Consider the following 115343-nt stretch of genomic DNA (forward strand, 5'->3'; position numbering starts at 1 on the left):
GGAAGACCTAAGAGCTTGCGCGATATGCGAGGCAACGCGCTTTGGAGTCCAGAGAACCGTTGTGGGAGTTGGGGGAAAGCCACCCGTGAGGCCTTTGCGAAGGACCGCACAAAACTCATCAGGGTTCGTCGGATCGAAAATCTGACCCGACGGGAGTAGTTCTTCCGCGCAGCCGGCAAATTTCGATGCGATGACGGGTGTTCCGGTAAATATCGCCTCATTGACGACCAATCCCCAAACGTCGTCCAAGGTAGGCAGAACCATCAGGTCTGCGCGGCGATAGAGTGCCGGCATCTCTTCAAGAGGCACCTCGTTCAGAAAGAGGAGATCCTCAAGCCCGGATTCTTGAGCCTGCCGCTGCAAGTTTTCTCGCTCCGGTCCATCCCCTGCCAGCACAAGGCGAAACCTCGTTCCCTCTTTGCGGATCGTCGCACAAGCTCGGAGGAGAAGGTCTATTCCTTTGAGCCGCACCAATCTGCCCACATAGAGCAGAACCGTGCCGTCGAATCCAACGTCTGCCTTCGGCCCATCCAGTGTGAAGATGCCCGGGCTGACGCAGTTCTGGATCTGGCAAATCCGGTCCGGCTTCACGCCGAGCTGAAGCAAGTAGTCAGTGGAAGTCTTCCCATAACTAACATACCGGGCTCCCGCCAGCACGAAGCACTTGCGAATAACCTTCTTCGCGAAGCCCACATCCCGCTCGCTGTGGGGTGTGCCGCCCCACCAAATCCAAAAGGGCTTTCGCGCGATCTTTGAATAGGCCATGCAGAGCGCGGACCGGACTCCCATCTCGATCGAGAGGACGAAGTCTGGACGCGCTTTGCGCAGCTGCTTGAGCAGGTCGAGCTGTACTTGGAAATAGCGTTGGTCCCTTGCCCCGAGCTTGTTTCGCTTGGTCCATGGAATCGTGATCGAGTGATCGATAACGACACGATACGGGGCTGCACCTTCCTCGTATTTCTTCCAGGAGGCCCTGTTGGCATGCCCGCCCGAAACGAGGAGCGTCACATCAAGTTCTTCGGCGAGCGCTTCGTAAACGGGAACGCGATATGGGGCAACCACGTTCGTTGCGATCAGCAGCCGGGGTTTGGCTTTCGAATCCGGGGAGTTCATGGAGCTTGGGGAACGATGAAGTATGGCACGGCAAGTCGATCGTGCTTCAGCCCGGGGGGTTGGACGGGCCGTGTCAGACTCATGGCAGGAAAGAGGCCCAATGGAACAAGAGCTGGCGATGGATGGGGAACTGCGGGGCAAGGCGGTGCGTTGGAGCACACGGGCGCAAGGATTACGGTAATTCGTGTTCTCCAGGCGTTGCCAACTGTCCGTGTTTGATCCGTTGGTATCCTCAGGGACTGTAAATGCCTCAGGATGTGAAAGGAAGATGCCGAGAATTGGCCTAAACAGGGTCAAAGGTATAATCCACCCCGTTCCTCACCGGTCACCGGTCGGAGCAGGGCCATGTTGCCTTTGGGCCGACGCCGAACGACAGGGCACAAAACACAGTCCCATTGATCAGGTTCTCTTGCGATGTATAAGGTTCACTTTCGTCGAATAGCCTTCTTCGGGGTTCTAGGTCTGATTGCAGGACTCGTCCTGTCTGTACTAAGCCCCAAAATCTATGAAGCTCAGACGGGCTTGATCGTCGGGACGTCCATGAGGGTAGGGGCATCGAGCGTTCCGGACGACGTGGCCAACATCCTGTATCCTGGCGTGGCCCAGGACCCCATGAGCGAATCGGACCTCCTTCGGGGGCAGGGCGTGTTCTTCCGGGCGCTTCAAAACGTCGCGGACCGTCGCGGAGACCCCGGCTTGGTGAACAAGTTCCAGGAGCTCTATGCGACCTACGACGTCCAGAACCAGCGACAGGTCAACCTGATTTCCAACATTGCGATTTTGTCGGTCAAATACACCGATCCCCAGCTTGCGGCGGACATCGCCAACGAGATCGCCGTGGTCTATAACGAGACCCGGCGTCGAACCATGAACGAGCGCGTGGCAAAAGCCGTGGATTACGTCAACGGCAACGTGTCGGCGCTGCAAATCAAGCTGAAAGAAGCTGACAAGGCCCTCGAGGACTATCGTCTCAAGAACAGAGTCGCCCAGTGGGAGACCGCGCAGGGTGCCGTAACGAACGCAACGTTCGCCTTCGCCAAAGAGGTCAGCGACACGATGGCGGGCATCGGCCAGCTTGAAGGTGAGCTCCAATCCGACAAGAGGCTCCTAAAGGACCTCTCGGCGCGCCACAAGAGCCAAGTCCAGACCACCCGCAACCCGGTGGTCCAGCAACTGGAGGGCTATCTCACCGACCTTCAGAAGAGGCGCGCCGAACTAGCGGGACGCTATATGGACGATGCTCCAGCGGTGCGGGAACTGGACGCAGCCATTCAAGACATACAGGGGCGGCTGACGCGCGAGCGGACCAACAACCCTGACGTGATCGCCGGTTCGCTTGACAATTTGGACACCGTGACGGAGCAGGTGCGCTTGAGGGTCGCCACCAACGAATCGCGCCTCAAGGGCCTTAAGCGGGCTTTGACCCAGCAGCAGCAGGCGGCCCAGGTCAATGAAAACCAGAAGAACTCGATCATCCTAGACAGCTCTGCGATCCGTGAGCTCGAGCGCGAGCGAGCCATCTTGGAGGGCAGCTACTCCCGCTATAAGAGCGTCGCCGAAGAGCTTGTGACGCGAGAGAACACTGCGGCAGCCGCGGCGGAGGTGTTCTTCGACGCCGTTCCTCCTCGAGAACCTGTCGCGCCAGACGCAGTGAAGCTGACCTTGATCTGCCTGGTCGCAGGGATTTGCCTTGGAACGGTCTACAGCTTCAGCCTGGAAACGATGAAGGTCCGAATCCATACGGCCTCCCAGCTTCACGATCTTACGGGACTGCCGGTGGTCGCCTCCATGCCCATTCTGACTCGAGGTACGCCGAGGCAGCGAACGATGGCCCTCGCGCAAGGAAACAAGGGTCCGAGCGAGGCCTTTCGATACCTGGCGATCTCGTTGCTGGCCTCGGAAAGCTCCGACCTTGGCTCCGCCGTATTCACGAGCGTTACCGGAGTCAATCGGGCCCAGCCGGCGACTGAGTTTGCGATTGCATCGGCGAAGATGGGCAAGCGCGTGCTGCTCGTGGACTGCGATTTCGGCGACAGCCTGATCTCGTCCGCATTCGAAATGTCGGACAAGTCCGGTGTGGCTGAAATGCTCTCCAAAGCGGCTCTGCCTTCCGGAGATTCGGATGCCATCGGATATGCGACCAAGCACAGCGGGCTTTCCGTCTTGCCAGTTGGCGAAACCGGCGGCTCCGTGGTCTCCGACTTCGGCCTGACAACACTGGCCACGCTCGCAGCCGGGCTTCAAGAGAGGTTCGACTTGGTCGTGTACGTGGTCCCAGCTTGCGACGGATCGTCTGACGCGGCATTGATCGGTTCTCAGGTGGACCAAGTGTTCCTGGTGGTGTCTGCACGAAGGACGCCATTCCGGAACATCCCGATGGCTTGTGAACTGATGAAGCGCGCCGGAGCCAAGGAAGTCGGCGTCGTGCTGGCTGAAGCGACGCCGGGCGAGGAGCCGTTCACCGGCCAAGCCGGACGATCGGCGGCTTAGGAACTCCGTACAGCATGGCGATCACCGCAGCCCCAACACGACCTGTACTCGGCCAAAAGGCCGGACAGGACGTGAACGTCGGGTTCATCTGGTGGGCGCACATTTTGGTGGTTCTGCCATTCGCGGGCTCGTATGTGTTCGCCAACTTTCTTCAGGCCGTCACGATTATCCGAAACGGATCGGTCGTCCTTGGTGCCCTGTGGCTGGTTATCGCGTTTGTGCGATACCGCGTTCAAGCGCGGTGGTGTCTCCCCGTTGCGCTTCTCCTGTTTCTTCAGATTTGGGGAACGTTCAGCTCGGCGTTCGTATCGGCGACGTTTGGGCGCAGCATCCCGTTCAACTATGCGGACCTGCTGTTCCTGCGCTACATCTATATGTTCTTCGTGGCCTCGATTCTGATCCAGATTCAGCCGAGCCAACGACTTCACCTGATGCGCACGATCATCGTCGTGTGCGGCGCAAACGCCCTCGTCCAGTACCTGCAGTTCGTTCACTTCGCACCGGCGTTTGCCCTATCTCAGGCCGACACTCTAGGTTACGACCTGCAGAACTGGGACCAGCGCGCCGGAACGCGGGCGGCAGGTTTCTACACATTTAGCGGCAACAGCGCGTTACCGGATGCGCTGGTGGCCGCGTGGTTCGTGGGCCAGCTCGCGGTGCGAAAGCTCTCGGCCTGGGAGCATTTCGGCTTCTTCTTCTTTGTGGGCGGCTCGTTCATTGCGCAAGCCCGCACCCACCTTCCGGGGCTCCTACTGGTCTTTGCCTTTTATCTCTTCTTCCTCATTCGCAGTGAACGCGAGAGGGCGCCTGCGATCATCTCGGGGATCTTCGCAGGCATTGGAGTGCTCCTCGCCGTAGCATACAACCGACTTGCCTACATTTTTGGCGAGAGCTTCCTCAGTGCGGCGAACCTGAGATACCGCTCCTCGGTCGCCTGGAACCAAGCCAACGCGATCCTCAAGGACTTCCCTTGGACGGGTGTGGGCCCAGACCCGTCCGTCATCTCGAACCGTTCGATCTTCGCGGACAAGTATTCCTTGGAGCGCGCTCTGGAGCAAGGCTGGTTGGCACTTCAGGCGCAATTCGGCGTCGTCGGTCTCCTCCTTGGCATGATCGCCATTGGAGCCACGATCTTCTCGCCGATGCTCATCCTCCCCAAACCGCAGGAAAGCGCGCAGCGGAAGGGACTCGTGATCTCCCTGGCTCTGATGGCGACGTGCATCGCCCTGGGGATGATGGGCAACACGGTGCTGCACTGGGAGACCTCGTTCTATGTCTTCCTGCTGACTGCAGGACTCTTCATGCGCACCACTCAAGAGCAAAGCGACTTCACGCAGGCCAGCTACGGCCTCAAGGCGTAATACGCAAGAAACGGCAGCGAACCAACCACTGTGAGCCGAATCAAAGACGCCGCCATCCTCACTTCCGCCAAGGTCGTGGCAATGGTGATGCAGGTCCTCGCCATTGGGACTTATGTCAGAGTCCTTGGAAACAGCTCTTTTGGCGTTTTCGACTACTTTACGGTCGTCATGGCGTACGTGGCCCTCATCGAGCTGGGCGTGATCAATGCCTTTCAGCGCGAAGTTCTTGACTGCATGGCCACCGAGCGCCGACGCGAGGTTCCCTCGGTCTGCAAGTTGGTTTCCAAGCTGCTGTTGTTGGCGGCTCTGGCCGGCGTTCCGATTTATGCCGCCGTGTCGAAGTGGCTCCCCTTCGGGTTTCAAGGCGTACACAGCGGCGATCTCAGGCTCTTTGCCACGGTGGCCTGGTTCCACCTTGCCGGAACGCTGGCCCTCATGGCCCTAAACGCGCTGCTCACCGGCGCCTCGGCTTTCACGAGGCTCGGGATTCTGACGGCGTCGAACGGTCTGGCCGTGCCAGGACTCGGGATGGTTGGCGCGGTGGTCTCCAGGACTCCGGAGGGCGTGCTGATCGGCATGGCCTCCGGCTTAGTGTTCAGTGTGGGACTTGGGCTCGTGCTGACGAGGCCGTTTTGGGGAATTCCAGACTCCGTTCCCATCAGTACACCCGAGGTCGCGAAACGGCTCTTCGGTGTAGGTATCCGCGCTTACCCGGCACGTCTCAGCGCCTCGCTGGCAGGCTCCTTGGACCGCGTGATCATTGCAAACGTGATGCCAGGCGTGCTTACGACCTATGCCCTGTGCTTCCGGGTGGCCCAGTTCTTCCAGGAGCTGCTCGTCCCGATCTACCAGATGATGTTTCCGCCGATCTCGGCAGCCGTCGTTCGGCAAGAGGCCGATCGTGCTCGAACGATCGAACGGAACATCCTGGCGGGCGCGGCGCTTGGCACCTCGTGCGCCCTTGTCGGGGGAGGCTACGGTCTTTCGATCGTCAGGATTTGGAGTGGCAGCGACGTGCTTCCGGGAGTGGCGGCAGCCACCTTCTGGCTTGGACTATGCAAAGCCTCCGACCTGGTAGCCAACATCACGGGGATCGCACACTTTGCCCAAGGCAGGATGGACCGTTTGATCCCCTTCTTCGCCACCAACATGACCCTGACCGCCCTGCTGACGGCTCCAATGGTTCGATGGTTCGGGATCGGCGGCGTCGGCGCGATGAACGCGTGCCTTTCTGTGGCTCTATTGATTCCACTGGTCTTCACGGTGAGGAACCGAGTCGCACCAGATCTGCGGGTTTGGCGGGTGCTCCTTACGTTCTTCTGCACGCTAGCCTGTGGGGCATCGATTTCACTGGTTGCGGCGTGGGGCGCGTCTCAAATGTCCGGCACGTGGGCTCATGTGGGTTGGCTGCTGACGGCGCCGCTTGCCGTGGGGCTCTGCTTCGCCCTCGAGATCAAGCTGCTGCGTATCCCTGTTCCTTCCGCCTTACGGAGGCGTTTGCCCCGTATTGCCGCATGGCTTGGATCGAACGATCCATCCGTCCCGGAGCCCTAGATCGTTCGCCGCAGCACCGGGACTTTGGAGATACCAATTGCCATGACCAGGGCCAAGAGGAAGGCCCCTGCCGACGCGAGAGGGATCGATGCCCCAGCCAGGAAGCGGCTCGGGCTGAGCGGCGATTGCCCGATCACTCCCAGGATCGCTGCGTGGATCAAATAGACGCCAAACGTGAGTCCTGCGGTCGACTTTGCGAAGTTGGCGGCCCGCCCGGGCAAGGTCCAGTCTTTGAGCAAGTACATCATCGCGATCGAGCATGGGATGACCGTCACGCTGAAGTAGCCATAGAAGTAGTCGTAGTTCGTCTGCCCACGTTGAGACAGCACGGCGAAGTAGCCACCGGCGGTCGCGCAGCAGAAGAGCAGCCAGGCGGCGGCGAGCATGGCCTTTGAGGGTTTCCTTTTGTCGGTTCGCACCAAGTAGCCCATGAGGAAATAGGGGAGGTACGAAAGGAACCAGAGTGGAAAGGGTCCCGAGCCTATCTGGTTGTATTCTCGATACCCTTGTACGCCCGCCGCGTAGACGAACAACACGGCCGTTAAGATCGACAGCTCACTCCGGCTGCATCCTGCCACGACTTTTCGCAGGTACGGCGTGAACAGGTATAGGAACACCAGCATGAACATGAACCACATGTGATAGTAAGGAGCCCCGTCCAGCAGGCTCCCCAGGAGTTCTTGTGGACTCACGGGATGGCCCTTCGCCCGCTCGCGGAGGGCGGTCCAGCCCAGATAGAATGCCGACCAGAAGAGCGTCGGGACAAGGATCCTCGACATTCTCTTGCCATAGAAGGTGCTGAGCGACTCTTGTTTGGAGGGGTCCAGGAGGAGTGCGCCGCTGATCATCACCAGCACGGGCACGCACCACCGGCTGAGGGCGTCCCAAGCGTTCGCAAACCACCAGGCCATCGATCCGATCGCGTGGTCTTCCATCACGGGCGCTGAAGCATGGATGACCACAACGGCAAACAGCGCAACGATGCGCGCGCTATCAAGCCAAGCGATGGATGCCTTGGGTTCTTGGGAGGGTGTGGCCATGATACGGAATGTGTCGAGATTCTTTTCAGTCTATCAAGTCAAAGGTGTAGCAGGGCTCCTGATAGGGACGAAGCAACCGCCTTCCTTTGTCGCAATCGGCGGCCAGAGAACGCAGGTACATTCCTTTTCATGCCCAACAGCCCCAAGGCCACGCCCCTTTGCATCCTGACCCCTGTTATCGGGCAAGCCTCGGAGACCTTCGTTCGCGGGCACGTCGAGGAGGTCTTGTCTGGCGGGACCAGCGTGGTATGCCTCAGAAGGCAGACCGCGAGCAAGAGGGCCTGGGACGCGTCGGGTCCGGTTCTTGAGCTTGAGGGCGACGCTCCCAAATGGGTGCGCCTGTGGCGGCGGATCTACCGCCTCACGCTTGGCAAGGCCGCCGAGGCCAAGAAGATTGCGCGCTTTCTGAAGGAGCACCAGGTCGAAGCGGTGATGGTGGAGTATCTCGACGTCACCTGGAGATACCTCCCCGCGCTCAAGGCGGCGGGCGTCCGCGTCTACGGCAGGGGGCTTGGCTACGACGTCAGTTCGTACCTCAAGGACCCCAAGTGGGTGGAACGGTATCAGGCACTGAATGCGATTGACGGTATTTTCGTCGTATCTTCGCACCTGAAGGACCGTCTGGTGAAAGTCGGGATCAAGGATTCGATCATCGAGACCATCCCGTGCGGCAGCCACTATAGGGCTGAATGGAGGGAGCGAACGCGCGGCCCCGAGTTTCGGCTGGTCGCCGTGGGTCGTTTGGTAGGCAAGAAAGCTCCCCACTTGACGATCGAGGCCGTTTCGATGGCACTCAAGACCTGCCCCAACATGCGGCTCGACCTGGTGGGCTACGGCGCCCTGATGTCCGAGTGCCTGGCGGCCGTAGAGCGGTTGGGGGTCGGCTCGCAAGTCACCCTTCACGGGGCCAAGCCGCACACCTTTGTGGGTGAACTCATGGCCAAGGCGGACCTGTTCGTCCAGCACAGCCGCGTCGACCCCGAAACGGGCGACGAAGAGGGTCTTCCGGTCGCCGTGCTGGAAGCGATGTCCATGGGTTTGCCGGTGGTTTCAACTCGCCATGCGGGCATCATGGACGCCGTCGTCGAGGGCAAGACGGGAATCCTGGTGGATGAGGGGGACCTGTCTGGAATGGCGGCGGCGATCGAGCGGCTTTACAACTCGCAACAAGAATGCCTCACGATGGGAAAGGCCGGATATGAGAGGGTGCAAGCGGGGTTTTCGTTCGAGGTCGAGCGCCGCAGGCTTTTGGAGTGCATGGGGCTCGATAGCTGAGGGGCGCTTCACCGCTCCTTTCGCCGCTCGGCGAGCGCCTTTTGGTACACCGCCTCCATCTGCCGGATGTTGCTGGGAGCTGAGTATTCCTCGATGAAATCGCTCCTGCAGCGCTTCTGTACGGCCTCCAGCGCCTTTTCATCTTGCATGACGTTCTGAACCACTTCCGCCAGGTTCTGCGAGCTGGAGGGGATGAACTTATAGCCGTTTTCGCCGGACTTGACGATCACGCCCATCCCACCGTGATCGGGAACGATGACCGGAAGCGCGCAGGCGAACGCCTCGGTGACCGAGAGCGGAAAGCCCTCGTAGCACTGGGAAGGCATGATGAGCACCTTGGCGCTCTTCATGGCTTCGCGAACTTCTTCCGGCCCTTTCTGTCCCAGCCACTCGATGTTAGGCCGTCGGCGTGCCGCGTCGGCCACGACGTCCTCCATCGGCCCGCCCCCGATGATCTTCAATTGGAGCGAATCCGGAACGATCGCCCATGCGGTGAGCAGGCGCTGGATGCCCTTTTCGTGGGACAGCCGCCCAACAAAGAGGGCATAGCCGCCCTTGTGGCTCCCCACACCAGGGTCGGGGTCCACAAAGTTGGGTTTGATCGAGATCTTCTCGGCTGGCAGGCCCGCCTGGGTGTACTTGGCCTTGGCAAAGGCGGTCAGAGCGATGTACTGGTCCACTTGCGTGGCCCAGGTCCGCCGCTTTCGGTGATACCAAATCATCGCGGCAACGATCGCCGAAGCTGTCCGGCTCTCCCGATAGCAGGAGTGCATGACGCCGGGCCACGCAAAGGACTTGCCGACGCAGGCCTCACAGACGTGTCCATCGCGGAACAAAAGCCCGTTGACGCATGTGACGCGAAAATTGTGGAGCGTCTGAACGGTGGCGGCTCCGGCCCGCCTGGCCGCGTAGTAGCCTGCGGGAGAAATGAGCGGCAGCGTGTTGTGAAAGTGGACGATGTCGGCGCGATGCTCTTTGACAAGCGCATAGAGCTCTCGATACGACTTCCGGCTCCAGAAGGTGTTTTGGAGCAGTTCGAGGCGGCTGATATCCTCCACCTGACGGTTGTGCACATCGTAGGTCGTGACCAAATGGCCCGCGCCTTTCAGCATGGCCACTTCAGCCTCAAAGACCCCATCCTCTCCACCACGCAGCTTATAGCGGTTGTGGGCTACCACGATTCTAAGGGGATCCATGCGACAGTGTCTATCCTACCCACCGCTGCCGTAAAGTATCCTTACGCTTGGATAGCATGAAGTGGATCGCGGGTCTGGGGGCAGTTGATTCCGGTCCGAGCGGCAGGGCTCTTCCTGCGCGTTCCTCGCCGCTTCGCAAGGGAGCGAGCCGGCGCTCTGTGACGATCTTCAGGCTGGCAGCGTCCATTGCAGGGGAGTTCTGATGGCTAGAAGGCTGGCGTTTATCGATCATTCTTTCCATCAGAAGACCCGTTCGAGCGACTTCTTTCTTGAACTGCTAGGTACCCAGTACGAGATCGTCCGGCTGTGGGACCACGGCTGGCGGGGTGGCCGCCGCGTCACGTCTGAGGAGATTCTGCAGCATTCGCCCGACGTGATCCTCTTCTGGCAGGCGGTCGGCACGATCCCGGAGCTGCGAAAGCTCAATCGGCCGTTCATCTGGATTCCGATGTACGACTCGGCGATCAACAAGACCGCATCGTTTTGGGCTTTGATGCGTACGCTCCCCGTGGGGATCGTGTCCTTCTGCGAGCGGATGACCAAAGACTTGGGGAGGCTGGAATTTGACGTCCTGCCGGTTCAGTACTACCCCGAGACTTCGATTCAAGGCCCTCCGCAGAGGGTCGGCGCCAGAAACCTGATGATCTGGCAGAGAACGGGGATTGGCATCGACACCGCGGCCAAGCTGATCGGCGGCCAAAAGCTCGATCGCGTCGTGCTCAAGGTGGATCCGGACCCCGGATATCGGGCACAGGCCGCCAAATTGCCCAAGGTGGGCAGCGTCGAGGTCGAGGTGGTTTGGGGGCACCTCAGCAAGGAGGAATACATGGACCTCACGTCCCTCAGCACCATCTACCTCGCGCCCAGAAAGGTCGAAGGTATCGGAATGTCTTTCCTGGAGGCGATGGCCTCTGGTTCGGCCATCGTGGCTCCGAACCGGCCGACCATGAACGAATACCTCGAGCATGAGCGGACCGGATATCTCTATGATTTGAGAAGTCCGGCGCAGATCGACCTCGAGAAGCTGGACGAAGTCCGCTCCAATGGCCTTGAGGCGCTGCGTCAAGGCAGACAAACTTGGCTCAAAAGCTGCGACGACGTACTGAAATTCGTCGAACGGACCGATTTTGAAGGTAGGTTCATGGCTGCGTTCGAAACCCAGGCTCACCAGTGGCTCGATCGGATAAACCGAGTTCCGAAGTACTTGTGGAACCGATGGTTCTAGCGTGGCGTTTCAGTAGAATCGCCAAGAAGAGATGAGAGAAGCCCCAATCAAGGGGCGTATGAACTTGGGCTGAGGGCCCGCTGGCACAAACTTTGCACCCTTTTCGTTTGAGTTACAAGGATAGCGTTCGATGACAGATCATCAGGCAACCATGGAAGGGCCGCCTCCGCGCGAGGAGTCCTTTGTCGACAAGGCGATCAACGGCGCCCTTGCCGCCTATGCGTCCCCCGGCTTCTGGCCAGGCGTCGCGCTGGCCATTGGCATCTCAGCGTGCTATTGGAGCCTGTTCATGGGTCTTCCAGACCTGTGGGACAGCCCCGACGGCTATTACTCCCACGGATTCCTGGTTCCGTTTATTTCGGCTTATATCGTCGGAAAGAACTGGGAGAAGCTGAGGTCCCGTCCGGTGACCTTCGGATGGCTGGCCATTCCGTTCCTATTGCTCAACTTCTTCATCCTGCGTGCGGCCTTTGCGGCGGACCTTGTGGTCCTTCTCTCGTTCAGCTTGGTGGCCACCCTGATGCTCCTGACGTGGCTGATCGCGGGCTTCCGTTGGATGACCGGGCTCGCGCTGCCCATCCTCTACCTCTTGTTCGCGCTTCCCATCTGGACGTTCGCCATCGAGGTCTATACGAACCCTCTTCAGAGCACCTCGACCGGCGTCGCCTTCAGCCTGCTCAAGCTGCTCGGCTTCAACCCAATGCGCGATCAGGCCAGCACGACGATCTACCTGGACCACTTCACGCTCGATGTCGGAGTTCCCTGCAGCGGCTTCAAGCTGATCATCGCGGTCACGGCCTTTACGGTGTTCTTCACCCTGATCGCCAACCTAAGGTGGTGGTCAAACCTGGTGATGTTCGGCATGATCATCCCGCTGGGGCTGTTCATCAACGGGCTCCGCGTGGCCATGATTGGCATGGTCGGTGATGGGTTTGGTGCCGACGCGGGGATGGCGTTCCACGATTGGAGCGGCTACATTACGCTGCTCATCTGCTTCTTCATCTTGTTCAAAATCGCACGAGGTCTGGGATGGAAGGACTGAAAAAACGTATCTATGTCATCGCGCTTGCGTTGATCCTCGTTGGGGCATTCAACACCTATGCGGGCATCACGTCGTCGAGCGAACCCAAGACGGAAGCCTGGATGGAAGAGCGCGCACCCGACGTGGTCCTGAACATGGGTTACGCGACCAGCGCGGACAATCCCGAACAGTCCTACCGGATGGACGAGACCACATACAAGACCTTGACGCCTTACGGCATCGTCGCACGGTCCTATTCGGGCAAATCGGGGGACTTTGACGCGGTGCTCATTGCCAGCCGCAGCCGGTCCAGCTTTCACGATCCCAGGGTCTGCTTCACCGCGCAGCGCTGGAAGATCCTCGATGAGAGGCCCATCATGATTGAGACCAAGACTCGGGGCACGATTCCGGCGACCCTCGTTGTGATGGAGGGGCCGCGAACCCGGCAGATTGCGGCTTATTTCTATCGAGGTCCGACTGGCTTCAAGGGCTCAACCGTTCAGCTCAAGTTCGACATGTTCGTCCAGCGCTTGTTGGGCCGATCGGACGTGGATGGCGTCTTCTATCGGTTCATCCCGGGAAACACGAACTGCACCGAAGAGGAGCTGAAGCACTTCATCGCCGAGTATCTGGAAGAGGCCAAGAAAAGCAGCGGCGGCTACTTCTAGCGGCGCTCGGATTCGCCCCTGTCGGGCGTTCCGTTTTGCATCGCCTCAGCTATACTCTCTTGCCGTGGCAAGAGTTCTAGTGATCGACGACGAAGAGGACGTGCTGTTGGCCGTCACGCGAAGACTCAAGCGCGACGGGATCGACGTCACCCCGGCCGCCAACTCGGAACAGGGCACTCTGAAGATCCTTCAAGCCGACGCCCCTTATGACGTGGTGATCACGGACATGAGCATGGAGAACCCCGAGAGCGGCCTGGAAGTGCTTCAGGCAGCGTTCTCGCGCGATCTGCTTGCCGAAGTCATCGTGATGACTGCCTACGGGAATGTGGCCAACGCCGTGGAATGCATGCGCCGCGGAGCGTTCGATTACGTCGAGAAGAACAAGCCCGGCGTGGACACCTTTGAGCTTTTGGCGGAGAAGGTGCAGCTAGCGATGAACCAGCGCAGAAGGGACCTCAAGACCCTTGGAATGTGGGAGCACGCGACCCAGGCAAAGGGATAGGCGGACAGAGCTCCGGCAAGTTGTCCTTCCCGGCGTTTCGCTACTTCGCGATCTTGTTGCTGAGGAAGTCCAGCCCGATCATGATCGCAAAAAAGGCGATCCCAAGGCCCAGAATCATACGGGAAATGAAGTCGTCGATCGTGGCCTTGCCGCGGAAGGTGGTTCGTACCGATCCGCCGCCCGACATGGCATCGCCCTTGCCGGTGACGATGACCAGCATCGCGAAAAGAAACGCGACCAGCGCCCCCAGGGCAAGCAGAATACGGTAAGTGATCTCCACGGTTTGTCCTTCAGACCTGAGCGACAGATTATACCTACTGGAGCGTCAATCGCCCGAAGGTGTACTCGATCGCGGCGTAGATTGAGCCTGCGATCAGCGACCCGGCCATGGCGTGGAGCATGCCGCTCGCCCAGATGCGGCGGCCCATTCCGGGATACGGGCCCCGCTCGACGGCGTATTTCTCGAGTAGCTCCTTCGCAGAGCGAATGCCCATCAAGACGTGCTTGTCGGTGGGGGGTCTTGTCGTGATGTACTTCTGCACCAGGCTCCCGATCGACCGCCAGCCGAAGAGCGCCACAATGGCCGCAACGACCACGCGAAGCTCCTCGTAGGGGATCCAGTGGATCTGGTGGATGCCGACGAACAGGCTGACGCCGGTCGCGATATTGGTGCCGCAGCGGGGATGGATCCGGGGCATGCGCTTCACCACTTCGAGCTCCAGGGGTTCGCCGCGCTCGATGGCATGGACCGCCATGTGCTCCGCTGCGTGGATTCCCGCCATCGGCAGCAGGCGAAAGGAGAGAAGGAAGGCCGCGAGCGGCAGGGCGTTTCGCAGCCAGAAATCGCCGGCCGGCGTGTCTGCAAACTGCGGGACACGGGAGGCAACGCCCATCCCAATGTAGTCGGCGAGCACGAAAAGAAGGAAAAGCAAAAAGCCGGTACAAATCAGGGCAAACCCCGATGCGCCGGCCTGCAGCTCACCGTTCGTGAGATACACGCCGAACGGCGTGGCCATACCACCCACCAGTTGCGGCCTAGGCGGCTCGGAGGGTAGTTCCATCAGGTCGCTCACCCCCACCGCGCCGAAGTAGAAGCCGTCTGCATTCACCACAAACAGGTGGGAAAGCCCCAGATCGCTGAGTCGGCGCAGCGCTTCGGCGCCGGTCGCTGTGGGCTCGATGGTGTCCACCGCGGGCAGCATGATCGAGCTGACGGGCTCTTTCCAGTCCGCGCCAGAGGCCAAGGTCCTGGCGAGCGCGACGTCAGTGACAATTCCCACGAGCCGCCCCTCATCGACCACCGGAAGCTGCCAGCCGGGGTTTTCGCGGAAGATGTGTCCCGCCCTGCTGAGGGAGTCGACCGGGTCGAGCGCGACGTCATGTCGCGTGAGCGCGCCGATCGGGGTGGCCAAGGGGTCCGCAGACATGAAGTACCGTTCATTCTACTCGCGGACCAGGCTCAGTTGAGGGAGCGGACCGAGGACTATCCTGCCGATGTTAACATTGGGACCAAGATGAAACGGATCGGCTTGATCACGAGCGGAGGCGACTCGCCCGGCATGAACGCGGCCGTCAGAGGGATCGTGCGCTCGGCGCTTCGGCGAGGTGTTTCCGTCGCGGGCTTCCTTCGGGGCTATGACGGGATCATCCAGAGTGACTGGATGGAGTTGGACTCGCGCGCGGTGGGCGGCATCATCAACAAGGGCGGGACCATCCTTCGCTCGGCGCGCAGCGCCGAATTCAGGACCACCGAGGGCCGTGTCAAGGCGATCGAATCCATGAAGGCGCTGGGGGTCGAGGGGCTGGTGGTGGTCGGCGGCGACGGGTCGCTGACGGGCGCCTTGATGCTCCACAACGAGTTTGGGTTCCCGGTGATGGGCGTGCCGGGCTCGATCGACAACGACATTGCGGGCACCGATTTCAGCATCGGCTTCGATACGGCGGTGAACACGGCGGTGGAGGCGATCGACCGCGTCCGTGACACGGCCTACTCCCACGACCGCGTGTTCGTGATCGAGGTGATGGGGCGACGTAACGGGTTCATCGCGCTGGAAGCGGGTCTGGCAGCTGGGGCGGAGGCCGTTCTGATTCCAGAGCGGCAGTACCAGATTGGTGCGATCTGCGAGGAGTTGGGAAAGTCCTGCGAGCGGGGCAAGAAGAGCAGCATCCTGGTGGTGGCGGAAGGGGCCGCGCGCGCCTCAGACATCAAGGAGCTGATTGAAAAGCGCACCGGATTCGACACCCGCTACCTGGTTTTGGGGCACATGCAGCGCGGTGGCAGCCCGACGGCATTTGACCGGGTTCTGGCGCTGCGGCTTGGGGCGTTCGCCGCGAACCGCTTGATCGACGGCCACACGGGCGAGATGGCCGGCGTGGTCAGCGGGGAGCTGGTCTCGCCACCCCTGGCCTATGTGCTTGCGACAACCCGTGAGGTTGATCCCGAGCGTCTGGAACTCGTCGACCTGATGGCGCACTAGCGAACGGACAGAGGGACAAAGGCAGGAGGAACAAGAATCGCGGATCGCGACCTCGGTGGACACCGGCCTGCACCAGCCCTTGGCGTGTTAGCGCCGACATCACCCCTTGGTTAACTGGCTCTACGCTAATCAACGTATGGCCCGGAGATCCGGTGCGTCCATAATCCAGGACTAGGGAGGAAATCATGTTCTTACCGATCGCACTGTGCCTCGCGTGCGCGGCAGTCGAGGAGGCCGTCACATTCAGCTTCGAAGTTGGAAGGGCGGAGATGGCCGTTGCGGCCCTGGCCAAAGAAACGGGGCTCCCGATGAAGACCGCGGGACCAGTTGGAACAGAAACCGTCTTCCTAAAGGTCGACGGACTCTCGGTTCAGGCCGTCATGGACTCGCTTGCCAGGACCACTGCGGCCGAATGGTCGAAGAAGGATGACGGCACGTATGTTCTGGCGCGTACCCAGGCGATCATCCGGCGGGAAACGCTGAGGGAGACAGACCGGAGACTGACCTTGCTGAACTCGTGGAGGGCAAAGCTTGTCAATTGCCTCCGCGTCCCGTTCGACGAGAGGACCCTGCTCGGGATCGTCAAAGAACGAGCGGCTCTAGAGGACAACAACGAGGATCAGAATCGCACTGAAGAGCAACAGCAGAGAACTTGGGATCGAATCCAGGAGCTGGATCGGTGCGATCCCGTCTATCGCGTGCTGGCAAGGTGTTTGCAGGGCCTCGACCTTAGGCCGGTGGCTACGCTACCTTCCCAGGCTTGTCTCGTGTATGCGCTCCACCCGAATGCGGTGCAGAAGCAGCTCCCGCCGTCGGCAGTCGACGCCTTGCGGCTCCTGCAACCTGAGCAAGTCGCATGGGGCAAGGCTTTGAAGACGAAGCCCCTAAAGGAAGGCGAAGATGCCGATTCGCGGTTTTGGACGGACCACACAATTCGGTTCTTTGCCTCGAACGGCCCGGGAAGCGTATTTGGCGCTCGGTCAGATCCGTGGGCCAGGACTTTGCCGTTCGAAGGCAATCCCACTGAGGTCCTGCTGACGGTCTCCGGCTATTCCGAAGACTCCTTCCGGTTCAGTGTTCAAGTATTCGGCTCAAAAGACCAACTCATCATGAGCTTCGATTGCGATGGCGCATCGACCTTTGACAAAAAGGAGGCTCTGTTCGGAGCCAAGGAACTGGAGTTCCCTACGCCGGCGCCATCCCCCGAAACCCGGGCCCTTTGGGCGCGCATGAAGGGAAGCGGCGAATCGGTCAAGGGCGCGATCAAGGTGCTACAACGCTTCCTCGACGACCCCGAAAGGAACGAGCCCCTTTGGCTTGGGAACCAGGAGATGTTGAGCACACTGGCTGACTTCAATAAGAGGAGCGTGATCGCGTGTTTGCCTGACGACACCAGGTTCGATTTCGACGAGGCCTTGGACTTGCACGATTACTTTAGGTCCACCGATCTGAGGATCGCCGAGACCGACAAGCTCATCGAGCTTGCGCCACGCCGATTCGCCAGCCATTGGGCGCATCGCGCCAGCAGAGCGGCGATGGCCTCCTGCGCCATGTCCTACCGAACCCAGGGCAGGATCGATCTACTGACATACGTGGCGCTCGTCGCGCCACTGGGCGATTCTGCCGACAGGTCGTTTCCCGGGCTGTTCGTGCAGTTGATCGATCCGGACTATCGGTCGAGCTACGCCTCCTTTGAGCTGCCGTTTCAGTCGAACTTTGTCGGGCTCTTGTCGACCCTGAGCTCGGAACAGCTTGGTTTGCTGAAAGGCGGTCAGACAATCCCCTATGCAAGCCTCACCCCGAATCAGAAAGAACTCGCTTCGCGAATCGTTTTCGGTGTTCGGGTGAACGTCGAGATCGAGGGCTCGGCGCGCCGAGGGCTCTTCCAGGAAAGCCCTACTGAAGAGTTGCCAAACGGCCTGCTCCAAGGTGCGGGCCTGTCAGCCGAATTCGGCGAGGACACGATCGCCGTGTTTCACAACCCGCTTGACCCGCGATTCGATGAGTTCTACTCGACGAACCTCAAAAATACTCGCGGCCCCATGATGTGGAGCGGGCCGCCGCCGCGTGTACCTGAAGGGGGGATGGCCAATGCGACCGTGACGCTTCATCCGCAAAACTTCATCACGCTTAAGTGTGCTCTGTCGCCCGGGCACTTCGTCGTTGGGCACTTTGCCGAACCTCGAAGGAAGGCGACGCAGGCGCCTGTGCCGATTAACCAGCTTCCGGATGAGGTTCAGAAGAAGCTTGAAGCGACAGTGAAGTTCCTTGATGGTATGGGTGCTCGGTGGGGCGGCGAACACAAACCGCCTCCACGCTAAGGCGACTCAAGAGTCTGAGGCAGCGCACACACTTTGCAGGGTCCCCATTGTCCCATCACCTACCTTCGCGCGACCTCCTATAGCGTGGTTGGCTCGATCCGCGATCTCCTTTGTAGCCCAAAGCCCGCGGGAGGTTGGTCAGCGCGCCATCACCGGGCTGACGCCTTGGGCTGGTTACGGCCGCTCCCATTGGGCTGCCAAGCGCTGGCGCCGAACCTGCGGCTACAGACCCTTCATTACGGGTCCATCCTTAGCCCAATGCCCTTTGCCCTCGCGAGAACAGGGCTGCAATTCCAGGGATTCGTTACGGGCCAGAGTTCGCGCCACCCACGCGTGGAGAGTTCCTTTTTCGGCAAAGCGTTGGGCGGCCGCCTCTGCCTCTGTCGCTGAGGGAAAGACGCCAAACGTGGCCGAACCCGAACCGCAAAGCAGTGCATGTTTTGCCCCTGTAGCCAAGAGGGCCTCCCGAGCCTCCAGTGACTCCCGCGGCGCCACGCGCTCGAAGTCGTTGTAGAACGCCTCGTTCTCCGGGAAATCGTGCCATGCCCTGGGCGAGATGTCCAGCCCACGATAGGCGGCGGCCGTGTCGACCCCGATCGGGGGGCGGACGATCAAGAGCGATTGCGGTTCGGTGTCCGGCAGTGGAGTCAACCGCTCGCCGTATCCTTCCCCTTTGGCTCGCCCGCCCACAAGAAAGAAGGGCACGTCCGCGCCGACCGCGCAGGCGATCTCGTGCTGCTCTCGCGGGCCGAGCCTGCCGTCCGTCAGAACGCCCAGCGCACGGATCAGCCCGGCGGCATCGGAACTCCCACCGCCCAACCCGCTCTGGGCCGGAATGCTCTTATCGAGCCGAATTGAGAGCGACGGCAAATCGGTGAACTCCGCCGCCAAGCGCAGGGCCTTCGTGAGCGTGTTCTCTGCGGGCAGCCCGGGCCAATCGCACTCGATCCTCGTGGGACCATCGGCAACTGAAATCACCAGCGTATCGCTCAGCGAAACCGCCTGAAAGACGGTCCGTATGGGGTGGTAGCCGATGGCGTCCGGCGGTCCCACAGACAGAAAGAGGTTGACCTTGGCCGGGCAGCGCACGGTGAGCCGCACACTCATTCCCCCTGTTCCAGTTCCTGGGTTTTCGTGATCGGCAGGGGCGGCGGCGTCTGGTTGGGCAGCACGGCGACGGTCTGAGGGAACGGCGTCAGTTCAAGCTCTTCCAGGGCCTGGTCGATGGCGGCAAGCTGCATCTTGGCTTCCTGCAAAGCGTCGAGAAAGTCTTTGCTGGAGAGTTCCGGCGAGCGGCCGACCAGCCGGTAGCCGATCATCTTCATGCGCAGGGTGTCGATCGTGGTGGTGAGCACCGCGCACTGGGCCTCGGTACGCTGGACGCCCGCCATCACGCCTGCGAACCGGCTGCGGTACTCGGCGATGTTCTTGTCGGCAATGCGGTAGAGCTCTTTGGCCTGGGCGTCGTGCGAAGGCGGCTTCCAGGCTGGGGGCATATGATAGAGGCCCTTCTCGGTCTGGGTGACCTCGTGGTCGATCAGGTCCGCGCGCCTAAGGGCATAGTAGAGCGAATTCGAGACCCGATGGATGTTCTTGGGCAACTCCTGAAGGTCTGCGATCTGGTCCTTGCGCATGCGCGCGAGCACCTCGTCGAACATCGCCAATCGGTCCTGCACGGTATGCCACATCGCCGCGTAGCGGCGATTGATGAAGCGCTTGTCGACGCTGGCCTTGTAGGCTGTGAGCAGGTGGACGACCGGCACGGCGGCAAACGCGGCGAGCGTCAGGGGGCCGTTCCCCAGAAGCGGGCCGGTGAAGATGCCAAACAGGGCCGCCAGCGAAACGATCGAAAGGAACACGCGGCCGGGCCGAAGGGCCTCCACCCTCCAGAGCCGCCTATCCTCACGCACGATATCGTCCATCGGCACTCCATATTACGCGACGGGTGGCTTCGCCGTGGCACCCAGCGACTGCTCGGCGGCAAAGGCGAGCGCCAGCAGCGCCTCGTCTTGCGTTCGCTTGCCCAGGAGTTGCAAGCCCACCGGGAGCCCCTCCGAGAGCCCTCCAGGGATGGAAATTGCCGGAAAGCCGCCCATATTCGCCGGGATCGCGCAGTAATCCAGAAGCTTGATGGCGAGGGGATCGTCGCTTAATGAGCCCAGTTCGAACGCGGTGATTGGACAGGTGGGGCTCAGGATGGCGTCCAAGCCGCGCAGGGCTTGGTCGAACTCTGCCGCCATCCTCGCGCGGACCTGGGTGGCTTTGCCGTAATAGGCGTCGTAATAGCCGGCCGAGAGAGCATAGGTCCCGATCAGGACGCGCATCTTGACCTCGTGGCCGAATCCCTCGGCGCGCGAGCGCTCGACGAAGTGGATGTGGTCCTTGCCCTCAGCGCGATGCCCGAAGCGGACCCCGTCGAACCGCGCCAGGTTGCTGCTGGCCTCTGCGGGGGCGATGATGTAGTAGGTCGTCACCCCATAGGCGATGGTGGGGAGGTCGATCTCTTCGACGCTTGCGCCTGCGCTCTCGAAAGCCTTGATCGCGCTTTCGAGCACAGCGATGACGGCCGGCGCGAAGGACTCGCCGGTGAGCTGTTTGGGAACGCCAAACCGCTTGCCCTTCAGCGAGCCCTGGCTCACTCGCGAGGCGTCGATGGGTGGGAGGGGCAAGGACGTGGCCTCGCGCCGATCGTGGCCCGTGATGGCCTGGGCGCACCAGGCGGCGTCCTCGACGCTTCTGGCGATTGGGCCAATCTGATCGAGGCTCGAAGCAAACGCCACAAGGCCGAAGCGCGAGCAGCGGCCATAGGTCGGTTTGAAGCCCACCACGCCGCAGAGTGAGGCGGGCTGACGGATGGAGCCCCCCGTGTCAGAACCCAGCGCCAAGGGGGCCATCCCAGCGCTCACGGCTGCGGCCGAGCCCCCCGAGCTTCCCCCCGCAGAACGAGACGGAGCCCAGGGATTGTGGCAAACGCCAAACGCGCCGGTCTCGGTGGAGCCGCCCATGGCGAACTCATCCATGTTGGTTTTGCCGAGCACCACGAGCCCTTCTGCCTTGAGCTTCTCGGCCACGGTGGCGTCGTAAGGCGGGATGTAGCTTCGCAGCATGTTGCTTGCGCAAGTGGTCCGGATATCGCGCGTGCTGATGTTGTCTTTGAGGGCGATGGGAACGCCGGTGAGCGGACCGGCATCGCCCGAGTCGATCAGAGCTTGGGCCGCGTCGGCTTGGGAGAGGCATTCCTGCTCGCAGACCGTGATGAAGGCATTGAGTTCGGAGTTGAGCCGGGCGATTCGGCTGAGGTGCTCCAGCGCAGCCTCGCGACAGGAAATCTCCTTCGCAGCCAGCTTTCCCGCCAGCGTTTTTGCAGAAAGGTCCGCCAGCAACCGAGATCAGTCCTCGATGATGGTGGGTACGACGAAGAGGCCTGCCTTGGAAACGGGCGCGTTCCTCAGGGCTTCATGATGTGCCAGCCCGATTTCGTACTCGTCTTCGGCCCATGCGCCGCTGGTGGGCACCGCAGCAACGGGCGCCGAGATGCCGGCCACGTTCAGGCCCTGGATATTGCTGAAATGCCCAAGAAGCGCGTTAAGCTCTCCTTGAAAGGTCAGTATTTCGATTTCGTCCAGTTCCAGCCGCGCCAGTCGAGCGACATGTCGTACTTCGTCGATTGAGATCGACATGCACGGATTGTAGCACAGGGACTCGCCGTTTGAAGAACGTGTTTTCTCGCTGTATTACTGGATTTCCCCGACCTTGGCCAGGCCGCGTGCGTATGTACATATCGGCAGAGCATGCAGAACCCCAGATTTACCGTGGTCACGAGCTGCGTTGTGGCGCTCAGCCTCATCGGTGCCGCGTCGCACCTGTTGGCCCCCTTGCTGCCGAAGGAGAACTATAACGCGCTTCAATATGAGCCGACCGCATTCCTGAAGAAGGGCGGGGCGCAAATGGTGCGCTGGCGCCTCATGGGCCAAGAGGCGTTTGCCGAAGCCCGCCGCACCGGAAAGCCCATCCTCTTGTTTGTAGGGGTCCCCTGGTCCGACCCGTCGAAGGCCGCCGATCGCGAGTTCTTCTCGGACCGGGACGCGGTGTCCTATCTCAACAACCATTTTGTGTGCATCCGTGTGGATGGTGAGCAGGACCCGACTTGGATCTCCACCTATTTTCCGGTAAGCAGGATGTCGCTGGGCATCTTGGCTGGGCTTCAGCTCTGGCTGCTCGAACCCGAGGGCTCCATGATCGAATCCGCCGGAGCTTTTGGCACCGTGGTGTCCATCAGCCCAGAGTCGTTCAACTCGAGCATCTTGCGACTGCAGGGCGACTTTGACAAGGTGCGAACTAAGGACCCCTCCGCACCCAACCAGAGTTCCTTGCACGCCCAGGACATCGAACTGCTGACCACGCCTTCTGCCGGCGAGCCGCCCAATTTCGCGATTCAAGGGCAGACGCTCGCCAGTTGGCCAAGGAGTCCGTTTGGCGGTTTCCGGATCGCCGATCGAATCGAGCCGATGGCCGGACCCTTTCGGTACTTGCTGCGCTCAGGGGCACACCAAGAGCTTCGACAGCGGCTCGACCCTTTGATTCGCTCACCGCTGGTGGATTGGCTGGACGGGGGGTTTTTCGCCTCCATAGATTCCCGTCTCCCCCCGGCCGTGGACTTCGACAAGGTTGCCGTCCCCAATGCGGACATGATGGCGCTGCTGGCCCAAGCGGCCCTGGTCCTTGAGGATCCGGTCTACCGTGAGGTAGCGGTAAAGACCTTTGACAGCCTGGTCGACGAGTTTCAGAACGATGGGCTGATATCGAGCTGCCGTCTCAGCTCACCCGAACGGATGGGCCGGAGCAAACGCGCCAGCTTCTCGCCGCAAGTCATGCGCGACGTCCTTAGCCCCGAAGATCGCGAATGGGCGAGAACGCAGCTTGGGCTCAGAGTCGAAGAAAACCCGGCCATGTGCCTGTGGCTGAAACGCCCGGAGGAGGTGCTGAGCCAGCGGGAGCGGTTCGAATCCGTGCGATCCAAGCTACTATCCGGCAATGCGGATGAGCGGGAGTACGGCTCCTCGACGCTTCTCGATGTGAACGGCTTCGTCATCGCGAGGCTGCTCGAGTGTGCGCGCCTCTGGAATGACCCGCGACGGCTCGAAGTTGCTCAAAAGCTGTTCGAGCGTTTGGAATGGTTCCGGTCGGGCGACGACGTGAAGCACTCCTCAGACCCCAACGTCCGCGCGAGCGCCTATTTGGGCGATTACCTGGCCTATTCGGAGGCAGCGCTGCAGTCGTACTTTGCCTCGGGAGACTCGGAGGCCTTCAACTTGGGGCTGCGGGTGCTGCAGCGAGCCCAATTCCTCTTCGGGTCCGATGTGCCGGGCGTATGGAACACTCGCATCAAGGCGCCCACCCAACCCGGTCCCAAAAACGTGATGGCCCCGGAGGTGGTGGATGCCTTTCGAGACTCGCTGACCTCGAAGGCCATCACGCTGTTGAACGCCTATGGCCGCTTGATTCGCGACCCCGGTGCAGAGTCGCGGCAGGACCGCATGGACGTTTCCGCACGGCTTAGCCAGGAGTCCATTTCAATGGTGCTGCAGTTCGGCAGGCTCTCCGAAAGGCTGGCGTTGATTGGTTCTGCCTACTTCTCGGCCTCGATCGGCGTATTGGACGACCGGTACGCCGTGGCCGTGGGGCCGCATTCCACGGACCTGGCCTGTGCGCTCTCCAGAAAGATCCCGACGCGTCTGTGCGCGCCTGCGACGGGCCTCGTGCGCCGCGACCTTCAGAAGCGGAAGCCGGGCGTTTATGTCATTCGCGGCTCATCCATAGCAGGGCCGCTTACGGTGGACGAGGCGGCCGTCATGCTCTCACCGCAGTTCACGCTGCCTGACCAATAGGCGCTCGCCAAACGCGCATTCTTGCTCTGCGAGCGCGCAGGTGTCTGCAAATCTCGCTTCATTGCGCCATAATCTGCCCTCGGAGAGGTCGCATAGTGGTCTAGTGCGCCGCACTCGAAATGCGGTGAGGTGCAAGCCTCCGTGGGTTCGAATCCCACCCTCTCCGCCATTAGGTTCCTTTTTCGGCTCGTCGAGTGTCAAGCCTCGGTCTCTTCCACAGCCAAGATGGCCACGGGCGCAGCCTTCCCCTTTAGGACATGCTCCCCAACCGGAACCTGTCGAAGTCCATGAGGAACTGAATCCAGCGCTCCGGCGATCGCCGAGGACACCAGCAGGTCTCTCCCCAGTTCCGCGCACTTGCCGACGATCCGAGCCGTCGTGTTGAGGACGTCGCCTTGATAGACGATCTCGGTCTTTCCGTAGCCGACTTCTGCAGCCACGACACGGCCGCAGTGCACTCCTGCCTTGAAGGCCGGAACGACCCCAAATTCTCTTTCGTAGCGTTCGGACTTGGCGGCGATCTCTCGCTTGAGCTCGAAGAAGAACCGCAGGCACTTGGCGTCGTTGAAACCGTGTTTGAGCGTCCAGTAGATCACGGCCTCGTCACCGATGAAATGGGAGACCTGGCCCTTGTGAGCCTCCAAAACCTCACCGACGTCCCGAAAGAACCACTGGCTGAGGCGGCTGAATTTCAGGTTGCCCAGGGACTCCGCCAACGGGGTTGAGTCTTTGAGGTCGAGGAACATGAAGATCCGCTCCTCTTCTTTGGGCTGATGATAGCGGCCCAACACCCAGTTCACGAGGACTCCGTGACCCAACTTGGAATTGATCTGGGCGATGCAGAGGCAGACGATGCCGAAGAGCCCGGTGACCCAGTAGGCCCGGATCAGATCGGGGTTGGTGCCCATCTGCTGCAGCAGTTCGCGCTGAAAGGCTATCGAAAAGGGCGATTGTCGCCCAGTGCCCATCCCTATGATGTTGCTCGCCAGATAGAAGCCGATGAAGCCGACCACCAGGAGAGCCAAGGTTTGAAGCGCGAGCGCGACCACAAAGGAATAGCGCCGGGAATAGGGCACCAAGAAGAGCAGGATGCCGCCGACCGCGGGCCCCCCAAAGAGCCCGATCGTCAGTGATGCGGGGACCGCCAGGCTCCAGGGAATCTTGAACATAAGCGCCATGAAGGCTAGCGGAGACAGCGTGGCGTAAAAGGTGCCCCACGCCACCCATTGCAGCTTGGCCTTCGCGCGGCGGTTCATGGTGAAGACGACGTATCAGAATGCCATTCGGGTTGCGGGACCGCCTTTGCCCCGATGAAAGGCCCGGTTAGGTAGTGGATGGTTCCTTGTGGCTCTCAAACTGCTCGTGATAGAGCCTGGAATAGAGCCCGTTGAGATCGAGAAGCTGCTTGTGGTTGCCCCGCTCGACAATTCGCCCGTGGTCCAGGACCAGGATGAGGTCGGCCGCCAGGATCGTGGAGAGCCGGTGCGCGATGGCGAAGGTCGTGCGGCCCTTCATGAGCTTGGTGAGCGAGGCCTGGATCAGCCGCTCGGAGCGGGTATCGAGCGCGGAGGTGGCCTCATCGAGGATCAGGATTTTGGGGTTGCGCAGGATGGCCCGTGCGATCGCCAGGCGCTGCTTTTCGCCCCCGGAGAGCTTGTAGCCGCGTTCGCCTACGACCGTGCCGTAGCCCTCGGGCAGGGTGGCGATATGCTCATGGATGGCGGCCTGCTTGCAGGCTTCGATCAATTCTTCATCCGTTGCGTCGGGCTTGGCGATGCGCAGGTTCTCCCGGATGGTCGTGTGCATCAGGTAGGTCTCCTGTGTGACGGCGCCCATCAGCTTGGCAAGGGACTCCAGCTTGATGTCCTTCAGGTCGATGCCGTCCAGTTTGACGCTGCCCTCGTCGGGATCGTAAAGGCGCGGAAGCAGGTAGGTCATCGTGGTCTTTCCGGCTCCGCTGGGACCCACAAGCGCCACCAAGTTGCCCGGCTCCGCGACGAAGTCCACCTCATCGAGCGTCCAATGCTCCGATTCCTCTTCGTACTTGAAGCGGATGCCTTCAAACGAAATCCTCCCTTGCACCAGCTCGACAGGCAATTCCTTGGCGTCCGGGCTATCCTGTACGTCGCGCGGCATATCGAGGTACTGGAACAGGCGCTCGAACAGCGCGAAACTCCCCATGATCTCGACCTGGGCGCTCAGCAGCCCGGTGAGCGGGAAGAACAGGCGCACCTGAAGGCCCGTGAAGGCAACGATTTTGCCTACGGTGATGCTCGGATCGTGCCGAGCGATCAAGAGCCAGCCCGCGAGCCAGTACACCAATGCCGGCGCGAGCTGCGTGATCAGCCGGATCATGCCGAAGAACAGGTACTGGAGCACGGCGCCCTTGACCTGCCACTTGGCCATTTCCTGGTTCTCGACGTCGAACTGTTTGGCCAGCACATGCTGGCTCCCGGCGGTCTTTGTGAGCAGGACGCCGCTGACCGAAAGCGTCTCCTGCATCATGGAGTTCAGTGAGCCGGTGGCTTCCTGCATCCCTGTGCGCACTTTGCGGGCGTATTCGCCCACGTATCGCCCGATGAACATAAAGCCCGGCACCATCGCGATGCTGAGTACCGTGAGCCGCCAATCCATGAGGAACATCGCCGTCGAGGTCGAGATGACGATCGCAATGTTGGAGAGTTGGTCGGTGATGGTGTTGCTGACGACCGTCTGGACGCCCTGCACGTCGCTGATGAGCCTTGTTTGGATCTCGCCCGTGCGCGTGCTGGTGAAGAACCTCAGCGACATGCTCTGAAGGTGCACGTAGAGCGTGCGCCGCAGATCGCACATGATCTTCTGCCCGATGACCACGCTCTGATAGCCATAGAGCAGGGTCAGGGAGGCGCCGACGAGCACCACCAGGACCGTGAAGATCGAGTACTCGATGATCTTGCCGAGGTCCTGGCGCTGAAGGCCCTGGTCGATGATGATCTGGACGAAATAGGGCGGAACGATGCCAAAGAGCACCGCCACAATGACCACCATGCCCGTTAAGAGCACCTCGCCCCTGTAGGGTTTGAACAAGGCGACGACCCGGCGGAGAATCTCGCGATCCATCGGCCGGGCCGTCGGTTTGGCTTCCCGCACAGCCATAGGGCTGGAGAATACCTATCGTGCTAAGGGAGTTTCGCAGAAGGTGTCGCCCAGGCGTCCCGCCTGGGCGGCTTGCGCTCAGAGACTGTGGTCTCCGAGAGCCATTGAGCGTTTCTCAACACCCCCTTAGTTGGTCTTCTCGGTGTACTGAAGGTTCGCGTACCCGATTCCAAGGGTGTAGGGCACAGGCGCCTGGCGTCCCTTGGTGGTGGTGCTCACCGCGCGGACGAGCGCCTTCACCTCTTTCGAGGTCGAGATGAACCGCGCTGCGTTGACACTGATCTTCTTCGACTTGATTTGGAACTCGGACGTGACGGGGTACTGGTTGATCAGCTCCCACTTGCCCGTTGAGGTGTTCCAGACGTAGACAAAGGCCGTGACCAGCGTGAGCGGCGTTTCCTTGGTCTGGAAGAAGAACTCCATTGTGTTGACTTTCGCCTTTGTGGTGTCCGGATGCCAGGTGATGACGGCGCCGGCGGTCTGACCCGTCTTGCCCGACTTCACCGAGCGGATGCTGTAGTAGGCGCCTCCGACGTTCGGCAGCTTGATGTCGTTGACCGTTCCGCCCATGTACGTCCCCTCAAACACCGAAATGGCGTCCGGGGCGGTGTCGATCGGGTTCGACGCAGCGGCTGCTTGAAGGGCTTTGAACACGTTGATACGCCCGAATCCGAAGATCGAGGGCGGGCCGATCGGGTCGCAAGTGGATTCCAAGATGTCCTGAACCTGCTGGGCGGTCAAGGAAGGGTTGGCCGACACGATCAATGCGCAGGCGCCGTTGGCCACGGGTGCAGCCATGCTGGTACCGCTGGAACCACCGTAGCCACCACCGAGAGTTGTGCTCAAGATGTTGGTGCCGGGAGCGAAGACGTGAACGCCACGTCCATAGGCCGAAAAGCCGGCTTTCTGGTCGGCTTCGTTTGATGCGCCGACGACGATGACGTCCGGCCAAGAGAAGCCCGAGAGGTCTCGGTTGTCGTTACCTGCGGCCCAAAGCAGGTTAGCATTGGCCACGTTCTTGCAGTAGGTGCCTGCTGTGCCGACGGTGTCTGAGTCCACTCCGGAATAGCTGACGCTGACCGTACGGCAGCCGTGGTCCGCCGCATAGCGGGCCGCCTTGGTCAGGATATCCATGGCCGATCCGCCGCCGGCACTATTCGAGACGCGGACCATCATGGTTTTGAAGTTCCATCCGACGCCCGCCACGCCTTTGGCATTGCTTCCAATCGCTGCAGCGTCGCCCGTTACATGCGTGCCGTGGCCGTGGATATCCTGCACGTCGCCGCCGTCCACCTCGGCCTTGTTGTCCACGGCGTTATAGCCGGGGACCCGGTTCGGGCCGATGTCTTCGTGGTTTCGATCCACACCAGTATCGCAAATGCCCACGGTGACGGTGTTTGAGCCCGTGAAGATGTCCCAAGCCTGAGGCGCCTGGATGGTCTGATGGTGCCATTGCTGCGGAAAGAGAGGGTCGTTCGGGTCGTTCAGCGGGTAGCAGATGAAGTTCGGATGCGCATATTCGTAGTCCCCCGACTTCATGAGCAGGAGCGAGAAGGAGTTCTCGTTGTAGCCCTTAGGAATCTTGACGATGAACTCGTCGGTGGCCCCGACATACTCGCGCGTGATGCCCTGCATGCGCTTACGCGCGCGGTTCTCGACCGTGATGACCATCGCGTCGGTGTAGCCCAGCGCTTTGAGAGTCGTGGGCTGAACCGGGCGAACAATCATCTCCCCAGAGAACTCGATCACGCCCTCTTTTTCCCAGTACTTGCCGGGTGATTGAACCTGGGCAAGCCCCAAAGCGGAAAGGGCGATCAGGCCCCAAGTGAGCAGTAGCGATTTAGAAGTGCGACCCGTCATGACTGTATTCCGGCTCCTTTAAGTTGGCGCAGAACGGACGCGCCAGAGGCGTGCCTTTCGATATTATGATGGCACTTCGAGGCGCTAAGGTTCGGTTTTTGTAAGGATTGAGTTCAAAATCAGCCCCGTTGAGCTTGAAGGCCGGAGCAGGACATCCCTAATTGTACAAAGTAGGGTTCTTCGTCCAGTCTTTGCCCTTGTCCCATCCCATCTGCGCCACGCGTGGCCTACGCTCCCTTAGCCGCACCGACTCCAGCCCGAGATAGAACCCTTCCGAACGCGGGTTTTTGCCCACACATTCGAGGCGGAGTTTGTAGTAGCCCGGCTCCGGCCAAAAGTCGAGCAGGTGGACTTCGACCTGCTTGATGTCTTGCGAATACAGGTCGAAAGCGCCTTGAAGCTTGACTTTCTGCAGCGCTCCTGGAGGGACAAGGTAAGCCTGATATCGCCCGAAATCATAGGAGGCCGTGCAGTTCAAGAGCAGCCTTAGCGGCTCCTTCTTTTCGACCGTAAAGTGGATATCAACATACGCGCCCTCCTGGGACTTTGGCATGTAGAGCAATTGCTCCGCATCGTGAATGTCCAGGTATTGCTTCTCAGCAGCGCCCAAGCCATGGAAATGTGAGTCGAGGAAGTCCTTTGCCGCCACGGTAACCCTCTCAAGGCTGGGGAGCTTCCGGGCCTTGGCGTCGGGCGCGCGTGCTGCAAAAGTTGATTCGCCGGTCTGGTACCAGAAAGCCACGCTGGAAAAGTCGTCCTCGCGCTCGTTCCAGCTCATGGCGCGGTTCTCCTTATTCTCATCAGGAGAGATCCAGCCCCAATGCTCGATAGTGACCTTGATGCCCTTTTCAAACACGATGGGGTCGTTGAGATGCCATCTGTAGGCGCTGGTATGGCCGCCGACGATGCCCCACTGGTCGAAGTAAGGCACACCGAAGTAAGGCGTGGTGGTGGTTTTGAGCCCCCAGGCCGACAGGAAGTAGTCCTCGGTGCCTGTGCCCTGGATCGAAGGTTCCTTCTCGCCGTCGATGTAGATGCGCTCATCCCCCTCGCCGAACCAGCTAGGCGACCGCGTCCTCACGGCGAGAACCGTGCCCACGTAGTGGCCCTTGCCCGTGGTTTCCAGGATCGTGTAGTCCTTGCCGTTCTCGACGGGATATTCCTGTCGGTATTGGGCGTGGAAATAGGGGGTGTCGTTCGGGATGCGGTCCCTTTTGATCCAGTCGATGTTGTAATAGAGCAGGCTGATTGGCTTTTCGCTTTGATTGATGATCTCGATCCGAGCCGACTTGCGGAACGGCATGTGCCAAAAGCAGTTGTAGCTGTCGCCGTCTTCTAAGACCACCGGAAGGCTGATGACCTGATCGCGCCGCCCGAAACAGCTGGCGAAAAAGTCGCCGACAGGCGCCTCGACCGCCGGCTTCTTGCTGCCGTCCCAGTAGATCCTGAGCAGCATCTCTTGGTGGTTCGCCGAGCCTTGCTTCGCCCAGTCCTGTCGCTCTGGACCGAGAAACGTCATCCAGATATGGGTGATGACGCCCGGCCCCTTGGCATCCATAAGCACGTGCGTCTCGCCGGGATTCACGCGGAAGTTGTCGCGATTGGAGTGTTCGAGGAGATCGGTGGTGGTGGGGGCCGTACGGTCGTACTTGCCGTCCTTGCCCATGCGGAAGGTGGAGGTTTCGCGTTTGGATTTGCCCTGGATGGGCTTAGCGAGTCCGGCGAGGGGTCCCGATTCCTGGGCCAACGCCCACCCAACCAGAAGCAAGGCCGAAAGAAGAGCAGCCGTTTTCATGGGTACAAGCTGGAGTTCGTCTCGCGCTGCGAGGAGTCCTGCTTGAGGATAAGGGGGCGAGGTCGGTGAGACGGTGAGACGGTGAGTGGGTGAGACGGTGAGTGGGAGAGCGGGTGACGAAATCTGACCTGTGGGGCAGACTCTCAGTCTGCCTTTAGTGTGCGATGCAACCTGGAGCAGCTTAGCAACGTCCGACAAGTCGATGAGCCATTTGCCGACGCCGCTCACGTCCCCAATGGAAAGGACAATGGGCGCCCTCGTCCATCTTCTGGGGATCGTAGGCCCTATCTGGCTCCCCCTGCTCGCTTGGGCATTCGCCAAGCCGTTTTCGGCTTTCGTTTCGGCACATGCTTGGCGCGAATTGCGGGACGCCATGGTCTGGAAGGCGTTTCTGCTGCTCGTGATGGCGGTGTCGCTGTCCTTCTCAGTGGCCCGCATCGTCCACCACTTTCAGACAGGGTGGCAGGAGTTCAGTTGGGAGGAAGTCGCGACGAGGGCCGCCATCAGCCTGGCAGTCTTTCTGGTTCTTTGGACTTGGAACTTGGTGCAGGCGATCTTGGCGGCGCGAGCCGCTTGGATGGGCCGATGGCCAAAAGGGTCGGGCGTCGATCCGGCGCTGGCGCGAAAGGCAGACTGAGAATCTGCCCCACAGGTCAGATTCCGTCGCCCACTCTCCCACTCACCGTCTCACCGACTCGCCGACTCCCCCACTCTCCCACTCACCCACTCACCTACTCACCCTCTCACCCCTTCTCCCTAGTCCCCGGCCTTCCACTCATCGAACCCAATCGGGCGGCCCTTTTCGAGGTAGTTCTTGAGGGAATCCAGTGCCCAGGACCAACCTTCTGTCAGATTCTCCACCTCCGACTCGTCAAAGAGGTCCGTGTGATGGATTTGGACTTCTGTCTCGTCGGCAGAAGGAGACTCAAACCGCACCTCGACCACGCTGCCGGGGTGGTGGATCTTCTGCTCCCAGGTGAATCGGATGGACTCCATCGGCTCGATATCGAGGAACGTGCCCGCGTCGTGGTCGCCGTTTTCGTATCGGCCGCCAACGTGGAAGTCCTGGCGGGTCCCCTCCGAAAACCATGCTGACATCTGGCTCGAATCGGCCCACGCCTCCCAAACCCTCTCCAACGGACAACGAATCAAACCATGGACGAACACGCGGTGCTCCGAGCGGCTCATGCCTCCCGATTCGCTCATCGCCAATCCCAATCCTTCCAGAACTGTAAGGGAGCATGGGCGGCCGGGACTCCGGCGGACTCCAGGAAGGTACATTGGACTCACACAAGATGAAGGTCTTTCCACTGCTTTTGGCTGCGATCATCTCCGTGCTTGCCCTTTCGGGCTGCGCGAAGAGCCCTCTTGCCGGGACTTGGCGGCTCGAACTGAGCCCGCTCGCACAGCGGATGAGGAACGAGGGTCAAACGGTCGAGGCCACCATCGAGTTCTACAACGACGGCACGTGGGAGTCCAACATGGTGTTTGGCGCCAAGACCAGCAAGACCTCCGGCATCTTTGAATACAAGGACAAGCTGCTCAAGCTGACCATGACGAACAAGGACGGAGAAGTCATCGCGGCCAAGCCCGAGGAGATCCGGCTCTCAAACGACGAGACCTGGTTTGCGTTCCCGGTCATCAAGGGGCTTGGCCGTTTCGTGCGCGAGAAATGACCATGCTCATACCCCTTCTGTTCGCCGTTTCTTCTGAGGCTCAGGAGAGTTTCCTTGCCCCGGGCGCGCCGATCGAGGTAGTGGCCAAGGGTCTTCAGTTCACAGAAGGCCCCTGCGCCATGCCGGACGGGAGCCTGGTCTTCAGCGACATCCCCGCCAACAAGATGTACCGCTGGAAAGATAGCAAGCTCGAGGTATATCGAAACCCGAGCCACAACGCCAATGGGCACACCCTGGACCCGCAGGGTCGTCTGGTGAGCTGCGAGCACGGCGCGAGGCGCGTCGAGAGGCAAGAAAAGGACGGCAGGATGACCGTGCTCGCCGAGAGCTGGGAAGGAAAGAGGCTGAACAGCCCGAACGACGTGGCGATCCGAAAAGACGGTGCGATCTTCTTCACCGATCCCCCCTACGGCATTCAGCCCAGCCAGGTCGAGCACGACTTTAACGGCGTGTATGCGATTGTGGACGGCAAGATGAAGCTGCTCGACAAGAGCTTTGATCGGCCGAACGGGCTGGTCTTCAGCCCCGACGAGAAGCTCCTTTATGTGGCGGACACGAGCAAGGGGCATATTCGGCGGTTTGAGGTGGCCCATGACGGATCGCTCTCGGGTGGCGTGGATGCTTGGGCAAAGACGCCCAATCCGGACGGTCTGCGCGTAGACTCCGAAGGCCGCGTGTGGAGCGCGAGCAGCGATGGGGTGAACGTCATTTCGCGCGAAGGGAAGGTGCTCGAAGTCATCAAGTTCCCGGAGCAGCCGGCGAACCTGACGTTCAGCAGAGATGGGAAGACCCTCTACGTCACGGCTCGGACGGGCGTGTATTCGGTGAAGGTGCGCGTGAGGGGCCTGGCGCCCTAAGCGCTTGGCTCCAAATCAGGGACTGACACTTCAGTGCCCCCCGCGTGGCCTTTGGGCAGCTTCAGGGTGGCTGTCAGGGCGACGATCGCCAATCCCACTCCGATGAAGAACGGCATCTGGTAGTTGCCAGTGGCTTTCCACACCAGGGCGCCAATGATCGGCAGCGTGACCGCCGCGACGTGGTTCATGGTCGTCCCCATCGCCAGGCACGGCGTGAGCTCGCCGGGCCGCACGATGCGATGCAGGTAAGTTGTGAACCCAATCGAGAACCCGAAGAGGAAGTTGTCGGCGACGTAGAGCGCCATCAGCCAGGTGGCATTCGGGATGGTCGCGTAGCCGGTGAACACCACGATCAGGCCGATGGCATAGATCGTAAGCGGCAGGCGCTCGCCCACCCGGTCGATCAGCCTGCCCATGGACTTCGAAACGAACACCGAAACGAGGGCGTTGATCAGCGAGAGCTTGAGCACGGCGTCGAGCGGCGTGTGATAGACCTTGATCAGCGTGAACAGCGCGAAGATCATGAAAATCTGGCGGCGGCAACCATCCAGAAAGACCAGCAGGTAATAGAGACCGTACTCACGGCGAATGATCAGCCGCTGGCGCTTTCCGCCCGAGGAGTGATGGCTCAGCGTTCCGCTGACGATAGCCGCTGCAAAGATGGCGGCCCCCGCGCCCCAGAAGAAGACGCTGTAGTTCTCCCTCGGGAGTAAGGGCGTGGCCACCAGATAGGCTATGGCGTAGGCCGCCACAGTCGCCATCGACCCGATCCCCCGGATTCGGCCGAGGTGCATCCCACCCTCGACTCCCTTCGCAAGATTGAGCGTGATTGCCGGCTGCACGGTCGAATAGAGGTGAAAACCCACGGACCAAAAAACGGTGATGGCGGTGAGACCCCAGAACGTGGTTGCCTGGCCTGTGAGGGCGATGCCGATCCCGGTGATGGCGAGCCCGAGCGCAGCGATGCGGCTTTCCGCGAGTGCCACCAAGATGCCGGCCATCAGGGCGGCGATGAGGCCGGGGACTTCGCGCATGGACTCCAGCCCGCCGAGCCCGACCTCGTCCCCATGCAGAACCTCGCGAAAGAAGTTCTGGAAGACGCCCATATAGATGTTGAAGCCGAAGGTGAAAAGGAAGGTCAGGAGGGCGAGCTTCTGCCAGTCCAGCGCAAGCCGCCGGGCCTCTCGATCTCGGCCTTCCATTGGTGGTAGGTTAGCAGACGGGAAGTGCGAAGGACCGCTCGGCTGTCCCAGAAGCCCCCTCAACCCCGTTCACTGCGTTCACGGACCCTCTCCCACAAGGGGCGAGGGTGTTCCCCGCCCCCTGCCTCACCCTTTCACGATGCACCGTCTCGCCGACTCACCGTATCCCGGTTTCTCCGTTTCTCCCACTCCCCGTCTCTCCCATTCACCGGCTCATCCCTAGGTATCCTCAGGGCGCCATGTCCGACTTCGCACAATCTTGGAAGCTCTCTCGGTCCCGGTTCCTCGCCGCCCTCGAGGGCATGAGCCAGGAGCAGCTCAACTGGCGCATTCATGAGGGAACCCTGACGATGGCCGAGATGGCGATGCACGTTGCCGGGGTCGAAGTCTCCTTTGCCTCGCAGCTCACTGAGCGCGAACTTTCCACCGAGGAAGCCCGCATCAAGGCCGCGGCGACGGACGGCGTGGTCAACGACAAGCCGTTTCCGTTCACGAGCTCGGAGATGACGCCGGAGTTCGTGGCGGCCTCGCTCGCGGCAGCCGCCGCCATCGCGGGCCCAGTTATCGAGGCCGCCGATCCAAAAGTGCGGACAAAGGAGATTGTCAGTGCTTTGGGGCCGGTGATCACGGGCGACGGGGCGTTTGCACGGCTCGGCTTTCACGCCGGTTATCACCAGGGACAAGCGCATTTCATCCAGACCGCACCGGGATTCCCCAAATAGGCGCCATGCGCGTCGATCCGGCAGAGTTCGATCTCGGCAACTGTAGGCGCATCCTGGTCTGCGGCCCCACGGGTTCGGGCAAGTCCACCCTCGCCAGGGCCATCTCGAAGAAGCTCGACGTTGACTACGTGGAGCTCGACAGCCTGTTCCACGAGCCGAACTGGCACTCTGCGCCGGATCCGGTGTTCTTCGAGCGGATAGCACAAGCCATCGAGGGCGACGCTTGGGTGGTGGACGGCAACTACTCGCGCACAAGACACCTGACCCTGCCCAGGGCCGATCTGGTCATCTGGCTGCACTTCCCGCTCGGTTTCACCTTCCGACGGCTGCTCTGGCGAACCGTCCGCCGCTGCTGGAGGAAAGAGGTGCTTTGGAAGGGCTGCAGGGAGAATTGGAAGACGAGCTTCCTAAGCCGCGACAGCATTCTCCTGTGGCTGCTCAAGTCTCATTCCCTAAACCTAGCGCGCCTCAGAGAGTTCAAAGACGAGTCCCAGTCGGCGCTTATTCCCCTGCTGGAGTTTCGGCGACCGAAGAACTTTGACCGGTGGGTTTCTGAAATTGGCTTGGAACTCACGTAGGTCGCGGCTAAAATGAACCGCCAGACGCCTTGAGGAATAACGATGCAACCCACCTTAACCCCAAGCCCCGAGAATGTGCGTTTCTATCAAGAGAACGGTTATCTGCTTGTCAGGGGCCTCTTCAGCGCCGTAGAGTGCGCGAAGCTTAGCGACTACTTCACCACCATGGTGGAGCGCGGCGGCGACGGCTGGGCCGAGGGCGGGGTTCATCCTGATTCCGAGGACCCGCTCAAGCGGTATCCCCGCCTTCTTCAGCCGCATCGAGGGGACCAGGTCGCCTTCGATTACATGGTCGACGAGCGCATCCGGCAACATTTGACGGCGTTCTACAATCGTGAGCCTTTGGCGGTGCAGACGATGGTCTACTTCAAGCCGCCCGGCGCCAAGGGGCAGGCGCTGCACCAGGACCAGCGCTACCTACGTGCCGAGCCTGGAACCTGCATGGCGGCGTGGCTGGCGCTCGAAGACATCGACGAGGAGAACGGCTGCTTGCAGATCGTGCCGGGTTCGCACGACCTCCCGATGCTATGCCCGGGCGAATCAGATGCAAAGAAAAGCTTCACCTTCGACCAGGTGCCGGTCCCAAAAGACTGCCGGACCGAGCTGGTCCGGATGAAGACCGGGGACATGCTGTTTTTCAATGGCTCGCTCATCCACGGATCAGGCCCGAACCTCTCGAAGACACGGTTTCGACGCATCATCGTCGGCCACTACATTGAGGGTGAGGCCGAAAAGGTGGCGCAGTACTACTTCCCGGTGTATCGCTTCGATGGCACGATCGTGGAGGGCCTGGAAGCCAACCCTTGGGGCGGTGGACCTTGCGGAAACCTGGTGGATCGCGAAGGCAGGCACGGGGTCTTCTCAAGATAGGGAAGGCCCTACGATCTTCGCGAGCGATACGGCTTTTCTTGCCCGAACTTGAGGCTCTCCGCCATCCGTTTGGCCTGCTTTCTTACCTCATCGGCATCGCCTGAGACGCATGCAGTGACCGATCGTTTGCCATCCACAACCCCAAATACCAGGACATGGGCCGAGTTGCCGAGCCGCGTCGTGTCCGTCTCCGCGACCCAGCAATCGCGAGAGCCGAGGGTGGACTTCTTGACGACAAGCCATTTGCCTTGCCGCTCGCCATGCATCATTCCAAAAACCTGCCATTCCGATTGGATCGCCTGCTCGACCATCAGGTCGGCCTCCACCGGATACCGGCAGTAGGTTAGGGCGACCGCCGTGGTTTTGAACTCGATGCCGAAGTTGACGAAGGCTTCGCTGCTCGCGACCATCGAATGGGAATAGGGGTCCGCTTCCAGACCCATCTCCGGGTTCGCGGGAAGGTCCATTTCGAATCCGGCGTAGGTGAACGCGCAATGCGCCCATCCTCCTGCCGCCGGGTGGGTCTGATACTCCGGTGGAAGGTACTTCGCCGCCACCGCATAGGCAGGGTTTTCCTGGATTTGCTTCACACCACTCATCAGGAAGAGGACCATGCCTCCGACAAAGAGGCCGCCGAACACGATCGACCCCACGAGCACCCAGATCAAGACCGAGTTGCTCTTGCGTGCGGGAGGCTGAAAGCCGGGTGTGGGCGCCATGCCTATTACCTTATCAGGTTCCAAGTCGCTTTGAGAAGATGTTCTCGCGCCGGAGGCGTAAAATGGAAAGCAATGACCTTCAAGCGCTTCTTTGATCGAGGCCTCGCCCAAGCGAGCTACATGATCGGCTGCCCCGGAACCGGTGAAGCGGTCATCATCGACCCCAACCGCGATTTCGATCAGTACCTTCAAGCCGCCGAAGCCGAGGGTCTTCGGATCGCCATTGTCACCGAGACCCACATCCACGCGGACTACCTATCGGGTTCCCGCGAATTGGCTGCGCGGACGGGCGCAACGCTCTATCTGAGCGACGAAGGCGATGCAGACTGGAAATATGCCTTCGGCAGCGAGCCAAACGTGCGGCTTGTGAAGGACGGCGACACCTTTGGAACCGGCGCGGTCCAGCTCAAAGTGCTCCACACCCCGGGGCACACCCCCGAGCACATCTGCTTTTTGCTGACCGACCTCTCCGCCTCTCCCCTTTTGGGAGAGGCCGGTGAACGTAGCGAACCGAGTGAGGGGGGAACCCCCGTTGCGCTCTTTTCAGGCGACTTCATCTTCGTAGGAGACGTGGGCCGCCCGGACCTTCTCGAAAACGCCGCCGGCATCAAAGGCACTGCCGAGCCCGGAGCGCGGCGGCTGCATCAGTCGCTCCAGAGAATCCGAGCCTATCCGGACCACCTCCTGGTCTGGCCGGCGCACGGCGCAGGTTCAGCCTGCGGCAAGGCCTTGGGCGGATCGCCAGTCAGCACTTTGGGCTATGAGAAAGCCACGAACTGGGCATTCCAGATTGCCGGCGAGGATGATTTTGTGATGGAGGTCCTTACCGGCCAGCCCGACGCGCCGCCCTATTTCGGACGCATGAAGGTTCAGAACAAGCAAGGGCCCGGGATGCTCGCCGACCGGCCGGACTTCGCGAGGACCGGCTCGCCCCTTCCGGGTGCGCTGACCCTCGACGTCCGGCCGTGCGAGGCCTTTCAAGATCGGCACCTTGCCGGAAGTTTGAACATCAGTGTGTGCCGCTCATTCGTGGCCTATGCCGGCTGGCTAATTCCCGCGGATCGTCCAGTCTCCCTCATTGCAGCGAGCGAACAGGACGCGCGCTATGCCCGCCGCGAGTTGAGCTTGATAGGAGTCGACAACGTGGTGTCCTGGTCTGGGCCCGATGCCATCGAGAGCGCTTCTTCACGGCAGCTTGCATCGGCGGACCACACGGATAGCGGGCATTTGTCGCCGGATGCCGTTCGGCTCGATGTGCGGGCCGCTGCGGAGTTTGAGGAAGGCCACTATCCCGGCGCGGTGAACATCCACTATGGAAGGCTGCCCGCGTTGGCGGGGAGTCTGCCCAAGGACCGGCGAATCGAGGTGTACTGCCACGCGGGGGAGCGCTCGGCAGTGGCGGTGTCGGTGCTGGCCTCGATGGGTTTCACGGATGTTGCGCACATTCGTGACGGCTATGTCGGAATGGTGGATCGGGGTTTGGTGCCGGCCGGCTAGCCGCGTGATTCCGCCAGTTTACGCCTTCCAAACACAAACCACATACCTGTCCAGATGACCAGCGACATGGCAAGGGCCGAGGCCACCTGTCCCCAGGCGATTCCCGAAGCGCCCATGTGCGGCAATAGGGTCAGCCCGACGCTTACCCCCACGATCATCCCCGCCAAGCTGCCCAGCGCGTTCCATTCGTGCCGGCCCTTGCCGAGCAGCCCCATCGAGAGGATGCCGGACCCCGCGAGCACCACATAGCGCAGCAGCAGGATCGCGGTATAGCCAATCGCGCCCAGATAATTGGGATAGATGAAATGGATGATCAGCCAGGTGAGGCCGAGGAGGGCGACGGCGATTCCCAGGCTGGAGGCAAAGAGCTTGCCCTGGAACTGCAGCATTTTGCGGCGCATCCAGGCATCGTCATGGGACCTCTCACTGTAGAACGGCGCGGCGATGTTCTGGGCGGTAGCGGTGATCTGCATCGCCGCCAAGGAAAAGATCGCGCCCATCTGGTAATCCGGAATCTGGCTTCGGTCCTTCACGAAATGGTCCAGCAGGTAGGAATCGGCATAAACCATCGCGACGCTGAGGCTGCTGCTGACCCAGGCCTGGAACGATAGTCTGTCGAACTTTGGAGGCCGGACTGGACGGACAGCAAAAGTTTTCGGTCCCACCGCTCTCACAATGGGCACCAGCGCTGCCAGGAACCCAAAGAGGAGCCCGTACAGAAACCCCGGCATGCCGAAGATCCAGGTTGCCAGCACCGCGAGCACGAAGTTCTGGCCCCGCACAGCGGCGATCATCCTGGCGGTTTCGACGAGCTTCCTCTGAGACTGCAGATACCAGCTGCAGGCGTCCATGAGGTTCTGGAGCGGCACCGTCCAGACGAGCACCATGGCCCATCCGGCGATCTGCGCCGAAGGGGTCAGGTACCCCGCCTGGACCACTCCGCAGAAGATGAGCGCGGCCGCGAGCGCCGTGAACGCCAATCGCCGAATCCCGTAACTGAAGATCGCCTGCTTTTCGTCCTCGGGGCGGTTCTCCGAGCAGAACTTGAGGAGCGTGACGTTCGCGCCGAACGCAGAAACCGGGATGAGCACCATCAGGTACGACTGGAGCACGCGTAGGCTTCCCAGTTCCTCTTTGGTCACAAGCTTGGCGACCACGAAGATCATCGCCACGCTGAGGAACTGGCCGAGGAAGTTGCCGGTGAGCAGGTGAAAAAAACCCTTGCCGTGCAAAAAACGGCTCTGGTCTTTCAGTCGGCTCCAAGGGCTTCGCGCCGGTTCGGGCATCAGGCTCTTGGGATTATGGCTTTACGGCTACTCCCGGATGCCTTTGGCTCGGAAGTACTTCACGCTGGCTTCCACGCTTTCGAGCGGGTGCCTCGGCGCAACGTCGTACTCGATCGAACCGACCTCCACACCCGATTCGGTGCAGGCTGCCAGAACGGAGTCCCAGTCCACCACGCCGGCTCCGGGCTCGGCGAAAACGGGCTCGGGCTTGTCGAGGCCGTCCTTCAGATGGACCTGCTTGACGCGCTTGCCGAGCTTCTTGAGATAGGCCGCGGGGTCTTCCTTGCCGAACCAGACCCAAAAGAGGTCGACCTGGGCTTTCAGTTCGTCTGGATCGCTGCTCTCAAAAAGTACGTCGAGGCCCAGCTTGCCCTCTTGCTTGGCGAATTCGAAGGCATGGTTGTGATAGCCGAGTTGGAGCCCGGCGGCCTTTAGCTTCTTGCCGATTGGCGCGATACGTGCGGCGAACTTGTCCCAGCCCTCTTTGTAGTCGGCTTCGCCGAGCCATGGGATGACGATGAAATCGTTTCCGAGGGTCTTGTGGTCGGCGATGACTTTGTCGAGGTCGCCCTCCAGTTCGCCAAGGCCGACATGGGCGCCGGTGACGCCGAGGCCGGTGTCGTCGAGGATGGCCTTGAGCTCGGCGGCGGGAAGGCCGTACGTGCCCGCAAGCTCGACGTAGTGGAGTCCCATTTTCTTCAGCGATCGCAGGGTGCCCAGCAGGTCGGAAGAGGCCTGGTCCCTGACGGAATAAAGCTGCACGGAGAGTTTCATGACAGCCTCATTCTGGCGGAGGGAATGGGGAGATTGCAGATGGCCAACCGGCCACCCGCCAAATCATAGAAAGGGGACCGCCGGGTCCGCGGACCAAACATCCACGGACGGGGAAACGGGCTGAATGTCCGTGCTCCGTCCGGCTCCTGTCCCCTGGTATAATGCCGCCTGTTCCCAGGGTGCGCTCGTAGAGTGTCCCGTAACGTTTCGGAGGATCAGTTTTTCTTATGCCAGGAACCGGCACCATCATTCAGGTCATGGGCCCCGTCGTCGACTGTCGCTTTGCGACGGAGACGCTGCCCGAGCTCTACAACGCCATCACGATCAAGGACGAAAAGCGCGGTATCGACCTCGTCTGCGAAGTTGCCCAGCACCTTGGTGACGATACCGTTCGAACGGTTGCCTTGAGCACCACCGACGGCCTCGTCCGTGGGATGCCCGCCGTCGATACCGGCGGCCCCATCACCGTGCCCGTGGGCGACGAGACGCTGGGCCGCGTATTCAACCTGCTTGGCAACCCGATCGACAACGGCGCGGAGCTATCCAAGGGCGTTCGGCGCGACCCGATCCACCGCCAGCCGCCACCCCTCAAGGACCAGAGCACAAAGGTCGAAATCCTGCAGACCGGTCTCAAGGTGGTCGACCTTCTCTGCCCCTTCAACAAGGGCGGAAAGATCGGACTCTTCGGCGGCGCGGGCCTGGGCAAGACGGTTCTCATCCAGGAGCTGATCCGAAACATCGCGGTCGAAGCCTCCGGCGTGTCGGTGTTTGCCGGCGTCGGCGAGCGCACCCGCGAGGGCAACGACCTCTGGCTCGAAATGAAGCACGCGAAGTTCAAGGACGTGGACGGCGTGGAGAAGTCGGTTATCGACAAGACCGCCATGGTCTTCGGCCAGATGAACGAGCCGCCCGGAGCGCGCCTTCGCGTCGCCTTGGCTGCGCTCACGATGGCCGAGTACTTCCGCGATGAAGTCGGCTCCGACGTTTTGATCTTCGTGGACAACATCTTCCGGTTCGTCCAGGCGGGCTCCGAGGTCTCGGCGCTTCTGGGACGTATGCCCAGCGCCGTGGGCTACCAGCCCACGCTGGCCACCGAGATGGGCTTCCTTCAGGAGCGCATCACGTCGACCACCAAGGGTTCGGTCACCTCGGTGCAGGCGATCTCTGTGCCTGCCGACGACCCCACCGACCCCGCTCCGGCGACCACGTTCTCCCACCTCGACGCTTATGTCTATCTGGAGCGCGCGATCGCTTCGAAGGGTCTTTATCCCGCGGTTGATCCTCTGGCTTCGGTCTCGAAGAACCTCGATCCGCAGGTCGTCGGCGCAGAGCATTATGCTGTCGCCCGAGGCGTTCAGCAGATTCTGCAGCGCTACAAAGAGCTTCAGGACATCATCGCGATTCTGGGTATCGACGAACTCAGCGACGACGATAAGCAGGTCGTGGCGCGCGCCCGAAAGATCGAGCGCTTCCTTTCGCAGCCGAACTTCGTGGCGGAGCAGTTCACCGGAAACCCCGGCCGCTATGTGCGGCGTGAGGACACGGTGGCGGCGTTCAAGGAGCTCATCGAGGGCAATTTGGACGACGTGCCCGAGCAGGCGTTCCTCTATTGCGGCGGCCTCGACGACGTGATGGAGAAGGCCAACAAGCTGAAAGCTGTAGCGTAGGAAGGGCAGCTTGCCCGTGCTTGAAGCTCCGCGGCACTGCCATGGAGTGCCGGTTGGCAGTCGACCTGAAGATAACCCCGCACAGCCCTGAACGGTTGTGCGGGGTTGTCGTTTGTTTCCCTTGAGGTCGCTCGAAGCTGAAACTCACCCATCAGGGTTTCGGAACGTGATGGGTCGCTCGCGGGAGGCCTTGTTGCGCTCGGCGCCATCGGCCTTGGGTGAAGGAGTTCGGCCCGGTCCGAAGAAGTAGGAGTCCATGATCTCCCGGCGCTATATCCCCACATGGAGGCGCCCCAAGCCGAAACCCAAGCGCTGGCTACCGACGCAGGCTTTTGGCGTTCTTAGCGTGGTTGCGGGGGTTTTGCTCTGGTACCCCCTTTTTGCCCCGTTCTGGAGTCAGGCGGACTCTTCTGCTGACGTCGGACACGCCACCGTGGCGACGCCCTTCGTAACGCATGCGGCGAGAGTCCCTCGGCCCCAAACGGGCCGCCCCGACTGGACCGGCGTGAACATGCCCATCAGCGTTCAGCTTTCGAAGGGACACAAGGATGCTTGGACCCTATTTGCGGTTCTGGGGTTGATCGGCATGATCCTGATGGTGCGCTTGGCGGCATCGGGCAACCCGGGGATCGCCTTTGTCCTGGCCATGGACCTCGGCCTCCTTGGCGGCATCGCCTCGACCGACCCCTATTCGGTCAACCACCTGTTCATGTTCATCTGTGCGGCGCTTATCTCCAGCACCTGGCTCGCGCTGGCGGCCCGCGAGATGGAAGACCCTTGGATTACAGCCCTAGTCATCTGCGCCATCGTCGGCATGGGGCTCTGCTTCAAGTCGATGGGGTTCGGTGAGCGCGTGCTCATTGCGAGCATGGTGCTCGGGATGAACCTGATGTACTACCGGCACGTGGCTGTGGAATAGGAAGGGTGCGCAAATGGACCACCTCGCCCCCCTGGGGAGAGGTCGGTGAGCGCAGCGAACCGGGTGAGGGGGCTCAGTCTTCGGATCACATGCAACATAGACCGCCGAAACCATAGCCCTATGAGCCCCAAAGGTATACTCCCAGCTTCCATGGCAGCTACGTTCCACCTCTCCGTCGTCGCCCCCGACCGCAGCGTCGTGGAGCAAGAGGTCGTGTCCGTGATCGCTCCGGGCGCGGCTGGGTACTTCGGAGTGCTCAAGAACCATGTGCCGCTGGTGGTGGCCCTCAAGCCGGGTCTTCTGGAGTACGTTTCGGCCACGCATGACCGCCATTACGTAGCGCTCAAGGGCGGCTTCTTCGAGCTTGCGAACGACAGAGCCACGATCCTTGCCGATGCAGCTGAGCCGGCGACCGAAATCGACATCGCCCGGGCTGAGAAGGACCTGGAAGAGGCGCGCAGGGCGCTCAGAGGCGAAGATTCCCCGATGGACACCGACGACGCGGTGGTCGAGGTGGAGTGGGCGGTCATCCGCCAGAAAGCCGCGCGGTTGGCCTGACGCAGCCAGAGAGTCAGCCCTTTTCCCTCGACTCATTGAGGGGTAAAGTCCCCGCATGTCCGCCGTCGCGCCCAGCCGCACCCTCCTCGAAGAAGTCACCGCCATCCGTCATGAGATTCACAGGCATCCGGAGCTCGCCTATGAGGAGTTCCACACCAGCGAAGTGGTTCAGCGTGAGCTGAAAGCGGCGGGGGTCGAGTTCGTTGCTGGTTTGGCGGGTGGGACGGGGGTTTTGGGTTGGTTGCCGGCGACGGTGGAGGGTGGCCAGGTTGCCAGGTCATCAGGTTCTCAGGTTACGGACTCCGAACACCTGAACACCCGATCACCTGAACACCCATTCCCCAGGACCATCGCGTTACGCGCGGACATGGACGCGCTTCCCATCCACGAGACGACCGGAAAGGACTACGCCAGCACTATTCCCGGCAAGATGCACGCCTGCGGGCACGATGGGCACACCTCGATTCTCCTTGGGGTTGCGAAAACCCTTGCGGCGATGGACGAGAGACCCAACAACGTGCTTCTGCTCTTTCAGCCTGCCGAAGAGGGAGGCGCGGGCGGCAAGCGCATGGTCGAGGACGGAGCGCTTTCCGGAAAAGTGATCGGGACGAAGGCCGACCGGATCTTTGGGCTTCACGGATGGACAACGCTTCCGCTTGGCAAGGTGGCGACCCGCGTCGGTCCCATGATGGCGGCGACCGATAATTTCGACATCACCATTCGAGGTCAAGGAGGCCATGCGGCCGCGCCCCACACCGGTATCGACCCCATCGTCTGCGCGGCGCACGTGGTGGTCGCCCTCCAAGGCATTGCCTCGCGGAACATCGACCCCTTTGACTCCATTGTGATCACGGTTGGCCAGATCGATGGCGGTACCGCGACGAACATCATCCCCCACACCGCTTCCATCAAGGGAACGGTGCGCACGCTGTTGCCGGAAACCCGCAAGCTGGCTGAGCGCCGACTCAAACAAGTTGCAACAGGGGTCGCCGAAGCCCACAACGCCAAGGCAGAGATTGTCTGGATGCCTGGCTATCCCTGCACCAGCAACTCGGCCGAAGCGGTCGCGGACTTCATGGAGGCTGCGACGCGCGCGTTGGGAGCCGAAGCGGTGAGCGACCAGGGGCTTCCCACGATGGGTGGCGAGGACTTCAGCTACTACGGTTCCGAGTGCCCTGCCTGCTTCTTCCAGCTTGGCGTGATCCCCCCTGGGCAAGAATCCGTGCCAGGAGTTCATACCCCCGAGTTCGATTTCAACGACGACGCCATCGAGATCGGAATCAAGGTGTTCGTCGAACTGGCGACGGCGTATTAAGAAAGACAACGCCGCTCCGGCTCAAAGCCGGAGCGGCGTTGTCTTTCCGAAAAGGAATCAGCGTCGCTTGCGAAGGAGCATCAGGGCGCCAATGCCCAGGGCGGCCAGGGTCGCCGGCTCGGGAACGGTGCCGTCGTAGTTCACGTCGTCCACGCCAATGTAGTTCGAGTTGGCCCCGAAGAAGCCGCCATTGTGAACGTAGTAGCGAAGGGCGAACCTCCCGTCGGTCGGGGCATTGAGCCCGGATACCGTCGCGGAGTACTGGGTCCAAGTCTCCGGATAGCCGGAGGCCGCTTCGCTAGAGTTGACGTCGACCAGCAAGGTGGAGAAGTCCCCCACACCCTCGGCGCCCGAACCCACGTTTGAGCTGGCGCCATTGGTGCTCAACCTCAACTGGAGGCGATCCGGGAAGCCGGAGGCGTCGACCGTCCGGGTCCAGAACGAGAACGTGTCGCCGTTGCGAAGCGTGCGCATGGGCGTGATCAGCCAGCCGCTGAGGGTTTCTTGGCCGGTGGTTCCGCCCGTAAACTGCCAGTTGGCGCCGATGTAGGAGTCGCCTGCGCCGCTGAGGGCCGGAAAGACTGTGTCATTGCCCTGGAACCAATTGTTCTGGGCACTGTCGCTGTGGTTGATCATGTCCCAACCCATGCCGGCCAGCAGGGACACGTCGTCGAAGCCTTCGGAAAAGTCTTGCGCGATTGCGCCCGCAGAGAGCGCCGCAAGGGCGGCCCAAGCCAAAGAACGTTTCATATTTCCTCCAAATCAAAAAGAACCCACCCAGCCAAACCGGCCGGAAGTGCCTTCTTATAGTAGTTGAAAGTGACCCCCGTTGCAATACCAGCCGGCAATACCGCTGGGAAAGCCCGTATTTATGCTAGGCCGGATCGCAGCTGCGGTAAGCCTGGATCAGCGCCAACTCGCCTTCCTTGCCAGGCTTCTGGTTGCCATGCTCCATCCCCAAGACGCCCTGAAACCCCTTTGCCTTGATGTGGGCGAAGATGTTCTTGTAGTTCATTTCACCGGTGGTCGGCTCGTTGCGCCCCGGGTTGTCGCCAATCTGGAAGTAGCCGATCTCCGACCATGCCGCATCGATATTCGGGATGATGTTCCCCTCTTGGATTTGAGCGTGATACATGTCGAACAGGATCTTGCAGGCCGGGCTGTTTACGGCGCGGCAAATCTCATAGGCCTGCGGAACGTCGGTGAGGAACAGGTTCGGGTGGTCGCGGAAGTTGAGCACCTCGATCACCATAGTCAGACCGTGCGGCTCGAATATCTCGCAAGCGCGCCTGAAGGCTTCAACCACATAGGCGGTCTGATAGCCCATGTGCCGGCGGCGGTCGCAGGTCCCCGGCACCACGGTCATCCACTTGGTGTTCATGCGCTTGGCGACGTCGACACATTCCCGACACTCGGCAAGGAACTTGTCGAGGTGCTCCTTTCGACCCGTCGTTAGGGTCGGGTTGGTCCAGTCGATCGAGGTCGCCACGAATATCCCCATTTGAACCCCTCGGTCAGCCATGGCCTTGGCGATCCGCTCCTGATCCTTCACCGAGTAGCCCTTCATGCCGTTTTCCTCCCAGGCGCGAAAGCCCTGGTCGGCGGCGAAGTGGATCTGATCCACGGGATCGTCTCCCGCATGGTTGCGAAACATGCCGAAATGCGGCGCGAACTTCATGGAAAACGGCTTGGATTGCATGGGGTCCCTCACGGTGCTGGAGGCGCTTGCGGTCTTGATCAGCGGCAGCGAGCTTGCCGCGAGACCAGCTTTCAGAAGCGAACGGCGGGTGGGTTTGGGCATGGCGGGAAAGCGCGACGGGCGGCCCCCTGAGGCCGCCCGTGCCTGGTGATCAGGCCAGCTTGGTCTTTCCGGGCATGGCGATCGACGGAACGGCGATCGGGCCGAACTCGAAGCGCGCTGGAACGAGCTTCTCGTTCGAGTTTAAAGCCTGCTCCCAGGTCACTTCGGCGCCGGTGTAGCCGGCCATCCGGCCCATGATGGCGGTCAGAGTGGTCTCGGCGATGCGGTGCCCCTCGTTGACGTAGTCGCCGCTCTTCATGGCCTTGATCAGGTCCTTATGCTCGAGCATGTAGGGGTCCGGCTTCTTGTTCATGTCGGGGTAGCTGTAGTCGCTGCCGCCGCTCGATCCGCCCTGGCTCGGGCCCTTCGGGAAGTAGGACTTGGAAGCGCTGCCCTGACTCATCCTAATCCGACTTGCAGCGTCCGAGGTGCCTTTCGTACCGACGATCAGCTCCGAGACGCGCGAAGCCGTGTTGTCGATCTGCCGGCAAGAGCTGGTCTGAATAACCCCGTTCGCATAGGTGAACTGGGTCATGAAGTGATCGTAGATGTTGCCGAAGATCGCGTCGGTACGGACCTGGCGGCCCGCGAGGCAGATCGCCTTCACGGGGTGCGCGTTCATCGCCCAGTTGCAGATGTCGATGTTGTGGACGTGCTGCTCGACGATGTGGTCGCCCGAGGACCAGGTGAAGTACAGCCAGTTGCGGAGCTGCCACTCCATCTCGCTCATCTGGGGAGTCTTGGCGACGCTCCAGAGGCCGCCCTGGTTCCAGTAGGAATAGAGCGCCCGGATCTCGCCGATTGCGCCATCGTGGATGCGCTTCATGATGTCGAGGTAAGCAAGATCGTGCCGGCGCTGGGTGCCGCAGACCACGTTGAGCTTCTTCTGCGTCGCCAAGTCGGAAGCGGCGAGGAACTGGCGAATACCCGGGGCATCTGTGGCGACCGGCTTTTCGGTGAATACGTGGCATCCACCCTCGATCGCCGCCGCGTAGTGGATCGGACGGGCATAGGGCGGGGTCGCGAGGATGACGTAGTCCGGCTTGGTGGCGACCACGCCTTTGTAGGCGTCCCAACCGACAAACTCCCGGTCCTTGGTGACCTGGAAGCGCTCCTTCTCTTTGATGTTGTCCCTGAGATAGTTGCGCGAGCCGTCGAGGCGATCCTGAAACACGTCGCCGAGGGCCCAAACGACCACGCCCGGATCGGCATCGAGGCTGTTGAACATGGCGCCCGTGCCGCGGCCTCCGCAGCCGATCACGCCGACTCTGATGGTGTTCTTGGCCTGGGAGAACACGCCTGCTGGAAAGGTTAATGCTGCCGCCGTCGCCGCGCTGCGTGCCAGGACTTCGCGCCGAGACGGGCCGTTGTTTCGCGCCATGCAGCAAGCATAGCCGGAATCGGTTTGCAGTGCAAGGGGGCGCTGAAACGACTGGAGACGGAGAGTCGCGAAAAGGGTGAGTTGAACGTGTCCGGGTTCCCGTAGGGCAGACTCTCCGTCTGCCTTTCCGCTCGAAGGCTCATTTCAACGTGAAGTCGTCCTAGTAGAGGGCGGTCTGGCGCGGGTCCGGAGTCTCTTGCCCCATCCCTTACCGCCTTTTCTGTTGCCGGAACGTGCGACGCAGAGGCTGCTCCTCACCCCTCGCAGACAACCCGCAAACCCACAAAGAACCCATCCGAGAGCCACCAGCGGCTCTTGGGCATCTGAGGATCGGTCTTGTTCCAAGATCGGTCCTGGTGTGCGCGCGTGGATGGGTTCACCGTCGACCCCTTGTCCATCCAGCACCCCCCGCAGAGCACGGGCTCGCCGGTCATGTCTTTGCACCACTCGCCCGCATTGCCAAGCATGTCATAGAGGCCCCAAGCATTGGGTTTCTTCTGCTTGACCGGGTGGGTCTTCTCTTTCGCGTTGTCCGAGACCCACGCCAGGTCAGTGATCTTGCTCTCCAGCTTGTCCTTACCTGCGCGGGCGGCATATTCCCACTCGGCCTCCGTGGGGAGGCGGTACTTCTTGCCGGTTTTTGCGCTGAGCCAGGCGCAGAACATTTGCGCCGAGTTGAAGGTGGCGCAGAGCGCCGGATAGCCCTCATGGCCGAACCCGTGGTCCGGCGCGCCGTAGGGCTTGCTCGGCCGAGAGCGAACGATGGCCGCGGTGGTGTGCTCTTCGACAGGCACATCGAGCTTGAACGCGTAAACGTCAAAAACGTCCCAAGTCACCTCGGTTTCCCCGATGAACAGGCCCTTGATCTCGTAGGTTCGGTCCTGGAGGGTGATCTTGCCGTCTGGGAGCGGGACCATCCGAAAGCTTGCGAGCGAGTCCGGTATCTTCTGTTCGTAGGGCGCCCGGTCTTGTGGGTTGTGCGACGGTACACCGGTCACCACGGCGCCGGCAGAAGAGGCAATGGTCAGTAAGGCAACGCTCAGCATCATCTTGGGAGTCTCGGTTCTTGGACGCTTGGGCGGCGGCTCGGTTGCGGCTCCGAGCTCGGCTGAATCCTTCGCCCTTCGCCCTTCGCCCTTCGCCCTCGCTAGGTTCGAGTATAGCCAGATTCACATGGGAATCCGGGTGAACCTCACCCTCTATGCCCGCTCGGAGGAGGCAGCGGAAAGGGCAGCCCGCGCCGGATTTGGCGAATTCGCACGCCTCGAACAGATCATGAGCGACTACCGCCCCGACAGCGAACTGATGCGATTCTGCGCGAAGGCGGGGCAAGGGCCGCAGCCCATCGGAAAGGACCTGTTCCGGGTGCTTTGGCACGCCCAGGACGTGGCAAGGCTCTCGAGTGGGGCGTTCGACGTGACATGCAGCCCGGTGGTCCGGCTCTGGCGGCAGGCGCGCAAGGACGGCAAGATGCCGCCGGCCGAGGCCCTGCAAAGCGCGCTTAAGCTGGTCGGCTGGAAGAAACTCAAGCTCGATCGCCGTGCACAAACCGCGGAACTGACGGTTCCCGGCATGCTCCTGGACCTGGGAGGCGTCGCAAAGGGCGACGCCTGCGACTTCGCCTTGGCGGCCATCAAGAAGGCTGGAATTCGATCTGCCATGGTGGAGTGCGGCGGCGACATCACACTGGGTGCCGCGCCCCCTGGGAGTTGGGGTTGGCCGATCAAGATACTGGGTTCAAGCGAGCAGGTGCAGCACCTCTCCAATGTCGCCATTTCCACCTCGGGCGACGCCTATCAGTTTGTCGAGATCGACGGCAAGCGGTATTCGCACATCTGCGATCCTCGGACCGGTTTGGGGCTCTCCAACCGCCTCCAGGCGACCGTCATCGCTAATAGAGGGCTCCGGTCGGACCCGCTCACGAAAGTGATCTGTGTGCTGGGGCCGGGAGTTGGGCGGAGACTGGCTTGCCGCGAAGGCGCGGCCGCAGTCTTCATTGTGACCCCCTGATTCACTGCCAACTGGCGTCTGAATCGGGCGAAGCGCGAAGAAAGGTTCGGTATCCTCGCGTTCATGTCTTCGCTTGGCAAAGCGATCCCATTATTGTCGGCCGTCCTTGGTGGCTGGAGCCTGCTGCTTCAGCCCGCCATAGGAGGGCAAGGATCGAGCAGCAAGCAGAGGATCAGCTTTTCCAAGGACATCCTTCCCATCCTTTCGGACAAGTGCTTCCTTTGCCACGGTCCCGACCCTTCTTCGCGACAAGCAGGGCTGAGGCTCGACATCGCCGAAGGCGCCTTTGCCGAGCGTGGGACCGGTCGCTGGGCGGTCGTGCCGCGCCAACCGGGAAAGAGCCTGCTGATCCAGAAGATCAACGGCAAAGACGCTCCGATGCCGCCCCCTTACAGCGGAAAGAAGCTCACGCAAGCCGAAAGGGAACTGCTCCGACGCTGGATCGAGGAGGGCGCGGCCTACGGACGGCTTTGGTCTTTCGAGCCGCTGCCTACAAGGGTGAAGGTCCCAACGGCCGGCGCAAGATGGGCCAAGGACCCCCTCGATCGATTCGTGTTTGGCCGTCTTCAGAAGGTCGGTTTGGCCCCGAGCAGGGAAGCTCCCCGGTGGCGATGGCTCCGGCGCGCGACGTTTGACCTCACGGGTCTGCCGCCGACCGAAGAAGAGATTGACGCCTTCAACACGGACCGACGAAAGGACGCCTATGAACGTGCCGCTGACCGCATGCTCGCCAGCCCCCATTTCGGCGAGCGCTTGGCTGTGGAGTGGCTGGATGCAGCGCGGTACTCCGACAGTTACGGCTATCAGTCCGACCTTCTCATGCCTAGCTGGCCTTTCCGGGACTGGGTGGTCTCGGCGTTCAACGCGAACAAGCCCTACGATCAGTTTCTGACCGAACAGATCGCCGGGGATCTGCTTCCGAACGCGACGCGGGACGAGATTTTGGCAACGGCGTTCAACCGGCTTCACCGCCAATCGAACGAAGGCGGTTCGATCGCCGAGGAGTTCAAGACCGAATACGCCGTGGACCGGGTGAACACCTTTGGCACGGCGGTTCTAGGTCTGACCGTAGGCTGTGCCCGGTGCCACGACCACAAATTCGATCCCCTGACGCAGAAGGAGTACTACCAACTCTACGGGTACTTCAACAACATCAAGGAGTACGGTCTGCTGCTCAGCACCGAGATCGTGCCCACGCCCTCGCTCTTGCTGCCGACTCAAGAGCAGGCGACGAAGCTGGCCGAAGCGAGGAAGGCGGTCGAAGTTGCGAAAAAGCGGCATGTGCTGGCTCAATGGGAAGGCGCCGGTACCGGACTACTGCAGGCCGTTAAGATCCAGTCGGTCCAGGTGCACGGAGTCTTGGGCCGATTCGAGCTGGATACTCCTGGAGACAAGTACCCGAACCTAACTGGAGGCGCAGCGGCCGCGCAGCCCTTGGGCCAAGTGGCGCTCGTGGACGGCCATCAGGGCAAAGCGGCCTTGCTGGATGGCGACAACGGGGTTGTGGTGCGCGGCCTTCCGGCACGCGAGCGATGGGAGCCTTTCTCTTGGAGCTTCTGGGTGCAGGACCCCAGACAGAAGGGGCCGGTCGTAGTTCTTCACCGCACGGGTGGCACGGACGTCGGCTTCTGTGGCTTCGACCTGATGCTCGAAGACGGGTTCCTCACGGCGCGCGTCATGCGGCACTGGCCCGGGAACGCCGTGGCAGTTCGCTCCGAGGTCCGCGTGCCGAAGGGCGCCTGGGCCCATGTGGGCTGGAGTTGGGACGGAAGCGGCGATGCATCGGGGCTCAAGCTCTACCTGAACGGGCGCCTTGTCGCCACAGAAACGATCGTGAACAGGCTTTGGAAGAAGATCAACGCTTACGGTGATCTAGGAGGGAGCGGTGGCGATTGGTGCTTCGGGCAACGATTCCGCGATGCAGGGTTCAAGGGCGGCAAGATCGACGACGTGGTGTTCGTCGGGCGGGCGGTCTGCGAACCCGAAATGAGCGTGCTCGCGGGTGGCGACCCTGTCGAGGCCTTGTCTGGCAGACAACTCGAATACGCTGCCGCGATCGACCCGGGCTTCCAAAGCACGATGGCCGAGCTGCGGAAAGCGCAGGAGCATCTCGCCAACGTCGAAGAGCCGATTCGGGAGATTTCGGTCATGGCTGAGGCCAATCCCGAGATCCCGGCCTATCTGCTCGCCCGGGGGGCCTACGACGCGCCCAAGAACGAGAAGACCCGCGTCCGTCGCGGGGTTCCGGCCTCTCTGCCACCGCTCGGGACGAAAGGTAAGAACGACCGGCTCGCCCTGGCGCGCTGGGCCACCCAGCCCAACCACCCTCTCACCGCGAGGGTAGCCGTCAACCGCTTCTGGCAGATGCTCTTCGGGGTCGGGCTCGTGGAGACGAGCGAGAACTTCGGCACCCAAGGCGCCCAACCCTCGAACCCGGAGCTCCTGGACTACCTGGCTCGGGAGTTTGTGGATTCTGGGTGGGACGTAAAGAAGCTCCTCCGACGAATTGTGTTGTCGGCGACCTATAGGCAGGACTCCTCACTGCTGGGTCCGGAAGCCCAACGAAAAGCCAAGAAAGCCAAGGACCCTCAAGACCGCTTCTTCTCCCGCGGACCGAGCCGCAGGCTCAGCGCGGAGATGGTCCGTGATCTGGCGCTTTCCGCGAGCGGCCTGCTCACCGACAAGCTAGGAGGGCCGCCCGTCAACCCTTATCAGCCCGCGGGAATCTGGCAGGAGAACAACACGATGAGCCCCGGATTTGTGCAGAGCAAGGGCGCCGACCTTTACCGGCGCAGCCTCTACACCACCTGGAAGCGCACCACCCCGGCCCCGAACATGATGCTCTTCGACGCCACCTCGCGCGAGGCGTGCACCATGCGACGGCCCGCGACGAATACGCCCCTGCAAGCCCTGGTGCTCCTAAACGACATTCAGTTCGTCGAGGCGTGCCGGGTGCTGGCGGAGCGCCTCTTGAAGTCGCCAGGTACGGAAGTCACCCATCTGCAGACCGCCTTTCGCAGGCTATCCGGACGGCGCGCAGACCCGGCCGAGATGGCCTCTTTGCTGCGGCTCTTGGGCGAGCAAAGAGCCCTGTTTCGAACTGGCGAGCAGTTTGCTGAGAAGCTGCTGAAAGTGGGAGACAGCAAGGCGGACAGGGACCTCGACCCTATCGAAGTGGCGTCGCTGACAGTGGCTGTTCAGGCGATTTTGAGTTCCGATGCGGTCATTTGGAAGCGATGATGGGACTAAACTGGCGTGGAACCGCAGGAGCTGCGCGAAACGTATCCGCAGACAGACTCCGGAGGGCAGTTCCGGAAGGATGAAACAACGATGAAACTCTCCAAGATTTTCGCCATTGCCGCGCTGATCGCCGCCGCCGTGGCCCCTGTCAGCGCTCAGGGCTTCCGAATGATGGGCGGCGGCGGAGCAGGCAGCCCCCTGAACATCATGTTCAGCTTCAATTTCCAGGACCGTGAGTTCACCGTCCGCAGCGACGTCTCGAAGGAACTCAAGCTTACCGACGACCAGAAGAGCAAGCTCTTGGCATGGAATCAAGCGCAGATGGAATCGATGCGCGGCTCATTCCAGCCCGGCGGACAGCCTCCTAGCCAGGAAGAAATGCAGGCCATGGCCAAGAAGCGAGCCGAAGCCGAAGCCAAGATCACCAAGGAAGTGCTCGACGAAACCCAGGCCAAGCGCCTTCGCGAGCTCTGGGTGCAGCGCACCGGCAACGCGATCATCCTGAACGCCGACGTCCAAAAAGAACTGGGAATCACCGACGACCAGAAGAAGAAGGCCGCCGACCTCCAGAAGAGGCAGGGCGAGGCGAACCAGTCCATCATGCAGAAAGCCCGCGATGGCGAGATCGAGTTCTCCGAGGTTCGCGACCTGATGGCGAAGAACACCAAGGCGCTGAACGACGAACTCGGCAAGATCCTCACGAAAGAACAGGCCGACAGGCTCAAAGCCATGGGCGGCGCGCCGTTCAAGTTCGATCCGGACAACTTCGGAGGCTAAATGAGCCGACCCGCTTCGCGCCGTTCTGACGATGTGCTCCTAGGCCTGACGCGCCGGGAGTTCTTCGGCAGGACGGCGCGGGGCTTTGGAGGCGTCGCCTTGGCGTCGCTCCTTTCGGAAACGGCTGCAGGGAGCCTCGGACCTCGGACCTCGGACCTTGGACCTCAGAAGGGCTTGGCCGGAGTCGATCATCCCGCCAAAGCCAAGCGCATCATCTATCTCTTTCAAGCGGGCGGGCCCGCCCAGCAAGACCTCTTCGACGACAAGCCGCTCCTACGCGAGAAACACGGCGAAGCCCTCCCGGACTCCATCAAGCGCAAGCAGCGCCTGACCGCCATGACCAGCAACCAGAGCGTGCTTCCGCTCGCCGGGTCGCCGTTCAAGTTCGCCCAGCACGGCCAGTCGGGCGCCTGGCTCAGCGAGCTTCTGCCGCAGATTGGCAGTGTGGCTGATGAGTGCTGCTTCATCCGCTCGATGTTCACCGAGGCGATCAACCACGACCCAGCGATCACCTTTTTCCAGACCGGCAGCCAGATTGCGGGGAGGCCGTCGTTTGGTTCATGGATGTCCTATGGCTTGGGCTCGATGAACCAGGACTTACCCGCGTTCGTCGTGCTCGCGAGCGTGAACAAGGGCGACCAGCCGCTCTATGCGCGGCTTTGGGGTAGCGGATTCTTGGATTCCCGGTACGAGGGCGTTCGCTTCCGCTCCGGCGGCGACCCGGTGCTGTATCTTTCCAATCCGGACGGCATCTGCAATTCCGGCCGTCGGGCCATGCTCGACCGCCTCAGCGAGATCAACAAGCACCAGTTCGAGCGCGAGCTGGACCCGGAAATCGAAAGCCGGATCGCGCAGTATGAGCTCGCCTACCGAATGCAGACCAGCGTGCCGGAGGTCACCGACCTGAGCAAGGAGCCGCAGGAGGTGTTCGACCTCTACGGCCCCGACGCGAAGAAGCCTGGGACGTTCGCCTCGAACTGTCTGCTGGCGCGGCGGCTGGCGCAGAAAGGCGTGCGCTTCATCCAGCTCTATCACCAAGGGTGGGACCACCACGGCGGCCTCAAGGGCGGCATGGCGGTGCAGTGCCGTGAGACTGACCAGCCGACTGCGGCGCTCATCAAGGATCTCAAGCGGCTGGGGATGCTTGACGACACGCTGATCGTTTGGGGCGGCGAGTTTGGGCGCACCAGCTACTCCCAAGGGCCCCTTGATCCGAACGCCTTCGGGCGCGACCACCACCCGCGCTGCTTTACGGTCTTTCTGGCGGGCGGAGGCGTGAAGGCGGGAACGACCTACGGGCGGACCGATGCCTACGGCTACAACATCGCCGACGCCGATGGCAACCCGATCGAGCCCACCAAGGACAACTTCACCGAGGGCGCGGTGCACGTCCACGACCTGCACGCCACGCTGCTATGGCTGATGGGCGTGGACCACAAGAAGCTGTCTTTCCCCTATCAGGGACGGGATTTCCGGCTCACCGACGTGCACGGGCACGTGGTGGAAGCCTTGTTGGCATAGAGCCACATATGTACACATGAGCATGTGTACATATGCGTATGTGTGGTATCTTACTATCATGCGCAACATGACGATCGCGTTGGACGATCCCACCTTCGAAGCGATGCAGCGCTACGCGAAGGCACGTGGCATTTCCATGAATGCGTTGATCAGAGAGTCGGTTCGAAGAACCATCGAGGCCTCGGATGTCACCGGACTAGAAGAGACATTTCGCTTGGCCAAGGAACTCAAGAGCAAGTCAAGTGGAAAACGCTGGACCCGTGAGGAGATCTACTCGGGACGGAGGTTCGATTGGCCAAGGTCTTCTTCGACACGAACATCCTGATTTACTCTTGCGACGAGCGAGATCTGGGCAGACAGGTTGTTGCTCAAGAGCTTCTGATCAAACACGGCAGAGAGGGAAACGGGGTGATCTCGTCTCAAACGCTGTTCGAGTTCTTCGACGTTTCTATTCGCAAGCTAAAAGTCCATCCAGTCGACGCCAAACGGATGGCACAAGGCTTCCTCCACTTCGAGATGGTTGAGCCCAGTGCCGAAGTGATCATGGGGGCCATGGACTTAGTCGCCCTAGACAGCATTTCAACGTGGGACGCCCTGATTCTGAGTTCGGCCATCGCCGGCAAGTGCAAGACCGTGTACTCGGAAGACATGCAGCACGGCCGGAAGCTGCGTGGATTGACGATTATCAACCCGTTCAAAGACCAGGCGACTACCTGATCTCCATCAACTCGATCTTCCTGAACTCGCACGGGTGGCTCTCGGATTGCAGAGAGATCCAGCCTTCAGAAAGCATATTCTCGCCTTTGGCCGCTTCGATCAGGACCTTGCCGTCGGCGTCGTTGGGATCGAGCTGCGGGGCGTCGTATTCCATCACGGGTTTGCCGTTGATGCGGTGGATGATATGCGTGACAGACTGGAGATTCTGCCCCACGAGCGTCGACGTCGTTCGGACCTCAAACTCCGCCGTCACCCACTGATCGCCGTGAAAGGTCGGGGAGGTGGAGTTGGTGCAGTGCTGCGTCCAGAACTTGCCGCCGAGCACGATGTTGGTCCCGGGAGTGCAGACATTGCCCGTGGGCCGCTCGCCTTTGCCATCGCCGCCGAGGAGCTGGGCCTCGATGGAGACGGGGAAATCCTGGTCTTTCCTGATCGTTTTCGGGTCCTGGCAGATCAGCATCGCGCCGGAGTTCCTAAACGCCCAGCCGGGACCGTCGGCGATCTGGTCTCCGGTAAAGCGGTATTCGAACCTTAGGATGTAGCTCTTCAGCTTCGCCTTGTAGAAGATGTGCCCGAACCGCCCCTCGAACTTGCCGCCGTAGCCGTCGTAATTGACCTGCATCGCGCCGTCCACCACCCGGAACGTATTGGCGAAGTTGTCGCCAAGCGCGTAGCCCCTGATTTTCGGCGTCTAGCCATCCAGATTTTTGCCGTTGAAGATGGAAGTCCACTTGCCCTGGGGGCGAGAGGCGAGGGGCGAAGGGCGAGGAGGGACCGGAGTTAGGAGAGCCAATCCGCCGCACGAGCAGGTGGGCGTTCCTTCCGGCGGGCAGGATTCGGGTCCACTGACTGCCTTGCGCGCCACGGGAATCGCCAGTGCGATAGCCGCAACCGCAAACAGCGGCGCATTCGATCCGAATAAGGGCGGCTTCATGGTGTTACGCTATTCTACGTTGAATGAGGGGCGTTGGAGGTGAGGGAGGATTCAGATGGGTGACCACCTCTCCCCTCGTGGGAGAGGTCGGTGAGCGTAGCGAACCGGGTGAGGGGGCGAATCCGGGATGCGCGATCCGGAACCTCCACCCCCTAACCCTCCCGTAAGGCGCGGGATCTTCGACCTCCCCCTATCCCGATGATCGGGACAAGGGGAGGGGGAATCCTCAATGGCCAAACCGCCCGATTCGATCTCGGAACTGCGGTTTGGATCGGAACGCCGCAGAGAAATCCGTCTGTTCGAAGCCCGAGGGCGTATCCCCGGTCGAGGCGTACACATACAGCGCCGTCTGATAGATCCCCTGCATCGCAGTTCCGACCACCATCAAACCGATCCACCATAGGCCCATCAGAATTGCGACCGGCACAATCAGCACCGACATACCCGTGAAGGCGACCAGCACCATGAACGGTATCGGAGCGAAGAAGAGCACCAGCATCGCCAGCCCCATGCCACCCGCGCCGATCAGGCGTTCACCCCACGTCTTTTTGAACATGCCGGCCGACTCGCCGATGGCCGCCACGGGTGAGCCCTTCTCGATGACCACGATCGGAATCACGAAGTAGGTCACGATGCTCCAGGCGATTCCGAACACCGCCTCGACGATGCGTCCGACCACGCCGAGGTTTTCGCCGATGATCTTGAGAATGACCCCAACAGTCGCGGCGATGGCGGTCCAGCCCAGAATCGCTGGCATTCGCTTGATAGCCGCGTGCATCCCATCTCCCATCGTCGGGTTGCCTCCCATCAGGCTCTGATGGGCGCAGGCCACCAGCCCCGAGTTGAAGAAGATCACGATGAAGTAGGTCACGAAGTAGAAGGCAAACGCAAGCGGGATCTCCACCGACGGGCGAACCTGCTCGACGTCCTTGAACCCGACCAGCAGCCAATAGGGCACGATGAACGCCGCACTGGCGAGGATCGTGAACAGTGCCGAAATGACGGGGAAAGCCATAAGGCTTGGCGTCTTGCGAAGAACGGCCCAACTTTCCTTCATCAGGACCCAACTGCGCGTGAACCTATCCATGCGTTCAGTATAGGGCATCCGATTGGGACAGTGGCTCGTTTGGGACCAAATGCCGACGACGATCCGTGTCGGCGGGTCGGGACCGGCAGCTAGGGCCTGCGCGGCGGCTGTCCCGTCACGGCGCGCCAGACGGCCCTCACCAGAACGATCGGCAGCAACAGGAGCAGGCCGAGCAGGAGAGCCGTGCCGCCAAGGCATGAAAGGCCCTTTCCGAGTCGGGCAACCGGCGCGAACTCGGGCCGTGTGAGCCGCTTGACGCGAGCCAGCGCTTCCATGGGGTTCGCCGAGGCTATGCGGCCGGCGTCGAGAAGCTCCACCGTCTGGTCCTCAGGAAACCGTGCTTTCAGCTTCGATACGAGGGCGACGTGCTCGTCCTTTCGCTCGATTTGGTCCAATGCCACGGCGATCAAAGCTCCATCGGCGGGTGTCTGCCACCCGCTCGAAACGGCTTCCGAGACAAAGCCGTCCAGCTCCTGGTGTTGCACTTTCCAGGCGGCGATGAGTCGGATCGCATGGAAGCAACCTTTGGGGTGATGTTTGAGAAGGGCCTCGTTCGCGATCTCCAGGGCTTTCTCAGGGTGCCCCTCTTCGATCTCGAGCTCGGCGCAGAACTCGAACCACTCAGCGGACTTCTGTCCCTCACCTTCCATTTCGGCGAGAATCGCTCGGACCTCGGCCCAGTTCTTCTGGTTCTTTGCAACCTGAAGAAGCACCGAATACGCGACGCCAAAGAAGAGCCGGGCTTCAGGCTCAGCGAGGACTTGGCGCGCCGACTGGGAGGCATCGCGCCAACGCCGCCTCTTCATACTCTCGATGGCCCGATCGACCAGGGGACGGAAGCGCAGGAGCTTGTCGCATTGTTTCACCCTCTCCTCACACCGTCTCGCCTCCATCAGGTCGCCCCTTTCGATGGCGATCGCTTTGAGCACGCTCCAGGCTTCTGTCCGATTCGGGTTAATGTCCAGCGCGTTTTGCGCCGAGATCTTGGCTTCATCGAACTTGCCCAGCGCCCTTTGAGACTGCGCCAGAAGGGACCATGCGGAAGAGGATTCCGGGCCCGCGGCGACGGCGAAGCGGCCGTGCTCTTCGGCCAGGACGAAATCGCGGGCTTTCTGCGCAAATCGGCCCTTGACGCACCAAACGTCACTGTGCTCGGGAAAACGCTCTGCGGCCTCCTCCAGCGTTTCATTGGCGCTCGGGGAACCCATCGCCAACTGCGTGTAGGCCAGCGCGGTCCAGTGCGCGACGCGCTCCGGGGCTTCTGCTCGAGCCCGGATCAGGAGGGTCTCTGCCTCCTCGAACTGGCCCTTGACCGTCAAGATGCCAGCCCGGGCAGCCAGGATGTCGGGCGCCTCGGCGATTGCCGCTGGGACCTCGTCGAGAAGGCTTGCTGCTCCGTCGATATCGCCCAGCATGGCCCTTGCCATCGATTTCCAGAACCATGAGCGTGCCCTGAGCGGGTCAAGTTGTGTTGCTTTGTCGGCGTGCAGGATCGTGTCTTCGTATTGTCCGGCGTCGATGTCGCCTTGCGCAAAGAACTCCCAGGCCTCGGCCGATTCGGGGTGGGCTTCGGCGAAGCGTCCCCTTTCCTTGAGCGGAAAGCGTGAGCCGCTCAGGTCGCGCCAGCTTTGCGCATCGACGACAGGCGTCGTCTCTTCAGGCATGTGATTCCAGTGTAGTCCATATCCCATCGCCGGCACGGTACCGGCGGCTACGGTTGGGAAGCAGGGACGAAGGGACGGGGGGTGAGGGGATGGAGGGATGAAGCGATGAAGAGATAAGGAGTTGAAGTGATTGAGAGCAATGGTCCAAGTGGGCTGAGGACAAGGAAGCTCTCGGACCCGTGGGGCAGACTCTCAGTCTGCCTTCTCCGCACAAGGAAGTCCTCGGACCCGTGGGGCAGACTCTCAGTCTGCCTTGGCTGCTTGGGCTCACCGACAAGGGGGCAAAGCTGCCACGATTCACGAATCACGGATCACGGATCACGGTCCACGATCAGGCTCGTACCCACCCGTCTGGCTCGGATCGCCGCAGATGCCGAGGAACACGACGGCGCCAGAGGGGTTGTGAACGATCAGGTAGAGGAACGGCCGGCGAAACAGGAAGCGCAGGGCATCGCCTGACTTCGTAATCTTTGCCAGCGTCGTTTGAGAGGCGCGGGTGCCTGATTCATCGACCTCGATCCTGGCGGCCTGCCGGACATCGTCGAGGAAGCGCCCACTCGAGAGGTCCGGCGCGATTGGCGAGCAATCCAGTCGCATGTAGGCAGATCGAATGCCCAGCGACTGGAGGGTCGCATTCAGGTTCAAAGTGCTCTGGAAGTTGAACTTTGGCAAGCCGATGCTAAACTTGTTCGGGGTGAACCTCTTGAGCACGTGCTCGATGCCCTCTGCGCGGAGTTTGGGAAGAAGCGACAAGACATCCTCACCGACAGGCGGCAGAAAGGCAGCCATCGAAAACTGGCCGCCCTTGTAGTTGAGGAGAACCCCCTCAAGCCCCTCTTCCTTCAGGCACTTGGCACGGAAGCTTCGGCCGAACATGATCGGCACGTTGACCTCCTTGCCGGCAAGGGTCGTGAAGGTCGAGTGGTTAGTCTTTGAGGGGTCGAACTCAATCTCCCATCGCGCCTCAAAGTGGCTTGCGTTCAGAAAGGCCACATCCATGTTAGGATCGACCGAATCCAGGATGCTCGGGATCATGCCATTCGTGTTGTCCCGGGTCCAGTCGTTGATGTCCTTCGTGGCCGTCGTAGGATCGCCCGAGAGAAACACCTTTCCCGCATAGTCCGACTCGATCTTCTCCTCAAATGTGCGAGAAACGGCGCCCGGGCGTGCGATGAACACAGCGTTCGCCAGGGCCAACGGACGCTCCGGATCGGAGAGCACCGAGTCGGTCAAGGTGTGAGCCCGCCTGCCGAGGTCTTCATCCGCAATGCCTGCAAGCCCGAGCGCCATTTTGACTTCGTCCCTCTCCGGCCCCCGTGAGCCTTCCAAGAGTAACCCGAGACACTGCGAAAGTCCGAGGGGCGAGATCAAGAGGTTCTGCCGGTCTGGGTCTTCCTTGTACAGGGCCCCCGCCACCTTGAAACCGAAAACGTTCGAGGCCTGAACCAGAGATCCTGTTTTGACGAGTTGCTCCGCTGGTGGCGCCGTACGGATCGGTGTCTTGCGCCCGAAAGCCCACCAGCCTCCAGCGACGAGCGCAACCGTGATTCCAACCGCAATCAGGTGTGTGCGGCACATAGCGGCAGTATAGTCCGCGCCGGCACGGAACCGGCGGCTACGGTTTGGAGCTGGCACAGAGAGATGATTAGGTGAAGCGATGAAGAGATGAAGGGACCTACCTGTTGAGGCGAGGAGGGAGAGGCTTGCTTAGTTTGGGAAATGGCTGCGGTCCCTGGGCTCGGTCCTTGGGTGCCTCCACGCTTCAGCGTGGTGGAAGTAGAAGACGTCACTGCTCCGATTCAGGCTGCAGGCTACGAGCGCACCACGCTGAAGCGTGGAGGCACTCGGAGCTGCAAGCAAGGACGTGATCCCCACCCTCTGGGGGTGGCCTGCCGCAAGGGGGCTAGGTACCGCACCGAAATCCCGCACCGCGGAGCAGGTGCCAGAGGACGGCCGACCAATCGCCCAGAGCCGGCGGTCTGCGACCCCTCTGGGGTCGGAGAAACTTAGGGTGTTAATCGGTCCAGCCCGGCGTCTGTGACGCCCGGCTAGCGGTCTCGGACCCCTCTGGGGTCGGCGGCCAAAGCCTACGCCAACAGCCCGTCCGCCACCTGGCCTTCGACGTCGGTCAGTCGGAACTCGCGGCCTTGGTGCTTGAAGGTCAGGCGGGTGTGCTCGATCCCCAGACAATGCAGGATCGTCGCCTGCAGGTCGTGGATGTGCATCGGTTTGTCGGCGACCGAAATTCCGAAATCGTCCGTCGCGCCATAAATCTGGCCCCTCTTGATGCCGCCGCCCGCCATCCAGATCGTGAACGCGCTGCGCAGGTGGTCCCGCCCCGCATCCTGCTTGCTCGGCTTGTTCTGGCTCATCGGCTGCCGCCCGAACTCCCCACCCCAGATAACAAGCGTGCTATCCAGCATTCCGCGCGCCTTCAGGTCCTTGATGAGCGCCGCGCCACCTTGGTCCACCTGTTTGCAGCGGTCCGGCAGTCCCGTGATCAGGTTTTGGTCGCCGCCGCCATGGTGGTCCCATCCGCCGTGGTCGATCTGCACGAACCGCACGCCGCGCTCCACCAGCCTCCGCGCGAGCAGGCAGTTGTTGCTGAAGCTGCCCTCGCCCGGCTTCGCGCCGTACATTTCGAGCGTGGCCTGCGATTCGCTGGAGATGTCCATCAAACCCGGCACGCTGGTCTGCATTTTGTAGGCCATCTCATAGGCCTCGATGCGCGTCGCGATCTCGGGGTCGCCAATCCCGGCAAGCGATCCGTGGTTGATCTCTTTGATTGCGTCGAGGGTCTGACGGCGCAGGTCGGCGTCCACGCCGGGAGGGTTGTTCAGATAGAGTACGGGCTCGCCCGCTGATCGGAAAGGAACGCCTTGGTAAACGCTGGGCAGGAAGCCGCTGCCCCAGCAGGTGGTGCCGCAACGCCCCGATTTGCCGCTGGTGAGCACGATGAACCCGGGTAGATCCTCACACTCGGAGCCCAGCCCGTAGGTGACCCACGAGCCCATCGTCGGGCGGCCCTGGCGCGGAGAACCGGTGCTGAAAAGGAGCTGCGCGGGCACGTGGTTGATCTCGTTCGTGTGCATCGAACGGATGAACGTGACCTCGTCCACGATCTCGGCGGTGTGGGGCAGGAGCTCGGAGATCCACATGCCGCTCTGGCCGTACTGCTTGAAGCTCCAGGGCGACTGGAAGACCAGCTTCGTGTTGCGGTCGGTGCTGGTGAACGGTCCGAGGCGAAGGCCCGCCAAGGCCGATTCGGGGATCGGCTGGCCATCAAGTTTGGCGAGAGCGGGCTTGTAGTCAAAAAGGTCCGGCTGGCTGGGCGCGCCGGTCATGTTGAGGAAGATGACGGCCTTGGCCTTGGGAGTGAAGTGGGGGGCTTTGGGGGCAAAGGGGTCGCTTCGTTTACCTTGGCTCTTGTCGGACATGTCGGACAGGTCAGACCTGTCCGACACCATGCTCGAAGCAAACAGCCGCTCATTCAGCATCATCGCAAGCCCGACGCTGCCGATGACCGATGCGCCCGACCGCTCCAGGAAGTAACGTCGGGTGATCTCTTTGAGGGCCTGTTCGCGCGGGTCCATGTGTGCCTATTATCCTCTGTGTTTCGAGCGTTCGGGCTTCAAACAAAGCTGCGTGTTGCCCAAATGCAGCACGTCAGTGCTGGGTCCACCATGCCGCAGCACGGCATTTGCCGGATGCATCTCTGCCTTTCGGCCACAGCTTCCGAACCACTCGCGCCCATCCGAAACCACGATTGCGAGGGCCCCTGCCTCCCCCACGGCGGCGAAATCTGCTGCCGGCGACCCATAGACGGGCAGGCCCGCGGCTCTAAGTTGGGTGAGCGCGGCGGAGACATCCAGAACTGGGACTCCGAGCTCGCTGACATACAGAAGCCCAGCGGAATCGAACTCACCTGGACGCGCATTGTCCAAGCCATGCCTAGCGATGCACTCCAAGATGTTGCCAGCCGGATCCTTGAAGTAGAACGCCTCCGCGTTCCAGGATGCGAAGGAGTGCAGCTTTACACCGCTGGTGGCGAGCACCTCCGTTCGCTCTTGCACCCAGTCGAGTGCAGAGGCTATCTGATTGCACGGAATATCGAAAGCAAGGTGATAGGTAGCGGGCGGGCCCTCCGATTGACCGTGAAATGTCAGTTCGGTGTCGCCAAGCTCGATCCGGATCGCGTCTCCTTCGCGAATGACGGGCAGTCCGAGCTTTGATTCATAGAACGCTGCCTGCGAGGTGAGGTCGGCGGCAACGAGATCGACGGAGGAGTAGCCGGGCATCGCTCTATTGTGGCGATTCGGATGTAAGATCGGAACGTGTCGGGACTCATCGCATTCGTCGTCCTCGCCTGCCAACTGCCTTTGCCTGTCCTTGGTGATGATTCCAGGTCCAATGTCTCCGGTGGAGCTCTTCGGGAAGCGAATGGGATGGGTGGCAACGGCGATGCCTACCCTTCCAGGCGGAATAGGATGAATGGCCCAGACTCCAACAGTTTCATTCAGACAGGATCGCCCGATGGACGGCTCAAACTCACCCTCCACTTCCCCGAGCCGGGCGAAAGCCGATCTCCTGAGTGGTCGCTCTCCTTCGATGGCAAGCCGCTGCTTGAGGGATGCTGTCTGAGCCTCTCTGTTGCCTCGAGGGGCGACCTTCTGGCGAATGCCGAGGTCACCAGAATCCAGGAATTCTCCCACCGGGAGACGGTACCGGTGCTCTTCGGAAAGTGCGCGAAAGCCGTCGACGCCTACCGCGCGGTAGCCATCCGGATGCGTTCTCTCGACGGCGGCGACATCGGCCTCGAGTTTCGCTGTTACGACGATGCCGTCGCCTTCAGGTACGAGGTGTTCATGCTGCCGGGGACCAAGAGCATCGCCGTTTCCAGTGAAGAAACGACGTTCCGCCCATCCGGCAATCCGACAGCCTACGCCCAGTACCTTCAGAACTTCACGACCTCGCACGAGGTGAACCACACCGTTTTGCCGCTCAAAAAGCTGATGGGCGGCCGACTCCTGGACACTCCGCTCACCCTTCAGCGCAAAGACGGCATCTGCCTCTCGATTACCGAAGCCGCGCTAACTCGTTATGCGGGCATGTCGCTGATGCGGCCCGTCGGCGACGTGGACGGCGACCTCGTCTGCCGGCTCTCGCCGAGGCCCGATGGCAACAAGGTCGCCGGGAACCTCCCGCTCAAGACGCCATGGCGCGTCGTCCTCGTTGGCAAGAACCCAGGCGCCTTGCTCGAATCCAACACCCTTTTCTGCCTCAATCCTCCCAACGCCATCGGCGACACTTCCTGGGTCAAGCCAGGCAAGATGACCTGGACCTGGTGGAACAACTACCTCTTTGAGCACGAACGCGGCGCCCCGATCTTCACCACCGAGGTCCAGAAAAAGCACATCGACTGGTGCGCCAAGAACGGAATTGACTTTCACGATGTGGTGGCCGATGAGCGCGACCATCCTTGGTATTTCAACGGCCAAGACGGCCTCTTTCCCGCCCCTAATGCCGACGTCACGCGGGTTCGGCCCGAGCTGGACTTGGCCGCCGTGTCCGCCTATGCCAAGGCGAAGGGAGTGCGCCTCTGGACGTGGGTCCACCAGGGCGCGCTTCGGGGAAGGGGCCTCGACGCCGTATTTGCGAGGTTCGCCGAAATGGGGTGGAGCGGCATGATGGTGGACTTTTTCGACCGGGACGACCAGGACACGGTCGAGTTCGCAGAGCGGATCCTCCGGGCCGCTGCCAAGCATCGAATCCTCATCCATTTCCACGGCATGTACAAACCGACGGGTTGGCAGCGCACCTATCCGAACCTGATGAACCACGAAGGTTCGCGGAACCTCGAATACATGAAGTGGAGCGACACCTGCCCTCCGGAACACACGCTGACGGTGGCGTTCAATCGGCTGGTCGCCGGCCCGATGGATTACCACCTGGGAGGCTTTCGCTCGGTGCCGAGGGCGGAGTTCAAGCCGCAGAACGTGGCGCCAGTCCTCTTGGGTACGCGCTGCTTCAACCTGGCGCTTTACGTCTGCATCGACAACCCCAACCCGATGGTGGCCGACTATCCGATGGCCTACGAGGGGCAGAAGGGCTTCGACTTCATCCAGGAGGTCCCCACGTGGTGGGACGAAACGCGGGTGCTGAAGGCCGAGATCGGCAAGCTGTTGGTGGTGGCGAGGCGGAAGGGACCAGACTGGTGGATCGGCGGTGCTTCCGCCGGCAAGCCGCGTGTGGTGGACGTGCCTCTCACCTTCTTGACCCAGAGGTTCTATGCGATCACGACCTGGTCCGACGGGACCGATGCCGAGCGGAATCCAAACGATCTATCCGCGTCCACCGTGATCGTCGCCGGGCAGAAATCGCTTCGGATTCGGTGTGCGACCGACGGCGGCTTCGTGTGCCGCCTAAGGCAGCACTAGGGCGAAGTGCTAGGGGCTCTCACGCTGAGAACGCAGAGTGGCCGCTGGGAACGCAGGGTAGTGCCTGCGGATGCTGGAGGAAGGGCGAGGGTCGACAAGAGAGGGGCGAAGCGCGAAGGGCGAGGGGGATGTCATCCCGAGCGAAGCGAGGGATCTGCTGCCAAGAAGTCGGGACCCACAGTTCACGGCCCGTTCAGGGAGTCCAGGGGCCCGTGCCTCAAGCCCTCCCCTCTCCCCATCAGATTCCTCGCCTTGCTCGGGATGACATCCTCCTGTCGCAGCAATTATTACCTCCCCAATGGACCATAATGCCTATATCATCAAAACACTTGATATTAGGGAACTCAAGACCGATAATATGCGTTAGAAAGCATTGACAGCCCCGCAGATGGGGCCATGCAATGAGGAAAAGAACCATGACCAGACCAATCGCAACGCTCTTTCCTGTTCGACCTTTCGACCGCCTTGCGCTCGACGTGGACCGCGCTTTCGACGCCCTGTGGGGCGGCAGCTTGGCCCCTGGCAACGTGGCTTCCGTCGGCCTCGTGCCGGTTGATATCTATGAGAAAGAGGGCGCGCTCCACTTCGTCGCCTCGGTTCCCGGCATCAAGCCCGAAGAGCTGGAGGTAACGGTCGAAAACGACGTGCTCTCGCTCAAAGGCGCCTTTTCGCAGGCTTGGGAATCCGACGAGGACGCCAAGGTTCATCGGCGCGAGATGCGCTCAGGTTCCTTTACTCGGTCTTTCCAGTTGCCGGAAAATCTGGACCTGGACAGCGTCGACGCAACCTTCTCGCATGGCATCGTGACGGTGAAGATCCCGATCAAGGTCGAGGTCAAGCCGGAACCCAAGCGAATCGAAGTCAAGACTCAACTCGACTAGCCTCCCCTCAACCCTCCCTCGAAAGGGCGGCCCGGCACCTCGGGCCGCCCTTTTCTTTCAGTTCTTGACGAGGGTCTCGTCGAGGTTCAGAAGAACATTGCCGACCACCGTCCACGCCGCCGTCTCGGCATGCCCAAGCGCGCTCGCAGGCGTGCGGCAAGCCTCCAAGAACCGTCTGGCCTCGTCCGGAGCGGCCTGATACTTGGCAAAGGCCTTGTCGAAAAGCTGGCGTAAGGCCGCCAGGTCGCGCTTTTGAGGCTGACGTCCGGTACACCTTCTGAAGCCGGCAGCCAGCCCGACATCCAGATTCCTCCCCACCGTCTTGCCCCGCAAAAGGAACGGATCCCAGGCGGCCTCTTCCATCTGCCTTCCCAGGGTTCCGGCGCACTCGATGAACACCGGATCGTTGAGGGTGTTCAGCGCTTGAAGCGGCGTGTTGGTGCGCACCCTCTTGGCCACGCATGTGTCGCGCTGCTTGAGGTCGAACGTGAGCGCCATCGGGTAGGGCGCCGTGCGCCGCCAATAGGTGTACATGCCCCGCCGATATCGGTTGGGCCCGGTTTCGTCGACCCACCGGTCCTTCGTATCGTAGAAGGTGAAGCTATTCTCCCAGACTCCGGGCGGCTGCGGCGGCATCACGCTTGGGCCCCCGATCGTGGGGTTCAGGCGGCCGCTCGCGGTCAGGGCGATATCCCGTATTCCCTCTGCGTCCAGCCTGAATCGGGGCCCACGAGCGAGCAGCGCATTGGCGGGATCGCGTGAGACGAGGGCCTTCGAGGACGCCGCCGATTGCCGGTAGGTCGCCGACGTGACGATGAGCCTGAGCAAGGCCTTTCGATCCCAGCCGCGAGCCATGAACTCGGTGGCGAGCCAATCGAGGAGTTCCGGGTGGGTCGGCGGATCGCCCTGGCTACCGAAGTCCTCCATCGTCACCACCAAACCCCGTCCAAAACAGCCCTCCCAAAGCCGGTTCACCTCCACGCGGGCGGTCAGCGGGTTGCTCTTCGAGGCCAGCCACTGGGCGAGCCCCAAGCGGTCGGGACGGGTGGCCCAACCTCCGAGGGCGCTCGGCGTGTGGGGAAGCACCGTAGATCCTGGAGTGCGGAAATCGCCGCGCTTGAGGAGGGCGTTGGGTCGGGGCTGCTCGACCTCGCGAAGGATCATCGTGGTGGGAAGTTGCGCCTCGAGCCCCTCCTTGTGAGCTTTCAGTTCTTTCACCCGAGCGGCGGCCTCAGCGAGCTCTGGCGCGATGCTCAGATAGTAGGTCTTGATCGCCGCCAGTTCGTCTGTCGTCCGGCTTCCGGCTGCTTTCGCGAGCGCCGATGCGGCAGGAGCCGGCAGCGGCGCGGCTTCAGCCAGGTCCGGGTCGGACGTCACGGCCACCCGAAAGCGGCCCAGATTGTGGTTCGCGTGCCGAGATTGGTGGTTCAGGGTCAACTCGAGCGTGTCACCCGCCTTTGCCGCAGCAGACCCTCGAACCTTAAGCTGAAGCTCGTGATGAACCCTCTGCTCAGGCAGAAATCCGGCGATGGCCCAGCCAGGCAGGTCGCCGTCGGCGAGCACCGACATGGGGTCATGCCCGCCCTGCGTGAAGTCGGCCTGCGCGCGATCGAATATGATCGGCGACGTCGAACCGTCTGCGTGGCGCAGGTTCGCGACAACCCGCCTCAGCACGAAGTTGCCGTTGAAGTTTCTCCCGGAACTGCCCTCTGGGAGGCTGGGATCGGGAATCGCCTCGATCTTCAGTCCGAAAAGGCTCCCGCCGGGCAAGTCGTACCGCACCTGATACCGGTCCTCGATGGGATCGGCGCCGGAGGCCAGCAGCGAATGATCCGGCAGCTCGGTGAGCGTGGCTCGGGCGGTCCATTCTCGCGGTTTCAGGACCTTCCAGCCGGCACGATGCTGTTCTTCCCACTCAGGCATTTTGGTGAGGGCGGTGGGGGTCCGGGTCAGCAGGTCGGTTTCAGCGCGCGCGAGCCTTTCTTCCAGATCGCTGAGCTTGGCTCTGCTGCCAGGATCGGCGACTCGGATCGTCGGGCTGATATCGCGGCCGTTGTCGGCGGTTTGGTTCAAAAAGGCATAAAGCCCGTAATAGTCGCGCTGGGGGAAGGGGTCGTACTTGTGATCGTGGCACTGGGCGCACGCCATCGTGCTCCCGAGGAAGCTGGTCGCCACCGCGTCGAGACGGTCCATGACCGCCACGACCCGGAACTCCTCGGGGTCGATGCCGCCCTCGTCGTTGAGCATCGAGTTGCGCAGGAAGCCGGTCGCGACAAGCTGGTCCTGCGTGGGATGGGGCAGCAGGTCTCCGGCAAGCTGTTGGATCACGAATTGATCGTAAGGCAGGTTCTTGTTGAAGGCCTGGATCAGCCAATCGCGCCAAGGCCACATCGAGCGGGGAAGGTCCTTTTCGTAGCCGTTCGTGTCGGCATAACGCCCTAGGTCCAGCCAGGCCCGCGCCATCTTTTCGCCGAAGTGTGGTGAAGCGAGGAGCGTGTCGACGAGCCGTTCATAGGCGTCGGGGCGTCGGTCGGCCAAAAAAGCGTCAAGCTGGGCTAGCGTGGGCGGGAGTCCGGTCAGGTCGAGAGAGAGCCTTCGGCAAAGGTTTTCGCGTGAGGCTTCTGGGCTGGGCCGGAGCCCCTCCTTTTCGAGCCTCGCAAGCACAAACCGGTCGATGGCGTTCTTCGGCCACTTGGTGTCGCGGACGTTGGGGAGTTGCGGCCGGACGGGAGCGATGTAGGCCCAATGCTTTCGCTTTGCTCCGCTGGTTTTGGCTCCGGCGTCGATCCAGGCCCGGAGCGCGGCGACGTCCTGGGCCTTCATGGGTGCAAAACCCATCGGCATGCGCGGCTTGCCGCCCTGCCCGAGCACGCGCTGGACCACGAGGCTCTTGGCGCTGTTGCCGGGAAGAACGGCCTTACCGCTCGCGCCTCCCTTCAAAAGGCCCTCGAGGGAATCGAGCACGAGGCCGCCGCTGGGCGCTGCCGAACCGTGGCAGCTCGCGCAGTGCGCCTTCAAGAGCGCAAGCACCTTTGCCGGATCGGCTCCTGAACTTGGAGACTGCTTGGATTGAGGTCCGCCGGAGGCAGCAAAAACCAAAGCGGTCGGCGCCAGGGCGAAAAGCGCCCTGGCGGCCCATGTCGTAGCCCCGTGGAAATCCATACTTAGGCTTCCATTATGCAGAGGTTCTTGGCACCTTCCAAGGGGCCGTTCAAAGGATACTAGGGTCCCTTGCCGTCCGAGCCGCTTCCTTGCGCCTCAGACCTCCTTTCCAGGCCCCAGAGCCAGAGTTCCAGCTTGGGATCATCACCGATCTTGGCGATGACCTCATCCTTTTCGCCGATGAGGACGCCATCTTCCGGCAGGTGCTGGGCGGCAAGCGTTGTGCCGGGATCGAGCGCGTCGGCGCGGTAGATGGGCTTGTCGTTGTTTGTGAAGTCGAAGGACCCCTGCGTTCCCGTCAAGCGGCCGGTTCCCCAAACCTCGGCAACCGGGAGGTCGCCCTCCACCTTCCAGGTAGGCATCGCGACGAGATAGGTCTTGCCATCCTCGGGGCTCCGCCATTCTTTGATGTCGGAGCGGAGAAGCATGACCGTCGGGGCCGGCTCACCTGAGCAGCCCGCAAGTGCCAGCGTAGCCACTGCTAGGAGCAGCAACGCCTTAAGCGTCTGTTTCATTGTTTTCCTTCCTGTTGAGCGTTCGCGCCTCCGGTGTCGTAACCCGAGGGCGTCCAACTAGCACAACCGGCCCCAAGGCGGGCCGGTTCCTGACAGGGCCCGCGCGGATTGGGGCGGGCTGCGCCGCCCCTCTTTTCGGAGAAAACGGGCAGCCGACCCCGAAGGAGACTACTGAGAGGTGTCCCCACAGGAGACTATTGATGAGGTGTCCCCGCATGGGACAGCAGAGAGTAGCCAGGGGTTGAGCGAAGTGAAACCCCAGGTTTGCGTCACCTCGAAACCAGCACCCCAACGGGGTGCCACCATTCCATTGAGGCAATTCCGGGCGGACCCCGAAGAGAGATCGTGGAGTATCTTCTCACCACGTTGCCATCCCCCTCGTCCACCGATCTCCTCTCGCTCGTCGACGTCGCGTTCGACCCACGAACCGGCGGCCGCAGCGGGCTGTTCACCTACCGCGTGGATCGCAAGGTGGACGAGGGCCAGGCGGTGCTGGTCCCCATTGGCGGGAGGCCGGCGGTCGGCTTCGTGTCTCGCTTCTATCTGACTCATCCACTGGATCTGCCCTTTCCGGAATCCCAACTCCGATCGGTGATCGGACCCATCGAGGGCCTGAGCCTGCCCAGGCCGCTCATGGATCTTCTTAGGCACGTCGCCGACGAATATCTTTGTCCGTTGCCGGTGGCTCTCGGCGCCGCCATACCGCCCGGGACCCTTGAGCGCATGGTGAGCCGGTGGACCCTCGACGAAGACCGGCTGGCGCAGATTCCGTTCACCCTGGACACCCTCGCCAAAGAAGCTGTCGATGCGCTCCGAGCAGCGGGGGGAAGCCTCCTAGCAGGAAGGGGTAAGCGCCTTCTGCCAGGGGCGGACAAGGCGCTCAAACTGCTCCGTGCAAAGGGGATCGTCGCGCACACCCTTGAGCTGGGATACGAGGCCCAGGCAAGAAAGCCGTCGAAAATGCTCCGACTCTCCGCTGATCCCGATATGGTCGACAACTTTCTTTGTCGGCAGGCAAGGCGCAAGCCCGCACAGGCGCTCGTGCTCCTTCGTCTCTCGGAGCTGGATTCCCCCGCCTTGACGGGTGCCGATATCAAGTCGCTCTGTGGCGTCACCGACGCCACGATCAAATCCTTGCTCGAGGCCGGACTTATCGAGCCGCTGCCTGAAGAGTCTTCTCGAAAGCGGCGCCCTCCCACCCCGAATCCGCATCAGAAAATCGCCATCGAGGCCATACTTGACCCGCTCCAAGCGCATCAGTTCAGGGAATTCCTGCTTTTTGGGGTCACCGGCAGCGGCAAGACCGAGGTCTATCTGCGCTGCGCGGCAGAAGCGCTGAAGGCCGGAAGGCAGGTGCTGTACCTGGTTCCTGAGATCGCTTTGGCCTCGCAAGCGGTTTCGAGTCTGCGCGAGCGCTTTGGGAACCGTGTGGCGGTGCTGCACTCGGAGCTCCCTCCGAAGGAGCGCATGGACAATTGGAGCGCGATAAGGTCGGGCGACGCCGCGGTTGTGCTCGGCGCGCGAAGCGCGCTGTTTGCGCCTCTCGGCGACATTGGGTTGATCGTCGTGGACGAAGAACACGAGTCGGGCTACAAACAGGAATCCTCCCCGCGCTATCACTCGCGCAACCTCGCCCGCCACCTTGCTAAAACGCACGGTTGCCCCCTAGTTCTGGGTTCGGCGACCCCGAGTGTCGAGACCTATTACCGGGCCGAGAGGGAAGTCATCACCCTCCTGTCGCTGCCCCAGCGCGCGGCTAGCGCCCGCCTCCCGGAGGTGCGCATCGAGGACCTGCGGGAGGGCTATCGGCTGGGCCAAGCCGCATTGCTCTCAGAGAGGCTCATTGAGAGCTTGGCCGAGACCCTGAACCTGGGCCAGCAGGCCATCCTGTTCCTAAACCGCAGGGCCTATTCCCCGTCGCTGATCTGCAGGGACTGTGGCCAGCCGTTTCGCTGTCCAAGTTGCGCCGTCTCGCTCTCGTATAGCCGCAAGTCCGGGAGGCTTAGGTGCCACCATTGCGGCTATCAGCGGCGCCCACCGGACACCTGTCCGGTGTGTTCGGGCGACCGGATCAAGCCGTTTGGAGTCGGCACGGAGAAGGTGGAAGAGGCCGTGCTCGCTCTCTTCCCCAACGCGAAAGTGGCTCGCCTCGACCGCGACGTGAGCCAGCGAAGGGGCGCTGCGGAGAAGGTGCTCGCCGATTTCGCAGCTGGTGAGACACAGGTGCTCGTGGGGACCCAAATGGTGGCCAAAGGGCTCAACTTCCCCAATGTCACCCTTGTGGGCGTCATTGCCGCCGATCAATCCATCAATTTCCCGGATTTTCGCGCCTCCGAGCGGACCTTTCAGCTTCTTTCACAAGTCGCGGGGCGCGCCGGGCGTGGAAACTCGCCGGGGAAGGTGGTGATCCAGACGCTCACGCCGGAACACCGCGCAATCGTGTGTGCACAGGGCCACGACTATCTTTCCTTCTATGAACAGGTCCGCGCCGAGCGCGAGGAAGCGGGCTACCCACCCTTCGTGCGGCTCGTGAACTTCGTGGTCTCCTCAGAAGACCAGGACAAGACGATCGCCTCAGCCAAGGAAGTCGCCAAGCGCGTGCGTTCGGCGCTTCCCGAAGCCGCGGTGCTGGGTCCCGCGGACTGCGCCCTGGAGCGGCTGAACGGAAAGTGGCGTCGGCATCTCGTCGTAAAGCTCGATCCCGACGCCTCGCTCACGCCTCTTGAACAAGCCCTGAAGGGGTTTGCGCAAGAGGGAGTGACGCTGGTGGTCGACGTTGACCCGCAGTCTCTGATGTAGTGGACCCGGAGGCGGCTTACTCCTCCGTCGCCGGCGGGGCATCCGTATCGTCCAGCACCACGTCCCTTTTTTCCTTGATCAGGATCCCACCGACGATCGCCGTGATGAGGGCGATCGAGATCGGATAGGCAAGCCCCATCAGCTTGTTCCCCGTGCCCTTCGAGACGGCCGTGACGATCACCGGTACCAGGCCGCCGAACACGCCGTTGCCGATGTGATACGGGATGCTGAGACTCGTGTAGCGAACGCGAGTCGGAAAGAGTTCGACCAAGAACGCCGCGATGGGCCCATACACCATCGTGACAAACACCACCTGCAGCAGCACATATAAGCTGAGGGCTACCATCATGCCGCCGCTCGGCGTAAGGGTCTTCTTGGTTTCCTGCTTGGGCTTGGGGTTCTCGTCGTCGACGGGGGTTCGGTCGATCACTTCGACTTTGAAGCTCGAACCGTCGTCGTAGTTGGTGATCGTGGTGGCCGTGACTACCGTTTCTTGGGTCTTGGGGTCCACCGTGGTCTTCGTTCCGACCGCCGGCTGCCCAGCCACCGGCTGAAGATCCTGTACGTTCGCCGCCGAAGCCATCCCAGCATAGATCGGCAGATAGGCGAACGCCGCGAGGACCATGCCGGCGATGATGATCGGCTTGCGTCCGATGCGGTCGGAGAGCGCCCCGAAGTAGATGAAGAGCGGGGTGCCGATCAGGAGCGCGATGGCGACGATGACGCTGGCGGCGCCTTTGTCGATATTGAGTTCGGTTTGAAGGAAATAGAGCGCATTGAATTGGCCGGTGTACCAGACCACGCCCTGGCCCATCGTGGCGCCGAAGAGCGCCAGGAACACGAGCTTGCGGTTCGTTGGGTTCCGGAAGCTCTCGGTAAGCGGGTTCTTGGAAACGGCGCCTCTTTCTTTGAGTCTGCTAAAGAGGGGCGATTCCTGCATCCGAGCCCGGATCACATAAGAGAACACAACCAGCACCAAGCTCAAGAGAAACGGGATGCGCCAGCCCCAGGCGTCGAAGTCGGCACTGGATAGGTTCTGCCGGACGAGCAGAATCACTCCCAACGAAACGAACATGCCGAGCGTCGCCGTGGTTTGAATGAACGACGTGTAGTACCCCCGCCTTCCGTCAGGAGCGTGCTCCGCGACATAGGTCGCCGCGCCACCGTATTCGCCCCCCAGCGCCAGGCCCTGGATGAGCCGGAAGGTCAGCAGAAGGAGCGGGGCGAACACGCCGATCTGGGTGTAGGTGGGCAAGAGGCCGATGGCGAACGTGGAGCCACCCATCAGCAGCAGCGTGACCAGAAACGTGGTCTTCCGCCCGATCACGTCACCGAGCTTCCCGAAGAATGCCGCGCCGAAGGGTCGGACCAAAAAGCCGGTGGCAAAGGTTGCCAACGTATTTAGAAGGCCGGCGGTCGGGTTGTCCTTAGGAAAGAAGTTCGGCGCGAGCGTGGTGGCGAGCACCCCGAAAATGTAGAAGTCGTACCACTCGATCATCGTGCCGACCGAACTGGCCGTAATGACCCTGGCAAGGACCGATCCGTTCTGCTTGATTGCCATACCCCAGTGACCTATGAGGCTGCGTCAATGCGTCTGGATGTCTCGGCCTCTTCCGTGATGAAGGCTTCCAAACCCGTGACTGACGGACACAATGACGCAGCTTCCAATGAGGGAGGCAATTCAAGAGGCCGGCAGTTGATTCCTTCTTTTGGGCTTGCGAAAACTCGGTGCTCTTCAAGCGCCGTCCATTAGGAAGTGTTCCTGCCCCAGCTCGAAGCCCGCGCGCAGCCTGATGTCCGCACTGCTTGATCCGATTTGGACCTCGAACTGGCCAGGCTCGGCGACGAACCCCTTGCGCGATGGATCGTAGTACGCCAATGCGTCTGGCCCGAGTTCGAGTTCGATCTTGGCGGCTTCTCCGGGCTTAAGGGCGACCTTGCGAAAGGCCTTGAGCTCTTTGGGTGGCCTGGGGAGGGCGCTTTCGAGATCTGCCACGTAGACCTGGGCGACCTCCTGTCCGGCTCTGGAGCCGATGTTCTTGACCGAAAAGGCAATAGAAACAGAGCCTCCAGCAAGCGATTGCACCGAACAATTTGAATATTCAAAGCTCGTGTAAGAAAGGCCGTGGCCGAACGGGAACAGGGGCTCGATCCGCTTCTCGTCAAACCACCTGTATCCAACGAAGATCCCCTCCTCATAGGTGGTTTCCAGGTCGACACCAGGGTAGGTGCCGTTGGCGTGCGCCGGGGAATCTTCGAGCCTGGCCGGGAAGGTGCAGGGCAGTTTTCCGCCTGGGTTCGTGTCGCCGAAGAGCGCTTCGGCGATGGCCGAGCCGGCTTCCATCCCTGGATACCACGCAGCGATTACAGCCTTGACGGCGCCCAGCCAGGGCATCTCCACCGGCCCGCCGGTCTCCAGGACCACGATCGTGTTCGGGTTCGCTTCGGCCACCCGCGCGATGAGTTCGTCCTGCTGGTAAGGCAGCTTCATGTCGCGGCGGTCGGTGGCCTCATCGTCGAGAAACGGGGTGTGGTTCAGTCCGGCGATGATGACGGCGACTTCGGCGTGCTTCGCCGCATCGACCGCACGGCCGATCAGCCCCTGTCCACCGCCCTGCCGGTAGCCCATCGAGAAGGTCACGTTCGCCTGGGCCCCGGCGCGCTTGGTGATGCCCTGCAGGGGGGTGATTTCGTAGAACGCCTTAATGCCCGAACTGCCGCCGCCGGGCGCGTGCAGCCTGACGGCGTTCTCGCCGATCACGGCGATCGAGCCCACGGTGTCGGCTGAGATTGGCAGCGCGGCGTTCTCGTTTTTCAACAGCACGAGGCTTTCCGCGGCGATCGTTTTCGCTGAATTGTGATGCGCAGGAGTGTTCAGAGCGCCATCGGGCCTGCCATCGAAGGCGCCGGTCCAGAACATCACCCGCAGGTTCCTTCGCACCTTTTCATCGAGGGTTTCCACCGAAAAGGCGCCGCTCTTGAGGCCCTCGAGGTAAGGCCCAGAAAGGTAATAGTCCTCGTAGGGCTTCTCCGTGCCCATTTCCAGGTCAAGCCCGTTCTCGACCGCCTGAGGCGTGTCGTGGGTTCCAGCCCAGTCCGACATCACCAGCCCTTTAAACGCCCATTCCCCTTTGAGAACGTCGTTCAGCAGGTAGGCGTTGTGGCAGCAGTGCTCGCCCCGGAACCGGTTGTAGGCGCCCATCAGCGTCCAGACCCCCGCCTCCTGAACGGCGGCTTTGAAGGCCGGCAGGTAAATCTCGCGGAGCGCGCGTTCGTCCATCTCGACGTTCACGCGCATGCGCTGGGTCTCCTGGTTGTTGGCCGCGAAATGCTTGATGCACGAGGCCACCTTGTGCGATTGAACGGCCTTAACATAGGGAACCGACATCTGCGCTGCAAGCACGGGGTCTTCGCCGAAGTATTCGAAGTTGCGGCCATTAAGGGGCGTGCGCATGATGTTCACGCCAGGCCCCAGCATGATGTGTTTGCCGCGCGCCAAAGCCTCCTCGCCGATCACATGGCCGTAGGCCTTCGCACACTCCGGGTTCCAGGTTGCCGCGAGTCCGATGAGCGCGGGCAGACAAGAGGCAAAGTCGTCCGTGCGCCCGGCGGAATACCAGGTATCGGGCCCGACGTCTTCCCTCACGCCGTGAGGACCATCCGAGAGCCAGCGCGTGGGGATGCCCAGCCGCGGAATCGCGTTGGTGGTGAATTTCGTGTCTCCGTGAACCAGGGACACCTTCTCTTCAAGGGTCAAACGGCCGAGCAGATCCTCCACGCGGGCTTCAAGAGAGAGATTCGAATCGAGATAGGGGGCGCACTCGGGCGAGGATGCAGTTGTGGACATCGGACTACCCTGAGTATGCCGCACCTTGGGGCGAGTTAGCCGATGCGCTGATGCCGGACGCGCTGGATTTGGGGCCAGGAGTCTCGGAACCCGGCAATTCTGCCGAAAATTGCGGATAGACTGGCCCAACTAGCCAGACGCGATTGTGCAGGTGCTCCATGCTGTTCCTGACCTCAGCCGTTCTCCTCGGCGTGTCGCTGGGCCATCGGCCGGCCGAGCTTTCACCCCTTGATGCCAACGTGGAATTTCGCTGCGCCGGAATGCCGGCAAGCCGAGCGCTCAAAGAGCTGGGTGAAAAGTGCGGCGTGTCTCTTTCGGCATCGGGTCCCGCGAAGGACCTGGTGCTGGTCCTTGATTTCAAGGACGTCGCGCTGAAAGAGGTCCTGCCCAAGATCGCCAAGGCCGCAAGTGCCGAGTGGAGCGAGAGCAAGGGCGGGTTCGTGCTGAACCGTTCGTCAAAGCTCTTGCAAGAGCAGAGCCGAAAGCACCTGGAGTTGCGAGCGAAGGCGTTCGCCGAGTCGCAGGAGAAGGTCCGAAAGCAACTTGGAGCGGGTAGCGACTTCGATGAGGGGAGCGCCAAGCGGCTGGGTCTTGAGATCGGCGCTTTCGTCCAGAACGCCGCACAAGGGAACCCGGAACAGAACTATGAAGGGATGAACGCGTTGGAGGGCAAGCTCCCGGCCCAGGCACTTGCCAAGCGGCTCACGGTCCTTCTCGATCCCGCGGCGTTGGCCCTTCTGGACAACCACGAGGTGGCCGTCTACGCCATGAACCCCAACCGGATGCAACGGCCGTTGCCACCCGGAGCACGCGCTGAGATCGAGCGCTTTTCACGAGAGATCGCACTTTTAGCGGCGCATCTGCCCAAGGACCCCGATTCACGGGCGATGATGCGCTTGGGGTCCGGCGTCCGCGAAGCGTATGCCTGGCGGAGGGCCGGCATCCAGACCCCCAGCACCCTGCTCTGCAAGGTGTTCAGCCAGGAGGACCGGCGTTTTCGGGTGGAAATCATCCTCGCCGACGACTCGGGCAAGCGGATCGGCAGCGGCTCCGTTTACATGGCGCCGGAGCAGGATATGCCCACGCCGCCCAAACCGGGCGAAACGCCCGCCGGCGAGAAACCGATCGAACTCACACCCGAGGCCGACGAGTTGGTCTCGGGCATCAAGGCCGCGATGAGACGCGAAGATGGCGCGGGCGACTTTCCGGCGCTCTCCCCCAAGCTGCGCGAGATGATCCTGAACCCGGAAAAGCATGAACTGGCCGAGGCGGGAGCCGGTCCGATGCTGATGGCGGCAGCAAAGGCGAAGGGGGTGCATCTTGCGGCATGCGTTCCCGACTTTCTGGCGTTTCTCTTGCCGATGCTGACGGCTGTGGGCTTTACCACTCCCTCCCAGCTTCTAGGCAACCTGCGCGGTCCCTACATGGAGAGCGTGGCCGAGGAGCAGAACGGGTGGCTGGTCATCCATCCGGTGGACCCTGTCGAGGTCGAAAAGCCCTTCGTCGAGCGCGCGCTTTTGGGGCGAACCGTGCGGTCAGCGGTGGCCAACGGGTCGCTGAGCCTCGACGAGCTCGCCGATTTCGCAGTGCGCCACAAGGGCTCGCCCGAGGAGTCCGCCCTGATGCCGCATCTCCTGTTCTTTGGCTCCAGGTCGGCAAGCTTCATCGGCAACTCGAACTGGCCCTTTTTGAAGCTCCATGGACTGCTGTCCGCACAGCAGAAAGAGGCTTTGTTTTCGGGAAAGTCGTTGCGGCTCGGCGAGCTTTCGGGGCCCGTTCAAACGCAGCTTGCCCGCATGCTCTACTGGGAGCAGATCAGGAGCTTTCGAAGCCGCGAACCTCAGCGGTACGATCCCGAGCGCTTCGATGACCCGACCCAGACCCTGTCGCACGAAGCCACGCTATGGTATCCAAACGGCCTGCCTTCAGGCACGATGCTGACGGGCACGGCCACCATTGGAACCACAATCAAGTTCCGAGGTACTCAGGAGGGAGGCTATTCGACCAGCGGTGACTGGCCGCCCGGCGCGGTCGCGAACTACCTTTTGGCCAAGGAGCGCGGAGATGCATGGGCCTCGATGATGGACTTGAAGAGCTTCCAGGCTGCGGAAAAGACGGAGGTCACCTATGAGGTGGACGCCGGCGGGCCAACGACCTACCTTGGGAATCTTGAGGTGCTTCGTACCTTGGGAAACGCGGTTGACAGTCTGGAGAAGCTCCCTGCTGAGGTTTGGGCCCAAATCCAGCAGCAAGTGAAACTCCTGCGCGAAACCGCAAACAATCGGCGCATTCCGCCACGTCGGTAAGATGGGGTTGCTGCTTAGCTCAAACCGTGCCTATGAACCCAAACGTCACCCAGCTCTTGTCCGCCGACCCGAACCGCACCGTCATGGGGACGGCGCCGACCCTAAACGCCACCCAGACGATCAAGCCGGTGCAGTGTCCGGTGTGCAAGACCTTCAACCCCGCCGGAGTGATGTTCTGCGTGGAGTGCGGGCTGATCTTCGATCGGGCGCTGCCGGACGACGCCTTCGGCGCGCCGGTCGTGCGTCTGCCCGTGCTGGTGGACTCGAACGGCAAGGAGTTCCCCATCCGTCCCGGCGCGAACGTGGTTGGCCGCGAGGGCGATGTGATGCTGGCCGACGCGAAGGTCAGCCGCCGCCACGCGCAAATCACCTCGAATGACGGCACGTTTGAACTCGAAGACCTGGGAAGCACCAACGGGACCGAGTGGAACGGCGAGAAGCTGGCGCAAGGGGACAAGCGGACCCTGAGCCAGGGCGACAAGGTGTCGTTTGGGGGCATTGAGCTGACGCTCTCGATGCCTGGTGCAGCCGGTTCGACCGAGATGCTCAGCCCGAACCGGACGGCGATGCTCTCCGGGCCGCCGAGCGTAGGCAAAGGTACAGAGGGACAAGGGGACCAAGGGACAGAGGGACCAGGGGACGAAGGGACCGCTCCTTCATCCGCGGACCTCGGACCTCGGACCTCGGACCCTGCGCCTTCACCGGCCGCCTACCTGTCCATCGACGGCAGCGACATGCCCTTGAAATCCGGCGTCAACACCTTCGGCCGCAAGCCGGAGAACGACGTGCAGATCGTAGACCCTTACGTAAGCGGGAAGCACGGGGTCATCGATGTGCGCGAAGATGGCATCTACCTTACCGACTCGGGCAGCACCAACGGAACCTTGATGAACGGCGAAAAGCTAGAGCCGAACGCGGAGAAGCTCGTCACGGAGGAGGATGAGATCAGGATCGGCGGGTTGGTGCTGCGGATCAGGGCTGCGGCTTGAGGCCGGTATTCGATTCGGTGTTTGGCGGGGTCCTTGTTGCGCTTGATCTTGCGATCTTTTGGGCTTTTCTGCGGAGAGATAAGCCTGAAGTAAGTGAAGCTCGACAGACACTTGTTCTGCTGGTCTTGGGAACCTTGGCTGGCGTCGCGATCTGGAACTACTGGCGTGACTTCGCGGGCATCATTCTCCTATGTGCCGCGATTCCCGTGGCGGTTTTTGCGACCATCGAGAGGATCGATGCGCGGAAAGCTCGCAAGAAACGCAATGCCTGATCAAAACCTATGCAAAGATGTCCCTAAGTGAGAGGGGAAGCATCTTGATGAACTCGCTCAAACGCTCAAGTGACTCTGACATGAAGAGGCTCGTTCCAGGCCTCGTAGCCTACGGCTTGGCAGTCTGCGGCGGCTATGTGCTTGTGCAGGGAGCACTTCTGGCCATCGCCTACCAAATCGGTTCGGACGGAAGGGCTCCGCTGTTCAGAATTTTGGCATCGCTTACTTCTGTGTCCGTTGCCGTTGTGCTGATTCAGTTTGCCAAACGGTTCCGGCAGGGGCCCCACCAACGTGGCCAGCGGTTTTGGTTTCATGTCGCCGCGTTTGTGTGCCTTTTGCCAGGCGTGGCCGCCTGGTTTCTGGACAGATCCTTCGCGTCCAGCTGGTTCAATGCCGGTCTCACCTGCCTCGCCGGAACAATGATCTTCAGGTTCGCTTACCGTTCAGCGTAGAGGGCCAAACGGCCCGTCCAGCCTCATCAATCGACCACAATGGCCCAATGCAGGGTGCTTTGATTTGGGGCGCGGCCATCGGGCTGGCGGTCGGCGGAGGTTTCCTGTGGCTGCGGCTCAAGGCTTGGCCTTTTGCCCAAGCTATCGGCTTGCTGTCTGCGGCCGTGCTCCTCCTCGGCGCCCTTGGGCTGGCGCTTGCGGGGCTCGGCTCCTTTCGCGGCGGGGGCGACGCCGTGATCGCCGGAATGACCGCCCTGATCATCGCCGTCTTTGGCCTCGGCGCCGCCATGCTGGTTGGGGGTCTGATCGCCCTGGCGCAGAGCGGCAGGATCGGGCAGCCCTGGCTCGCCACGCTCCTCACGATCAGCCCCGAACCTCTGCTCATCCTCGCCTTGGCATGGGCGTTCCAGACACAGGTCAGCACTCCCCTTGAGCGCAGGACCACCGACACGTTCATTCAGCAAGAGCAGGCCCGAAGGGCCCGGCTCGAGCGCCTGAAGAACGACATCCCGCCGCCATTCCGGGAATACGACCTGATGACCGTGGATGCCATCGAGCGGAGCGAACGCATGGCGGCGCAGTATGGCAATCAGGTCAAGCCCAAGTTCCCGCCCGGCGTGGCCAACAAGATCAAGAACTACTGGCAGGCGACGATGGAGCCGCAGCCGATTCCCGACCGCTCGGGCTATCAGAGGGCGCATGAGGCCCGGACAGAGTTTCAAAAGGGGCTCGGGTTGGGCTGGCTGGCGGGGGCGCTGCTGCTGCCTTTGGCCCTCAATCGGCGGCCCGTCCCTCCGCGGAAGCCTCCGGCGATGAGCCAGTCTGAACCTGAGAGATCCGAGCCGCCGGCCCGAATCGAGATCTAGCCGCCCCGATAGGGCGATCCCACAAGGAGAGCCGCTAACGGTTCCGGCCAGCCTGGGAGCCTTCGAGCCAATCGGTATCATGCTCCCATGTTCGGTAACCGTGAACTCGCAGAGGCCCATGTTCAGCTTCGGATGTCGAGCTCTACTGCAAAGACCGCCGGCAAACTCTGGCCCGATCTTGGCGAGACGCACGCACAGATCGCCGGTTGCTCGGCGGCCTTCGCTGGAGACGGTTCGCCCCTGACGCAAGTGAACGGCTTCGGCTTCTATAGGAAGCCCGAACCTGAGGACTTGGAGGCGGTCCGGGCCTTCTATCGTGGCCGGACCCAAGAGTTCGAAGTCGTGATGAACCCGTTTGCGGTCCCTGAAGCCTGGAACATGCTCTTCGAAGCCGGCGCCAAGCTCCAGACCTTTGAGTCGGTCCTGTTCCGACAGACGGGGCACTTCGATCCCGCAAACCTCGATGTTGAGGTCCAAGAGGTCCGACCGGAGGACCTTGACCTTTGGGGCCGGTTGTCTACGGAGGCATTCTTTGGAACCAATCCGCCTCCGTTTGCAGACGATCTCGCCACCCTTCTCAAGGCTGTTCCCGACTATCGAAGGTTCATCGCCTACGTCAACCGGGAGCCGGCGGCGACGGCGAGCCTCATCGAAAGGCGCGGATATGCTTTTCTGGGCGGTGCGGCCGTGCTAGAGGAGTTTCGCGGGCATGGGATCCAACGCGCGCTCATCTCCCATCGGATGTTGGCAGTGTCCGAGCGGTGCCACACGGCGTTCGTCGAAGCTCTGCCTGGGAGCGTTTCCCAGCGCAACGCCGAACAGCTTGGATTCAGGCTCGCGTTCAGTCAGGCAAGCCTGATGATGCCGAGCTAGGCAGGCGCGTTTCTTGCTGCGCGTCCACGGACAGACCCCTCACCCGGTTCGCTCTGCTCACCGGCCTCTCCCTTCCCGACACGTCGGGACTCGGAAGCAAGGGGCGAGGTAGTACCCAAGATTGGAACGATCAAGCCGCTTCGGGCACGCTTGCCCGGCCCTTGGCGAATTCCACGCCGACCTCCGTCAACCGGAGCTTGGCCTGGCCCAATCGGATCAGCTCGAGCAGGGCCAGAAAGCACCAGACCGCCTCCCGCCGGGTGAACACAGGCGGCAGCAACTCTCCAAGGCCCATCCATTTGCCGTTAAGCTGTTTGATCAAGAGGCCCATCTGTTCCGATAGTGTTCTCAGCGGCTTGGAAGCCACTTCGATCGGATCGGGGATGGCCCTCTGCAAAACGACCTCCAACGCGACGGCAAGGTCCTGGACCGAGACGTCGCCAAGGTCGTATGGCAATTCGTAAGGATTGGGACCTGCTTCGACCGGTCGGAAGAACCTCTGCGAGCGCTCTTCAAGGCCCATCTGCAGCGTAATTATCGCGCCCTCGAACTCGTACACGGTCGGCTCGGGCAGCTCTGCCGAAAGCTCTTCTTCGGGCTCGGGCTCATTGGTGGGCAGAAGCAGCCAGGCTTTGCGTTCGATGAGGTAGGAAAGCGCTGAAAGCCCCGCGGCGGCCTGATCGAGATCGATCTGGTCGCTCATGGCTAGGTACGTGTAGTAGGCCGCGCAGACAGGGAGTAGCGGCACCTCGGAGAGGTGGATCTTGCGCTCGCGGACGCAGGCGAAAAGCATCGCCAGGGAGCCCGTGAACACCTCGCACTCCACATGGATGGGAACGGGCGCGATCACGCCGGTCGGCGCGAGCAGATCGGTGCCGGTTCGCTGATCCTGCCTGGGAGCCATGAACGTTCGTAAGGACGCAAGAACCATGCCGCCAGATGCGGCTTGAGCGTTCTGAGTTTCCCACTATACTGGATGCCGCGCCCCCGGGGGCGGGTTTGCCGAAGGGAGGCGATGCAGACTGCGGGGATTCAGCCACAATACGCCATGTTTGGTCTCTCGCTCCTCGCTCTCGCCCCGTTGGTTAACTGCGCCCTTGATTTGGCTTGGGTTCAGGGCGCCGCAATCCCTAAGCACGTCGCCACAACTCCGGTTCCAAGGTCTGGGGAAGCCTGGTGGGTGCAGCGCCACCAAGGCTGTGTGGAGACCACCAAGAGGAACGACTTCGAAGTGGCCTTTCTTGGCGACTCGATCACCCAGGGATGGGAGGGGGCCGGCAAAGCCGCGTGGACCCGCGACTTCGCGCCGCTCAAGGCGGCCAACTTCGGCTTCAGCGGAGACCGCACCGAACACGTGCTCTGGAGGCTCGCGAACGGGGAGCTCGTCGGCACCAACGTCAAGCTGATCGTGATCATGATCGGCACCAACAACGTCGGCCACGGCTCATCGAGTCCCACTCAGACTGCGGACGGGGTGAAAGCGATCGTCCAGACGCTCCTTGCGGGCACCAAGGCGAAGATTCTCTTGCTGGGGATTTTCCCACGCGATGCCAACGCCGGGGATCGGCTGCGGCAGGCTGTCTCTGAGGCAACGCGTGGGTTCCAGGGCCTGCACGACGGTGCACGGGTCCACTACAAGGATGTTGGCCACTTTTTTGTGCGTCCCGACGGCACCTTGAGAAGCACCCTTATGCCGGACCTGTTGCACCTGAACCCCGACGGCTACGAGATCTGGGCCAAGGCAATGCTCCCGGACCTAAAGGGGTTACTTGGCAAGGGCGGGCAATAAGCGACCTCCCTTGTGCTTATAGCATTCGCTATATGCGTTGCTTGAGCCGCAAGAAACCCTGTATATCGTTCACTATACCCTGATGAGGGCCTTTCAGTCCGGCATTACGCCGCCAAGACGTCGACATTGGCGCTGCGGGCGAGGTTCCGGAGCCGCGTGTCTTCCGTGGCCAGGGGCAACGCCAGCCGTTGGCAAAGCTCGATGTAGGCCGCCTCATAAGAGGTCGCCTGCAAACGCGAGGCCAAGGCCCTAACCGTGAGGATCCACTCCTTGCTCGCGGCATCGTCTACGTCGATGGGCGCCGTGTTGAGCAGCGAAAGGAAGGAAGCGGCCTCCGCAGCCGAAAGGCTCCCGGCGTCCTGGGCCCGCAGCACGAGGTTCGTGACCTCGAGCCGCCAATGGCAGGGCACATGGGCCTTCTGGCTCTCCAGTAAGCGCAGCACGTCCTCGGCATAGATACCTCGCAGCTCTGCGGCGCTCCAGGTCAACGCCAAGGAGGCATCGAGCACGAACCCGTCGGTCATCGCCGAACCTCGTGAAGCGCCTGGTCGACGTCAAAGCCGATGAGGGACCGGCCCTTGCCAAACGCCATGAGCTGCTCGACCGAGTGCCTGGCCGGCACCCCCTTGCCGGTATCGGCGGGGACCAGCCGCGCGATCGGCACACCGTGACGTGTGATCTCAAGCGTCTCGCCGGCTTGCACAAGATCGAGGAGCTGTCCGAGGTGAACCTTTGCTTCGTAAGCGCCGATCTGCTTCATCAGCCTAAGAATCGGCTAGTCGCAGGCTAGTTTTCAGCGGTCAACTACCAGGTTCGGCGCAGAGCGACTCGAAGAGCCACAGCGCGCAAGCCAGTTTCGACCTCTTGCCGCTCTGCAAAACCCGTCCGTCGTCGAGGATCAGCGTCAGCTCGTTGCTCTGCGATTCAAAACCGATGTCCGCCCGGGAGACATCGTTCACGGCGATGGCTGCGAGCCCCTTGCGAACGAGTTTTTCCCGCGCTTGATCAAGGCTGTCGTCCGGCTCTGCGGCAAACCCGATGACCCGCGCCTTGCCCTGCGATGCCCGCGCGAGTTCGGCGAGCACGTCCGGGTTTGGGACCAGCTTCAAGCTCCAGGGCTCGTCGGATCGACGCCGTTTCCCCTCGATTTTTTCGATTGGCCGGTAGTCCGCGACCGCCGCGGCCCCGACGATCCAGTCCGATTCGGCCGCCAGAGCCGAGGATGCCTCCAGCATTTCGCGGGCCGACGTGACTCTGCGAACCGAGGCTTGCCTTGGAAGTGAAACGGCCACCGGGCCCGACACCACCGTCACCTCCGCGCCCATCAGGAGTGCCGCCCTCGCCAGGGCCGCGCCCATCCTTCCGGAGGAGCGGTTCGTCAGGTAGCGCACGTCGTCCATCAGCTCTTGAGTTGGTCCGCTCGTAATCAGCACCCGCTTGCCCTTCAGTTTCTGTCCGCGTCCGATAAGGACGAGAGCTTCATCGGCGATGCGGGCAATCGAGGCCAGTTTGCCCTGGCCGTGCTCGCCACAGGCCACGTCGCCCTCTGACGGGTCAACCAGCACCGCCCCTCGCTCCTCGAGCTCCCGGATTGCGGCCTGAGCCGTTTCCTGAAGATACATCGCCGGGTTCATCGCCGGCGCAAGGAGCATGGGCCCCTCGTAGGCCAGCGCCAAGGTGGTAAGCATGTCGTCTCCGACGCCGTTCGCCAGCTTCGCGAGCGTATTGGCGGTGGCAGGGGCGACGATCAGCAAATCAGCCTGCCGGGCCCAGTCGATGTGGGCCATGCGTCCGGTGATAGGCTCCTCGAAGGCATCCTGGAGGCAGGGCTGGCCGGTCAGCGACTCGAACAGGGTCTTGGTGACGAACTGCTGCGCGGCATCGGTGAGGCACACGCGAACCGTGCAGCCCGCCCGCATCAGTTCGCGCGCCAGATCCGCCGCGCGGTAGGCGGCAATGCTCCCGGAAACCCCAAGCACGACGTTCGGCACATCTTAGTTTAGCGCGAGGGGCCGAATCGTCACGCCGGCTCGATGGTTGCCAGCACGTCGCCCTCGCCGACCTGTGAGCCGGCCTCCACATAAACCTTGGACACCGTGCCATCGAATGGCGCCAAGAAGGCCTGTTGGGTCTTCATGGCCTCCAGCACCACGATCTTGTCGCCTTTGGCCACAGGATCGCCCGCCGCGAACCCCACGAAAGTGATCGCGCCGGGCATGGCCGCTCGGATTTCGCCTGTGTGCGTGGCCCCATGCACTCGACGAGAGGCCAGAGCGGGTTCCACGAGGAACTGCTGCCCGTGATAGCTCACGAGCACGTCCTCGCCCGATCGAACGACCAGCGCCGAGTGGGTTTGGCCGGACTCACGCACCAAGAGCCGGTCCGCCAGGGTCACGACCTCGACCTCGGTACCGTCCGGTAGCTCCACTTCGACGCCGTTCACCCACCGCTTCATCAGCCCACCTTCGCTTTGCGGCGCTGCTCTGCGTAAGCGGCACACGCTTCGACGAAAGCGCGGAAGAGCCTTTTCGAGCCCTCACCGTCGGTGCGCTCCGGGTGCCACTGGATGCCCACGACCCAGGGACGGTCGGATGCCTCCAGGGCCTCTACGGTGCCGTCTTCGTGTCTGGCCGAGACCGAGAGCGCGTCACCCAGCCGCCCGACTCCCTGGTGGTGATAGCTTTTTCCGGGCGTAGAAGCGGATCCGACGATCCTAGCGAGCTTCGAATCGGGCACGACCGAGACATTCTCAAGGGTGCCGCCGGTGTGTCGGTCCGATTCCAGCCCGTCGGCGAGGTGCTGGATCAAGGAGCCGCCCCGAATCACGTTCAGGAATTGGCACCCGTAGCAGATCCCAAGGATCGGCATCTCCGGGTCGGCAGCCTCAAAGAGCGCCTGCTCGATGGCATAGCGCGCGGGGTCCTGGAGCCTCGCCTTTGGATGGAGCTCTTCTCCCCATTTGGAGGAGTCAATATCGTCGCCGCCTGGGATCAGCCAGCCATCGATGATGGCGAGAACAGCCCTGGGGTCCGCTTGCGGGGGGATGACCAAAGGCATGCCGCCGGCGTCGGCGATCCGCTGAGCGTAGTTCCAGTTCAGGGTCAGCTTGCCGTGCGTGCGCGCGTCGTCGGCATCGTGATCCACGTCAGCGGTGATGCCAATGACCGGCTTCATCCCTCGTTCACCAAGCTCCTGATGCTCTCAAGGTTCATTTTGATGGCCGTCAAGAAGTCAGTCGCGCCGACACCGTTGATCAAGCGATGGTCGAAGGTCAGGGTTAGGTTGACCGAGCGCTGGATGACCGTCCCGCCATTCTCGTCGTACTTGAGCCCCGGGAACACCTCTCCCAGGAACAGAACGCCGACCGATGGCGCGACGAGCACGGGAACCGCCTGACGGAGGCCGAAATTCTGCATGTTGGTCAGGCTCAGGGTCACGGCCTCGTTCGCCTGATCCTTGCCTTGCCGCGCCAGATCGATCTGGGCGCGGCATCGGCTGGCGAAGTCCTTCCAGTTGAGCGCATCCGCCTCTTCGACTACGGCAGTTACCAGTTCGTCGCCGGGCAGCGCCACCGCGATTCCCAGCGAGGCGGTCGCGTAGGTCCGAATCGTGTCGTCGCCCTTGAGGTTGGACCGGAACAGGGGATGGTCTTTGAGGGCTCTGGCGACGGCGAAGGCGAACATCGTGAAGGTCGAAGGCTGAAAATCGCCGCCCTTCGCCTTTTGCTCAGCACGTACGGCCTCCACCGGGCCCCAGTTGGCGACGACCGTGATCGTGCCGGGGACCACCAGTTGCGAACTGCGAACGAGTCTGGAAGCCAGAACCCGCTGCTTTCCGGTCATCGCGACCTCGGTGCTCGGTCCGCCCGCACCGCCGGTGGGTCTGGATGCGGGCTGAGGCGCGGCGCCCGAAGATCGTGAAGCGAGGAAGCTGTCGATATCGGCAGGCATCAGCTTGCCGCTGCCCGCGGCAAGGGTCGCCAGTTCGGCTTCAGAAACGCCCTTTTCCTTGGCGTAAGCACGGGTCCGCGGCGGCACGGAGGCGTTCCTTGCTCCCGCTGAGGCTTCCGGTATAGGCTCCGGTTCGGGCTGGGCGGCGGCCGGCGCCGGCGCCTCCGGAGCGCCGTGCACCTGCATCTCGGAGACTCCGTCGGCGACTTCCATCTGGGCCACGGCGGTGCCGATCGGCAGCACGGCGTCCACCTCGGCTAGCCAGGAGACCAGTTTGCCCTCGTACGGGGATTCGACGTCCATGACGGCCTTGTCCGTTTCCATCTGGTAGATGGGTTCGTCGCGTTTGATCGTCTCGCCAGGCTGCTTGAGCACCGCGACCAATCGGGCTTCTTGAAGGCCCTCGCCCATCTGTGGAATGCGAACTGAAATGACCGGCATCGTGTATGTCTCCGTCGAACCGGACTATTTTGACACGTCCCGCGAAGTGGGCCTTCCGGATGAAGCCGGAAATGGGCCTGGCAAGACAGGATTGCTGATGGACGCAGTTGGCCCGGCGGCCGAGAGGGGTGGGTGTGGCGCCCCTTACGGGGTGCGAAGGGTGGGAGCGCTCCAGGGGTGCGGCTGCGGCCAACCCCTGGCTACTTTCTGCTGACCCCGTTTGGGGTCACATCGCCCATGGCTCGGGCGGTCCGGCAATGAGGCTCACGAAAGCACCTACGCGCCCGAAACAGGCTTGTAGTAGCGAACGTACTCGATCTCGTAACGGTGCGGGAGAAGGCTCTCGTCGATGCCCTGAGCTCCGCCCCAGCCGCCGCCGAACGCCAGGTTGAGGATCAGGTAGTGCGGCTTGTCAAAGGGCCAGACGTCGTCGCCGCCAGGCTCTTTGCGGAAGACGAAGTAGCGCGTGTCGTCGAAGAAGAACTCCATCCGGTCGCGATACCACTCGACCGCATAGGTGTGAAATCCTTCCCAAGGCTTGCCCGCGTCGATCGAGTTGCCCTTGCCCTTGCCGTTCATGTGGTTATAGGCGGCAGTGTGGATGTTGGCGTGGATCTTGGTGGGGTCATAGCCCACGTGCTCCATGACGTCGATCTCGCCGCAGCGGGGCCAATCCACCTTGCCAATGTTCTCGCCCAGGAGCCATGCCGCCGGCCAAGTTCCTTTGCCTGTGGGGACCTTGGCGCGGACCTCGATCCGGCCGTAGAGAAAGGGCCTCTTTCCGGCGGTGTGGAGGCTCGCCGAGGTGATCGGGCGCCCCTGGAAGTTGTCCTTTCGGGCCTCGATGATTAGCCGCCGACCCTCGATTCGGGCGTTTTCGGGCCTTTCTTTGGTGTAGTACTGCTTCTCGTCGTTGCGCAGGTACCCCACCTCGTAGCTCCAAAACTTGGGGTCGACGAGCTTCCCTTTGTCAAATTCGTCGGCCCATTCCAGCTTCCAGTTGGACTTGACGAACGGTTTTCTGATCGGCGTTTTGTCGGACGCAGATTGGGTTGTGCCGCTGAGCGATTGGGTTCCCATGGCCATTGCGGCGACGCCAAGATAGAGTAGCGTGCTCACTTACCCAGTTTTGCAGATTCCGTAGCGGTGAAGGGAGGGGTACCCTCGCCCTTCGCCCCTCGCGCATCGCATCTCCTGCCCACTAACCCTCAAATCGGAGAAAACCTCCGACCTGCGAACCTTAGTAGAATAGGCCCAATGCCGCGCTTGCAGGTCAGCGACATCTCGATGCAGTTCCCCGCCGTCTTGGCGCTCGACGGCGTGTCGCTCTCCTTCGAGCCCGGAGAGGTCCACGGCATCATCGGCGAGAACGGCGCCGGCAAGAGCACGCTGATGCGCATCCTCTCGGGGCTGCAAAAGCCGACCTCCGGGGAGATCTCTATCGGCGAGCCGCCGACAACTGTTGTTTTCGGTGGCGTTCGAGACGCCATGCGCCACGGCATCGCCATGATCCACCAGGAACTGAACCTCGTGGACACGCTCTCGGTCGCAGAGAACGTCTTCCTGGGTCGCGAGCCGACGGCTGGTGGCAGGCTTAATCGCAAGCTGATGAATGGACGCACGCGCGAGTGGCTTCGCGAGGTGAACGCCTCGATCGAGCCGCAGGTTCTGGTCGGAAGCCTGTCGCTGGCCGAGAAGCAGCTCGTCGAGATCGCCAAGGCGCTCTCCTGCGAAGCTTCGATCCTCATCATGGACGAGCCCACTGCCGTGCTCAGCGAAGCCGAGACCGACGCCCTCTTCGAGCTCATCGCCAGGCTCAAGGCGAAGGGCGTCACGGTGCTCTACATCTCCCACAGGCTCCCCGAAGTGGAACAGATTTGCGACCGGGTCACGGTCCTGCGTGACGGCCGGCTCATCACCACCGTGCTGCGCGGAGCCACAAGCCCGACCGAACTCGCCAAGCTGATGGTGGGCCGTGAGCTTGGCGAGGTCTTTCCGGTGCGGAAACTCTCCACTGCGCTAGAACCGGTGCTGGCCGTCGAGGGATTGGGCGACGAGGAACTCTTGAGCGGCGTCTCGTTCGTGCTTCACCCCGGGGAGATTCTGGGGATGGCCGGTCTGATGGGCTCGGGCAGAACCGAAGTCGGCGAGGCCCTGGTGGGACTCAGGCGGTTTCGCGCTGGCGGAATCCGAGTTGAAGGCCGCCCCGTCAGCATCGGCTCGCCGAAGCAGGCCGCAAGGCTTGGTATCGCGTATGTCTCCGAGGATCGAAAGGACGCGGGCCTGGTGCTCGGCATGGACGTGGTCGAGAACACGACCCTGGCGAATCTGGACGCCTATGCTCGCCCCTTCATCAGCAAAGACCGCGAGCGGGCGAGCACCGAAGCCTGGGTCAAACAGCTCGACATCAAAGCCGGCAACCTGCGTGCGCCGATCCTCTTCCTCTCCGGCGGAAACCAGCAGAAGGTCGCGCTGGCGAAATGGCTCGAACTGAAGCCAAAAGTGCTCATCCTCGATGAGCCGACGCGCGGCGTGGACGTCGGCGCCAAGCGAGAGATTTATCAGCTCATCCACGACCTGGCGAGCCAAGGGATGGCGTGCCTGATGATCTCCAGCGAGCTGCAGGAGCTGATCGGCCTATGCCACCGCATCCTGGTGATGCGCCATGGCACGGTCGTCGGGGAGGTTCAGGGAGAGGGCGCGACGGAAGAGGAGATTATGGTGTTGGCAGCGGGAGCGGAGGCAGCTTGAGAGAGTTCTTGTCGAAACTGGGCGCGTTCATGCAGCGTTACGGCGTCGTGGTGGCGTTCGGCCTGCTGTTTGCCTACAACGGGTTCACCCAGCCCGAGTTCTTTCTGCAGCCGGAGAACCTGAAGAACCTCGTCAACCAGAGCGTCGGCGTCGGGATCATCGCGATCGGGATGACTCTGGTCATCGTGACCGGGGGCATCGACCTTTCTGTAGGCAGCATGCTCGCGCTATCGGGCGCGCTGGGCGTGCTCGCCATGAACAAGGTGATCTCCGGCGTCCCGGTGGACTCGGCCCCAGCCATCCTTGCGGCCACGGAGAGCCGGGGCGTGGTGGTCGGGATCGCGGTCTGCCTGCTGGCCGGACTCGTCCTCGGGATGGTGAACGGCGTCACCATCGTGGTGGGGCGGGTCGCACCGTTCATCGCCACCCTGGTGGGTCTAGTCGCTTATCGGTCGATCTGCGTTTCGATCGCCGAGGGTGGCGAGATCAGGTCTTTGAGCGCCAAAGTCTTTCCTGCCCTCGGCTCAGAGGGAGTCCCCGTCCCGGGGCTGATGGCTTCAGGCGGCCGGCCGCTGATCATCACTTGGGGAATGATCCTGTTCGTCCTCGTGGCGCTTTTCGCCGGGTTCCTGCTCAACTGGACGCGGTTTGGCCGACATGCGCTCGCGGTCGGCGCGAACGAGCGCGCCGCCAAGTACTCGGCGGTGAACACCGGGTGGACCAAGTTCGTCGCCTATTCGCTTCTGGGGCTCTTCTCGGGGCTCGCGGCGTTCACCTACGCCGCCAGGTTGAACTCGGTCGCGTCGTCCACTGCCGGCAACTACTACGAACTCGACGCTATCGCGGCGGTCGTCATCGGCGGCACGTCATTGAGAGGCGGCAGCGGGCGCATTTGGGCGACCGTGGTGGGGGTGCTTCTGCTCAGCATGATCGGCAACATGCTGGTCATGAAGGGGGTGAGCGTCTATTGGCAGGGCACCGTCAAAGGCGCGATCATCTTGGTGGCCGTGCTCTTGCAGAGGGGGAGAGAGGGATAGAGCGATTGACGATTGACGATTGACGAATGAAGATCGTGGATCGTAGCCAGAGACTTGCGTTCTGAAAGACCCGTCAATCGGAGCCCCTATAGTGAACCTGCTAATCGCTAATCGAAAATCGTAAACCGCCAATCGTCAGTCCCCGATCGACTCCAGCCCATCCACCCGCACGATCATTACCGTCGTGTTGTCGCTTCCGCCGCCGACCAGGGCATCGCTTACGATTTGCCAACAGGCTTCGCTGGGGCCGCTGCTTGAGAGAACCTCTTCGAGCCTCGAGTCCGATACGTGGTTCATCACCCCATCTGAGCAGAGCAGATACACATCGCCCTCCTGGACGTTGAAGCGTTCCACGTCCACGATCACGTCGTCCTCGGTGCCGATGGCCCGTGTGAGCACATGGCGATACTGGTGCCGCTCCGCCTCCTCGCGCGTAAACATGCCGCTGGCCACCGCGTCTTCCACCCAGGTGTGGTCCTTGGTGAGCTGCAGAAATGGAGGTCCGAGGTCTGAGGTCCGAGGCCCGAGGTCGGAAGGCAGCGACTCTGACTGGGACGCGGATGGCAACCGGAGTCTGTAGATCCGCGAATCGCCGACATGCGCGATCCATGCGGCGTCCTGGATGACGGCCAGGGCGCTCAGCGTCGTGCCCATCCCGCGTCGCGAGGGTATGGCCCGCGAGCAATCCAGAACCAAGCGGTTGGCGGCGCGGACCGCCGTCGAGAGCGCCACCAGAGGGTCTTGCGATGGGTGCTGAAGGTACTCGAAGAGGAACGTCTTGCACGCCATCTCGCTGGCGATCTGCCCGGCTTCATGGCCGCCCATTCCGTCGCAGACCACGAACACCAGCCCCTTGCCGGCGAGAATGGGCTCGTCTTCGGGAAGGTAGTACTCGAACTTGTCCTCGTTGTTCTCGCGCACACGGCCGAGGTCGGTCTTGCAGGCGACGGTGACCCTGGGGCGGATCTTCAGTTCCGGGGCTGGCGCCAGCTCCTGCGCGGCATATTCGGCGGTGATCTCTTGCATCGATGGCTCGCGAGTCCTCGTGTGATTATGGACGCTCGCTCGATGGCGAATTGATCGGTTCAAATCTCGCGGGTGGGAGGTCCCCCGGACACAAGCTCATTGGGCCTTCGGGCCACATGGAGTTTGATGTCAATTGGGCGGTTGCTCCTGTGGCACCCCTTGCGGGGTGCGGGACCTGGCGGCGCACGCTCCAGGGATGTCGCTGCGCTCAACCCTTGGCTACTCTCTTCTGACCCCTGCCGGGGTCACCAGCAGATTGAAAAGGTGGTGGCACGTTCCAGGGATGTCGCTGCGCTCAACCCTTGGCTACTCTCTTCTGACCCCTGCCGGGGTCGCGTTCAACCTCCGTTCACGCTCGATGGCCGAAGGGATCACCAGTGGGGTTGAGCGGCAACCCTCCGACAACGGAATCGCGCTCTACTTGCCAGCCGTCGAGGCGAGCCGCTTGCATTCCTCGTAGCGAAAGCATTCCGTCACGTGGTCGTTCACCATGCCGACCGCCTGCATAAACGCGTACAGGATGGTCGGCCCAACAAATCGAAACCCGCGCTTCAAAAGGTCCTTGCTGAGCGACTTGGAGACCTCCGTTTCCGCAGGCACCTGGCTCAGCGAGGTCCAGGCGTTCTGCACCGGCGAGCCATCCACAAACCGCCAAAGGTAGGCGTCGAAGGAGCCGTACTCCTCGCGTACTCTGAGCACCGCTTGGGCGTTTCCCACGCTCGCGACGACCTTGGCCCGGTTGCGAACGATGCCCGCATCGAGCAGCAGTTCGGCCTGGCGCGACTCGTCGAACCGGGCGACAACCTCGGGATCGAACCCTTTATAGGCTCTGCGGTATCCCTCGCGACGCGCAAGGATGGTGGACCAGGACAGTCCGGCCTGCGCGCCCTCCAGGATCAGCATCTCGAAGAGGTGCCGATCGTCGTGGCTCGGCACGCCCCACTCTGTGTCGTGGTACGTGCGATAAGCCTCGCTCCCTTCGCACCAAGCGCATCGGGTCGGCATCTATCGGAACCGCGCCTGCAGCTTCTGCAGCGCATCGTTGCCGGGACAGAGCTTCTCGTAGGGGACCTTGGTCAGCGCCCCAGGCACCGTGCCGAGCTGTTGGTGCATCTCTTGGGATTCCTCCGAGACGTAGAGCAGACCCGTGACCACCTCCCCTTCCTCTTGCCGGGCTCTGATGTAGGCATAGGCTTTGTCCCGGTCCGAGGGGTCGTAGTCGTCGGCGACCTTTCGAAGCTTGATATACGTCCCATCGTGCATTTTGACCAAGCGATCTTCGCCCGGCCTGTAGTCGGCGTGGATCGCTCCGCGGGGCAGCACGAAATCCGTTTGGACAACCTCGATCTGGTTCTCGCGCGTATAAGCGTAGCTCTTCGTGGAGCCTTCATGGTCGTTGAAGGTCACACAAGGGGAGATGACGTCGACGAACGCGAAACCTCGGTGCTTGAGCCCCGCCTTGAGGATGGGCACGAGCTGGTCCTTGTCTCCCGAGAAGCTCCGTGCAACGAAGGTGGCGCCGAGAGTCAGCGCGAGCCGACAACTGTCGATCGCTGCCATGGTGTTCGCCTCGCCCTTCTTGCTCATCGAGCCGGGGTCCGCCGAAGCCGAGAACTGGCCTTTTGTCAAGCCGTAAACGCCGTTGTTCTCCAGCACATAAAGTAGGTTCAGGTTGCGCCGCATGGCATGGCAGAGCTGCCCGAGCCCGATGGAGAGCGAGTCGCCGTCGCCGGAGACTCCGATCATCGTCAACTCGCTGTTCGCCGCGCTTGCACCCGAGGCGACGGCGGGCATGCGCCCGTGGACGCTGTTGAACCCGTGCGCTTCGCGCAGGAAGTAAGCCGGTGTCTTGGAAGAGCAACCGATACCCGACATCTTGGCCACCATGTGCGGCTGGATGTCGAGGTCCCAAAACGCCTGGATGATCGCCGCCGTTATGGAGTCGTGCCCGCAGCCGGCGCAAAGCGTGGTGATCACGCCCTCATAGTCGCGCCGCGTGAGGCCGATAGCGTTCTGTGCGAGAGAAGGGTGGTGGACTTTGGGTTTGGCAAGGCTCATGCGAGCACCTCCGTTCGCGAACGCACGCTGCCCAAGACTTCCAGCGTACTGAGCGGGAATCCGGAGTAGTGGGTGGCCGAAATCAGGCGCTCGGGATGGACCTCGGTCTCTAGTATGAGAAGGTTTCTGAGCTGGCCGTCGCGGTTCTGTTCCACCACGAAGCACTTCTCGTGCGCTTCGATGAAATCCTTGACCGCTTTGCCGAAGGGGAACCCGCGCACGCGCATATAGTCTAGCGGTGTGCCCTCAGCCTCCAGCTTGTCCACAGCTTCCATGCAGGCCGCGTGGCATCCGCCGATAGAAATCAGGCCGACCTTCGCGCCCGTCGTGGTGCGGATGAAAGGCTGCGGAACCGCATCAGCGGCGCTGTTGACCTTTCTCGCCAAGCGTTCGAGCACCTCCTGGTACTCCGCTCCATCTTCGGTGTAGCCTCCGTACTTGTTGTGGCCCGAGCCGCGCGTGAAATAGGCGCCCTTAGGGTGTGTTCCCGGGAGAGTTCGGTAGGGAATGCCGTCGCCATCCACGTCCAGATAGCGGTAAAAGGTCTTTGATTCCTCGAGCTCTTCGGCAGAAAGGACCTTGCCTCGGTCCGGACGGTAGTTATCGTCCCATTCCAGTTTGGGGATCACCCAGTCGTTCATGCCGATGTCGAGGTCGGACAGCATCATGACCGGCGTCTGGAAGCGCTCGGCCAGGTCGAAGGCGTTGACCGCCATCTCAAACGCCTCTGCCGGGTTGGCCGGGTAGAGGCAGATGTGCTTGGTGTCGCCGTGCGAGGCATAGGCGCAGAGCATGAGGTCGGATTGTTGAGTCCGTGTCGGCATGCCGGTCGAGGGGCCGGTGCGCTGAACGTCGATGACCACGGCAGGCACTTCGGCAAAGTAGGCGAGCCCCAAGAACTCGTTCATCAGGGAGATGCCGGGGCCCGCCGTCGGGGTAAACGCCCTCGCACCCGCCCAACTCGCGCCGATGACCATTCCGATGGCCGCCAACTCGTCCTCGGCCTGCAGGATCGCAAAGAGGTTCTTGCCGGTCTCAGGGTCCTTTCGGAAGCGCTGGCAGAATCCGGCAAAGCCCTCCATCACCGACGTCGCGGGGGTGATGGGGTACCAGGCGCCGACGGTAGCGCCCGCATAGATGCATCCGAGCGCGGTGGCGGTGTTGCCGTCAATCAGGATGTGATCCGCGGTCACATCCATCTTCTCGAGGCGGATCGGAAGCGGGCAGTCGAAGTTCTCCTTGGCGTAGTTGAAGCCAAGGTCAATGGCCTTCTGGTTGGATTCGAGCAGCGCAGGCTTCTTGCCGAATTTCTCCTGCGTGAGCGTTACCAGAGTCTCGGTGTCGATGCCCAAAAGGGCGCTCAAAACGCCGGCATAAGCGATGTTCTTCATCAGGATACGCTCGCGCACACCCTTGAAGGCGTCGTTGCACATCTGGGCCAGCGGCACGCCAAGCAGGTGAATGTCTTCTCGGGCCTTGTCAGTACGGATCGGCCAAGTGGAATCGTAGAGCAACCAGCCCCCAGACCGGACCTCCGCCATGTCCTTTTCGAAGGTGGCTGAGTTTAGGGCCACCATCAGGTCGAACTCCGGCGTGCGCGCCGTGTAGCCGTCCTTATTGACCCGGATTTCGTACCAGGTAGGCAGGCCCTGGATGTTCGAAGGGAAGAGGTTCTTGCCCGTCACGGGGATGCCCATTCGGAAGATGGCCTGCATGATCAGGCTGTTGGCGCTGGCCGAGCCCGTTCCGTTGACAGACGCGATCTTGATGGCGAAATCGTTGATACTTGGCTTCATTTTGCGGCTTGAGCCTCCACGACGGGGAGGGTCGAGGCTGGTACGGGCCGCCCTGCATAGGGAAGCACCACAACCGATTTGCGCATGTCCCAAGCAAAGGTCGGACAGCGTTCGGCGCACAGGCCGCAGTGAAGACAGAGATCCTCGTCTTTCACCATAACGCGCTTGGTTTGCTTGAGAGCGCTCGACACGAAGATGGGCTGATGGGTCTCCAAAGCGGGAGCCGTCAGCCTCGTGCGCAGATCGGCCTCATCGCCGTTCTCGGTAATCGTCAGACAGTCGGTGGGGCAGATGTCGATGCAGGCGTCGCATTCAATGCAGAGGTTGTCGGTGAAGTGCGTTTGAACATCACAGTTCAGGCACCTTTCGACCTCGGCCATCGCCTGTTCGTGGGTGAAGCCCTCCTCCACCTCGATCGACATCTTGAACCTCTCTTTGAGGTCCACGTGCTTCATCTTTTGCCGTTTGACCGGGTTGTAGTCATTGCTGTAGGCCCATTCGTGGAGGCCCATCTTGGTGCTCGACATGGTCTGGCCATGCGGGGGACGATCCTGGACCGACAGCCCCTGGCAGTATTGATGAATCGAGATCGCGGCTTCGTGGCCGTGCGCAACGGCCCAAATGATGTTCTCGGGTCCCCAGGCCGCGTCGCCTCCGAAGAACACGCCCGGCCGAGTGGACATGAAGGTCGTTTTGTCCACCACGGGCATGTCCCACTTCCCGAATTCGAGCCCGATGTCGCGTTCGATCCAGGGAAAGGCGTTGTCTTGGCCGATGGCCAAGATCACCGAGTCGCAGGGGATGATCTCGGTCCCTGCGGGCTCCTGCACCAGCTTGCCATCGATCTCTTGGGAGTTGAACCGCTCGAACTCCATGCCCGTGAGCTTGCCGTTCTCGACCACGTATCGCACGGGGGAGAGGTTTTCCAGGATCTCAACGCCCTCTTCCTCGGCGTCCTCGAGTTCCCAGGGCGAGGCTTTGAAGTACTTGCGGGTCTTGCGGGCGACGACCTTGACGTCGGCCGCGCCGAGGCGCTTGGCCGAACGGCAGCAATCCATCGCCGTATTGCCGACGCCGATGATCAGCACCCGGGAGCCGACGGTGTTCACGTGCTCGAAGTGGATGTTCGCCAGCCACTCGATGCCGATAAAGATCTGCTCGCAGTCGTGCCGCCCCGGCAGTTCGAGCTCTTTGCCTTTCGGGGCGCCGCTTCCTACGAACACCGCGTCGTATTCGCCTGACTCCACAAGGCCCTTCAGGCTATCGATGCGCGTGTTGTAGCGCATCTCGACGCCCATGCTCACGATGGCGTCGATCGCCGTGTCCAGGACCTCTTCCGGCAAGCGGAACGATGGGATGTTGATTCGCATCAACCCCCCCGCGCGGGGGCCGGCCTCGAAAATCGTACACTGGTAGCCAAGGGGCATCAGGTCGTTCGCGACCGTCAGCGAGGCCGGTCCCGCGCCTACGAGCGCGATCTTCTTGCCGTTCTTCTCCTTGGGCGCCTTGGGCAGACGGTCGGCGATGTCGCCCTTGTGGTCCGAGGCGAAGCGCTTGAGGCGGCAGATGGCGACGGGTTTGCCCTCGACCCGTGTTCGGCGGCACGCGGGCTCGCAGGGGCGGTCGCAGACCCGGCCCAAAATGCCCGGGAAGACGTTTGACTCGCGGTTCAAGATGTAGGCGTCGTCGTACCGCTCCTGCCCGATCAGGCGGATGTATTCCGGTACGTTGGTATGGGCCGGACACGCCCATTGGCAATCCACGACGCGGTGGTAATAGTCGGGATTGCTCGTGTTTGTCCGTTCCATGGAGCATCAATTATGGCTCATTTAGGCTCACTTTGGCCCAACCCGACGATCCGCCCAAAGCGGAGGCTCTTGATCCTCCGGAGTTGTACAGAATCCTTACCTCTCCGCTATCGCGGTTTCGGTGGTGCCAATTGGATATTGAAGGGCCGATTGCGATCGCAAAGGAGATGCGCGTCTTTCACCTCAAGCTCAGCCGCCTGGATGGCGGAGTGCCGCGCGGCAAGAGGCATGATGCCGTTCCTTTCCGGGAAGGCTTGGCCGTACGGATGCGTGAAGTAGATGATGAAGGCGCGCTTGCCGGCTACAACCACGTCTGCATGCTTGCCGATCGTGCCGTCGCTGTTTCGTGTTCCGGGCTTCTCGAGGATTTTGCCCTGATAGGTCCAGTTCGAGAGGTCCTTGGAGCGGTACACGTCAAGGCCGCTGTCCGGGTCTTTGATCAGCCAGTAATGCCCTCCGAAAGCAAACACCTTCGGTCCCTCGCCGTAAAGACTGGAGACTCCAGGGTCGTCCGCTGGCCTCCAATCCTTTAGGTCCCGGCTGTCCACGGCGAAGGTCTTCGAGCCGTGCCCCTCATCCTTGTACCAAAGCCTCCAACTGCCGTCCGGCCTTCGAAAAAGAGTCGGATCAATGCAGTATTCGGAAGCCAGCGGTAGTTTCTGAGTGAATTTCCAATGCTCCAAGTCGCTTGAGGTGTACTGGAAGATGAACCGCTTTCCGCCCCAATCTCGATGCTCTGAAGCCGCGCCAGGAACGTAGCTCACGAACAGATGAAAGAGACCCCCATCGTCTCGAACGATATCGGGCGCCCAAAACGAGTAGCCCGAGTCCGGGTGTGAAAGCCGAAGCGTTCCTCGATAGTCCCAAGTTTGCCCTTGATCATGCGACTCGGCGATCCCGATCTCGCAGCCGTGGCACCACTCGACCCCCGGCAGATCCAGCTTGGCGCGGCGCTGCGTGTAGAGCATCCACCAAGCCTTTCGGGTTGGGTTCCAGACCAAGACGGGATCAGCCGCGCCGTCGTAGACCGGGTCGCGAAAGAGCGGCGCGGGCGTAGAGGGAGGCCCTTGTACAACCAAGGTCGAGGAGGAAAGCAGCATAGGTAGGGCGAGCGTAATCCACATGGCGCTAGCCGATTATGGAGGGTGATCGCCGACCTAGGCCCACCGAACGATGTTTCAACCCTGGCGGCGCGCTATTCGTAGGATTCGTTGTGGCAAACGATTCCTCTTCTCGGTCTCGCGGGAAGGCCGGTAACGCCGGAATCTCGCTCTTCACGTCCGTAGGCGTCGCCGTCGCCGTACAGATCTCGTGGTCCATCAACCACTCGATCGGATGGGCCATCTGGCACGGGCTGCTGAACTGGATCTATGTGATCTACCGCTGGATCGTCGCCTGACGGTTCTGGCGGGTCGCTAAGCCTCCGCGACAGCCCTTTTCACAGTCAAGTGGGCGTGATAGACAACGTGACTGCCGACGCAACCGGCCGGAGGCGGTCGATAATCAACACTGGCTCGCTGAGCCGAGGTCGTGAAATTGGCGTAGGCCGGCAATCCTCCAAATCCTCAGAATCCCCACCCATTTCTGGAATTTGAGGACTTTAGAACTGTAGTTTCAATAGCAAACCGTCCGTGTTGATGTCCCATGCTGATCCCCACGCAATAGGGCAGGGAGAGGGTGCCTGTGGTCAACCTGCTCTGACTCTCAAGGTGCAACGAAGGGCCTTGGGGCTCAACCTTGATGATCGGGGCGGCTCGCGGCAAGAGGTCTATCAACAGTTAAGGCGACACAAAATGGCCACAGTACATTGCCGGAACTGGCCTTCCGCAAGATCGGAACGATTTGCTCAAAGCTCGATTTTGATTCCCTCATGGATCCGTCCCAAGCGATGAGGGTGCTGCTCGATAAGCGTCTTCGTGGATGGGGGAGTAGACCAGAGGCATCGCTCACATGGGAAGAACATGGGAAGCGACAATTCTCGTGAGAACGTTATGACTTGGGCATTCATCCAGTAGTCCGAAAAATGGAGCACTTCGACTTCTGCGAAGCTCTTGAATTTCCTGGCCTTGTGTGCTACGGTGAGGGTCATGGCCCCGCAAGATCACCGGCTCGCCCCCCCCCCTCGCGCCGCAGCGTTAGCCTCATGCGCCTGACCGCCATCGTCGTCTCGTTTAGCCTGGTCTTTACCCAGTGCTTCGCAGGGATCGAGGCTTCCTCGAAGTCCCTCACGGACCTCATTCAGCAAATCGGACGGCAGTTCTCGGGTGGATTCACCGATTCCCGCACTCCCATCTTCAGAGGCGCCAACCCCAGGCGCGACCCCCAATACCGCGCAGGCCGGTTCAACGAGCGCACCCTGAGGGACCTCGGCCGCGTGCGCCAAGCGCGCTGGCTTGAGGAGCCCGAGCTGCTCCTTGCCAATATCGGCGTGGGCGGCTTCATGCTGCTTCAAGGCTCGGGTGGGGGCGGTGAAGGCGGTGGAGGCGGTACCGGAGGCGGCGAGGGCGGCGGTCCCGGAGGTCCCGGCGGCGGGCCCGGTGGCGAAGGCGGAGGTGGAGGCGGTGGCGGCAGCACCGGAGGCGGCTCGCCCAGCACCGGTGGCAAGCGCGCGGGCTCCGAATCGGCCGGCCCCTGGGCCATCGTCAACACCAACACCGGCAACCGCCTGGAAGGACTCCCGCTGGTCTCCTGGCCCTCGCGCGGCGCGACGGGCGTCGGCTTCGAGCTCTTCCACAACTCGCTTTCCTCCTGGGTGGGCGATATGGGCGCATCCTGGAGCCACAGCTACGAGATCAAGGTGGACTACACCGCCGGCTCCTCGGCCATCGTGCGCTGGGAGGATGGCACCAACGTCGCCTACACCGAAAGCGCCGGCACGTTCAGCCCGCCGCCCGGAGTCTACGACGCCCTGGTCCACAACGCCGATTCCACCTGGACCCTGACGACCAAGTCCCAAAGGCAGTTCCTCTTCAATACCTCGGGGTTCCTTACGGCCTGCAAGGACCGCGCCGGAAACACCGTCACCGTGGGGCGCAACACGAGCAACCAGGTCACTGCGGTCACCGACGCCTCGGCCCGCGCCCTCACCTTCGCCTACTCCGGTTCCAGGCTCTCCAGCATCACCGACCCCACCGGGCGCACCTGGACCTTCGCCTATGACGCGAGCACGAACCTGACGAGCATCACCTACCCCCTGCTGGATAGCGCCAGCTATGCGCGCAGCTTCACCTACAACGCCACCCACGACATCCTCACCGAGACCGACCTAAGGGGCAAGGTCTGGACCTACACCTACGACACCGGCGAGAAGCTCCTCACCTGGAAGAACCCGCTCAACAACACCACCTCGTACAGCTACGGCCTCTCGGCCACCACCATCACCTGGCCCGGGCTACAAACCCAAACCCACAACTACTCCAGCGGCCTTCTGGCATCTGAGGTGGACCAGGCTGGCTACTCGAACGCCTACACCTACGACACGGCCAAGAACGTCACCCAGTACACCGACAAGCGCGGCAAGGCCTGGATCTTCACGTATGACACGAAAGCCAACGTGCTCACCGCCAAAAACCCGCTGCTGAAAACCTGGACGCTCACCTACAACACCACGAACGATGTGCTCACGGTCACCACGCCGCTCGCCAGGGTGACCACCTACGCCTACGATTCGCAGGGAAACCTGCTGACGGTCACCGATCCGCTCTCAAGAGCGGCGGTGACGAGGACCTACGACACCTATGGCCAGGTGCTCACCAGCAAAGACGCCCTGAACCGAACGACCACCTACGCCTACGCCACGAATGGCGACCTCACGAGCGTCACCGATCCAGCGAGCGCAACGACCACCCTCGGCTACGATTCCCTTTCCCGGCTCACGAGCCTCACCAACGCCCTTTCGCAGACCACCACCCTCGGCTACGACGCCTGGGGCCGCGCGGTCACCACCACCCACCCGGACGCCACCAGCGCCACCGTGAACTACAACCGCGAGGGCCAGGTGATCTCGGCGACCGATGAGCTGGGCAGAACCACCACGCTCGCCTACGACGACGCCATGCGCCTAACCTCGGTGACGAACGCACGGGGAGACCTGGAGAGCTATGCCTACAACGGGAACTCCTGGCTGACGGCGGTCACCAACGGGCGCGGCTACACCCGCAACTACAGCCTCACCTCCCGCGGCGAGGTCTCCGCGCTCACCATGCCGGATTCCAGCGTCGAGAACTGGAGCTACAACGCCGAGGGCGCCTGCTCGGGCTACACATCTCCCGTGGGCTTCACCATCCAATACGTCTACGACGATGCGGGACGGCTGACGACGGTGGACTACCCGACGGGAACGGACACCAGCGTCACCTACGACAACGACGGCCGCACCACCCAGATGCTGGACGCCACGGGCACGAGCGCCTGGTCCTACGACGCGGCATCCCAGGTGACGCAATTGGCCACCCCGCAAGGCACGCTGCAGTATGCCTTCAACCTGGCCGGGCAGCGCACCAGCATGACGGACGTGGGCACGGGCGCGACCACCTATGCTTACGACACCGCCGGCCGCCTCTCCAGCCTCACGAACCCCTTCTCCGAAACCACCACGGTCACCTACGACACCCTGTCCCGGGTCACCCAAAAGACGCTGTCCAATGGGTCGTATGAGGTGTACGCATTCGACAATCGGGGCCGCCCGACTTCGCTCACGGTGAAGAACAGCTCGAACGCGGTGCTGAGCACGCAGAGCTACACGTACAATGCCGTCTCGAACGTGCTGACGGCGACCCGTGATGGAGTCGCGACGAGTTACACCTACGACGCCATCGACCAGCTTCTTTCGGAGACAAGGTCTGGCTATGCAGCAAGCTACACTTACGATGCCAACGGCAACCGGGCGACACGCACGGTCAACGGCCTGGCCGAGACTTACTCCAACGACGCCGGAGACAAACTGACGTCGGTCACTTGGACGGGCGGGTCAAAGACCTTCGGCTATGACGCGGCAGGCCGAACAACCTCGATCACCACCGCATCCGGCACGACTTCTCTAGCCTACGATTACGAGTCCAGGGTCACCAGCATCACCTACCCGAACGCCTCGGCGGACACATTCACGTACAACGGCCTCGATACAAGGGTTGGCAAGGGCGGGGCTCAGGGAACCGCGACCTTCAAGAGAAACGGAGTAGGTGCAACCGCTCCGGTGCTCTCGGACGGAGCGGCGACCTACACGCCGGGTATTTCCGAGCGTCGAGGCACCGCTACAACGTATTCTCACGCCGGCATCAAGAACGCCGAGGTCCAGACGGGTTCAGGGCAGACGGTTTCTGCCACCAACCAGTACGATGCCTTCGGCAACCTGGCCTCTTCGACCGGAACCTGGAAAGGCCCCTTCGCCTACGGCGGCCCCTTTGGCTATCAGGCCGACGCCTCCGGCCTCAAACTCCTCGGGCATCGCTACTACGACAGCGGCACGGGGAGGTTTCTGACTCGGGACCCGGTGAAAGATGGGAGGAATTGGTATGCGTATTGTGGGAATAGTCCCACCCGCTGCGCGGACCCTACCGGCAACGCATTTTGGCCGGGATTCCGCGAGATCACAAAGAACGGCCTAATCGGAGGGCTACTTCTTTGGCTCTTTGGATGGGTCGTTTTTGGGAAGACCGACTTCGACCCTTATGGAGGCGGGAATGGGCTGCAACCGCCATTTGATGTCCAGATTCCGCCACCACTACCTCCCGGCCCAGAGACTCCACCTTACGACCCGCCGGGAAACGGCCTGCCAGCAAAACCTCTCGACACACCAAAGGTGGCTCCAGAAACTGAAGCACATGGCTCGGGCCGTTGGGGCGGCATTGGAGGTTTTATTGATTCCTCCATTCTCCGTCTTTTTGGCACGGTATCTCTGGCTTTAGTGCCGGAAGAGCTGGGTCAAGACTGCTATCTGCCTGGAATCAAGAGAGCGAATCTCGATACGGAGAAGACATTTGAGTCATTCTTCTAGTTCGCTGGCAAGAGTAGTTGAAGGCTGGCGGGCCAGGTTCCTGTACGGCTGCAACCCACCTGATTGTGCGCTTGTCCTCTCGTTCAGAATTCAGCCCACTTGGGTGCCCTCCATTGAGATCCAACTGATGATAGCCAAGAGTCAAAGCAAGAGTAGCCATCAAAATGACAGATATCTCCGTTCTTCAGACCCGCTTGATGCTCTTTGAGCAGCGCTTCTTCGAAGCCGAACACGCAATACTTGCCCTTAGTTCAACAGATAATGACAGGCTAGTAGGGGATGTCCAGTGCTTACGGATCGGGGTAAAGCTCTTGGCGCTGGAGTACGATGATGCTCGGGGCCTAGCGGCGAAAATGCTCGATGAAGGAATAGCTTACTCCAGCTATCCACTGGAAGCTGTCGAAGCCTTAGTCCTGACTGGAGCGTGGAATTCTTACTCGCAGCTACCGCAGTCAGAAAAGCACAACGAAAGTGCTCACCACTTCAGCGTGGCTCTCCTCGCAAGCGCCTTGGGCGATGTGCATAGGGCTGTCACCGTCTATGAAAATCTATGTGCTGACGAAGACCCGATTGTACGCCGGAAAGCCTTGGCACGCGTCGTCCCACTCCTTTTCGACACCAAACAGTTTGGCCGGGCCTCTGCCTTGGTCGAAGCGTTTCTTGCAGCGACAGGCGATGAGCAATCGGCCCTGGCCCTGGATGCTTGGATTTATCTAAGCAGCAATGAAACTACTGATCCCTCCCGTTTTCGCAGGTTTCAGCCGGACATCGCTTCTCCTCTGCTGGCGAGCCAACTGGCGTCACTTTTCGGCAGGCTCGGTGAATGGCGTCTTTCATTTGAGTATGCCTTGGCATATCTACGAGCCAATCCCTGGGATGATAGAATGGTCTTCATCCTCGGAGATACGTCAATGCGCATCGGAGATGCAGAGAGCACCATTTCATCGTTTGAATCTTTGATTGGTCCCGGTGAGCTCCGAGTTCCAGCGCTTGCTCGATTGAGAGCGTTTCTCTTCAAGGAACGTCGTTTCCGTGAACTGATCAGCCTAGCGAGGAGGCTGGCCAAAGAATAGGATGACCGAATGATCTCCTTCTGTCACACTTGTCGTCACCCAATGGGAGCATTCGGCCGGCCACGACCGGCCACCCTTCGGGTGGGTCATCAGGAGAAAGACGTAGGGTCGGGTGCCTGCAGACGCCAGTCTGCTGCGAAGGGTGGCTCCGCCAGGAGAAGGGTAAAGCCCCGAGAGCCATCCACGAACCGAAGGACACGCTTGCGAGCCGGGAGCAAGCTGGCGCATCGCTCCACGATCACGAACCAGAGAAGGCTTGCAGATTCAGCAGACTGGCGTCTGCAGCCACCCGAACGTACGATATACTGGACACCCACCCGAAGGGTGGCTCGCCCGGACTCGGATGGTCTGGTGGCATCTCGCCCGGACAGGGTGTCTACTTTGAACATAGAGTCACAAGTTCAATCGAGATTGACAATCCCACGACTGGCAACAACATTTTCAAGTTAATTGACGAACTAATAGGAGCTGTGAAGAAGTGCCTCCTCCGCATGGATTGAGCCTGAGCTTGAAACTCCTGGTTACTGGCCTTGGCTTGGCCTTCTTGTTGATCGTCCACCTTACTACTGAGCCATCGGTGGCAAAGCGAATGGTCCACAATTACTTCCGAGGCTTTCGCTTTCAAGAACCTACGGCAGCGGACTTGGCGCGATTCCGGACTGTGGATATTGTCACCGCATGGCTAGTCGTGTTGTATGGCTTGGCTTCGCTTTGGAGCGATTCCATGGGTCTTCTGCTCTTGCTACCGCTGGTTGCCGCAGTAGCTACGGCAATCGGATATGCGGTCGCGCAGTTCAGAGCGCAATGGTCTGGCAGCAATAGGAAGGGAACTGATTGAGCGGGGCCACAGGGAGTCACCTTACCTCGGGTATCTCCGAACGGCGAGGCACCGCTACAACGTATTCTCACGCCGGCATCAAAAACGCCGAGGTGCAGACGGGTTCAGGACTGACGGTTTCTGCCACCAGCCAGTACGACGCCTTCGGCAACCTGGCCGCAAGCACGGGCACCTGGAAAGGCCCGTTTGCCTACGGCGGCCCGTTCGGCTACCAGTCCGACGCCTCGGGCCTGAAACTGCTGGGCCACCGGTATTACGATTCGGGTACCGGCCGGTTTCTCACAAGGGATCCCGTGAAGGACGGAAGGAACTGGTATGGGTATTGCTATGGGAGCCCAGTCTCGCTTGCAGACAATAACGGCGAACTACCTTTTCTCGTTGTGCTGTTTCTGTGGGGCGTCGCCGCAGGTGGAGTAATGGAACTCTGCCCTATCCTGCCGAGTCCGGGAGGAATAGCAAAGGGCGTAGAAAAAGGCGTAGCCAAGGGGATAGCAAAGGAGGTTCTTGTCGAAGTCGGTGAAACGGCAGCCAAGCAGGCAGTTCGGAAGCATCACTGGATACCTCGCGAAATCATCAGGCTTCTCGAGGAGATCGGCATCAAGGACGCACGCATTCGCGGCGTTAAGGGTGCCCCAAACGTCTACTTGGTTCCTAAGGACTGGCACGACTTCATCCATATGGGGAAGGGTGGAGGAGCTTACAATGATTGGTGGAAACAACAACTCGAGGACTTGGGTCCCAAGCCAAAGGTTGAGCAGGAGCTCCAATTGAAGGATCAGCTACTCAAGCTGTTTCACGGTGAATGATGACCAGGCTGTACGCGATGACTTCAGATTATGGCGCTGGCTTTGCGCAAGCGTCAAGTAAGGCTGCTAGCTACCGAATACTCAAAGACTCGTTCTGCCCTTCCTGTTCTTACGGTGCCGTGAGGCGGTATCCGATGGAGATAGAATGGGAAGTCGGATCTACCGAAGTTGCAGACATGTTTTACGTGCTATTTGGAGGATTACTGGCTAAGGCTACCCTGGCTGAGGCTTTGTGGCAGAGGTTCGGAGGAATTGAGTTCTCGATGATCACGATGCATCAGGACCCTTCGCTCGATGTGGCAACACCAACGAATAGGCAAGACCGGATCTTATTGCCATATGATGGTCCGGAACTGCTTGAGATTGTCCCCTTGCTCACCATTGAGGCGAATGACTGTACCATTGTCCGGACCTCGCATCGAGAGTGTGGCAAGTGTGGCCGGCTATATCACGTTTATGGAGAGTGGGCGAACAGAGGTGGGTTTCCAAGCGATCGATATCCGGAGGATGAAGAGATGATCATCGTAGATTGCAGGGTACTAGGTAAACGTCCACTCTTTCGTTTGATTGACTATTTTCCGTTGATCTGCAGTGCGGAGTTCAAGATGTGGTTTGAAGATATCGGCCTTCAGGGAGTGAGGTTCGCACCTTGTGGTCGTGTGGAATAGGCGTTGGAGCAGCCTTCGGTTTGGCTTCAGAGGCTCGCTATGCTTCGGGCGGCAGCAGACGAAGACTGAAGGAGGCGGTTTCAAGGCGCACGTAGCGCTCCCAATGCCACCGCCGACAACATGTCGTCGAAGACTGTGGACTCGGTGACGACAAGTTACACCTACGATGCGATCGATCAGCTTCTGAGCGAGTCTCGGAGTGGCTACTCAGCGTCGTACACTTATGATGCGAATGGAAACCGCGCCACAAGAACGGTGAATGGACTCTTGGAAACGTACGCGAACGATGCAGGAGACAAGCTGACCTCGGTCACGTGGTCGGGGGGATCGAAGACGTTCGGGTATGACGCCGCCGGCCGGACGACCTCGATCATCACGGCTTCGGGGACAACCTCTCTGGCTTACGATTACGAGTCCAGGGTCTCCAGCATCACGTATCCCAACGCCTCGGTCGACACGTTCACCTATAACGGTCTGGATACCCGGGTCGGCAAGGGCGGAGCACAGGGAAGCTCGACGTTCAAGAGGAACGGGGTTGGGGTCACCGCTCCTGTCCTGAGCGACGGCGATGCAACCTACACCCCAGGCATCTCAGAGCGAAGAGGCAGCGCCACAACCTACTCTCACACAGGCATAAAGAACGCAGAAGTACAGACGTCAAGCTCCCAAGCCGTTTCTGCCACCAATCAGTACGACGCCTTCGGCAACCTGGCCTCAAGCACCGGCACCTGGAACGGCCCGTTTGCCTACGGCGGCCCGTTCGGCTATCAGTCCGACGCCTCCGGCCTGAAGCTCCTAGGGCATAGGTATTACGACTCCAGCACTGGGAGGTTCTTGACCAGGGATCCGGTGAAGGACGGAAGGAATTGGTATGGGTACTGTGGGAATAACCCGGTACGCCAAGCGGACCCGTCGGGCCTCTATGTCTGGGATGATCCCGACAACTGGTTCTACAACTTTATGGTTGGCCTGGGAGATGGAGTCAGCTTCGGATTGACAAAGCTCATCCGAGAGCCTATTGGCTTGAACGAATATGTTGACGAAGACAATGGCTGGCATCTGGGAGGCGAGATCGGAGGCAACGTCATCGGCCTTTATGTGGGGGGTGCAGGGTTGGCCAAGGTTTGGGATGGCGCTGTAGGCGGGGCCCTGCGCTTAGGCGGCAATGGCACTCGGGCGTCCCACCTAATAAGGATCGAGAGCGGAAATGTGCACCTGATCTCCGGGCAGAAGTGGAGCGCGATCCGGGTCTTGCACTTCCACGTGAATGCTCTTGGGCTAGAATCGCTACACCTGCCGTATCAGCTTTGGTACCATTTCGCTGTCCTCAAGACCCTCCGATGGATGGTCGACTGGACGCGCGAGGAGTAAGCAGCTGGGGCTAAAGTGACCATGCCTAAACAAGAGCGCATTCGGATTACTGAGACCCGTGGCGGCGCATTACTGATGAACGTCCTTCGGGGGACTGCACATTTCACGTCGCTTTCCACGCTATCCACGACCTCGGAAGAGGACCCCAGTGGTGCGATAACTTGGTTCGCTGATTCGTTCCTTAAGGGATATTTGATGGAGGGTCCTGGAGCCGCTGAGTTTCTCTCGTACCGGGACTTGGATGTGATCTACTTTGCTCTACTCCTCGTGCGGAAAGGAGCTTCAACAGAGGACGTTTCAATCTTCTCCGAGGCCGAAAGACTGTACGACAGAACTGTGGAAGACACACCATGGCCGGTCACTAAGCTGCTTGTGCTAGACGGACTTCCACCTGAAGTTGGTGTGCCGATACACGTTCGATACCGGTTCCTTTGCTCGGTGATTGGTGATTGCACGACGAACGGCAGAACGGACTGGCGAAGCCAGCACTTACGGGACATAATCCCAGACTGGAGCGGACTAGAGCCCATCGAATACCAAGCGCGGGAGGTCTTTCGCTCCATGAAGCCGTTCTTCTTGTTCAGATCGCACCATCGTCACCAAGGGAAAGAGCTTCTTAGGTTAAAGTCTGAAATTGAGCACCAACCCGATTGGGATAGATGTGCTTACGAGCCCGCCGCTAAAAGTGTACGCTGACTTTGGATTCCTACACATGCAACCCGCAGACAATATGTCCTCAAAGACCGTGGACTCGGTGACGACCAGCTACACCTACGATGCGATCGATCAGCTCCTGAGCGAGTCCCGGAGCGGGTATTCCGCGTCCTACACGTATGACGCGAACGGGAACAGGGCGACAAGAACGGTGAATGGACTGCTGGAGACCTATACCAACGAAGCTGGCGACAAGCTGACCTCGGTCACGTGGTCGGGGGGCTCGAAGACGTTCGGTTATGACGCTGCCGGAAGAACGACTTCAATCACCACAAGCGCCGGAACAACGAACCTGGTCTACGACTACGAGTCAAGAGTTACCGCCATCTCGTACCCTGGAGGCGGGTCAGATACCTTCACTTACAATGGCCTCGACACCCGGGTCGGCAAGGGCGGCTCTCAGGAAGCCTTCACCTTCAAGCGCGATGGTGTGGACGTGACCGATCCCGTGCTGAACGATGGCGCAGCCAACTACACGCCGGGAGTGAGTGAACGAAGGTCAGGTACGAGCAAGTTCAACGTCAGTGACTACCTGGGAACGAACTCCCGGCAACTGGATACCTCTCAGGCCACGGCGGCAACCCGGGTGCCCACGCCATCGGTTGCCTGTTTGAGGTCACTCTCGCTTTAGTGCGGCATCCTGTTGTGTGCGTTGCGCGACGTCAGGGTTGTGTTCACGGCTTGATGCGGGCGATGACGGTGCTGCCGCGGCCTTTGTCGTTGGTGATGCTTTGGATCGTCCAGAGGTCCACTCGGTTGTCGCCATCGATCATCGAACCGCTGTAATCGCCCCAAGCTCCGCCCTCGGTGGCGGCGAGCCCCTCACCCAGCGCAAGGATCGGCCCCAGCTTGCCGAGCGGATCGCCCGCCCTTCGCCAGGCGCACCGGGGCGAGATGAACATGTCCGGACCGGTTTCCTGAAAGCCCACGAGCACGTCGCCTCGACGGTTTACGGCGAGAGTGGTCTCGATGTAACTGTTCCGTGGGTGGGCGATCAGACCACTTTGCACGAACGTGCCGTCCAGCCTGACCTGGTGCCACTGGACCCCCGCGCGACTCTCGACGTTGACGGTCTGCGAAAACCAAAGGCAGCCGTTCTGGACGACCAGGTTCTTGGGGTTCCGGTCTCCCGAGGCGGTCGTCGCCGACGTGCCCTTCATGGGGGAGGCGGGGGGCCAACCGAAGTATCGAAACTTATGAGGAGCCCGCACCACCGAGGCCACCACCGGAACGCCCCTGGAATTCGCACGAACCGTGGCGATCACGATCTCCGACTGCGTCAGGTTGACGAACTGGAGATCGTCCGAAGGGTCCTGGTTGAAGACCGGGTGGCCCAGGGACCCCGCGAAGTGATAGACCGTCGCGGGACGGCCCGCCTTGAGCTCGGCCATCCGAAGGACGAACGTGCACTCCTCACCGCCTGGGAAAGAATACGCCACCCATTTGCGGCTGTAGCCGATCCCGCCGCCGTCCACGCCGTTCGGTGCAGGCACGGGGTAGGTATTCCAAGCGCCACGGGGATCGGAGGTCTCGGAAACAGAGATGTTGACCGGTTTCTTCTTCTCGGCATCCCAGGGGTTCCAGAGGTCGAAGCCAAACACGCGGTTGTGGAGGTCGAAAAATAGCTTCGGATCGATGCCGCCGTTGAACTCGCTCTGCGGGACTCCGTCCACGTAGTTTCCGGACTTGTCATAGAGAGTGATGCCAAGGTTGGTGCCGTGGACCACGAACCCGCCGCCGACGGCGATCTGGGGGTCGACCTGGCGGTTGCCGTCCGCGGCGCCGTCGAAAACCAAGTGTCCTTGGATCGTGCGCGGGTTGCCTCCCTGCACGCGCTTCTTGGCGGCTCCCCCTTTATTGAATGTGGCGTTCCGAATGGGGGTGATCACCTCGGTTCGGACGGGTTCGATATCCTGGAAGGGCACCAGGAGCATCAGCGACGCCAGTGAGGTGAGCAGCATGACGGCCCCCAGTGTACTGGGCAGTTAGGGTGTCTGGCTGGAGGCAACGCTGCCAGTCAAGGGCCGCTGTGGGTTCGCCGGCTCAGAACCCCGTCATCTTTTTGCCGCCGAGCATGAGCATGAGCGACGTTTTGGTTTGGATGCGGGGCAACGGCTGGGCTTTGTCGAGCGCCGCGCCGGGGCCGTAGCCCGCCATCTGCATCATCACGAAATCGGCATTGGCGAAGATGCCGGCCGGCACGTTGACGCTGGTCCGATCCCCAGCCATGAACAGCGTCTTCGCGACGAAATCGCGCACTTCGGCCATCTGAAGGAACCCCATGTCGCCCATCAGCGCCTCGTTGAAGACCTCCGACGAAGTCCAGATGATCATCGTGTTCTTGCCTTCCATCGCGACGATCGAGGCGTTTAGCCCGAGGGCGTTGGGGATGGCGTCCCACTTGAAGTTCATCGCCTTCTTAAGGTCGATCTTCCTATCGAGGTTGGGCGAAGACATCATGATCGGCGCCATGAACTCCACGTTCGAGGGTGCCTCGATGTCCACGTTCCCGGTGTAGCTGGTCGTGAGGCTGTATTTGCCGCTCAGCGAGGCGGCCTTGTCGATGCTCCCAGGCTGCGACTTCGTGGGCCAGTAGCCGGTGGTCCAGCCCTCCTTGTAGTAATAGGATTCGCCGGCCATGTTGGCCTCGCGCACGCGGTTCTTCATGGCCTCCTTCTGGTCGTCCGAGATTCCCGACCAGGTGATGACCTTGGGCTGGTTCTCCTTCACCGTCTCGGAGGAGCCCCAATACACCTTGATCGTGAAGCTCTCGGGGTTGGCGTCAGGGTCGAAGTCGCGGACTTTGCCGCCTGCGGCCTTGCCGTCGGGCCGATAGAGTTCGAGGTCGAGCTTGGCGCCTTGCTTGAGACCTGCAGGAGGGGCGACGGAGGCTTTGGCGTCGGCCGGAGCGATCGTGGGAGACCAGAGCCGGATGTTCAGGAGGCGAGTGGGCTGTCCAGAGAACGCCATGGCCTGGGGCGGAAGCTTGATTCCGGGCGGAAGGCCGCTCAGGTCCATCGGCGGCATGCCGGCCATGCGGCCGACCTTTGTTTCGGCAAGGATGGCGAAATAGGCCTGATCCTCGGGGAAGAGGTGCGGCAGCGCGCAGGCGGCAAGGGTTAGGATGGCG

The 115343-nt window shown here is 61.5% G+C and carries 93 protein-coding genes, 1 tRNA gene and 1 pseudogene (2 of these 95 only partly in view); 47 read left to right on the forward strand and 48 right to left on the reverse strand.

What is annotated here, in order from left to right:
* Positions 1-1113, reverse strand: partial view of a glycosyltransferase gene (locus HZC36_07625; GenBank protein MBI5706844.1) — the 5' portion only. Its footprint begins 12 nt before the window's first position; the window shows 1113 of its 1125 coding nt (coding positions 1-1113); it begins with the start codon at positions 1111-1113; its stop codon lies beyond the left edge, outside the window.
* 414 nt (positions 1114-1527) lie between these two features.
* Here HZC36_07625 and HZC36_07630 point away from each other — a divergent pair, with 414 nt between their 5' ends.
* Genes HZC36_07630 through HZC36_07640 form a run of 3 tightly spaced genes read left to right on the forward strand, consistent with a single transcriptional unit; the run spans position 1528 to position 6518 of the window.
* Positions 1528-3603: a hypothetical protein gene (locus tag HZC36_07630; protein ID MBI5706845.1), complete on the forward strand. Its 2076-nt coding sequence runs from the start codon at positions 1528-1530 to the stop codon at positions 3601-3603.
* Positions 3604-3617: 14 nt separating this feature from the next.
* Entirely contained in the window at positions 3618-4964 is a 1347-nt protein-coding gene (locus HZC36_07635; GenBank protein MBI5706846.1) for an O-antigen ligase family protein, read from the forward strand.
* Positions 4965-4994: 30 nt separating this feature from the next.
* A complete protein-coding gene (locus tag HZC36_07640) occupies positions 4995-6518 on the forward strand; it encodes a hypothetical protein (protein ID MBI5706847.1) in 1524 nt (507 codons plus the stop codon).
* Here the strand turns inward: HZC36_07640 and HZC36_07645 are convergent.
* The gene (locus tag HZC36_07645; GenBank protein ID MBI5706848.1) at positions 6515-7558 is read right to left on the reverse strand and encodes an acyltransferase family protein; all 1044 of its coding nucleotides are present in this window, start codon (positions 7556-7558) and stop codon (positions 6515-6517) included. The two genes, HZC36_07640 and HZC36_07645, sit on opposite strands and share 4 nt — an antisense overlap.
* A gap of 129 nt (positions 7559-7687) precedes the next feature.
* On the opposite strand from HZC36_07645, the gene HZC36_07650 reads away from it, so the two are divergent.
* A complete protein-coding gene (locus HZC36_07650; GenBank protein ID MBI5706849.1) occupies positions 7688-8833 on the forward strand; it encodes a glycosyltransferase family 4 protein in 1146 nt (381 codons plus the stop codon).
* Between the two features lie 8 nt (positions 8834-8841).
* On the opposite strand, the gene HZC36_07655 is transcribed toward HZC36_07650, so the two are convergent.
* Positions 8842-10029 (reverse strand): glycosyltransferase family 4 protein, encoded by a 1188-nt coding sequence (locus tag HZC36_07655; GenBank protein MBI5706850.1) that lies wholly within the window; start codon positions 10027-10029, stop codon positions 8842-8844.
* Between the two features lie 202 nt (positions 10030-10231).
* On the opposite strand from HZC36_07655, the gene HZC36_07660 reads away from it, so the two are divergent.
* From HZC36_07660 to HZC36_07675, 4 genes are all read left to right on the forward strand, one after another.
* Positions 10232-11254 carry a glycosyltransferase gene (locus HZC36_07660; GenBank protein ID MBI5706851.1) on the forward strand — a complete coding sequence of 341 codons (1023 nt, stop codon included), beginning with the start codon at positions 10232-10234 and terminating at the stop codon, positions 11252-11254.
* Between the two features lie 130 nt (positions 11255-11384).
* A complete protein-coding gene (locus tag HZC36_07665; protein MBI5706852.1) occupies positions 11385-12296 on the forward strand; it encodes an exosortase/archaeosortase family protein in 912 nt (303 codons plus the stop codon).
* The gene (locus HZC36_07670; GenBank protein MBI5706853.1) at positions 12284-12943 is read left to right on the forward strand and encodes an exosortase-associated EpsI family protein; all 660 of its coding nucleotides are present in this window, start codon (positions 12284-12286) and stop codon (positions 12941-12943) included. Before HZC36_07665 ends, HZC36_07670 begins: the two co-directional genes overlap by 13 nt.
* A gap of 64 nt (positions 12944-13007) precedes the next feature.
* Entirely contained in the window at positions 13008-13445 is a 438-nt protein-coding gene (locus HZC36_07675; GenBank protein ID MBI5706854.1) for a response regulator, read from the forward strand.
* Between the two features lie 40 nt (positions 13446-13485).
* Here HZC36_07675 and HZC36_07680 read toward each other — a convergent pair whose 3' ends face one another.
* Positions 13486-13725 carry a hypothetical protein gene (locus HZC36_07680; GenBank protein MBI5706855.1) on the reverse strand — a complete coding sequence of 80 codons (240 nt, stop codon included), beginning with the start codon at positions 13723-13725 and terminating at the stop codon, positions 13486-13488.
* Between the two features lie 34 nt (positions 13726-13759).
* Positions 13760-14872, reverse strand: coding sequence for a DUF1385 domain-containing protein (locus HZC36_07685; protein ID MBI5706856.1), 1113 nt, complete (start codon positions 14870-14872; stop codon positions 13760-13762).
* 87 nt (positions 14873-14959) lie between these two features.
* Here HZC36_07685 and pfkA point away from each other — a divergent pair, with 87 nt between their 5' ends.
* Both pfkA and HZC36_07695 read left to right on the forward strand, forming a co-directional pair.
* A complete protein-coding gene (gene pfkA, locus HZC36_07690) occupies positions 14960-15922 on the forward strand; it encodes a 6-phosphofructokinase (GenBank protein MBI5706857.1) in 963 nt (320 codons plus the stop codon).
* Between the two features lie 185 nt (positions 15923-16107).
* Positions 16108-18243 (forward strand): hypothetical protein, encoded by a 2136-nt coding sequence (locus HZC36_07695; GenBank protein MBI5706858.1) that lies wholly within the window; start codon positions 16108-16110, stop codon positions 18241-18243.
* Positions 18244-18465: 222 nt separating this feature from the next.
* Here the strand turns inward: HZC36_07695 and ispE are convergent, their stop codons facing one another.
* Genes ispE through gatC form a run of 4 tightly spaced genes read right to left on the reverse strand, consistent with a single transcriptional unit; the run spans position 18466 to position 21923 of the window.
* Positions 18466-19350, reverse strand: coding sequence for a 4-(cytidine 5'-diphospho)-2-C-methyl-D-erythritol kinase (gene ispE, locus HZC36_07700; GenBank protein ID MBI5706859.1), 885 nt, complete (start codon positions 19348-19350; stop codon positions 18466-18468).
* Positions 19347-20165 carry a hypothetical protein gene (locus HZC36_07705; protein ID MBI5706860.1) on the reverse strand — a complete coding sequence of 273 codons (819 nt, stop codon included), beginning with the start codon at positions 20163-20165 and terminating at the stop codon, positions 19347-19349. The genes ispE and HZC36_07705 overlap by 4 nt, the downstream gene beginning before the upstream one ends.
* Positions 20166-20177: 12 nt before the next feature.
* On the reverse strand, positions 20178-21626 hold the full coding sequence (gene gatA, locus HZC36_07710; protein MBI5706861.1) for an Asp-tRNA(Asn)/Glu-tRNA(Gln) amidotransferase subunit GatA: 1449 nt from the start codon (positions 21624-21626) through the stop codon (positions 20178-20180).
* A gap of 6 nt (positions 21627-21632) precedes the next feature.
* Positions 21633-21923 carry an Asp-tRNA(Asn)/Glu-tRNA(Gln) amidotransferase subunit GatC gene (gene gatC, locus HZC36_07715; GenBank protein MBI5706862.1) on the reverse strand — a complete coding sequence of 97 codons (291 nt, stop codon included), beginning with the start codon at positions 21921-21923 and terminating at the stop codon, positions 21633-21635.
* 111 nt (positions 21924-22034) lie between these two features.
* Between gatC and HZC36_07720 the strand changes: the two genes are divergently transcribed.
* Both HZC36_07720 and HZC36_07725 read left to right on the forward strand, forming a co-directional pair.
* Positions 22035-24131, forward strand: coding sequence for a thioredoxin domain-containing protein (locus HZC36_07720; protein ID MBI5706863.1), 2097 nt, complete (start codon positions 22035-22037; stop codon positions 24129-24131).
* Between the two features lie 81 nt (positions 24132-24212).
* Positions 24213-24300: transfer RNA gene (locus tag HZC36_07725), tRNA-Ser, on the forward strand.
* 28 nt (positions 24301-24328) lie between these two features.
* Here HZC36_07725 and HZC36_07730 read toward each other — a convergent pair.
* From HZC36_07730 to HZC36_07745, 4 genes are all read right to left on the reverse strand, one after another.
* Positions 24329-25387, reverse strand: coding sequence for an adenylate/guanylate cyclase domain-containing protein (locus tag HZC36_07730; GenBank protein ID MBI5706864.1), 1059 nt, complete (start codon positions 25385-25387; stop codon positions 24329-24331).
* A 67-nt stretch (positions 25388-25454) separates the two neighbouring features.
* Entirely contained in the window at positions 25455-27266 is a 1812-nt protein-coding gene (locus HZC36_07735; GenBank protein ID MBI5706865.1) for an ABC transporter ATP-binding protein, read from the reverse strand.
* Positions 27267-27392: 126 nt separating this feature from the next.
* Positions 27393-29126 (reverse strand): S8 family serine peptidase, encoded by a 1734-nt coding sequence (locus tag HZC36_07740; protein ID MBI5706866.1) that lies wholly within the window; start codon positions 29124-29126, stop codon positions 27393-27395.
* A 157-nt stretch (positions 29127-29283) separates the two neighbouring features.
* Positions 29284-30921: a DUF2961 domain-containing protein gene (locus tag HZC36_07745; GenBank protein ID MBI5706867.1), complete on the reverse strand. Its 1638-nt coding sequence runs from the start codon at positions 30919-30921 to the stop codon at positions 29284-29286.
* Positions 30922-31168: 247 nt separating this feature from the next.
* Here HZC36_07745 and HZC36_07750 point away from each other — a divergent pair, with 247 nt between their 5' ends.
* The gene (locus HZC36_07750; protein ID MBI5706868.1) at positions 31169-31558 is read left to right on the forward strand and encodes a hypothetical protein; all 390 of its coding nucleotides are present in this window, start codon (positions 31169-31171) and stop codon (positions 31556-31558) included.
* Between the two features lie 119 nt (positions 31559-31677).
* On the opposite strand, the gene HZC36_07755 is transcribed toward HZC36_07750, so the two are convergent.
* Positions 31678-32127, reverse strand: coding sequence for an SRPBCC domain-containing protein (locus HZC36_07755; GenBank protein MBI5706869.1), 450 nt, complete (start codon positions 32125-32127; stop codon positions 31678-31680).
* 89 nt (positions 32128-32216) lie between these two features.
* Between HZC36_07755 and HZC36_07760 the strand changes: the two genes are divergently transcribed.
* Positions 32217-32597 (forward strand): hypothetical protein, encoded by a 381-nt coding sequence (locus tag HZC36_07760; protein MBI5706870.1) that lies wholly within the window; start codon positions 32217-32219, stop codon positions 32595-32597.
* Positions 32598-32599: 2 nt separating this feature from the next.
* Positions 32600-33454 (forward strand): SMP-30/gluconolactonase/LRE family protein, encoded by an 855-nt coding sequence (locus HZC36_07765; GenBank protein MBI5706871.1) that lies wholly within the window; start codon positions 32600-32602, stop codon positions 33452-33454.
* Here HZC36_07765 and HZC36_07770 read toward each other — a convergent pair.
* A complete protein-coding gene (locus tag HZC36_07770; GenBank protein MBI5706872.1) occupies positions 33451-34656 on the reverse strand; it encodes an MFS transporter in 1206 nt (401 codons plus the stop codon). The two genes, HZC36_07765 and HZC36_07770, sit on opposite strands and share 4 nt — an antisense overlap.
* Before the next feature lie 239 nt (positions 34657-34895).
* On the opposite strand from HZC36_07770, the gene HZC36_07775 reads away from it, so the two are divergent.
* Genes HZC36_07775 through HZC36_07785 form a run of 3 tightly spaced genes read left to right on the forward strand, consistent with a single transcriptional unit; the run spans position 34896 to position 36826 of the window.
* A complete protein-coding gene (locus HZC36_07775; GenBank protein ID MBI5706873.1) occupies positions 34896-35378 on the forward strand; it encodes a DinB family protein in 483 nt (160 codons plus the stop codon).
* Positions 35379-35383: 5 nt separating this feature from the next.
* Positions 35384-35956, forward strand: coding sequence for an AAA family ATPase (locus HZC36_07780; GenBank protein MBI5706874.1), 573 nt, complete (start codon positions 35384-35386; stop codon positions 35954-35956).
* 42 nt (positions 35957-35998) lie between these two features.
* Entirely contained in the window at positions 35999-36826 is an 828-nt protein-coding gene (locus tag HZC36_07785) for a phytanoyl-CoA dioxygenase family protein (protein ID MBI5706875.1), read from the forward strand.
* Between the two features lie 8 nt (positions 36827-36834).
* Here HZC36_07785 and HZC36_07790 read toward each other — a convergent pair whose 3' ends face one another.
* Complete coding sequence (locus tag HZC36_07790) at positions 36835-37545, reverse strand: hypothetical protein (GenBank protein MBI5706876.1); 711 nt, start codon at positions 37543-37545, stop codon at positions 36835-36837.
* Positions 37546-37617: 72 nt separating this feature from the next.
* Between HZC36_07790 and HZC36_07795 the strand changes: the two genes are divergently transcribed.
* Complete coding sequence (locus tag HZC36_07795) at positions 37618-39042, forward strand: MBL fold metallo-hydrolase (GenBank protein MBI5706877.1); 1425 nt, start codon at positions 37618-37620, stop codon at positions 39040-39042.
* Here HZC36_07795 and HZC36_07800 read toward each other — a convergent pair.
* Both HZC36_07800 and HZC36_07805 read right to left on the reverse strand, forming a co-directional pair.
* On the reverse strand, positions 39039-40328 hold the full coding sequence (locus HZC36_07800; GenBank protein MBI5706878.1) for an oligosaccharide flippase family protein: 1290 nt from the start codon (positions 40326-40328) through the stop codon (positions 39039-39041). The genes HZC36_07795 and HZC36_07800 overlap by 4 nt on opposite strands.
* A 27-nt stretch (positions 40329-40355) precedes the next feature.
* Positions 40356-41102, reverse strand: a complete 747-nt coding sequence (locus HZC36_07805) for a sugar phosphate isomerase/epimerase (GenBank protein MBI5706879.1) — start codon at positions 41100-41102, stop codon at positions 40356-40358.
* Positions 41103-41329: 227 nt separating this feature from the next.
* Between HZC36_07805 and atpD the strand changes: the two genes are divergently transcribed.
* The 4 genes from atpD to HZC36_07825 all read left to right on the forward strand — a co-directional run bounded on the left by atpD (position 41330) and on the right by HZC36_07825 (position 45561).
* Positions 41330-42769, forward strand: coding sequence for a F0F1 ATP synthase subunit beta (gene atpD / locus HZC36_07810; GenBank protein ID MBI5706880.1), 1440 nt, complete (start codon positions 41330-41332; stop codon positions 42767-42769).
* A gap of 256 nt (positions 42770-43025) precedes the next feature.
* Complete coding sequence (locus HZC36_07815; protein ID MBI5706881.1) at positions 43026-43688, forward strand: hypothetical protein; 663 nt, start codon at positions 43026-43028, stop codon at positions 43686-43688.
* 150 nt (positions 43689-43838) lie between these two features.
* Positions 43839-44246, forward strand: coding sequence for an ATP synthase F1 subunit epsilon (gene atpC / locus HZC36_07820; GenBank protein ID MBI5706882.1), 408 nt, complete (start codon positions 43839-43841; stop codon positions 44244-44246).
* 55 nt (positions 44247-44301) lie between these two features.
* Entirely contained in the window at positions 44302-45561 is a 1260-nt protein-coding gene (locus HZC36_07825; protein ID MBI5706883.1) for an amidohydrolase, read from the forward strand.
* A 57-nt stretch (positions 45562-45618) separates the two neighbouring features.
* Here the strand turns inward: HZC36_07825 and HZC36_07830 are convergent, their stop codons facing one another.
* The 4 genes from HZC36_07830 to HZC36_07845 all read right to left on the reverse strand — a co-directional run bounded on the left by HZC36_07830 (position 45619) and on the right by HZC36_07845 (position 49792).
* Positions 45619-46299: a PEP-CTERM sorting domain-containing protein gene (locus HZC36_07830; protein ID MBI5706884.1), complete on the reverse strand. Its 681-nt coding sequence runs from the start codon at positions 46297-46299 to the stop codon at positions 45619-45621.
* Between the two features lie 136 nt (positions 46300-46435).
* Entirely contained in the window at positions 46436-47362 is a 927-nt protein-coding gene (locus tag HZC36_07835) for a TIM barrel protein (protein MBI5706885.1), read from the reverse strand.
* 49 nt (positions 47363-47411) lie between these two features.
* The gene (locus tag HZC36_07840; GenBank protein ID MBI5706886.1) at positions 47412-48743 is read right to left on the reverse strand and encodes a Gfo/Idh/MocA family oxidoreductase; all 1332 of its coding nucleotides are present in this window, start codon (positions 48741-48743) and stop codon (positions 47412-47414) included.
* 254 nt (positions 48744-48997) lie between these two features.
* Entirely contained in the window at positions 48998-49792 is a 795-nt protein-coding gene (locus HZC36_07845) for a formylglycine-generating enzyme family protein (GenBank protein MBI5706887.1), read from the reverse strand.
* On the opposite strand from HZC36_07845, the gene HZC36_07850 reads away from it, so the two are divergent.
* The 6 genes from HZC36_07850 to HZC36_07875 all read left to right on the forward strand — a co-directional run bounded on the left by HZC36_07850 (position 49764) and on the right by HZC36_07875 (position 57008).
* Positions 49764-50753 (forward strand): FAD:protein FMN transferase, encoded by a 990-nt coding sequence (locus HZC36_07850; protein MBI5706888.1) that lies wholly within the window; start codon positions 49764-49766, stop codon positions 50751-50753. The genes HZC36_07845 and HZC36_07850 overlap by 29 nt on opposite strands.
* Before the next feature lie 63 nt (positions 50754-50816).
* Positions 50817-53993, forward strand: coding sequence for a DUF1553 domain-containing protein (locus tag HZC36_07855; protein ID MBI5706889.1), 3177 nt, complete (start codon positions 50817-50819; stop codon positions 53991-53993).
* A gap of 90 nt (positions 53994-54083) precedes the next feature.
* Positions 54084-54770, forward strand: coding sequence for a hypothetical protein (locus tag HZC36_07860; GenBank protein MBI5706890.1), 687 nt, complete (start codon positions 54084-54086; stop codon positions 54768-54770).
* A complete protein-coding gene (locus tag HZC36_07865) occupies positions 54771-56291 on the forward strand; it encodes a DUF1501 domain-containing protein (protein MBI5706891.1) in 1521 nt (506 codons plus the stop codon). It abuts the gene before it with no gap.
* 67 nt (positions 56292-56358) lie between these two features.
* Positions 56359-56616 carry a ribbon-helix-helix protein, CopG family gene (locus HZC36_07870; GenBank protein ID MBI5706892.1) on the forward strand — a complete coding sequence of 86 codons (258 nt, stop codon included), beginning with the start codon at positions 56359-56361 and terminating at the stop codon, positions 56614-56616.
* A complete protein-coding gene (locus HZC36_07875) occupies positions 56583-57008 on the forward strand; it encodes a PIN domain-containing protein (GenBank protein MBI5706893.1) in 426 nt (141 codons plus the stop codon). The genes HZC36_07870 and HZC36_07875 overlap by 34 nt, the downstream gene beginning before the upstream one ends.
* On the opposite strand, the pseudogene HZC36_07880 reads toward HZC36_07875, so the two are convergent.
* From HZC36_07880 to HZC36_07905, 6 genes and pseudogenes are all read right to left on the reverse strand, one after another.
* A pseudogene (locus HZC36_07880) lies at positions 57001-57942 on the reverse strand (DUF1080 domain-containing protein). The gene HZC36_07875 and the pseudogene HZC36_07880 overlap by 8 nt on opposite strands.
* A gap of 226 nt (positions 57943-58168) precedes the next feature.
* Positions 58169-59029 (reverse strand): hypothetical protein, encoded by an 861-nt coding sequence (locus HZC36_07885; protein MBI5706894.1) that lies wholly within the window; start codon positions 59027-59029, stop codon positions 58169-58171.
* An 89-nt stretch (positions 59030-59118) separates the two neighbouring features.
* The gene (locus HZC36_07890; GenBank protein MBI5706895.1) at positions 59119-60693 is read right to left on the reverse strand and encodes a tetratricopeptide repeat protein; all 1575 of its coding nucleotides are present in this window, start codon (positions 60691-60693) and stop codon (positions 59119-59121) included.
* A 318-nt stretch (positions 60694-61011) separates the two neighbouring features.
* Entirely contained in the window at positions 61012-62271 is a 1260-nt protein-coding gene (locus tag HZC36_07895) for a serpin family protein (GenBank protein ID MBI5706896.1), read from the reverse strand.
* Between the two features lie 509 nt (positions 62272-62780).
* Positions 62781-64286, reverse strand: coding sequence for a DUF1501 domain-containing protein (locus HZC36_07900; protein ID MBI5706897.1), 1506 nt, complete (start codon positions 64284-64286; stop codon positions 62781-62783).
* A gap of 9 nt (positions 64287-64295) precedes the next feature.
* A complete protein-coding gene (locus HZC36_07905) occupies positions 64296-64991 on the reverse strand; it encodes a glyoxalase/bleomycin resistance/dioxygenase family protein (protein ID MBI5706898.1) in 696 nt (231 codons plus the stop codon).
* Between the two features lie 189 nt (positions 64992-65180).
* Here HZC36_07905 and HZC36_07910 point away from each other — a divergent pair, with 189 nt between their 5' ends.
* Both HZC36_07910 and HZC36_07915 read left to right on the forward strand, forming a co-directional pair.
* A complete protein-coding gene (locus HZC36_07910; protein MBI5706899.1) occupies positions 65181-67130 on the forward strand; it encodes a glycoside hydrolase family 97 protein in 1950 nt (649 codons plus the stop codon).
* Positions 67131-67546: 416 nt separating this feature from the next.
* The gene (locus tag HZC36_07915; GenBank protein ID MBI5706900.1) at positions 67547-68011 is read left to right on the forward strand and encodes an Hsp20/alpha crystallin family protein; all 465 of its coding nucleotides are present in this window, start codon (positions 67547-67549) and stop codon (positions 68009-68011) included.
* A gap of 57 nt (positions 68012-68068) precedes the next feature.
* Here the strand turns inward: HZC36_07915 and HZC36_07920 are convergent, their stop codons facing one another.
* Together HZC36_07920 and HZC36_07925 are read right to left on the reverse strand one after the other, a co-directional pair.
* Positions 68069-71173 carry a DUF1549 domain-containing protein gene (locus HZC36_07920; GenBank protein MBI5706901.1) on the reverse strand — a complete coding sequence of 1035 codons (3105 nt, stop codon included), beginning with the start codon at positions 71171-71173 and terminating at the stop codon, positions 68069-68071.
* Positions 71174-71232: 59 nt separating this feature from the next.
* The gene (locus HZC36_07925; protein MBI5706902.1) at positions 71233-71688 is read right to left on the reverse strand and encodes a hypothetical protein; all 456 of its coding nucleotides are present in this window, start codon (positions 71686-71688) and stop codon (positions 71233-71235) included.
* A 345-nt stretch (positions 71689-72033) separates the two neighbouring features.
* Here HZC36_07925 and priA point away from each other — a divergent pair, with 345 nt between their 5' ends.
* Positions 72034-74487 (forward strand): primosomal protein N', encoded by a 2454-nt coding sequence (priA, locus tag HZC36_07930; GenBank protein MBI5706903.1) that lies wholly within the window; start codon positions 72034-72036, stop codon positions 74485-74487.
* Positions 74488-74503: 16 nt separating this feature from the next.
* Here the strand turns inward: priA and HZC36_07935 are convergent, their stop codons facing one another.
* Both HZC36_07935 and HZC36_07940 read right to left on the reverse strand, forming a co-directional pair.
* Entirely contained in the window at positions 74504-76048 is a 1545-nt protein-coding gene (locus tag HZC36_07935; protein MBI5706904.1) for an MHS family MFS transporter, read from the reverse strand.
* A gap of 174 nt (positions 76049-76222) precedes the next feature.
* Complete coding sequence (locus HZC36_07940) at positions 76223-78334, reverse strand: glycoside hydrolase family 3 C-terminal domain-containing protein (GenBank protein ID MBI5706905.1); 2112 nt, start codon at positions 78332-78334, stop codon at positions 76223-76225.
* 158 nt (positions 78335-78492) lie between these two features.
* Between HZC36_07940 and HZC36_07945 the strand changes: the two genes are divergently transcribed.
* The 6 genes from HZC36_07945 (at position 78493) to HZC36_07970 (ending at position 84092) form a co-directional block, all read left to right on the forward strand.
* Positions 78493-80640, forward strand: a complete 2148-nt coding sequence (locus HZC36_07945; GenBank protein ID MBI5706906.1) for a hypothetical protein — start codon at positions 78493-78495, stop codon at positions 80638-80640.
* 32 nt (positions 80641-80672) lie between these two features.
* Positions 80673-81629: an FHA domain-containing protein gene (locus tag HZC36_07950; GenBank protein ID MBI5706907.1), complete on the forward strand. Its 957-nt coding sequence runs from the start codon at positions 80673-80675 to the stop codon at positions 81627-81629.
* 125 nt (positions 81630-81754) lie between these two features.
* A complete protein-coding gene (locus HZC36_07955) occupies positions 81755-81901 on the forward strand; it encodes a hypothetical protein (GenBank protein ID MBI5706908.1) in 147 nt (48 codons plus the stop codon).
* A gap of 80 nt (positions 81902-81981) precedes the next feature.
* On the forward strand, positions 81982-82353 hold the full coding sequence (locus HZC36_07960) for a hypothetical protein (GenBank protein MBI5706909.1): 372 nt from the start codon (positions 81982-81984) through the stop codon (positions 82351-82353).
* Between the two features lie 47 nt (positions 82354-82400).
* Entirely contained in the window at positions 82401-83219 is an 819-nt protein-coding gene (locus HZC36_07965; protein ID MBI5706910.1) for a hypothetical protein, read from the forward strand.
* Positions 83220-83306: 87 nt separating this feature from the next.
* A complete protein-coding gene (locus HZC36_07970) occupies positions 83307-84092 on the forward strand; it encodes a GNAT family N-acetyltransferase (GenBank protein ID MBI5706911.1) in 786 nt (261 codons plus the stop codon).
* A 130-nt stretch (positions 84093-84222) separates the two neighbouring features.
* Here the strand turns inward: HZC36_07970 and HZC36_07975 are convergent, their stop codons facing one another.
* Positions 84223-84996 carry a hypothetical protein gene (locus HZC36_07975; GenBank protein MBI5706912.1) on the reverse strand — a complete coding sequence of 258 codons (774 nt, stop codon included), beginning with the start codon at positions 84994-84996 and terminating at the stop codon, positions 84223-84225.
* Between the two features lie 144 nt (positions 84997-85140).
* On the opposite strand from HZC36_07975, the gene HZC36_07980 reads away from it, so the two are divergent.
* Positions 85141-85881, forward strand: coding sequence for a GDSL family lipase (locus HZC36_07980; GenBank protein ID MBI5706913.1), 741 nt, complete (start codon positions 85141-85143; stop codon positions 85879-85881).
* 104 nt (positions 85882-85985) lie between these two features.
* Here the strand turns inward: HZC36_07980 and HZC36_07985 are convergent, their stop codons facing one another.
* The 7 genes from HZC36_07985 to HZC36_08015 all read right to left on the reverse strand — a co-directional run bounded on the left by HZC36_07985 (position 85986) and on the right by HZC36_08015 (position 91391).
* Positions 85986-86405, reverse strand: coding sequence for a type II toxin-antitoxin system VapC family toxin (locus tag HZC36_07985; protein MBI5706914.1), 420 nt, complete (start codon positions 86403-86405; stop codon positions 85986-85988).
* Entirely contained in the window at positions 86402-86641 is a 240-nt protein-coding gene (locus HZC36_07990) for a type II toxin-antitoxin system prevent-host-death family antitoxin (protein ID MBI5706915.1), read from the reverse strand. The genes HZC36_07985 and HZC36_07990 overlap by 4 nt, the downstream gene beginning before the upstream one ends.
* A 40-nt stretch (positions 86642-86681) precedes the next feature.
* Positions 86682-87872: a bifunctional phosphopantothenoylcysteine decarboxylase/phosphopantothenate--cysteine ligase CoaBC gene (gene coaBC / locus HZC36_07995; protein MBI5706916.1), complete on the reverse strand. Its 1191-nt coding sequence runs from the start codon at positions 87870-87872 to the stop codon at positions 86682-86684.
* Positions 87873-87901: 29 nt separating this feature from the next.
* Positions 87902-88336 carry a biotin/lipoyl-binding protein gene (locus HZC36_08000; GenBank protein MBI5706917.1) on the reverse strand — a complete coding sequence of 145 codons (435 nt, stop codon included), beginning with the start codon at positions 88334-88336 and terminating at the stop codon, positions 87902-87904.
* Positions 88336-89055: a gamma-glutamyl-gamma-aminobutyrate hydrolase family protein gene (locus HZC36_08005; GenBank protein ID MBI5706918.1), complete on the reverse strand. Its 720-nt coding sequence runs from the start codon at positions 89053-89055 to the stop codon at positions 88336-88338. The genes HZC36_08000 and HZC36_08005 overlap by 1 nt, the downstream gene beginning before the upstream one ends.
* Positions 89052-90272, reverse strand: a complete 1221-nt coding sequence (locus HZC36_08010; protein ID MBI5706919.1) for a 2-oxo acid dehydrogenase subunit E2 — start codon at positions 90270-90272, stop codon at positions 89052-89054. The genes HZC36_08005 and HZC36_08010 overlap by 4 nt, the downstream gene beginning before the upstream one ends.
* 276 nt (positions 90273-90548) lie before the next feature.
* On the reverse strand, positions 90549-91391 hold the full coding sequence (locus tag HZC36_08015) for a glycoside hydrolase family 16 protein (GenBank protein ID MBI5706920.1): 843 nt from the start codon (positions 91389-91391) through the stop codon (positions 90549-90551).
* Positions 91392-91529: 138 nt separating this feature from the next.
* Here HZC36_08015 and HZC36_08020 point away from each other — a divergent pair, with 138 nt between their 5' ends.
* On the forward strand, positions 91530-93023 hold the full coding sequence (locus tag HZC36_08020; GenBank protein ID MBI5706921.1) for a sugar ABC transporter ATP-binding protein: 1494 nt from the start codon (positions 91530-91532) through the stop codon (positions 93021-93023).
* Entirely contained in the window at positions 93020-94060 is a 1041-nt protein-coding gene (locus tag HZC36_08025; GenBank protein MBI5706922.1) for an ABC transporter permease, read from the forward strand. Before HZC36_08020 ends, HZC36_08025 begins: the two co-directional genes overlap by 4 nt.
* 135 nt (positions 94061-94195) lie before the next feature.
* On the opposite strand, the gene HZC36_08030 is transcribed toward HZC36_08025, so the two are convergent.
* The 6 genes from HZC36_08030 to HZC36_08055 form a co-directional block, all read right to left on the reverse strand.
* The gene (locus tag HZC36_08030) at positions 94196-95086 is read right to left on the reverse strand and encodes a serine/threonine-protein phosphatase (protein MBI5706923.1); all 891 of its coding nucleotides are present in this window, start codon (positions 95084-95086) and stop codon (positions 94196-94198) included.
* 417 nt (positions 95087-95503) lie between these two features.
* Complete coding sequence (locus tag HZC36_08035; GenBank protein MBI5706924.1) at positions 95504-96091, reverse strand: DNA-3-methyladenine glycosylase I; 588 nt, start codon at positions 96089-96091, stop codon at positions 95504-95506.
* Entirely contained in the window at positions 96092-97144 is a 1053-nt protein-coding gene (locus tag HZC36_08040; GenBank protein ID MBI5706925.1) for a 2-oxoacid:ferredoxin oxidoreductase subunit beta, read from the reverse strand. It lies immediately after the preceding gene.
* On the reverse strand, positions 97141-98940 hold the full coding sequence (locus HZC36_08045) for a 2-oxoacid:acceptor oxidoreductase subunit alpha (GenBank protein MBI5706926.1): 1800 nt from the start codon (positions 98938-98940) through the stop codon (positions 97141-97143). The genes HZC36_08040 and HZC36_08045 overlap by 4 nt, the downstream gene beginning before the upstream one ends.
* The gene (locus HZC36_08050; GenBank protein ID MBI5706927.1) at positions 98937-100748 is read right to left on the reverse strand and encodes an FAD-dependent oxidoreductase; all 1812 of its coding nucleotides are present in this window, start codon (positions 100746-100748) and stop codon (positions 98937-98939) included. Before HZC36_08050 ends, HZC36_08045 begins: the two co-directional genes overlap by 4 nt.
* A 107-nt stretch (positions 100749-100855) precedes the next feature.
* Positions 100856-101848 carry a glycosyl hydrolase gene (locus HZC36_08055; protein ID MBI5706928.1) on the reverse strand — a complete coding sequence of 331 codons (993 nt, stop codon included), beginning with the start codon at positions 101846-101848 and terminating at the stop codon, positions 100856-100858.
* Positions 101849-101961: 113 nt separating this feature from the next.
* Between HZC36_08055 and HZC36_08060 the strand changes: the two genes are divergently transcribed.
* The 6 genes from HZC36_08060 to HZC36_08085 all read left to right on the forward strand — a co-directional run bounded on the left by HZC36_08060 (position 101962) and on the right by HZC36_08085 (position 112844).
* Positions 101962-102147 carry a hypothetical protein gene (locus HZC36_08060; protein ID MBI5706929.1) on the forward strand — a complete coding sequence of 62 codons (186 nt, stop codon included), beginning with the start codon at positions 101962-101964 and terminating at the stop codon, positions 102145-102147.
* A 744-nt stretch (positions 102148-102891) separates the two neighbouring features.
* Positions 102892-106743: an RHS repeat protein gene (locus HZC36_08065; protein ID MBI5706930.1), complete on the forward strand. Its 3852-nt coding sequence runs from the start codon at positions 102892-102894 to the stop codon at positions 106741-106743.
* A 164-nt stretch (positions 106744-106907) separates the two neighbouring features.
* Positions 106908-107816 carry a hypothetical protein gene (locus HZC36_08070; protein ID MBI5706931.1) on the forward strand — a complete coding sequence of 303 codons (909 nt, stop codon included), beginning with the start codon at positions 106908-106910 and terminating at the stop codon, positions 107814-107816.
* Positions 107817-108746: 930 nt separating this feature from the next.
* On the forward strand, positions 108747-109460 hold the full coding sequence (locus tag HZC36_08075) for an RHS repeat-associated core domain-containing protein (GenBank protein MBI5706932.1): 714 nt from the start codon (positions 108747-108749) through the stop codon (positions 109458-109460).
* 788 nt (positions 109461-110248) lie between these two features.
* Positions 110249-111499 (forward strand): RHS repeat-associated core domain-containing protein, encoded by a 1251-nt coding sequence (locus HZC36_08080; protein MBI5706933.1) that lies wholly within the window; start codon positions 110249-110251, stop codon positions 111497-111499.
* Positions 111500-112211: 712 nt separating this feature from the next.
* A complete protein-coding gene (locus tag HZC36_08085; GenBank protein MBI5706934.1) occupies positions 112212-112844 on the forward strand; it encodes a hypothetical protein in 633 nt (210 codons plus the stop codon).
* A 43-nt stretch (positions 112845-112887) separates the two neighbouring features.
* Here the strand turns inward: HZC36_08085 and HZC36_08090 are convergent, their stop codons facing one another.
* Both HZC36_08090 and HZC36_08095 read right to left on the reverse strand, forming a co-directional pair.
* Positions 112888-114174 (reverse strand): hypothetical protein, encoded by a 1287-nt coding sequence (locus HZC36_08090; GenBank protein ID MBI5706935.1) that lies wholly within the window; start codon positions 114172-114174, stop codon positions 112888-112890.
* An 82-nt stretch (positions 114175-114256) separates the two neighbouring features.
* Positions 114257-115343, reverse strand: partial view of a hypothetical protein gene (locus HZC36_08095; GenBank protein ID MBI5706936.1) — the 3' portion only. The gene runs 14 nt beyond the window's last position; the window shows 1087 of its 1101 coding nt (coding positions 15-1101); its start codon lies off the right edge, out of view; it ends in the stop codon at positions 114257-114259.

Source organism: Armatimonadota bacterium, from assembly GCA_016223145.1.
Classification (GTDB): domain Bacteria; phylum Armatimonadota; class Fimbriimonadia; order Fimbriimonadales; family Fimbriimonadaceae; genus Nitrosymbiomonas.

Bases quoted from the DNA above. Each gene is read 5' to 3' on its own strand.
- HZC36_07630 (MBI5706845.1), top strand. From the start codon at position 1,528: ATGTATAAGGTTCACTTTCGTCGAATAGCCTTCTTCGGGGTTCTAGGT.
- HZC36_07635 (MBI5706846.1), top strand. From the start codon at position 3,618: ATGGCGATCACCGCAGCCCCAACACGACCTGTACTCGGCCAAAAGGCC.
- HZC36_07645 (MBI5706848.1), bottom strand. From the start codon at position 7,558: ATGGCCACACCCTCCCAAGAACCCAAGGCATCCATCGCTTGGCTTGAT.
- HZC36_07650 (MBI5706849.1), top strand. From the start codon at position 7,688: ATGCCCAACAGCCCCAAGGCCACGCCCCTTTGCATCCTGACCCCTGTT.
- HZC36_07655 (MBI5706850.1), bottom strand. From the start codon at position 10,029: ATGGATCCCCTTAGAATCGTGGTAGCCCACAACCGCTATAAGCTGCGT.
- HZC36_07660 (MBI5706851.1), top strand. From the start codon at position 10,232: ATGGCTAGAAGGCTGGCGTTTATCGATCATTCTTTCCATCAGAAGACC.
- HZC36_07665 (MBI5706852.1), top strand. From the start codon at position 11,385: ATGACAGATCATCAGGCAACCATGGAAGGGCCGCCTCCGCGCGAGGAG.
- HZC36_07670 (MBI5706853.1), top strand. From the start codon at position 12,284: ATGGAAGGACTGAAAAAACGTATCTATGTCATCGCGCTTGCGTTGATC.
- HZC36_07685 (MBI5706856.1), bottom strand. From the start codon at position 14,872: ATGTCTGCGGACCCCTTGGCCACCCCGATCGGCGCGCTCACGCGACAT.
- pfkA (MBI5706857.1), top strand. From the start codon at position 14,960: ATGAAACGGATCGGCTTGATCACGAGCGGAGGCGACTCGCCCGGCATG.
- HZC36_07695 (MBI5706858.1), top strand. From the start codon at position 16,108: ATGTTCTTACCGATCGCACTGTGCCTCGCGTGCGCGGCAGTCGAGGAG.
- ispE (MBI5706859.1), bottom strand. From the start codon at position 19,350: ATGAGTGTGCGGCTCACCGTGCGCTGCCCGGCCAAGGTCAACCTCTTT.
- HZC36_07705 (MBI5706860.1), bottom strand. From the start codon at position 20,165: ATGGACGATATCGTGCGTGAGGATAGGCGGCTCTGGAGGGTGGAGGCC.
- gatC (MBI5706862.1), bottom strand. From the start codon at position 21,923: ATGTCGATCTCAATCGACGAAGTACGACATGTCGCTCGACTGGCGCGG.
- HZC36_07720 (MBI5706863.1), top strand. From the start codon at position 22,035: ATGCAGAACCCCAGATTTACCGTGGTCACGAGCTGCGTTGTGGCGCTC.
- HZC36_07730 (MBI5706864.1), bottom strand. From the start codon at position 25,387: ATGAACCGCCGCGCGAAGGCCAAGCTGCAATGGGTGGCGTGGGGCACC.
- HZC36_07735 (MBI5706865.1), bottom strand. From the start codon at position 27,266: ATGGCTGTGCGGGAAGCCAAACCGACGGCCCGGCCGATGGATCGCGAG.
- HZC36_07740 (MBI5706866.1), bottom strand. From the start codon at position 29,126: ATGACGGGTCGCACTTCTAAATCGCTACTGCTCACTTGGGGCCTGATC.
- HZC36_07745 (MBI5706867.1), bottom strand. From the start codon at position 30,921: ATGAAAACGGCTGCTCTTCTTTCGGCCTTGCTTCTGGTTGGGTGGGCG.
- HZC36_07750 (MBI5706868.1), top strand. From the start codon at position 31,169: ATGGGCGCCCTCGTCCATCTTCTGGGGATCGTAGGCCCTATCTGGCTC.
- HZC36_07755 (MBI5706869.1), bottom strand. From the start codon at position 32,127: ATGAGCGAATCGGGAGGCATGAGCCGCTCGGAGCACCGCGTGTTCGTC.
- HZC36_07760 (MBI5706870.1), top strand. From the start codon at position 32,217: ATGAAGGTCTTTCCACTGCTTTTGGCTGCGATCATCTCCGTGCTTGCC.
- HZC36_07765 (MBI5706871.1), top strand. From the start codon at position 32,600: ATGCTCATACCCCTTCTGTTCGCCGTTTCTTCTGAGGCTCAGGAGAGT.
- HZC36_07770 (MBI5706872.1), bottom strand. From the start codon at position 34,656: ATGGAAGGCCGAGATCGAGAGGCCCGGCGGCTTGCGCTGGACTGGCAG.
- HZC36_07775 (MBI5706873.1), top strand. From the start codon at position 34,896: ATGTCCGACTTCGCACAATCTTGGAAGCTCTCTCGGTCCCGGTTCCTC.
- HZC36_07780 (MBI5706874.1), top strand. From the start codon at position 35,384: ATGCGCGTCGATCCGGCAGAGTTCGATCTCGGCAACTGTAGGCGCATC.
- HZC36_07785 (MBI5706875.1), top strand. From the start codon at position 35,999: ATGCAACCCACCTTAACCCCAAGCCCCGAGAATGTGCGTTTCTATCAA.
- HZC36_07790 (MBI5706876.1), bottom strand. From the start codon at position 37,545: ATGGCGCCCACACCCGGCTTTCAGCCTCCCGCACGCAAGAGCAACTCG.
- HZC36_07795 (MBI5706877.1), top strand. From the start codon at position 37,618: ATGACCTTCAAGCGCTTCTTTGATCGAGGCCTCGCCCAAGCGAGCTAC.
- HZC36_07800 (MBI5706878.1), bottom strand. From the start codon at position 40,328: ATGCCCGAACCGGCGCGAAGCCCTTGGAGCCGACTGAAAGACCAGAGC.
- HZC36_07805 (MBI5706879.1), bottom strand. From the start codon at position 41,102: ATGAAACTCTCCGTGCAGCTTTATTCCGTCAGGGACCAGGCCTCTTCC.
- atpD (MBI5706880.1), top strand. From the start codon at position 41,330: ATGCCAGGAACCGGCACCATCATTCAGGTCATGGGCCCCGTCGTCGAC.
- HZC36_07815 (MBI5706881.1), top strand. From the start codon at position 43,026: ATGATCTCCCGGCGCTATATCCCCACATGGAGGCGCCCCAAGCCGAAA.
- atpC (MBI5706882.1), top strand. From the start codon at position 43,839: ATGGCAGCTACGTTCCACCTCTCCGTCGTCGCCCCCGACCGCAGCGTC.
- HZC36_07825 (MBI5706883.1), top strand. From the start codon at position 44,302: ATGTCCGCCGTCGCGCCCAGCCGCACCCTCCTCGAAGAAGTCACCGCC.
- HZC36_07835 (MBI5706885.1), bottom strand. From the start codon at position 47,362: ATGCCCAAACCCACCCGCCGTTCGCTTCTGAAAGCTGGTCTCGCGGCA.
- HZC36_07840 (MBI5706886.1), bottom strand. From the start codon at position 48,743: ATGGCGCGAAACAACGGCCCGTCTCGGCGCGAAGTCCTGGCACGCAGC.
- HZC36_07850 (MBI5706888.1), top strand. From the start codon at position 49,764: ATGGTCAGTAAGGCAACGCTCAGCATCATCTTGGGAGTCTCGGTTCTT.
- HZC36_07845 (MBI5706887.1), bottom strand. From the start codon at position 49,792: ATGATGCTGAGCGTTGCCTTACTGACCATTGCCTCTTCTGCCGGCGCC.
- HZC36_07855 (MBI5706889.1), top strand. From the start codon at position 50,817: ATGTCTTCGCTTGGCAAAGCGATCCCATTATTGTCGGCCGTCCTTGGT.
- HZC36_07860 (MBI5706890.1), top strand. From the start codon at position 54,084: ATGAAACTCTCCAAGATTTTCGCCATTGCCGCGCTGATCGCCGCCGCC.
- HZC36_07865 (MBI5706891.1), top strand. From the start codon at position 54,771: ATGAGCCGACCCGCTTCGCGCCGTTCTGACGATGTGCTCCTAGGCCTG.
- HZC36_07870 (MBI5706892.1), top strand. From the start codon at position 56,359: ATGACGATCGCGTTGGACGATCCCACCTTCGAAGCGATGCAGCGCTAC.
- HZC36_07885 (MBI5706894.1), bottom strand. From the start codon at position 59,029: ATGGATAGGTTCACGCGCAGTTGGGTCCTGATGAAGGAAAGTTGGGCC.
- HZC36_07890 (MBI5706895.1), bottom strand. From the start codon at position 60,693: ATGCCTGAAGAGACGACGCCTGTCGTCGATGCGCAAAGCTGGCGCGAC.
- HZC36_07895 (MBI5706896.1), bottom strand. From the start codon at position 62,271: ATGTGCCGCACACACCTGATTGCGGTTGGAATCACGGTTGCGCTCGTC.
- HZC36_07900 (MBI5706897.1), bottom strand. From the start codon at position 64,286: ATGGACCCGCGCGAACAGGCCCTCAAAGAGATCACCCGACGTTACTTC.
- HZC36_07905 (MBI5706898.1), bottom strand. From the start codon at position 64,991: ATGCCCGGCTACTCCTCCGTCGATCTCGTTGCCGCCGACCTCACCTCG.
- HZC36_07910 (MBI5706899.1), top strand. From the start codon at position 65,181: ATGAATGGCCCAGACTCCAACAGTTTCATTCAGACAGGATCGCCCGAT.
- HZC36_07915 (MBI5706900.1), top strand. From the start codon at position 67,547: ATGACCAGACCAATCGCAACGCTCTTTCCTGTTCGACCTTTCGACCGC.
- HZC36_07920 (MBI5706901.1), bottom strand. From the start codon at position 71,173: ATGGATTTCCACGGGGCTACGACATGGGCCGCCAGGGCGCTTTTCGCC.
- HZC36_07925 (MBI5706902.1), bottom strand. From the start codon at position 71,688: ATGAAACAGACGCTTAAGGCGTTGCTGCTCCTAGCAGTGGCTACGCTG.
- HZC36_07935 (MBI5706904.1), bottom strand. From the start codon at position 76,048: ATGGCAATCAAGCAGAACGGATCGGTCCTTGCCAGGGTCATTACGGCC.
- HZC36_07940 (MBI5706905.1), bottom strand. From the start codon at position 78,334: ATGTCCACAACTGCATCCTCGCCCGAGTGCGCCCCCTATCTCGATTCG.
- HZC36_07945 (MBI5706906.1), top strand. From the start codon at position 78,493: ATGCTGTTCCTGACCTCAGCCGTTCTCCTCGGCGTGTCGCTGGGCCAT.
- HZC36_07950 (MBI5706907.1), top strand. From the start codon at position 80,673: ATGAACCCAAACGTCACCCAGCTCTTGTCCGCCGACCCGAACCGCACC.
- HZC36_07960 (MBI5706909.1), top strand. From the start codon at position 81,982: ATGAAGAGGCTCGTTCCAGGCCTCGTAGCCTACGGCTTGGCAGTCTGC.
- HZC36_07965 (MBI5706910.1), top strand. From the start codon at position 82,401: ATGCAGGGTGCTTTGATTTGGGGCGCGGCCATCGGGCTGGCGGTCGGC.
- HZC36_07970 (MBI5706911.1), top strand. From the start codon at position 83,307: ATGTTCGGTAACCGTGAACTCGCAGAGGCCCATGTTCAGCTTCGGATG.
- HZC36_07975 (MBI5706912.1), bottom strand. From the start codon at position 84,996: ATGGCTCCCAGGCAGGATCAGCGAACCGGCACCGATCTGCTCGCGCCG.
- HZC36_07980 (MBI5706913.1), top strand. From the start codon at position 85,141: ATGTTTGGTCTCTCGCTCCTCGCTCTCGCCCCGTTGGTTAACTGCGCC.
- HZC36_07985 (MBI5706914.1), bottom strand. From the start codon at position 86,405: ATGACCGACGGGTTCGTGCTCGATGCCTCCTTGGCGTTGACCTGGAGC.
- HZC36_07990 (MBI5706915.1), bottom strand. From the start codon at position 86,641: ATGAAGCAGATCGGCGCTTACGAAGCAAAGGTTCACCTCGGACAGCTC.
- HZC36_08000 (MBI5706917.1), bottom strand. From the start codon at position 88,336: ATGAAGCGGTGGGTGAACGGCGTCGAAGTGGAGCTACCGGACGGTACC.
- HZC36_08005 (MBI5706918.1), bottom strand. From the start codon at position 89,055: ATGAAGCCGGTCATTGGCATCACCGCTGACGTGGATCACGATGCCGAC.
- HZC36_08010 (MBI5706919.1), bottom strand. From the start codon at position 90,272: ATGCCGGTCATTTCAGTTCGCATTCCACAGATGGGCGAGGGCCTTCAA.
- HZC36_08020 (MBI5706921.1), top strand. From the start codon at position 91,530: ATGCCGCGCTTGCAGGTCAGCGACATCTCGATGCAGTTCCCCGCCGTC.
- HZC36_08030 (MBI5706923.1), bottom strand. From the start codon at position 95,086: ATGCAAGAGATCACCGCCGAATATGCCGCGCAGGAGCTGGCGCCAGCC.
- HZC36_08035 (MBI5706924.1), bottom strand. From the start codon at position 96,091: ATGCCGACCCGATGCGCTTGGTGCGAAGGGAGCGAGGCTTATCGCACG.
- HZC36_08040 (MBI5706925.1), bottom strand. From the start codon at position 97,144: ATGAGCCTTGCCAAACCCAAAGTCCACCACCCTTCTCTCGCACAGAAC.
- HZC36_08045 (MBI5706926.1), bottom strand. From the start codon at position 98,940: ATGAAGCCAAGTATCAACGATTTCGCCATCAAGATCGCGTCTGTCAAC.
- HZC36_08050 (MBI5706927.1), bottom strand. From the start codon at position 100,748: ATGGAACGGACAAACACGAGCAATCCCGACTATTACCACCGCGTCGTG.
- HZC36_08055 (MBI5706928.1), bottom strand. From the start codon at position 101,848: ATGCTGCTTTCCTCCTCGACCTTGGTTGTACAAGGGCCTCCCTCTACG.
- HZC36_08065 (MBI5706930.1), top strand. From the start codon at position 102,892: ATGCGCCTGACCGCCATCGTCGTCTCGTTTAGCCTGGTCTTTACCCAG.
- HZC36_08070 (MBI5706931.1), top strand. From the start codon at position 106,908: ATGACAGATATCTCCGTTCTTCAGACCCGCTTGATGCTCTTTGAGCAG.
- HZC36_08080 (MBI5706933.1), top strand. From the start codon at position 110,249: ATGTCGTCGAAGACTGTGGACTCGGTGACGACAAGTTACACCTACGAT.
- HZC36_08085 (MBI5706934.1), top strand. From the start codon at position 112,212: ATGCAACCCGCAGACAATATGTCCTCAAAGACCGTGGACTCGGTGACG.
- HZC36_08090 (MBI5706935.1), bottom strand. From the start codon at position 114,174: ATGCTGCTCACCTCACTGGCGTCGCTGATGCTCCTGGTGCCCTTCCAG.